The organism is Pseudooceanicola nitratireducens, from assembly GCF_900109195.1.
Taxonomy (GTDB): Bacteria; Pseudomonadota; Alphaproteobacteria; order Rhodobacterales; family Rhodobacteraceae; genus Pseudooceanicola; species Pseudooceanicola nitratireducens.
In genome coordinates this window covers 562,104-674,067 of record NZ_FNZG01000003.1, presented here as the reverse complement: position 1 = coordinate 674,067, position 111,964 = coordinate 562,104, and the positions used below count along the sequence as shown (strand labels likewise).

At 64.6% G+C, this 111,964-nt stretch carries 106 protein-coding genes, 1 tRNA gene and 1 riboswitch (2 of these 108 only partly in view); of the genes, 65 read left to right on the top strand and 42 right to left on the bottom strand.

The genetic code is table 11. From position 1 onward, the window contains the following. The 5 genes from BMX99_RS13845 to BMX99_RS13825 form a co-directional block, all read right to left on the bottom strand. On the bottom strand, window positions 1–1,665 hold the 5' portion of the coding sequence (locus BMX99_RS13845) for a bifunctional sulfate adenylyltransferase/adenylylsulfate kinase (RefSeq protein WP_093452900.1). It extends 51 nt beyond the left edge of the window; the window shows 1,665 of its 1,716 coding nt (coding positions 1–1,665); its start codon is at window positions 1,663–1,665; the stop codon falls past the left edge of the window. A 217-nt stretch (window positions 1,666–1,882) separates the two neighbouring features. Next, window positions 1,883–3,616 carry a hypothetical protein gene (locus tag BMX99_RS13840; protein WP_093452897.1) on the bottom strand — a complete coding sequence of 578 codons (1,734 nt, stop codon included), beginning with the start codon at window positions 3,614–3,616 and terminating at the stop codon, window positions 1,883–1,885. 166 nt (window positions 3,617–3,782) lie between these two features. Next, window positions 3,783–4,724 (bottom strand): thioredoxin-disulfide reductase, encoded by a 942-nt coding sequence (gene trxB / locus BMX99_RS13835; protein ID WP_093452895.1) that lies wholly within the window; start codon window positions 4,722–4,724, stop codon window positions 3,783–3,785. Between the two features lie 168 nt (window positions 4,725–4,892). Next, the gene (locus tag BMX99_RS13830) at window positions 4,893–5,609 is read right to left on the bottom strand and encodes a VPLPA-CTERM sorting domain-containing protein (protein WP_170848715.1); all 717 of its coding nucleotides are present in this window, start codon (window positions 5,607–5,609) and stop codon (window positions 4,893–4,895) included. Between the two features lie 219 nt (window positions 5,610–5,828). After that, the gene (locus tag BMX99_RS13825; protein WP_093452890.1) at window positions 5,829–6,542 is read right to left on the bottom strand and encodes a VPLPA-CTERM sorting domain-containing protein; all 714 of its coding nucleotides are present in this window, start codon (window positions 6,540–6,542) and stop codon (window positions 5,829–5,831) included. A 306-nt stretch (window positions 6,543–6,848) separates the two neighbouring features. On the opposite strand from BMX99_RS13825, the gene BMX99_RS13820 reads away from it, so the two are divergent. Beyond that, window positions 6,849–7,349 (top strand): Lrp/AsnC family transcriptional regulator, encoded by a 501-nt coding sequence (locus BMX99_RS13820; RefSeq protein WP_093452888.1) that lies wholly within the window; start codon window positions 6,849–6,851, stop codon window positions 7,347–7,349. Window positions 7,350–7,405: 56 nt separating this feature from the next. Here the strand turns inward: BMX99_RS13820 and BMX99_RS13815 are convergent, their stop codons facing one another. The 5 genes from BMX99_RS13815 to lgt form a co-directional block, all read right to left on the bottom strand. Further along, complete coding sequence (locus tag BMX99_RS13815) at window positions 7,406–8,152, bottom strand: Hint domain-containing protein (protein ID WP_093452886.1); 747 nt, start codon at window positions 8,150–8,152, stop codon at window positions 7,406–7,408. Window positions 8,153–8,617: 465 nt separating this feature from the next. Continuing rightward, a complete protein-coding gene (locus tag BMX99_RS19740; protein WP_170848716.1) occupies window positions 8,618–8,758 on the bottom strand; it encodes a hypothetical protein in 141 nt (46 codons plus the stop codon). A gap of 219 nt (window positions 8,759–8,977) precedes the next feature. After that, on the bottom strand, window positions 8,978–9,733 hold the full coding sequence (gene pgeF / locus BMX99_RS13810) for a peptidoglycan editing factor PgeF (RefSeq protein WP_093452885.1): 756 nt from the start codon (window positions 9,731–9,733) through the stop codon (window positions 8,978–8,980). Next, window positions 9,730–10,818, bottom strand: a complete 1,089-nt coding sequence (locus BMX99_RS13805; RefSeq protein ID WP_093452883.1) for a class I SAM-dependent methyltransferase — start codon at window positions 10,816–10,818, stop codon at window positions 9,730–9,732. Before BMX99_RS13805 ends, pgeF begins: the two co-directional genes overlap by 4 nt. Continuing rightward, window positions 10,815–11,717 carry a prolipoprotein diacylglyceryl transferase gene (lgt, locus tag BMX99_RS13800; RefSeq protein WP_170848825.1) on the bottom strand — a complete coding sequence of 301 codons (903 nt, stop codon included), beginning with the start codon at window positions 11,715–11,717 and terminating at the stop codon, window positions 10,815–10,817. Before lgt ends, BMX99_RS13805 begins: the two co-directional genes overlap by 4 nt. Before the next feature lie 131 nt (window positions 11,718–11,848). Here lgt and BMX99_RS13795 point away from each other — a divergent pair, with 131 nt between their 5' ends. The 5 genes from BMX99_RS13795 to BMX99_RS13775 all read left to right on the top strand — a co-directional run bounded on the left by BMX99_RS13795 (window position 11,849) and on the right by BMX99_RS13775 (window position 15,162). Next, window positions 11,849–12,091, top strand: a complete 243-nt coding sequence (locus BMX99_RS13795) for an accessory factor UbiK family protein (protein ID WP_093452878.1) — start codon at window positions 11,849–11,851, stop codon at window positions 12,089–12,091. 410 nt (window positions 12,092–12,501) lie between these two features. Beyond that, window positions 12,502–13,002 carry a type III secretion system chaperone family protein gene (locus BMX99_RS13790; protein ID WP_093452876.1) on the top strand — a complete coding sequence of 167 codons (501 nt, stop codon included), beginning with the start codon at window positions 12,502–12,504 and terminating at the stop codon, window positions 13,000–13,002. Between the two features lie 51 nt (window positions 13,003–13,053). Further along, window positions 13,054–13,869 carry a pyrroline-5-carboxylate reductase gene (gene proC, locus BMX99_RS13785; RefSeq protein ID WP_093452873.1) on the top strand — a complete coding sequence of 272 codons (816 nt, stop codon included), beginning with the start codon at window positions 13,054–13,056 and terminating at the stop codon, window positions 13,867–13,869. Further along, window positions 13,862–14,212: a tRNA-binding protein gene (locus BMX99_RS13780; protein WP_093452870.1), complete on the top strand. Its 351-nt coding sequence runs from the start codon at window positions 13,862–13,864 to the stop codon at window positions 14,210–14,212. Before proC ends, BMX99_RS13780 begins: the two co-directional genes overlap by 8 nt. Next, window positions 14,209–15,162: a 2-hydroxyacid dehydrogenase gene (locus BMX99_RS13775; RefSeq protein ID WP_093452867.1), complete on the top strand. Its 954-nt coding sequence runs from the start codon at window positions 14,209–14,211 to the stop codon at window positions 15,160–15,162. The genes BMX99_RS13780 and BMX99_RS13775 overlap by 4 nt, the downstream gene beginning before the upstream one ends. Window positions 15,163–15,204: 42 nt before the next feature. Here BMX99_RS13775 and BMX99_RS13770 read toward each other — a convergent pair whose 3' ends face one another. The 5 genes from BMX99_RS13770 to BMX99_RS13750 all read right to left on the bottom strand — a co-directional run bounded on the left by BMX99_RS13770 (window position 15,205) and on the right by BMX99_RS13750 (window position 23,863). Next, entirely contained in the window at window positions 15,205–16,086 is an 882-nt protein-coding gene (locus tag BMX99_RS13770) for a transglutaminase family protein (protein WP_093452864.1), read from the bottom strand. Between the two features lie 3 nt (window positions 16,087–16,089). Further along, complete coding sequence (locus BMX99_RS13765; protein ID WP_093452861.1) at window positions 16,090–18,501, bottom strand: circularly permuted type 2 ATP-grasp protein; 2,412 nt, start codon at window positions 18,499–18,501, stop codon at window positions 16,090–16,092. Between the two features lie 18 nt (window positions 18,502–18,519). Further along, window positions 18,520–21,942, bottom strand: a complete 3,423-nt coding sequence (locus tag BMX99_RS13760; RefSeq protein WP_093452859.1) for a transglutaminase family protein — start codon at window positions 21,940–21,942, stop codon at window positions 18,520–18,522. A 175-nt stretch (window positions 21,943–22,117) separates the two neighbouring features. Continuing rightward, window positions 22,118–23,101, bottom strand: coding sequence for a zinc-binding metallopeptidase family protein (locus tag BMX99_RS13755; RefSeq protein WP_093452857.1), 984 nt, complete (start codon window positions 23,099–23,101; stop codon window positions 22,118–22,120). Between the two features lie 174 nt (window positions 23,102–23,275). Further along, window positions 23,276–23,863 (bottom strand): thymidine kinase, encoded by a 588-nt coding sequence (locus BMX99_RS13750; RefSeq protein ID WP_093452855.1) that lies wholly within the window; start codon window positions 23,861–23,863, stop codon window positions 23,276–23,278. A gap of 167 nt (window positions 23,864–24,030) precedes the next feature. Between BMX99_RS13750 and arsH the strand changes: the two genes are divergently transcribed. Next, the gene (gene arsH, locus BMX99_RS13745) at window positions 24,031–24,741 is read left to right on the top strand and encodes an arsenical resistance protein ArsH (protein WP_170848717.1); all 711 of its coding nucleotides are present in this window, start codon (window positions 24,031–24,033) and stop codon (window positions 24,739–24,741) included. 124 nt (window positions 24,742–24,865) lie between these two features. Here the strand turns inward: arsH and BMX99_RS13740 are convergent, their stop codons facing one another. The 4 genes from BMX99_RS13740 to BMX99_RS13725 form a co-directional block, all read right to left on the bottom strand. Then, a complete protein-coding gene (locus tag BMX99_RS13740) occupies window positions 24,866–25,354 on the bottom strand; it encodes a hypothetical protein (protein ID WP_093452849.1) in 489 nt (162 codons plus the stop codon). Window positions 25,355–25,593: 239 nt separating this feature from the next. After that, complete coding sequence (locus tag BMX99_RS13735; RefSeq protein ID WP_093452847.1) at window positions 25,594–26,097, bottom strand: asparaginase domain-containing protein; 504 nt, start codon at window positions 26,095–26,097, stop codon at window positions 25,594–25,596. Between the two features lie 867 nt (window positions 26,098–26,964). Then, the gene (locus tag BMX99_RS13730) at window positions 26,965–27,339 is read right to left on the bottom strand and encodes a hypothetical protein (protein ID WP_093452844.1); all 375 of its coding nucleotides are present in this window, start codon (window positions 27,337–27,339) and stop codon (window positions 26,965–26,967) included. A gap of 122 nt (window positions 27,340–27,461) precedes the next feature. Next, a complete protein-coding gene (locus tag BMX99_RS13725) occupies window positions 27,462–28,748 on the bottom strand; it encodes a plasmid recombination protein (protein WP_093452841.1) in 1,287 nt (428 codons plus the stop codon). Window positions 28,749–29,048: 300 nt separating this feature from the next. On the opposite strand from BMX99_RS13725, the gene BMX99_RS13720 reads away from it, so the two are divergent. The 7 genes from BMX99_RS13720 (at window position 29,049) to BMX99_RS13690 (ending at window position 35,148) form a co-directional block, all read left to right on the top strand. Next, window positions 29,049–30,557 (top strand): reverse transcriptase domain-containing protein, encoded by a 1,509-nt coding sequence (locus tag BMX99_RS13720; RefSeq protein WP_170848718.1) that lies wholly within the window; start codon window positions 29,049–29,051, stop codon window positions 30,555–30,557. Further along, window positions 30,538–31,197 (top strand): SLATT domain-containing protein, encoded by a 660-nt coding sequence (locus tag BMX99_RS13715; protein ID WP_093452835.1) that lies wholly within the window; start codon window positions 30,538–30,540, stop codon window positions 31,195–31,197. The genes BMX99_RS13720 and BMX99_RS13715 overlap by 20 nt, the downstream gene beginning before the upstream one ends. A gap of 525 nt (window positions 31,198–31,722) precedes the next feature. Beyond that, entirely contained in the window at window positions 31,723–32,244 is a 522-nt protein-coding gene (locus BMX99_RS13710) for a hypothetical protein (protein WP_093452832.1), read from the top strand. Between the two features lie 58 nt (window positions 32,245–32,302). Beyond that, window positions 32,303–32,734 carry a hypothetical protein gene (locus tag BMX99_RS13705; RefSeq protein ID WP_093452829.1) on the top strand — a complete coding sequence of 144 codons (432 nt, stop codon included), beginning with the start codon at window positions 32,303–32,305 and terminating at the stop codon, window positions 32,732–32,734. Between the two features lie 154 nt (window positions 32,735–32,888). After that, window positions 32,889–33,245, top strand: a complete 357-nt coding sequence (locus BMX99_RS13700; RefSeq protein WP_093452826.1) for a hypothetical protein — start codon at window positions 32,889–32,891, stop codon at window positions 33,243–33,245. Window positions 33,246–33,376: 131 nt separating this feature from the next. Further along, window positions 33,377–33,571, top strand: a complete 195-nt coding sequence (locus BMX99_RS13695) for a hypothetical protein (protein ID WP_093452824.1) — start codon at window positions 33,377–33,379, stop codon at window positions 33,569–33,571. Further along, window positions 33,568–35,148, top strand: coding sequence for a recombinase family protein (locus BMX99_RS13690; protein WP_170848719.1), 1,581 nt, complete (start codon window positions 33,568–33,570; stop codon window positions 35,146–35,148). The genes BMX99_RS13695 and BMX99_RS13690 overlap by 4 nt, the downstream gene beginning before the upstream one ends. A gap of 229 nt (window positions 35,149–35,377) precedes the next feature. Here BMX99_RS13690 and carB read toward each other — a convergent pair whose 3' ends face one another. After that, on the bottom strand, window positions 35,378–38,653 hold the full coding sequence (gene carB / locus BMX99_RS13685; RefSeq protein WP_093453347.1) for a carbamoyl-phosphate synthase large subunit: 3,276 nt from the start codon (window positions 38,651–38,653) through the stop codon (window positions 35,378–35,380). A 241-nt stretch (window positions 38,654–38,894) separates the two neighbouring features. Between carB and BMX99_RS13680 the strand changes: the two genes are divergently transcribed. Continuing rightward, window positions 38,895–39,491, top strand: a complete 597-nt coding sequence (locus tag BMX99_RS13680; protein ID WP_093452820.1) for a GcrA family cell cycle regulator — start codon at window positions 38,895–38,897, stop codon at window positions 39,489–39,491. Window positions 39,492–39,656: 165 nt separating this feature from the next. On the opposite strand, the gene BMX99_RS13675 is transcribed toward BMX99_RS13680, so the two are convergent. Beyond that, entirely contained in the window at window positions 39,657–40,556 is a 900-nt protein-coding gene (locus BMX99_RS13675) for an alpha/beta fold hydrolase (RefSeq protein ID WP_175480274.1), read from the bottom strand. Between the two features lie 198 nt (window positions 40,557–40,754). Then, window positions 40,755–40,831, top strand: a riboswitch (SAM riboswitch). Window positions 40,832–40,924: 93 nt separating this feature from the next. Here BMX99_RS13675 and BMX99_RS13670 point away from each other — a divergent pair. From BMX99_RS13670 to BMX99_RS13605, 15 genes are all read left to right on the top strand, one after another. Beyond that, window positions 40,925–42,109, top strand: coding sequence for an aminotransferase class V-fold PLP-dependent enzyme (locus BMX99_RS13670; RefSeq protein ID WP_093452815.1), 1,185 nt, complete (start codon window positions 40,925–40,927; stop codon window positions 42,107–42,109). Window positions 42,110–42,265: 156 nt separating this feature from the next. Continuing rightward, window positions 42,266–43,357, top strand: a complete 1,092-nt coding sequence (folE2, locus tag BMX99_RS13665) for a GTP cyclohydrolase FolE2 (protein WP_093452812.1) — start codon at window positions 42,266–42,268, stop codon at window positions 43,355–43,357. A gap of 207 nt (window positions 43,358–43,564) precedes the next feature. Further along, a complete protein-coding gene (locus BMX99_RS13660; RefSeq protein WP_244525528.1) occupies window positions 43,565–44,389 on the top strand; it encodes an urease accessory protein UreD in 825 nt (274 codons plus the stop codon). Window position 44,390: 1 nt separating this feature from the next. Then, window positions 44,391–44,693 carry an urease subunit gamma gene (locus BMX99_RS13655; protein WP_093452809.1) on the top strand — a complete coding sequence of 101 codons (303 nt, stop codon included), beginning with the start codon at window positions 44,391–44,393 and terminating at the stop codon, window positions 44,691–44,693. A gap of 42 nt (window positions 44,694–44,735) precedes the next feature. Then, the gene (locus BMX99_RS20020; protein WP_280140393.1) at window positions 44,736–44,864 is read left to right on the top strand and encodes a hypothetical protein; all 129 of its coding nucleotides are present in this window, start codon (window positions 44,736–44,738) and stop codon (window positions 44,862–44,864) included. Continuing rightward, window positions 44,861–45,166, top strand: coding sequence for an urease subunit beta (locus tag BMX99_RS13650; protein WP_093452806.1), 306 nt, complete (start codon window positions 44,861–44,863; stop codon window positions 45,164–45,166). Before BMX99_RS20020 ends, BMX99_RS13650 begins: the two co-directional genes overlap by 4 nt. Beyond that, window positions 45,166–45,561, top strand: a complete 396-nt coding sequence (locus BMX99_RS13645) for a lysozyme inhibitor LprI family protein (RefSeq protein WP_093452804.1) — start codon at window positions 45,166–45,168, stop codon at window positions 45,559–45,561. Before BMX99_RS13650 ends, BMX99_RS13645 begins: the two co-directional genes overlap by 1 nt. Before the next feature lie 150 nt (window positions 45,562–45,711). After that, window positions 45,712–46,005: a hypothetical protein gene (locus BMX99_RS13640; RefSeq protein ID WP_093452802.1), complete on the top strand. Its 294-nt coding sequence runs from the start codon at window positions 45,712–45,714 to the stop codon at window positions 46,003–46,005. Window positions 46,006–46,078: 73 nt separating this feature from the next. Continuing rightward, on the top strand, window positions 46,079–47,788 hold the full coding sequence (gene ureC, locus BMX99_RS13635) for an urease subunit alpha (RefSeq protein ID WP_093452799.1): 1,710 nt from the start codon (window positions 46,079–46,081) through the stop codon (window positions 47,786–47,788). Between the two features lie 153 nt (window positions 47,789–47,941). Beyond that, on the top strand, window positions 47,942–48,163 hold the full coding sequence (locus tag BMX99_RS13630; RefSeq protein ID WP_093452796.1) for a DUF1127 domain-containing protein: 222 nt from the start codon (window positions 47,942–47,944) through the stop codon (window positions 48,161–48,163). Window positions 48,164–48,197: 34 nt separating this feature from the next. After that, window positions 48,198–48,809, top strand: coding sequence for an urease accessory protein UreE (locus BMX99_RS13625; protein ID WP_093452793.1), 612 nt, complete (start codon window positions 48,198–48,200; stop codon window positions 48,807–48,809). Further along, on the top strand, window positions 48,799–49,461 hold the full coding sequence (locus BMX99_RS13620; RefSeq protein WP_093452790.1) for an urease accessory protein UreF: 663 nt from the start codon (window positions 48,799–48,801) through the stop codon (window positions 49,459–49,461). Before BMX99_RS13625 ends, BMX99_RS13620 begins: the two co-directional genes overlap by 11 nt. A gap of 14 nt (window positions 49,462–49,475) precedes the next feature. Further along, window positions 49,476–50,135, top strand: a complete 660-nt coding sequence (ureG, locus tag BMX99_RS13615) for an urease accessory protein UreG (protein WP_093452787.1) — start codon at window positions 49,476–49,478, stop codon at window positions 50,133–50,135. A 209-nt stretch (window positions 50,136–50,344) separates the two neighbouring features. Beyond that, window positions 50,345–51,829 carry a TrkH family potassium uptake protein gene (locus tag BMX99_RS13610; protein WP_244525529.1) on the top strand — a complete coding sequence of 495 codons (1,485 nt, stop codon included), beginning with the start codon at window positions 50,345–50,347 and terminating at the stop codon, window positions 51,827–51,829. Next, window positions 51,829–52,446, top strand: coding sequence for a class I SAM-dependent methyltransferase (locus BMX99_RS13605; RefSeq protein WP_093452784.1), 618 nt, complete (start codon window positions 51,829–51,831; stop codon window positions 52,444–52,446). Before BMX99_RS13610 ends, BMX99_RS13605 begins: the two co-directional genes overlap by 1 nt. Before the next feature lie 22 nt (window positions 52,447–52,468). Here the strand turns inward: BMX99_RS13605 and BMX99_RS13600 are convergent, their stop codons facing one another. Beyond that, window positions 52,469–52,792 (bottom strand): YnfA family protein, encoded by a 324-nt coding sequence (locus BMX99_RS13600; protein WP_093452781.1) that lies wholly within the window; start codon window positions 52,790–52,792, stop codon window positions 52,469–52,471. 115 nt (window positions 52,793–52,907) lie between these two features. Further along, window positions 52,908–54,776, bottom strand: a complete 1,869-nt coding sequence (locus tag BMX99_RS13595; protein ID WP_093452778.1) for a trypsin-like peptidase domain-containing protein — start codon at window positions 54,774–54,776, stop codon at window positions 52,908–52,910. A 169-nt stretch (window positions 54,777–54,945) separates the two neighbouring features. Between BMX99_RS13595 and BMX99_RS13590 the strand changes: the two genes are divergently transcribed. The 8 genes from BMX99_RS13590 (at window position 54,946) to BMX99_RS13555 (ending at window position 64,670) form a co-directional block, all read left to right on the top strand. Further along, on the top strand, window positions 54,946–55,890 hold the full coding sequence (locus BMX99_RS13590; protein ID WP_093452775.1) for a glycine--tRNA ligase subunit alpha: 945 nt from the start codon (window positions 54,946–54,948) through the stop codon (window positions 55,888–55,890). Beyond that, window positions 55,890–56,405: a DUF6446 family protein gene (locus BMX99_RS13585; protein ID WP_093452772.1), complete on the top strand. Its 516-nt coding sequence runs from the start codon at window positions 55,890–55,892 to the stop codon at window positions 56,403–56,405. The genes BMX99_RS13590 and BMX99_RS13585 overlap by 1 nt, the downstream gene beginning before the upstream one ends. Window positions 56,406–56,496: 91 nt before the next feature. Next, a complete protein-coding gene (gene glyS, locus BMX99_RS13580; protein WP_093452769.1) occupies window positions 56,497–58,713 on the top strand; it encodes a glycine--tRNA ligase subunit beta in 2,217 nt (738 codons plus the stop codon). 132 nt (window positions 58,714–58,845) lie between these two features. Further along, window positions 58,846–61,464: a putative PEP-binding protein gene (locus BMX99_RS13575; RefSeq protein WP_093452766.1), complete on the top strand. Its 2,619-nt coding sequence runs from the start codon at window positions 58,846–58,848 to the stop codon at window positions 61,462–61,464. A gap of 173 nt (window positions 61,465–61,637) precedes the next feature. Next, window positions 61,638–62,279, top strand: coding sequence for a cell wall hydrolase (locus BMX99_RS13570; protein ID WP_244525531.1), 642 nt, complete (start codon window positions 61,638–61,640; stop codon window positions 62,277–62,279). Between the two features lie 113 nt (window positions 62,280–62,392). Continuing rightward, the gene (locus BMX99_RS13565; protein ID WP_093452763.1) at window positions 62,393–63,319 is read left to right on the top strand and encodes a dihydroneopterin aldolase; all 927 of its coding nucleotides are present in this window, start codon (window positions 62,393–62,395) and stop codon (window positions 63,317–63,319) included. Beyond that, window positions 63,316–64,293 carry a dihydropteroate synthase gene (gene folP, locus BMX99_RS13560; RefSeq protein ID WP_093452760.1) on the top strand — a complete coding sequence of 326 codons (978 nt, stop codon included), beginning with the start codon at window positions 63,316–63,318 and terminating at the stop codon, window positions 64,291–64,293. The genes BMX99_RS13565 and folP overlap by 4 nt, the downstream gene beginning before the upstream one ends. Before the next feature lie 182 nt (window positions 64,294–64,475). Beyond that, window positions 64,476–64,670, top strand: coding sequence for a hypothetical protein (locus tag BMX99_RS13555; protein ID WP_093452757.1), 195 nt, complete (start codon window positions 64,476–64,478; stop codon window positions 64,668–64,670). A 40-nt stretch (window positions 64,671–64,710) separates the two neighbouring features. Here BMX99_RS13555 and BMX99_RS13550 read toward each other — a convergent pair whose 3' ends face one another. Beyond that, window positions 64,711–65,379 carry a VPLPA-CTERM sorting domain-containing protein gene (locus BMX99_RS13550; protein WP_093490888.1) on the bottom strand — a complete coding sequence of 223 codons (669 nt, stop codon included), beginning with the start codon at window positions 65,377–65,379 and terminating at the stop codon, window positions 64,711–64,713. Between the two features lie 214 nt (window positions 65,380–65,593). Further along, window positions 65,594–66,616, bottom strand: coding sequence for a ketol-acid reductoisomerase (ilvC, locus tag BMX99_RS13545; RefSeq protein ID WP_093452751.1), 1,023 nt, complete (start codon window positions 66,614–66,616; stop codon window positions 65,594–65,596). Between the two features lie 142 nt (window positions 66,617–66,758). Here ilvC and BMX99_RS13540 point away from each other — a divergent pair, with 142 nt between their 5' ends. Together BMX99_RS13540 and BMX99_RS13535 are read left to right on the top strand one after the other, a co-directional pair. After that, a complete protein-coding gene (locus BMX99_RS13540; RefSeq protein WP_093452748.1) occupies window positions 66,759–67,214 on the top strand; it encodes an Lrp/AsnC family transcriptional regulator in 456 nt (151 codons plus the stop codon). Beyond that, window positions 67,211–67,675, top strand: a complete 465-nt coding sequence (locus tag BMX99_RS13535) for an Lrp/AsnC family transcriptional regulator (protein WP_093452745.1) — start codon at window positions 67,211–67,213, stop codon at window positions 67,673–67,675. The genes BMX99_RS13540 and BMX99_RS13535 overlap by 4 nt, the downstream gene beginning before the upstream one ends. Before the next feature lie 443 nt (window positions 67,676–68,118). Here BMX99_RS13535 and BMX99_RS13530 read toward each other — a convergent pair whose 3' ends face one another. Together BMX99_RS13530 and BMX99_RS13525 are read right to left on the bottom strand one after the other, a co-directional pair. Then, window positions 68,119–69,318, bottom strand: a complete 1,200-nt coding sequence (locus tag BMX99_RS13530) for a UbiH/UbiF family hydroxylase (RefSeq protein WP_093452742.1) — start codon at window positions 69,316–69,318, stop codon at window positions 68,119–68,121. Between the two features lie 470 nt (window positions 69,319–69,788). Continuing rightward, the gene (locus BMX99_RS13525) at window positions 69,789–70,445 is read right to left on the bottom strand and encodes a pyrimidine 5'-nucleotidase (protein ID WP_093452739.1); all 657 of its coding nucleotides are present in this window, start codon (window positions 70,443–70,445) and stop codon (window positions 69,789–69,791) included. A 142-nt stretch (window positions 70,446–70,587) separates the two neighbouring features. Between BMX99_RS13525 and BMX99_RS13520 the strand changes: the two genes are divergently transcribed. Then, window positions 70,588–71,223, top strand: coding sequence for a GntR family transcriptional regulator (locus tag BMX99_RS13520; protein ID WP_093452736.1), 636 nt, complete (start codon window positions 70,588–70,590; stop codon window positions 71,221–71,223). Window positions 71,224–71,245: 22 nt separating this feature from the next. Here BMX99_RS13520 and BMX99_RS13515 read toward each other — a convergent pair whose 3' ends face one another. Then, a complete protein-coding gene (locus tag BMX99_RS13515; protein WP_170848720.1) occupies window positions 71,246–73,495 on the bottom strand; it encodes a glycosyltransferase family 2 protein in 2,250 nt (749 codons plus the stop codon). A 291-nt stretch (window positions 73,496–73,786) separates the two neighbouring features. After that, a complete protein-coding gene (carA, locus tag BMX99_RS13510) occupies window positions 73,787–74,944 on the bottom strand; it encodes a glutamine-hydrolyzing carbamoyl-phosphate synthase small subunit (RefSeq protein ID WP_093452730.1) in 1,158 nt (385 codons plus the stop codon). 238 nt (window positions 74,945–75,182) lie between these two features. On the opposite strand from carA, the gene BMX99_RS13505 reads away from it, so the two are divergent. Beyond that, complete coding sequence (locus tag BMX99_RS13505; RefSeq protein ID WP_093453335.1) at window positions 75,183–75,641, top strand: GatB/YqeY domain-containing protein; 459 nt, start codon at window positions 75,183–75,185, stop codon at window positions 75,639–75,641. A gap of 204 nt (window positions 75,642–75,845) precedes the next feature. Here BMX99_RS13505 and BMX99_RS13500 read toward each other — a convergent pair whose 3' ends face one another. Next, entirely contained in the window at window positions 75,846–77,333 is a 1,488-nt protein-coding gene (locus BMX99_RS13500) for a flavin-containing monooxygenase (RefSeq protein ID WP_093452727.1), read from the bottom strand. Between the two features lie 12 nt (window positions 77,334–77,345). Beyond that, the gene (locus BMX99_RS13495; RefSeq protein ID WP_093452724.1) at window positions 77,346–77,783 is read right to left on the bottom strand and encodes a cupin domain-containing protein; all 438 of its coding nucleotides are present in this window, start codon (window positions 77,781–77,783) and stop codon (window positions 77,346–77,348) included. 178 nt (window positions 77,784–77,961) lie between these two features. On the opposite strand from BMX99_RS13495, the gene BMX99_RS13490 reads away from it, so the two are divergent. After that, a complete protein-coding gene (locus BMX99_RS13490) occupies window positions 77,962–78,948 on the top strand; it encodes an AraC family transcriptional regulator (protein ID WP_093452721.1) in 987 nt (328 codons plus the stop codon). 150 nt (window positions 78,949–79,098) lie between these two features. Next, the gene (locus BMX99_RS13485) at window positions 79,099–80,076 is read left to right on the top strand and encodes a calcium/sodium antiporter (RefSeq protein ID WP_093452718.1); all 978 of its coding nucleotides are present in this window, start codon (window positions 79,099–79,101) and stop codon (window positions 80,074–80,076) included. A gap of 67 nt (window positions 80,077–80,143) precedes the next feature. Here the strand turns inward: BMX99_RS13485 and BMX99_RS13480 are convergent, their stop codons facing one another. Genes BMX99_RS13480 through BMX99_RS13465 form a run of 4 tightly spaced genes read right to left on the bottom strand, consistent with a single transcriptional unit; the run spans window position 80,144 to window position 84,292 of the window. Further along, window positions 80,144–81,775 carry an AMP-binding protein gene (locus BMX99_RS13480; RefSeq protein ID WP_093452715.1) on the bottom strand — a complete coding sequence of 544 codons (1,632 nt, stop codon included), beginning with the start codon at window positions 81,773–81,775 and terminating at the stop codon, window positions 80,144–80,146. A gap of 59 nt (window positions 81,776–81,834) precedes the next feature. Further along, on the bottom strand, window positions 81,835–82,995 hold the full coding sequence (locus tag BMX99_RS13475; RefSeq protein WP_093452712.1) for an acyl-CoA dehydrogenase family protein: 1,161 nt from the start codon (window positions 82,993–82,995) through the stop codon (window positions 81,835–81,837). After that, on the bottom strand, window positions 82,995–83,795 hold the full coding sequence (locus BMX99_RS13470) for an enoyl-CoA hydratase family protein (RefSeq protein ID WP_093452709.1): 801 nt from the start codon (window positions 83,793–83,795) through the stop codon (window positions 82,995–82,997). The genes BMX99_RS13475 and BMX99_RS13470 overlap by 1 nt, the downstream gene beginning before the upstream one ends. Beyond that, window positions 83,792–84,292 carry a MarR family winged helix-turn-helix transcriptional regulator gene (locus BMX99_RS13465; RefSeq protein ID WP_093452706.1) on the bottom strand — a complete coding sequence of 167 codons (501 nt, stop codon included), beginning with the start codon at window positions 84,290–84,292 and terminating at the stop codon, window positions 83,792–83,794. Before BMX99_RS13465 ends, BMX99_RS13470 begins: the two co-directional genes overlap by 4 nt. Before the next feature lie 196 nt (window positions 84,293–84,488). Here BMX99_RS13465 and BMX99_RS13460 point away from each other — a divergent pair, with 196 nt between their 5' ends. The 8 genes from BMX99_RS13460 to BMX99_RS13425 all read left to right on the top strand — a co-directional run bounded on the left by BMX99_RS13460 (window position 84,489) and on the right by BMX99_RS13425 (window position 91,717). Further along, entirely contained in the window at window positions 84,489–85,310 is an 822-nt protein-coding gene (locus BMX99_RS13460) for an alpha/beta hydrolase (RefSeq protein ID WP_093452703.1), read from the top strand. A 132-nt stretch (window positions 85,311–85,442) separates the two neighbouring features. Beyond that, a complete protein-coding gene (locus tag BMX99_RS13455) occupies window positions 85,443–86,630 on the top strand; it encodes an ABC transporter substrate-binding protein (protein WP_093452700.1) in 1,188 nt (395 codons plus the stop codon). A 29-nt stretch (window positions 86,631–86,659) separates the two neighbouring features. After that, on the top strand, window positions 86,660–87,577 hold the full coding sequence (locus tag BMX99_RS13450; RefSeq protein WP_093452699.1) for a branched-chain amino acid ABC transporter permease: 918 nt from the start codon (window positions 86,660–86,662) through the stop codon (window positions 87,575–87,577). Continuing rightward, the gene (locus tag BMX99_RS13445; protein ID WP_093452697.1) at window positions 87,574–88,563 is read left to right on the top strand and encodes a branched-chain amino acid ABC transporter permease; all 990 of its coding nucleotides are present in this window, start codon (window positions 87,574–87,576) and stop codon (window positions 88,561–88,563) included. The genes BMX99_RS13450 and BMX99_RS13445 overlap by 4 nt, the downstream gene beginning before the upstream one ends. Beyond that, on the top strand, window positions 88,560–89,312 hold the full coding sequence (locus BMX99_RS13440) for an ABC transporter ATP-binding protein (RefSeq protein WP_093452694.1): 753 nt from the start codon (window positions 88,560–88,562) through the stop codon (window positions 89,310–89,312). Before BMX99_RS13445 ends, BMX99_RS13440 begins: the two co-directional genes overlap by 4 nt. Continuing rightward, entirely contained in the window at window positions 89,312–89,998 is a 687-nt protein-coding gene (locus BMX99_RS13435; RefSeq protein WP_093452691.1) for an ABC transporter ATP-binding protein, read from the top strand. Before BMX99_RS13440 ends, BMX99_RS13435 begins: the two co-directional genes overlap by 1 nt. A gap of 21 nt (window positions 89,999–90,019) precedes the next feature. After that, window positions 90,020–90,466: a cupin domain-containing protein gene (locus tag BMX99_RS13430; protein WP_093452688.1), complete on the top strand. Its 447-nt coding sequence runs from the start codon at window positions 90,020–90,022 to the stop codon at window positions 90,464–90,466. Window positions 90,467–90,469: 3 nt separating this feature from the next. Next, complete coding sequence (locus BMX99_RS13425) at window positions 90,470–91,717, top strand: flavin-dependent oxidoreductase (RefSeq protein ID WP_093452685.1); 1,248 nt, start codon at window positions 90,470–90,472, stop codon at window positions 91,715–91,717. Window positions 91,718–91,799: 82 nt separating this feature from the next. On the opposite strand, the gene BMX99_RS13420 is transcribed toward BMX99_RS13425, so the two are convergent. Further along, window positions 91,800–92,711, bottom strand: coding sequence for a LysR family transcriptional regulator (locus BMX99_RS13420; protein WP_093452682.1), 912 nt, complete (start codon window positions 92,709–92,711; stop codon window positions 91,800–91,802). A gap of 216 nt (window positions 92,712–92,927) precedes the next feature. Between BMX99_RS13420 and BMX99_RS13415 the strand changes: the two genes are divergently transcribed. From BMX99_RS13415 to BMX99_RS13400, 4 genes are all read left to right on the top strand, one after another. Further along, complete coding sequence (locus tag BMX99_RS13415) at window positions 92,928–94,211, top strand: TRAP transporter large permease (RefSeq protein ID WP_093452679.1); 1,284 nt, start codon at window positions 92,928–92,930, stop codon at window positions 94,209–94,211. A 35-nt stretch (window positions 94,212–94,246) separates the two neighbouring features. Then, the gene (locus BMX99_RS13410) at window positions 94,247–95,221 is read left to right on the top strand and encodes a TRAP transporter substrate-binding protein (RefSeq protein WP_093452676.1); all 975 of its coding nucleotides are present in this window, start codon (window positions 94,247–94,249) and stop codon (window positions 95,219–95,221) included. Between the two features lie 75 nt (window positions 95,222–95,296). Further along, complete coding sequence (locus tag BMX99_RS13405; RefSeq protein ID WP_093452673.1) at window positions 95,297–95,875, top strand: TRAP transporter small permease; 579 nt, start codon at window positions 95,297–95,299, stop codon at window positions 95,873–95,875. After that, window positions 95,856–97,046 carry a M20 aminoacylase family protein gene (locus BMX99_RS13400; RefSeq protein WP_093452670.1) on the top strand — a complete coding sequence of 397 codons (1,191 nt, stop codon included), beginning with the start codon at window positions 95,856–95,858 and terminating at the stop codon, window positions 97,044–97,046. Before BMX99_RS13405 ends, BMX99_RS13400 begins: the two co-directional genes overlap by 20 nt. 72 nt (window positions 97,047–97,118) lie before the next feature. Here the strand turns inward: BMX99_RS13400 and BMX99_RS13395 are convergent, their stop codons facing one another. Together BMX99_RS13395 and BMX99_RS13390 are read right to left on the bottom strand one after the other, a co-directional pair. Further along, window positions 97,119–97,868, bottom strand: coding sequence for an SDR family NAD(P)-dependent oxidoreductase (locus tag BMX99_RS13395; RefSeq protein ID WP_093452667.1), 750 nt, complete (start codon window positions 97,866–97,868; stop codon window positions 97,119–97,121). After that, a complete protein-coding gene (locus BMX99_RS13390; protein ID WP_093452664.1) occupies window positions 97,865–100,150 on the bottom strand; it encodes a bifunctional salicylyl-CoA 5-hydroxylase/oxidoreductase in 2,286 nt (761 codons plus the stop codon). The genes BMX99_RS13395 and BMX99_RS13390 overlap by 4 nt, the downstream gene beginning before the upstream one ends. A 182-nt stretch (window positions 100,151–100,332) precedes the next feature. Between BMX99_RS13390 and BMX99_RS13385 the strand changes: the two genes are divergently transcribed. The 6 genes from BMX99_RS13385 (at window position 100,333) to BMX99_RS13360 (ending at window position 103,867) form a co-directional block, all read left to right on the top strand. Further along, window positions 100,333–100,752 carry an acyl-CoA thioesterase gene (locus tag BMX99_RS13385; RefSeq protein WP_093452661.1) on the top strand — a complete coding sequence of 140 codons (420 nt, stop codon included), beginning with the start codon at window positions 100,333–100,335 and terminating at the stop codon, window positions 100,750–100,752. Beyond that, entirely contained in the window at window positions 100,749–101,147 is a 399-nt protein-coding gene (locus BMX99_RS13380) for a RidA family protein (protein WP_093452658.1), read from the top strand. Before BMX99_RS13385 ends, BMX99_RS13380 begins: the two co-directional genes overlap by 4 nt. Before the next feature lie 77 nt (window positions 101,148–101,224). After that, window positions 101,225–101,461, top strand: coding sequence for an Lrp/AsnC ligand binding domain-containing protein (locus BMX99_RS13375; RefSeq protein ID WP_093452655.1), 237 nt, complete (start codon window positions 101,225–101,227; stop codon window positions 101,459–101,461). A 40-nt stretch (window positions 101,462–101,501) separates the two neighbouring features. Further along, window positions 101,502–102,335: a tryptophan 2,3-dioxygenase gene (locus tag BMX99_RS13370; protein WP_093452652.1), complete on the top strand. Its 834-nt coding sequence runs from the start codon at window positions 101,502–101,504 to the stop codon at window positions 102,333–102,335. Further along, the gene (kynU, locus tag BMX99_RS13365) at window positions 102,332–103,543 is read left to right on the top strand and encodes a kynureninase (protein ID WP_170848721.1); all 1,212 of its coding nucleotides are present in this window, start codon (window positions 102,332–102,334) and stop codon (window positions 103,541–103,543) included. The genes BMX99_RS13370 and kynU overlap by 4 nt, the downstream gene beginning before the upstream one ends. 144 nt (window positions 103,544–103,687) lie before the next feature. After that, the gene (locus tag BMX99_RS13360) at window positions 103,688–103,867 is read left to right on the top strand and encodes a DUF3008 family protein (protein WP_093452649.1); all 180 of its coding nucleotides are present in this window, start codon (window positions 103,688–103,690) and stop codon (window positions 103,865–103,867) included. Window positions 103,868–104,104: 237 nt separating this feature from the next. On the opposite strand, the gene BMX99_RS13355 is transcribed toward BMX99_RS13360, so the two are convergent. Both BMX99_RS13355 and ctaD read right to left on the bottom strand, forming a co-directional pair. Next, window positions 104,105–104,578 carry a DUF2244 domain-containing protein gene (locus BMX99_RS13355; protein ID WP_093452646.1) on the bottom strand — a complete coding sequence of 158 codons (474 nt, stop codon included), beginning with the start codon at window positions 104,576–104,578 and terminating at the stop codon, window positions 104,105–104,107. A 134-nt stretch (window positions 104,579–104,712) separates the two neighbouring features. Then, window positions 104,713–106,386, bottom strand: a complete 1,674-nt coding sequence (gene ctaD, locus BMX99_RS13350; protein WP_093452643.1) for a cytochrome c oxidase subunit I — start codon at window positions 106,384–106,386, stop codon at window positions 104,713–104,715. 717 nt (window positions 106,387–107,103) lie between these two features. Here ctaD and BMX99_RS13345 point away from each other — a divergent pair. The 3 genes from BMX99_RS13345 to BMX99_RS13335 all read left to right on the top strand — a co-directional run bounded on the left by BMX99_RS13345 (window position 107,104) and on the right by BMX99_RS13335 (window position 108,542). Then, window positions 107,104–107,178: transfer RNA gene (locus BMX99_RS13345), tRNA-Phe, on the top strand. A gap of 590 nt (window positions 107,179–107,768) precedes the next feature. Next, complete coding sequence (locus tag BMX99_RS13340; RefSeq protein WP_244525637.1) at window positions 107,769–108,266, top strand: lysozyme inhibitor LprI family protein; 498 nt, start codon at window positions 107,769–107,771, stop codon at window positions 108,264–108,266. 36 nt (window positions 108,267–108,302) lie between these two features. Then, window positions 108,303–108,542, top strand: a complete 240-nt coding sequence (locus BMX99_RS13335; RefSeq protein ID WP_139199536.1) for a hypothetical protein — start codon at window positions 108,303–108,305, stop codon at window positions 108,540–108,542. A 597-nt stretch (window positions 108,543–109,139) separates the two neighbouring features. Here the strand turns inward: BMX99_RS13335 and BMX99_RS13325 are convergent. After that, window positions 109,140–110,477, bottom strand: coding sequence for an NAD(P)/FAD-dependent oxidoreductase (locus BMX99_RS13325; protein WP_093452631.1), 1,338 nt, complete (start codon window positions 110,475–110,477; stop codon window positions 109,140–109,142). Next, window positions 110,474–111,964: the 3' portion of an aldehyde dehydrogenase gene (locus BMX99_RS13320; RefSeq protein WP_093452628.1), read on the bottom strand. The gene runs 6 nt beyond the window's last position; 1,491 of the gene's 1,497 nt are visible here — the last part of the coding sequence; its start codon lies off the right edge, out of view; it ends in the stop codon at window positions 110,474–110,476. Before BMX99_RS13320 ends, BMX99_RS13325 begins: the two co-directional genes overlap by 4 nt.

Below are 111,964 nucleotides of genomic sequence, written 5' to 3'. Positions count from 1 at the left end.
GGCGCAGTTGTCCACATCGACATTCTCGGTCTCGACGCTCAGCTCGGGGTTGGCGGGCACGTCATAGGGATCGGAAATCCCGGTGAATTCCTTGATCTTGCCTTCGCGTGCCAGTTTGTACAGGCCCTTGCGGTCGCGGCGTTCGCATTCCTCGATCGAGGTGGCGACGTGCACTTCGATGAAGGCACCGAATTGCTCGACGTCCTCGCGCACGGCGCGGCGGGTGGTGGCATAGGGCGCGATCGGGGCACAGATGGCGATACCGCCGTTCTTGGTGATCTCGCTTGCCACATAACCGATGCGGCGGATGTTCAGATCGCGGTGCTCTTTCGAGAAGCCGAGCTCGGAGCTGAGGTTCTTCCGCACAATGTCACCATCAAGCAGCGTCACCGGACGGCCGCCCATCTCCATCAGCTTGACCATCAGCGCGTTGGCAATGGTCGACTTGCCCGACCCGGAGAAGCCGGTGAAGAAGACGGTGAAGCCCTGTTTGGACCGCGGCGGTTTGGTTTTGCGCAGCTCGGCGACGACCTCGGGGAACGAGAACCACTCGGGGATCTCAAGGCCCTCGGCCAGGCGGCGGCGCAGTTCCGTTCCGCTGATGTTCAGGATGGTGACGTCATCGCGGTCGGCGATCTCGTCATTGGGTTCGTACTGGGCGCGTTCTTGCACATAGACCATGTGTTTGAAGTCGACCATTTCGATGCCCATTTCTTCCTGATGGGCGCGGAACAGGTCCTGCGCGTCATAGGGGCCATAGAAATCGTCACCGGCAGAGTTCTTGCCGGGGCCGGCGTGGTCGCGGCCGACGATGAAATGGGTGCAGCCATAGTTCTTGCGGATCAGCCCGTGCCAGACCGCTTCGCGGGGGCCGGCCATGCGCATCGCCAGCGGCAGCAGCGACATGGTGGTGGTGGACTGGGGGTATTTGTCCAGCACGGCCTCGTAGCAGCGCACGCGGGTGAAGTGATCGACATCGCCCGGCTTGGTCATGCCGACAACCGGATGGATCAGCAGGTTGGCCTGGGCTTCGCGGGCGGCGCGGAAGGTCAGTTCCTGGTGGGCACGGTGCAGCGGGTTGCGGGTCTGGAAGGCCACGACCTTGCGCCAGCCCAGTTTGCGGAAATAGGCGCGCAGTTCATTGGGCGTGTCGCGGCGGGCGCGGAAATCATAGTGCACGGGCTGCTGGATGCCGGTGACCGGGCCGCCCAGATAGACCTTGCCAGCGGTGTTGTGCAGGTAGTTGACGGCCGGATGCGCGTCGTCGTCGGCCCCAAAGACCTTTTCCGCTTCGCGCGATTTGTTCGGGGTCCAGCGGTCGGTCACGGTCATGGTGCCCAGGATCACGCCTTCTTGGTCGCGCAGGGCGATGTCCTGGCCGATTTCGATGCTGTCAGCGAAGCCTTCCGAGACGTCCAGGGTGATCGGCATCGGCCAGAGCGTGCCGTCGGCCAGGCGCATGTTCTCGACCACGCCGTTGTAGTCTTCTTCCGACAGGAAGCCCTTGAGCGGGTTGAACCCGCCGTTCATCAGCAGTTCCAGGTCGCAGATCTGACGCGGGGACAGATCCCAGCTGGTCAGATCGGCGGCTTCGACCTTCAGTTTCTGCGCACTGTCGTAGGAAACGAACAGCTCGGGGATGGGGGCGAGATTGTTGGTGGTCATCGGATAACTCTCGGTCTGAAAATATCGTCGTTCGGGTGGCACGCGCGGTCGCGTTTGGGGGCTGGATAGTCCCGCGGTTAATGTGATGGCAAGCGATGGACGATCAATGCGGCACAATAAGGGCCGATTTGATGCTAATTTCCCCCGATTGGCGAATTCGGTTCAAGAATGCCGGGGTGGCCGGGAAATTGTTTCGACCCTGGCACCGGGGGCTGCCTTAGTTGGTCATAATTCCCGTGGACAATGTCTGGAAGGTCGCCGCATTGGCTGTTTTGTCGACCAGCGCACGAATCATGTAGCGCGCGCCTTCGGGGGGCTCGGGATCGGTAAAGCTGTTGCCCTCGATCGCCTCGGGACCAATGCGGGTGAAGGGGGCGTCGCCCGTCGCCCGGTACAGCCGATAGCGCGCGCCGGGCTCGCGGCTGACGGTCCAGGTCAGCTTTGCGCCATGATCGGTGTCGCGGCGGGCAAAGTCAGATGGCGGCAGGGCCGGGAAGGCGTGCAGCGTCGGATCGCCCAGCAGGTTGCCCCAGATCGGATAAACAAACAGGTAGGGCCCCGTGGGCAGGTAATCGATGCTTTCGATCCCTTCGCCGGGGCGGGGGCCGTTGTTGACCGTGCGCAGCTGCGCCTGGCCGATGGTTTCGCCCACGGCCATGCCATGCAGCCGCCAGGCGGGCCGCGCGCCCCAGGCCACGGCAAGCGTCTGGTTGGGATGGGCCAGCATCGCCGCCATCTGGTTGCCTGGCCGGTCGATCGCCAGCTTGTGCGACCCGAAGTTCATCGCGAAGACCGGGGCCTCGACCGGCTGTTCGAAATAGGCCTTGCTCTGGGCCTTGCCGAAATCGACCCCGAACAGCCAGCGCTGCGGATCGGTGGTTTCATTGTGGCCGCGCGCGTCCAGCGCCTGGGCCCCGACGATATTGGTCAGCCCCGCTGCCTCGACCATCAGATGCCCGCGCGCACCGGCATAGGCGCGGCGCAGGTCACCCCAAAGCCCGTGCCGCCAGGCGTGGTTGCGATCGAAATAGCGGCGCAGCATCTCGATCTCGGGAACCGATCCCTCGGGGCCGACGTTGTGTAAATCGATCCTGCCGATCGACATCTCGATCTTTCCGTCCGGCAGGATCGAGGGCAGCAGGTCCCCGTCCGGCTTCACCGGCCAGCGCCCGCCGATGTCGGCATAATACAGGTCGGTCCCGAAGGCGCGGGCCTGGTGACCGTCGGGCGCGATCTGGCCGCTGCGCACAAGGGGAAGATTGCCGATCAGGATGATGGTGAAATCGCCCGTGGTGTGGTCGATCCGGGCGCGGATGATCTGCGATTTCAGCGCATCGGCCCTTTGGCGGACTTGGGCCGGGTTCTTGGTGATATCCCGCATCGAGGGCGCGTCAATCCGGGTCACCTGCCAGCCGTCGCCGATCAGATCATTGCGGAACCTTTCAAGTTCGGGGGCAAGCGGTTCGGCAATGGTGTCGTCCACGATCATCAGCGCGGTGCCACGATCTTCGATCGCGGGCAGGTCGATCCCGGCGGCGACATAGCCCTGGTCAACGACCTCACGCCCGATGCGGCGCACGCGGTATTCCCAGGGCGTGCCGGGCGCGGCCCCCGCGTCGAGATAGGCCATGACGGTGCCGGCCTGGGGGGCGATAACCTCCCAACTCTCCAGGTCCGTCGCGCCCAAGGGACGGCGGCTGATTTCCACGTTGCCGACAAAGCGCGGCTTGGCCGTGGGCCAGATCAGGCGGATGCCGCCGTCGCGGATCTGCACATCCACGGTCAGGGATTTCGGCATGGCCGTGCGGGGGGATTGCGCCGTGGCGGGGTGGGGCAGGATCAGCAGACAGGTCAGGATCAGGACAAGCCGGGCCACGAAGCTGCGGGCGACATGCCCGTTGATCCCGTGTTTCAGGGCCGAAACCCATCCCGCAGTGCCCGGTGACGTCATTCCAACTGCTCCCTGTCCGCGCCTTTGGCGGCAGGCTACAGGCGGCGGGGGCGGGGGGGAAGCCCTGCGTGCCGGGCGGCGCAGGGCACCCGGAATGATCAAAGGGCGGACCCATGGCCCGCCCCTTTGTATTCTCAAACTGGGGCGCGATGCCCCGGAGGTCAGATCACTCCTGCTCGGCCAGCCAGCGTTCGGCGTCCAGCGCGGCCATGCAGCCCATCCCGGCCGAGGTCACGGCCTGGCGGTATTTGTGGTCGGTCAGGTCGCCGGCGGCAAAGACGCCGGGCACGCTGGTTTCGGTCGTGCCGGGGGTTACCTTGACATAGCCGCCGTGGTGCAACTCCAGCTGGTCCTTTACGAGCTCGCTGGCCGGGGCGTGGCCGATAGCGACGAACACGCCCTTGGCCGGGATTTCCGAGACCTCGCCGCTGTCGACGTGCTTGACCTTGATGCCGGTGACACCCTTGGGGCTGTCCTCGCCCACGACCTCTTCGAGGACGTGATGCCACAGCGGTTCGATCTTGGGGTTCTTCATCAGGCGGTCGATCAGAATCTTCTCGGCCCGCAGTTCGCCACGACGGTGAACCAGCGTCACCTTCGAGGCGAAGTTGGTCAGGAACAGCGCCTCTTCCACGGCGGTGTTGCCACCGCCGATCACGACGATCTCCTGGCCGCGATAGAAGAAGCCGTCACAGGTCGCACAGGCCGAGACGCCAAAGCCCTTGTAGGCCTCTTCGCTGTCCAGACCCAGCCACTTGGCACGGGCACCGGTGGCCAGGATGACCGCATCGGCAGTGTAGATGGTGCCGCTGTCGCCCTTGGCGGTGAAGGGACGTTTCGACAGGTCGAGGTCGGAAATGATGTCGCCGATGATCTCGCAGCCCATGGCCTTGGCGTGGGCCTCCATCCGGACCATCAGATCGGGGCCCTGAACCTCGGTGTCGCCGGGCCAGTTCTCGACCTCGGTGGTGGTGGTCAGCTGGCCACCCGGTTCGATCCCCTGGACAAGGATCGGGTTCAGCATGGCGCGGCTGGCATAGACACCGGCGGTATAGCCGGCGGGGCCGGAACCGATGATCAGGACGCGGGTGTGGCGGGTGTCGGACATGTCATTCCCTCTGGCAGCTTTGGCGCAGATATAGGGGAGCGGTTGCCGAGATGAAAGATGCCCTGCACTTGGCGGCGTTGTTGCCGGAGCAGGGGCAGGGACGCAGGAAGGCCCGGCAACTTGGCCGGGCCTTCGCAAGGGTGTTTGTTCCGTCCCGAGACGTCCGGGTTACGACTTGCGGCGGCGGGCCACAGCAATGCCACCCAGGGCCGAGATCAGCAGCAGACCGCCCGCAGGCAGCGGAACCGCCGGCGGGTTCACGATCTGGCCAACGTCACCGATGGTCATGTCGTCGAAACCGAAGACGTCGCCAGAACCCGGATTGTTCAGGAACTGAATCATCGAATAGCTGTCGGTCGTATCGATGAAGCCGAAGAACAGCAGCGACCCGTTGCTGTCACCATTGCCGACGGCGAGGTCGACGATGCCACCGCCCGACTTGGTCAGGCGCAGGGTCAGCTGATTGCCGATGTCACCGATGTCAGTGCCGTAGAAGCCAAAGGCAGAAATGGCGGTGGAGAAGGAGATCGAGAAGTCTCCGCCGCCGCCAGTTTCATAGATCTTGCTTCCGGATGTCGCAAAACGACCTGCGGACGGCAGGTTACCTTCAACCTCACCGGACCCACTTAGAGTTGCAGTGATTGCACCGCTGCTGCCGGTGAAGGACAGGGCGGGGTTGTTGGTGCCATCTGAAAAGCTTTCGAAGTCTTCGGTCCCGACACCGCCGGAAAGAGCCCCGAGGAACTGGTTCCGTTTGGCTTCAACAGTTGCCGTGACGGTGTTGCCGGGGGTCAAGTCCTCGGCGAAATAGGTGAAGGGGGCTGCGATTGCGGGGGCGGAAAGGAAAGAAGCGGCAAGGATGCCAATTGAGATTTTTTTGAACATTTTCATATCCATGTACTAGTTTACCCAGGGTGCGCCGAAAAGGTGACGCTGGGGCAGTGTACATGGATTCGCGACGATGTGAGATTTTTTAAGGAATTTTTAACCTTTTGGTGGGAATCCGCTGACGCCAATCGATCCCCGAAACCGAAAAAGGCCCGGCACTGGAGCCGGGCCTTGCGAAGGCACTTTGGGGGAGAGGGGCCTTCGCCTGGGGAAACGTCAGGCCTTCCAGCGGCGCGCCGCCGCGAAACCACCGATGGCAGAGATCAGCAGCACCGCACCGGCAGGCAGGGGAACCGCCGGAGGCTGCAGGATCTGGGACACATCGCCAACGGTCATGTCGTCAAAGCCAAAGACGTCCCCGCCACCCGGCAGGTTCAGGAAGTCGATCTTGGTATAGCTGTCGCCCGCATCGATGAAGCCGTAGAACAGCAGCGATCCGTTCATCGCGCCGTTGCCGACCGACAGATCGACCGTGCCCCCGGCTGAACGGTAGAGCCGCAGCACCAGGCTGTTGCCGATGTCGCCGATGTCCGTGCCGTAAAAGCCGAAAGCCGAGATCGCGGTGTTGAACGAGATCGAGAAATCGCCGCCGCTGCCGGTTTCATAGATCTTCCGGCCCGAGGTGGCGAACCGCCCGGCGTACAGATCGTCCTGGACCTTGCCGACACCGTTCAGCGTCGCGGTGATCGTGCCCGAACCACCCGTGAAGGACAGCGCCGGGTTATAGGTTTCGTCGGCGAAGCTTTCGAAATCCTCGGTCGCGATATTGCCCGTCAGCGACGACAGGAACTGCGTCCGCGCGGCCGAGACCGATCCGGTGATCGTGTTCAGGGGCAGCAGGTCTTCGGCGAAATAGGTCGTGGGCGCAGCCATGGCCGGGGCCGAGAGGCAGGCGGCAATCAGGCCGCCGATCAGGGTCTTCTTCAACATTCTCAAATCCTCGCTACGGGTTGTTCCGGCAGTTTCCCCTCCTGGGAGCGAGGGATCCGGAACTTGACGCTCGTCAAATTAGGGGCTGGGAAGTGCGCTCTCCAATCGTTAAATGACCCTCCAATCCGTCAGGATCGGGGGCACCTATCCAAAGGGATCAAGGGGGCTATCCCACTGGTCTGGCGGGAAAAATCAGGATTTTGGCTGTGATTTCACGCGGTTCGGAAAGAATGTTGTCTGATCTTGAAATAATCTTGCGCAAATACGCGTTCCAGCTATAACAAACGTAAACCTCGGGGGTGCAAGATGGCGGGCACGCGTCTGGACGCGATAGATCGTAAAATTCTGGCCGAACTGCAGGCGGATGGTCGCATGACCAACGTCGAGCTGGCCAAAAGGGTGGGGATTTCGGCCCCTCCCTGCCTGCGTCGCGTGCGCACGCTGGAGGAATCGGGCTTCATCAAGGGCTATCACGCCCAGGTGGACAGCCGCGAGCTGGGGTTCGAGGTGCAGGTCTTTGCCAGCGTCGGGCTGGTCAGCCAGGCCGAATCGGATCTTTCCGCCTTCGAGGCCAAATGCCAGGACTGGCCGCTGGTCCGCGAATGCCACATGCTGAACGGCGAGGTGGATTTCATCCTGAAATGCGTCGCGCCGGATCTGTCGACCTTCCAGTCGTTCCTGACCGGACAGCTGACGGCGGCGGACAACGTGGCCAGCGTCAAGACCTCGCTGGTGATCCGGGGGGCCAAGGACGAACCGGGCGTGCCCTTCGACATCCTTGAAGAACGCCTTAGCCGCAGCGCCTGAGGGCGCGACGGCTGACGGCAGGATGGCAAAGCCCCCGTCAGGGGGCTTTTGCGTGTTCAGGCGGCGTCGCCCAGGGCGTTCAGCGACAGGCGCGGATGCGCCAGGCGGCCGAAATCGGCGACACGCCGGATATGCGGGAACATCGACAGGAACAGGTCGCGGGTATGGTGGCCCATCTGTTCCAGGATGGTCATGCCGGGATGGAAGGTCTCCATGTCCAGCCCGCCGACCCGGATGGTGCCATGGCGGCGCAGCGCGATGTGATAGGTGTCGGTCGCCATGCGCGGGGTGATCGCGATCACGCCATCCCCATCCACGAAGTCGCGCAGCGGCGTATAGGCCAGCTTGTCCCCGTTATCGAACTGCGCGCCCGAGGGACGGTGCAGCATCCGCGCGCCGGGGCCGGCGATCAGGTCCATATGCGGCAGGGCCGGCCCGAAGCGGCGGGCGGTGACCCGAGTCAGCAGGGGCGAGCGGCCGGTCAGATGGGTCATGATGCCGATCCACATGATTTCCTGCGCGCCGCGTTCCCGGGTGATGACCTTCATGCCCGGGCGCAGATCCTCGACCGCCACTTCCCCGCGCGATGTCGCGATCAGGGACCCGTGGGCATAGGCGTTGAAGGCGCTTTGGAATTCCGGCGACGCGGGCGCGCGGACCTCGCGTTCCTCGATCCGGCCGGCGTCGTTCATGTACATCACATGATAAGGCCGCAGCGCCACGGCGGGACGCGGGGTGAGTTCGGGCGAGACGCGGGTATGGGGAAGGCTGGCCGCGTAGGACGGCCTATAGGGAACAGACATCAGCAACACCTTTACTGGCGTCACATCTGAGTCGGCCCCCACCAACAACACGAGACGAGACTTTCGTGGATCAGATGGGGAAAATCTGCCGGTTCCGGGGGGGATCTGTCAAAGATCGTCACCGATTGACCGGGATGCCGGGGCAATCGGGGTGTGTGCGGAAAATTGTCGCCGAAATCGTGGTTAATTCTGCCTCAATTCGGCATCCGGGCCGCGGGGGAAGACCCCGGGGCGGCCCGGACCGGGTCCGAACGCGATTCGCTTTGCAGCCATGCGGTCGGCGCATCTGCTCTGCTTGGCCCGCCAGGGAGGGCGGCGGGAGGAAGGGGAGGAGAGATGGCGAGAGCAGATGCCATCTCTCCTTGCGGGGACGTGCCGGGGGATACGACCACGTCTCCTACGTCCGGGGACAGCCAGACGTATTCTGATGGCGCCGCCGGGGGCGGGGCCGGGGGACTTCGGTCTTCAGGCGGCCTGGCGCTTGACGGTGCCGCGCAGGCGGCGGGCCACGGCGGCCCGGTTGCCGCGCTGGAAGGGAAGCTTGGTGTCGGTGGATTTCGCGGTCTCGACGACCGATTGGATCCAGCGTTGTTGTTTCGTCTTCATCGGGTGACCCCTTTGGTGTGCTGCTCTGTCAGATTGTTCCGATCCTTGCAGCAATCCTGCCGGTGCTTTGGGGCCTGAGTAGGACGAATATGGGCGATTTGAAGAAATAACCACGGGCATGTGACGCCAATGCGCCCCCAGTTGCCACAATCTATATCGCTGTCTTTTCAGAGGGTTGGGTGATGCCGGGGCGGAAACAATCCGGCATCAATCGGGCAGTCAGGCCCGGATGACGGAAATCAGCCGGCCATAGTCGGCCTCTTTCGCGTGGGTCGTGCGGCGGAAGGAATAGAAGCGGTCTGCATCGTGATAGGTGCAATGGCCTGTCCATTCAGCATCCCCCACGCCGGCGTCGCGCAGCCGGTGCAGGCCAAAGGCGGGCAGGTCGAAATGCACCCGGTCGCCGTCGCCACCTGCGAAGAACCGCGAATAGTCCGGGTCCTCGGCCAGGAAACGGTCCAGGAATTCGGGCCCGACCTCATAGGCGCGCTGGCTGATGGTGGGGCCGATCACGGCACGGATGCGGGTGCGGTCGGCACCCAGGGCCTCCATCGCGGTGACGGTCTGGTCCAGCACCCCGTCCAGCGCCCCGCGCCAGCCCGCATGGGCCGCGCCGACGACACCGGCCTGCGGGTCGGCAAACAGCACCGGCTGGCAGTCGGCGGTCAGGATGCCAAGCGCCACGCCGGGGGTGTTCGTTACCAGGGCGTCGGCCTCCGGGTGCTCTTCTCCCGGGCGGGTGACGGTAACCACATTGGCGGAATGCACCTGCGAGACGGTGACCAGTTCGTCATCGGGCACGCCCATGGCCATGGCCACGCGGGTGCGGTTGATTTCGACGATCTCGCGCTGGTCCGAGGATCCGAAGCCGCAGTTCAACCCCGAGAAGATCCCCGAGGATGCGCCGCCCCGGCGGGTGAAGAACCCGTGGCGGAACGGCTCAAGGCTGCGCGAGGTGATGATCTCAAGCGTCATGAAAACGGTCTTTCGGGGTCGGTCATGCCGGCGACGGGCGGCCGTCCGGGCGCGGTCAGGGCGAGTACTTTGAAGAGCGTCCCCATTTCCTGCGGATGGGTCAAGCGGCGATGTGCGGCAATATGGGCGTCCAGCGCCGACCCGGTCAACCGCTTGGCCAGCGCCTGGGCGCGGGTGGTGATGCCCAGCCGTTCCAGAAACACGCCCTGGGGCGTCAGCAGGCTGGGCACGGCGGGGGCGGCGGCGCGGGCCAGTGCCTCGAAATCCACATGGGCGGTCAGATCGGCACTGCCGGGGGCCTCGAAGGGGGACACCGGCTGATGATCGCGCAGCGCCTGGAAGGTGTCTCCCTGGGACCGCCAGTCGCCATAGTCGAAGATCAGCGCCGCGCCGCCATGGGTGGCGATCCGCTGACCGACCGTGGCGGCGACGGATTGCGCGGGGGCGGACCATTCGACCACGTCGCCCTCGGCGGTGTCGTCAAGCCGGTGCGCCAGTTCGGGCAGGGGGGTGGGCGTCATCAGGGCCAGGGAAAGTCCGGCGTCATCCGCCGTCACCACCCGTTCGGCCCAGCCATCGCCCATGCGCTGCGCCTGGCGGATCGGCAGGGCGTCGAAGAATTCGTTGGCCACGAAGAACAGCGGCCGTTTCGGCAGATCCTCGATCCGGTCGGTCCAGGCGGGGGTATAATCGGCCAGGGTGTCGCCCTGGATGCGGCGCAGGGTGGGCGAAGCCTCGATCAGGACCAGCCGCATGGCGTCGTGAAAGCCGGGCACGCCACGGGTGGCGCGCAGGATGTCGGCCATCAGGGTGCCACGGCCCGGCCCGGCCTCGGCCAGGGTGAAGGGCGCGGGGCTGCCGTGGTCCATCCAGGTCTGGGCCAGCGCCAGGCCGATCAGCTCTCCGAACATCTGGCTGATCTCGGGGGCGGTGATGAAATCGCCCTTGGTGCCCAGGGGATCGCGGGTGGTGTAATAGCCCTGCGCCGGATCAAGCATGCAGATCTGCATATAGTCCGACAGCGGCATGGGCCCCTGAAGGTTGATGCGCTGAAGGATCCGATCCAGAAGCGGGGCCTGGGTCATTGGCTTGTCCCGGCGTCGCGCCACTGGCGGCGGCCGATCGCGATGACGGCCAGGCCGATCGCGATCATCGGCAGCGACAGGATCTGCCCCATGGTGATGCCCAGGGTCTCGGTCAGGCGCAGGACATGGCCATAGGGATTGTCCGGCGTGATGAACTGCGCATCCGCCAGGCGGAAGAATTCGACGATGAAGCGCGCCACCCCGTAGCCCGCAAAAAAGACGCCCGCGACCAGCCCCGGCTTGCGCAGGGCCCTGGCCCCGAAGGCCAGGATCAGCAGCGCGGCCCCCAGCAGAAGGCCTTCCAGCCCAGCCTCGTACAGCTGCGACGGGTGGCGCCCGCAGGGCAGACCATCGTCACACAGCGCGTATTGGCCGGGGAAGACCACCGCCCAGGGCGCGTCCGAGGGGCGGCCCCACAGCTCGGCATTGATGAAATTCGCGGTGCGGCCCAACAGGATGCCCGGCGGCGTGGCCAGGGCCAGAAGATCGGCGGTCGACAAGGCCGCAAGCCCGTTGCGCCGGCAATAGATCCAGGTGGCCACCACCACGCCGAGGAACCCGCCATGGAAGGCCATGCCGCCCTGCCAGATCATCGGGATCTCGGCCGGGTTCCGCAGGTAATAGCCCGGCTGGTAGAACAGCACGAAGCCCAGCCGCCCGCCGATCACCACGCCCAGGATGATCCAGGTCAGCAGGTCCTCAAGCTGGGCGCGCGTCATGGGCGGGCTGTCCTTGGCCCAAAGGCCGGGACGCGCCAGCGCGGTGCGGGCGATCAGCCAGCCCAGTAAGATGCCGACGATATAGGCCAGCGCGTACCAGCGCAGGGCGAATTCCATGCCGAGAAGCGACACCGAGAAAAGCTCGGGCGAGATTTCGGGGAAGGGCAGGACAGCAGGTATCATGGGCGCGACATGAGTATGGGAATTGTGGGAAGTCAACCTTGTGACTTCCCCGGTTGCGTCCCATATAGGGGCGGACTGTGCCCCCGGTGCAAGACCGGCGCGACACCGATGTGACAAGGGAGACCGCGATGCAGACCCGTTCGAAGTTTTTTGACGACATGTCCCAGCTGATGACCAATGCAATGGGCGTGGCCCAGGGGGCCAAGGACGAAGCCGAAACCGCCTTCAAAAGCATGGTGGACCGCTGGCTGGCCGACCGTGATTTCGTCACCCGCGAGGAATTCGATGCGGTGCGCGCCATGGCGCAGAAGGCCCGCGAAGAGAACGAGGCCCTGAAGGCCCGCCTGGACGCGCTTGAAGCCAAGGCCTGAGCCGATCAGACCAAGCTGACGCGACGCCGTGCCGGGGGACCGGGGCGGCGTTTTCCTTTGCCGGGGATCAGGTGGCGGGCGGCAAAGTGATTGCCGTTCGGGCCCCTTGGGGGATGATCCCGGCCCGATCCTGCGGAAGACCCATGGAAGACCCGCGGGATTCGTCATCAAGATATGGTCCCGCCGACATATCCCCGTCACGCAAGCTCTGCCTTGGGGATATTCTTGCGCTATTCTTGCTCTAATCCACAACTTACTGGGTTTATCCCCAATAAATTGCTTGCCACAGGGGCGCATGGCCCTCACCATATCTCGTAGGGGCACCGGGAAATCGCCCAGCCCCTAGAGCAGGCACCTAGCGCTAGGGGCGCTTTTGCGGCCCCGGCGCTACAACCAAAAGAGGTGGCGCAATGGCATTGTCCGAGCAGTTTCTGACTGAAGAACTTCATCCTATCGACATCGTCGAACACCTGGCCGAACACCATGAATGGGACTTCGACCGGATCGGGGACGATCAGATCGCGATGGCCGTTGAAGGTCAGTGGCGCACCTATTCCGTGACCCTCGCCTGGTCACATTACGATCAGACCCTGCGTCTGGTCTGCACCTTCGAGATGGAACCGCCCGAGGCGGCCCTTCCCGGACTTTACGAACTGCTGAACCTGGTCAACGACCAGTGCTGGGCCGGGGCCTTCACCTACTGGAAGGAACACCGGATGTGTGTCTTCCGCTACGGGCTTGTCCTGTCGGGTGACCAGATGGCCAGCCCGGAACAGATCGACACGATGATCACCCAGGCCGTCGTGTCGTCCGAACGGTTCTACCCGGCGATGCAGCTGAACATCTGGGGCGGGCAAAGCCCTGCCGATGCGATGCAGGTCGCCATTGCAGAGGCCTACGGCCGCGCCTAGTCTGGCCCCCTGAACGGGGCGCGGGGATGCGCCCCGAAGAGGGAGCATGACATGGATGACGCAGTGGCCCGCAAGGGTCTGGTTCTTGTGGGCTGTGGCAAGATGGGGGGCGCGATGCTCTCTGGCTGGTTGAAGGGCGGATTGCCTGCCTCCAGCGTGTGGGTGAAGGATCCCTATCCGGCCGACTGGCTGAAGGATGCGGGCGTCCACCTGAACGAGGATTTCCCGCAGGCCCCGGCCGTGGCCATCGTTGCGGTCAAGCCGCAGATGATGGGCGAGGCGCTGCCGCAGGTGGCGGCCCTGGGCGGCGGTGAGACGCTGGTGATCTCGGTCGCGGCCGGTACCCCGATTTCCAAGTTCGAAGAGGTCTTCGGGGCCGGCACCCCGATCGTGCGTGCCATGCCCAACACCCCGGCGGCTGTCGGGCGCGGCATCACCGCGATCATCGGCAATGCCACCACCACCCCGACCCACATGGCCCTGGCCGAGGATCTTCTGTCTGCCGTCGGGCAGGTCGTGGCGCTGGAACGCGAAAGCCAGATGGATGCGGTGACGGCCGTGTCGGGCTCGGGTCCGGCCTATGTCTTCCACCTGATCGAAACCCTGGCCGCGGCCGGGGAAAACGTCGGCCTCTCGCCCGAGCTGTCGTTGAAACTGGCGCGCGCCACCGTGGGCGGCGCCGGTGTCCTGGCCGAAGAGGCGGATGAAACCCCCGGCCAGCTGCGGACCAACGTGACCAGCCCGAATGGCACCACGCAGGCCGCGCTCGAGGTGCTGATGCACCAGACGACGGGGTTCCCGGCGCTGCTGGACCGCGCCGTCAAGGCCGCCGCCGACCGCTCGAAGGAGCTGGCCCGGGATGAGTGAGCGCCAACCCGAAATCAGCTTTGACGATTTCCTGAAGGTCGACATCCGCGCCGGTCGCGTTGTCCGGGCCGAACCCTTTCCCGAGGCGCGCAAGCCCGCGATCAAGCTGTGGATCGATTTCGGCGCGGAGATCGGGGAAAAGAAGACCTCGGCCCAGATCACCGATCACTACACGCCCGAAGGGCTGATCGGCAAAACCGTGATGGCCGTGGTGAACTTTCCGCCGCGCCAGATCGGGCCCTTCATGTCCGAGGTGCTGACCCTGGGCGTGTCGGACGCCAATGGCGCCGTCGTGCTGATCTCGCCGGATGGTGATGTGCAGCCCGGAGGGCGGATGCATTGAAACGGGTTCTGATAAGCCGACCGATGCCGCCGCGGACGCTGGCGGCCGCCGAGGCCTTGTTCGATATCGAGGTGCGCGACAGCAACAAACCGATGTCGCCGGGGGAAATCCGTGCGGGCTTTGCCGTCTATGACGGGATGATGATCACGCTTGGCGATACCATCGGGTCCGAGATGCTGGCCGACTTCGGCCGCCCGCGTTGCAAGATGGTGGCCAACTTCGGCGTGGGCTATAACCACATCGACGTGGCGGCCTGTGCCGCGCATGGCGTGACGGTGTCGAACACCCCCGGTGCCGTGACCGATGCCACCGCCGATATTGCCATGACGCTGATGCTGATGACCGCCCGCCGCGCGGGCGAGGGCGAAAGGATGGTCCGCGCCGGTCAGTGGGAGGGCTGGCACCCGACCCAGTTGCTGGGCCTGCATCTTAGCGGGAAGACCGTGGGCGTGGTCGGCATGGGCCGGATCGGCCAGGCCATCGCGCGGCGCTGTCATTTCGGTTTCGGGATGGAGGTGCTTTACGCCAACCGGTCCGAAAAGGCGGTGGATTTCCCCGCAACCCAGGCCCCGCTGTCCGAGGTCGCGGCGCGCGCCGATGTGCTGGTCGTGGCGACGCCTGGTGGCGACGACACCCATCATCTGATCAATGCCGATGTGCTGGCCGCGATGCAGCCCCATGCCATCCTGGTCAATATCGCCCGTGGCAATATCGTGGACGAGGCCGCGCTGGTCACCGCCCTGCAGGACGGCCAGATCGCGGGCGCGGGGCTGGATGTCTACGAACAGGAACCCAAGGTCTCACCTGGGTTGCTGAAGATGGAAAACGTCACCCTGCTGCCGCATCTTGGCACCGCATCGCAAGAGGTGCGCGAGGACATGGGGCTGATGGCGGTTGAAAACCTGCGCGCCTACTTTGCCGGGGATAGGGTGCCCAACAAGGTCAGTTAGGGGCCGGCCCCTGATCTGGTCCCTGATCGGATGGGGCCGGGGTCAATCGGCGACCTCGGCCACATCCACCGATTGCTTGGAGCTTTGGTCACCCATGCTGCGCATCGCACCGCAGACCGGGGCTACATCGTCATAGTCGCGGCCATAGCCGATGGTGACATAGTCGACACCGACGCCCTGGTTATTGGTGGGATCGAACTCCAGCCAGCCGATTTCTGGCCCGACCCAGGCGCAGACCCAGGCGTGCATGGCATCGACGCCGACCAGCTTTTCCTTGCCCGGCGGCGGGAAGGTCCGCAGAAACCCCGAGACATAGCCCGCAGGAATGCCCACGGCCCGCAGGCAGGTGATCATGATATGGGTGAAATCCTGGCAGACCCCTGCGCGTTTTTCAAAGGCGACGGCGGCGGGGGTGTCCACGTCGGTGGCCTTGTCTGAAAACTCCATATGCCGGTGGATCGCCCGGCCGATGGCGCGCACCGCATCGGCGGCGGACATGCCCGGGCGCAGCGCGGCACGGGCGAAGTCACCCATGCCGGCATGGGCGGGCGTGCGGCGCGAGGCAGCGGTGAAATGCAGGGGCGACCGGGCCGAGACATCGCGTAGCGCCGCCAAGTCCTGACCCAAGCGTGACAGCGGGGCCGCCAGCGACAGGAAGGGATCCGAGCGGAGACGCTCGGCCTGCAGCGACAGGCTGATCTGCACCGCGTCGATCGGATAATGCCAGACGGCCGAGGTGACGGTATTGCCGAAGAAATCGGTGAAATGCGCCTGTTCCGAAGGGCGCGGGGTCAGCGCCAGCGTCCAGTCACCGATCACCTGCGTGCCCGGCAGGTCATGGGGCAGGATCCGCAAAAGGTTGCGCGTCCGGTCAGTCGGATGGCTATAGCGGTAGTCGATGTTCAGGGTGATGTCATAGCGCATGGATCACCTCAGATGCGCTTCGGCCAGGCGGTCGGACATGCGGGCGACGGCTGTGCGGATGTCGCCCAGAACCGCGGTGGTCAGCGCCTCGGGCGACAGGATCTCAAGCTGGGTGCGCACGGGCAGAAGTTCCCGCACCAGCGCCGTGGGCCGGGCCGAAAGCGTGGCACCGGGCAGATCCTCGGCCAGGCGCTGCATTTCGCGGATCTGGAACAGCAGCGACCGGGGGTTGCCGGTGTCATGGGCCAGCAGGTCGACGACGCTGTCGCGGGTCGGTTCCAGCGCATAGCGGCGGCGATGCGACATGGTGCCATCGGCCACGGCCAGCGCGACCTCCAAGGCGCCTTCCGGCGCGTCCTCGGGGGCAAAGTGCTGCAGGGCGGCGGCCAGGCTGTCGGTCCGTTCCAGCGCGCGACCGATCGACAGGAAGCGCCAGCCATAGAAGCGATAGATGTTTTCGGTCACGATCCCGGAAAAGCCGGCGGTCTTGCGCAGCAGCACCGACATGGCGCGGGCGGCATCGTCGCCCGGGGTGGCGGTATCGACCATCTGGCGCGTGGTCTTGACCAGGTCGTTCAGCGCATCCCAGCCGTCGGGGGAAAACCGGTCGCGGATCTTGGACGCACAGCCATGCGCCGCGAACAGCCGGTCGCGCAGCCCGGCTGGGATCGGCGCGTCGACGGAAATGTCGACGGCCTTCAGGGCCTTGGCGATCAGCGTCAGCAGGGCGTCGTCGGTGCGGTCGGTCACCGCCAGGCGCAGGTGATAGGCGCGAAGCAGGCGCGCGGCCTCTTCAAAGCGGACGATGTAGCGGCCCAGCCAATACAGGTTGTCGGCCGCCCGCGACGGCAGGGCGGCGGATTCGGTGCGCACCCGGCGCACCCCGGTCGCATCGGGCGCGGCCTTTGGAACCGTGGGTTCCGGCACCGGCCTGTCCGAGATGATCTGCACATCCGCCACCGACCCGCCGCGCTGCATGGCCAGGGCGTTGGCGTCGCCCTCGGGGCCGATCCGGGCGTAACCGCCCTGCAGGAACTGCCAGCCCTTTTCGGTCCGGGCGGTGAAGACCCGCACGGTCATCGGGCAGGGGGTCAGGCGCGGGCCGTTTTCGTCATCCACCCAGGCGGGTGTGGTCGACAGGCTGACCGCCTCCTGGCCCACAAGGTCGGGGGCGGGGGTGTCCAGAAGATCGACGATCTCGGGTTCGGCCCCGCGCACGGTTTCGGAATTGCTGTCAAAGGGCAGGTCGACCGCCAGGGCGGGGGCGATCATCATCCGGTCCATGTTGTCGCGCACATAGGCGCGGGCGCTTTCGTCGCCGCACCACCAGGTGGCGATATTGGGCATCTCAAGCGGCGCGCCGGTCAGCTGTTGGCAGATGCGCGGCAGAAAGGCCATCAGCGCCCGCGTCTCCAGCACGCCCGAGCCAAGCGCATTGACCATGGCAAGGCTGCCCGAGCGCACGGCATCCACCAGCCCCGGCACGCCGATCTGGCTGTCGGGGTCCAGCTCCAGCGGGTCGGCAAAGTTGCTGTCGATCCGCCGCCAGAGCAGCCCCAGGGGCACAGGCCCGTCGATGGTGCGGACCATGGCCTGGCCGTTCTGCACCACGATGTCCTCGCCTTCCAGAAGCAGCATCCCAAGATAGCGCGCGATATAGAGGTGTTCGAAGAAGGCGTCGTTGGCGCGGCCCGGGGTCAGCAGGCCGAACTGATGCGATTCCGTGCGGTTGGTGGTGGCCAGCTGTTCCAGCGCCTTGCGGAAGTTTTCGAAGAAGCCGGCAAAGCGATGCGTATAGGCGCGGGGGTAATCCTCGGGGAAGACGTGGCGCATAGCCATGCGGTTTTCCAGCGCAAAGCCCGCGCCGGAAGGGGCCTGCGTCCGGTCGCCCAGCACGAACCAGCTGCCGTCCGGGGATCGCCCGATCTCGAACGCGAGGAAATGCAGGTAGTGCCCGCCGCGCGGCTGGATCCCGACCATGGGGCGGTGCCAATGCGGGTTCTCGGTCACCAGGCGGGGCGGCAGATGGCCCTGCTGCATCAAAAGCCCGGGGCCATAGAGGTCGGCCATCACCTGTTCCAGCAGGTTGGCGCGCTGGTCCAGCCCGCGGCAGATCTGGTCCCATTCCGTTTCGTGCAGCAGCACCGGCATGGTCGACAGCGGCCAGTCGCGTTCGTTCAGCGGATCATCGGAATACTGCCGGAAATAGACCCCCGCATCGCGCAGGTACTGCCGCCCGCGTTCGAACTTGGCCCGCAGGGCGGGCACCGGCAGCGCGGACAGGGCCTTGAGGAAAGGCACCCAGACCGGACGCATCCGGCCCGAACTGTCGAACAGCTCGTCCGCGACGCTGTCGGACAGCGCGTAATCGGCAAGCAGCGGGCTGCCCAGGTCCGTCGGGGTGGGTTTTGTCATGGCATCCTCTTGGGGATGTTACTCCAATCCCGGCGGGCGGCGAAGGTCAAGTGTCATTGGAAATTCCGGGTGCGGGATTTCCGGCTGCGGGCGGTATGGCGCGGGGGCATGGCCATGCGGTTCGAACCGGGCCAGGCGGCGCGCCTCGGCCTCGTAGCCGTTGACGGGGAAGGTGTCGTAGTTGCGCCCGCCCGGATGGGCGACGTGATAGGTGCAGCCCGCAAGCGCCCGGCCGGTCCAGTCATCGTAGATGTCAAAGGTCAGCGGCGCGTTGACGGGCAGGGTGGGATGCAGCGCCTCGGGCGGTTGCCAGGCCTTGAACCGGACGCCGCCGACACTGACGCCAGAGGTGCCAGTTCGGGCCAGCGGCACGGGGCGGCGGTTGACCATGATGCGATAGCGGTCCTGATGCAGTGTGGTCATCTTGACCTGAAGCCGTTCGACCGAACTGTCGGTATAGCGCACCGTGCCGCCGATCGCGCCCATTTCGCCCAGCACATGCCAAGGCTCCAGCGCCTGGCGGACCTCAAGGTGCACGCCCTCGGCCTCGATCTGGCCGCAGAAGGGGAAGCGGAACTCGGCCTGGGCCTCGAACCAGGTGGGATCAAGGTCATAGCCATGGGCGCGCAGGTCGCCCAGCAGGCTCAGGAAATCTTCCCACAGGTAATGCGGCAGCATGAAACGGTCGTGCAGGACGGTGCCCCATCTGACGGGCTTGCCGGTCACGGGCTTCTCCCAGCAGCGCGCGATGATGGCGCGCAGCAGCACCTGCTGGGCCAGGGACATGCGGGCATCGGGCGGCATTTCAAACCCGCGGAATTCCACAAGGCCAAGGCGTCCGGTCTGGCCATCGGGGGAATAGAGCTTGTCGATGCAGATCTCGGCCCGGTGCGTGTTGCCGGTGACATCCGTCAGCATGTTGCGCAGCAGCCGGTCCACCAGCCAGGACGGCGGGGGCGGCCCCATGTCGGGCGACTGGATCTGCGCCAAGGCGATTTCCAGTTCATACAGCGTGTCATGCCGCGCCTCGTCGATGCGCGGGGCCTGTGACGTCGGGCCGATAAAGAGGCCCGAGAACAGGTAGGACAGGCAGGGATGCCGCTGCCAGATCAGGATCAGCGATTTCAGCAGATCGGGGCGGCGCAGGAAGGGGCTGTCGTTGGTCGTGGCCCCGCCAAAGACGATATGGTTGCCGCCGCCGGTACCGGTGTGCCGCCCGTCGATCATGAACTTGTCGGCCCCCAGGCGAGATTGCCGCGCCTCTTCATAGATGGCCTCGGTCGTGGCTACGCAGTCTTCCCAGGAATGGGCGGGGTGGATGTTGACCTCGATCACGCCCGGATCGGGGGCGACGCGGATGTTGTTCAGGCGCGGGTCAGAGGGGGGCGAGTAGCCCTCGATATGGATCGGTAGGTTCAGTTCCGCCGCCGTATCCTCGGCCGCGGCCAGCAGTTCCAGGTAGTCTTCCAGGCTGTCGCAGGGCGGCATGAAAAGGCACAGCCGCCCGTCGCGGGGTTCAATGGCGATGGCGGTGCGCACGGCCCCGGTTTCGGGATCGCCGCCCTCCTGCAAGACAACCTTCTGGCGGGTGTCCGCCGCCTGCTGGCCGGGCTGGGACGGCTGGTCGTGGCCGGGGCTCACGTCAGGCATCAGGCGGGCGCGGTCTTCGGCTTCCTCCGCCGCGATGCGGTCGATTTCCTCCTGCACGGCGCGGCGGCGTTCGGCGATCTGGGCGTGGAAATCGGGCAGGGCACCGCGATCCACGGTCGGATCGGCGGGGTAGGAATAGGGGTAATGCGCGGGCGCTATATGCGGCAGCGCGCCAAGCGGCAGGCGGAAGCCCACGGGGCTGTCACCGGGGATCAGGTAAAGGTTGCCGCGCCGAGGCTTCCACAGCTCGGACCGCCACTTGGACGCCTTGGCCTGCCAGCGCTGGATCGGCAGAACGTACCCCGCCGGGTCATTGAGCCCGCGGTTGAAGACCCGGGCGTATCGCGCGCGGTCCTCGGGGTTCTTCAGCTTGGAATTCTCGGGTGTGACATTGGGGGGCAGGTTGGATTCCTTCAGGATCCATTCCGCCGGGTCCTCAAACGCGGGCTGGGCGTATCCGGCATCGAGGCCCAGAGCCTCGGCGAACTTGCCCATGAAGCGGCCGGCGTCGTCGGCCGTAGCGGGGGCGGGGGTGTCTTCCTTGGCGATCAGATCGGGGTTTTTCCAGACCGGCTGACCGTCGTTGCGCCAGTAGAGCGAGAAGGTCCAGCGCGGCAGGCTTTCGCCCGGATACCACTTGCCCTGACCGTAGTGCAGGAAGCCACCGGGCGCGAAGCGGCCCTGCAGCCGGCGGATCAGCGTATCCGCCAGCGCACGTTTCTGCGGGCCGACGGCTTCGGTGTTCCATTCCGGGGACTGGAAATCGTCGATCGACACGAATGTCGGTTCTCCGCCCATGGTCAGGCGCACGTCGCCGGCGGTCAGCCGCTCGTCCACATGTCGGCCAAGGGCGTTCAGACGCTCCCACGCCTCGTCCGAGAAGGGTTTCGTGATGCGCGGATGTTCGGCCACGCGGCGGATCTGCATGTCGAAGTTGAAATCGACCTCAGGTGCCCCGGCCGAGGAATAGCCGCCCACAATGGGGGCCGCGTTCTGGTAATGCGGCGTGGCGGCCAGGGGGATGTGCGATTCCCCGGTCATCAGGCCCGAGGTTGGATCAAAGCCGATCCAGCCCGCGCCGGGCAGGTAGACCTCGACCCAGGCGTGCAGGTCGGTGAAATCGTGATCGGTTCCAGACGGGCCGTCCAGCGCCTGCAGATCCGGCTTCAGCTGGATCAGGTAGCCCGAGACGAACCGCGCGGCAAAACCAAGGTTGCGCAGCAGTTGCACCAGCAGCCAGGAACTGTCGCGGCAAGAGCCCGACTTGACCGTCAGCGTTTCCTCGGGCGTCTGCACCCCCGGCTCCATCCGGATGGTGTAATCGACGGCCTCGGAAACACGGCGGTTCAGTTCGACCAGGAAATCGACGGTGCGGGCCTCGCTCCGGTCGATCTGGTCAAGGAAGGCGGTGACCAGGGGCGTCAGCGGCTCGGGCTTGCGGTAGATCGACAGATCCTCGGTCAGTTCCGCCGGATAGTCGAAGGGCCAGGTTTCCGCCGTTTCATCGACGAAGAAGTCGAAGGGGTTGTAGACGGTCATGTCCGCGACCAGGTCGACCTCGATCTTGAATTCGCGCACGGGCTCGGGGAAGACAAACCGCGCCAGCCAGTTGCCATAGGGGTCCTGCTGGTGGTTCACGAAGTGACCGCCCGGCGAGACCTTGAGCGAATGCGAGATCACCCGCGTGCGGCTATGCGGGGCGGGGCGCAACCGGATGATCTGCGGCCCGAGCGTCACCGGACGGTCGTAGGTGTACTGCGTCAGGTGATAGATGCTTGCGTAAATCGCCATGGTTCGTCCTGTCCCGCCCATCTGGCCGGGCGGGATGCGTCCCGCGCCGCCCCCGGGCCCGTCTGAGAGTGTCGGACCCCGAAGGGTCCGCAGATGGACCAACGGTAACGGGGCTGGGGGACAAAGCAAGCCCGGCGCAAGCCTCCACGCGGCGGGGCGCGCATTTTCCCCTGTATCACCCGGTGCTTGCGTGCCCCTTGGGCATCCGCAGCCAGCCATGGGCAAAGCCAAACTTGCCCCGCACCCCGTCGGTCAGGACGAAGGGATAGACATCCGGCAGGTCCAGCGCCCGGTTCACATGGTTCACCGCGATCGACAGGTCGATGGCGCGGCTGACGATCGCGTCGGTTTCGGTGTCGGCATAGGCGTCCATGGGGGCAAAGGGGATCAGCCCCGCCGCCGCGCCGCTGTCGGCCAGATCCACCAGGTGCAGCAGATGGGCGATGGTCTCGGCCCAGTCTTCATGCGGGTGGGCGGTGGCATAGCTGGTGACGTGATCATTGCTCGGCGGTTTCGGGGCGTCGTAATGCGCCTTGAGGGCGGCCCCGTAATCGGCACGCTCGTCACCGAACAGCGCCCGGAAGGCGGGCGGGAAGTCGGGCAGGTCAGACAGGCGCAGGAACAGGAAATGCGCGATCTCGTGGCGGATATGGCCGGTCATGGTTCGATACAGTTCACCCAGTTCTTCCTGCCGGCGGGCCAGGACGGCATCGCTGGATTCGGTGACGTTGATGGTGATCTCACCATCCGCATGGCCCATGGTGATCGTCTCGCCCCCGGCGGCGGTCTGTTCGGACAGCATGTGGAAGACGGGGCGCGCGCCCGGATCGGACAAGGTGAACCAGCCCCATTTGCCCAGGTTGGCCAGGACCCAACGTTTGGCCAGCTCTGCATGGGACCAGAGCGGCAGGTTCGCGGGCTCGCGCAGGTCCGGCACCACCTGGGTCATCGCGCAGGACCGGCACAGGCCGTCCGCCTCGGCCGTCCAGTTGCAGCCGATGTCGGCGCGGTTGGAGCAGGCGGTGGTTTCGGCGTCGCTGTCGGTCAGGGCGTGCATGTGCTGATCCTCGGGCGAGAAGACCAGCGCCTGGCCACAGCTGCAGGCAAGGTTGTGGAAATAGACCCGACCCTGGCAGGTCGGGCAGGCAAAGATCTGCATGATGTCATCCTGTGACGGGACGGGACAGGCCATGACGGGACGGGGATGTCCCGGCGGCTTGGGGGGAACCCGGCGCGGGGCGATCAGGTTCCCTTTTGTCCCGTCTGTCAAGCTACGGCCACCAAGCCGGGGGGGCTGGCAGGGGCGATCAGCCGGGCCTGTCAGCTGGTCGGTTCAGCTGGTCGGGTCGCCCATCTCCTGCCGCCAGTGGCGGCGACACAGCGAAACATAGGTTTCATTGCCGCCGACCTGGACCTGCGCGCCTTCGCGCAGCGCCTTGCCGTCGGGGCCGCGGCGCACGACCATGGTGGCCTTCTTGCCGCAATGACAGATGGTGCGGACCTCGCGCATCTCATCCGCCAGGGCCAGAAGCGCGGCGGACCCTTCGAACAGTTCGCCCAGGAAATCCACCCGCAGGCCATAGCACATGATCGGCACCTTCAGGTCGTCCACCGCGCGGGCCAGGTGCCAGACCTGATCGCGGGTCAGAAACTGCGCCTCGTCCACGAAGACACAGGCGCAGGGGCCTTGTGCAAGGCGGTCGCGGATACGGTCGAACAGGTTGTCCTGGGCGGTGAAGGTATCGGCCTCGGCCCCGATGCCGATGCGGCTGGCAATGCGGCCGGTGCCGGCGCGGTCGTCCAGGCGGGCGGTCAGCAGATAGGTCTGCATCCCGCGTTCGATGTAGTTGTGCGAGGCCTGCAGCAACACGGTCGATTTGCCCGCGTTCATGGTGGAATAGTGGAAGTAGAGCTTTGCCATGGCGACAGATAGGCGGGCGGTGTCCCTGCTGTCCAGAGCCGGAGTTCAGACCTTGCGTCCGCGCAGGGGCGATGTGCGGGAAAATCCGTGCCGAAGGGGTGCAAGAGCCGCACAGCCGCGTTACATCGCGTGGCAGGGAGAAGGACCCCGCCGCGAAAGGACCCGAAGTGACCCGTGATGACCTGCCCGCCCTGGATGGCGACAAGCTGAGCCCGATTGACGTCGATCTTCTTGCCGCGCCCGGCGATCCGCGCCACCCGCCGCGTATCCTGCTGCTGTATGGCGCGCTGCGACCGCAAAGCTATTCCCGGAAAACGGTGCAGGAGGCCGAGCGGATCCTGCGGGCCCTGGGCTGCGAGACGCGGATCTTCGATCCCGCGGGCCTGCCGCTGTACGATCCGGCCGAAACCGACCACCCCAAGGTGCAGGAGCTGCGCGAGCTGGCCGTCTGGTCGGAAGGCATGGTCTGGTCATCCCCGGAACAGCATGGTGCCATGTCGGGGCTGATGAAGCTGCAGGTGGACTGGCTGCCGCTGTCCATGGGTGGGGTGCGGCCGACACAGGGCAAGACGCTGGCGCTGATGCAGGTCTCGGGCGGGTCGCAAAGCTTCAACGCGGTGAACCAGATGCGGATCATGGGGCGCTGGATGCGGATGGTGACGATCCCGAACCAAAGCTCGATCCCGCGGGCGTTTCTTGAGTACGAAGAGGGCGACCGCCTGGCCGAGGGGCCGTTCTATCGCCGCGTCGTCGACGTGATGGAAGAGCTGGTGAAATTCACCTGGCTGGTGCGCGGCCGGGCCGAGTACCTGGTGGACCGCTATTCCGAACGGGTGGAAAGCGCGGCCGAGGCCTCGAAACGGGTGACGTCGAAATAGGCGTGTCGCGCGGGTCCTGATCCGGGGACCTGATCCAAAGGCGCAAGGGCCCGGGGGCCCTTGCATGCGATCCGTGGCCTGCGGATCCCCGCAGGCGGTTGGCGCTTCTGGTTGGCGGCGGGCCTTAGGTCATCTGGTGGCGCGGCTGGCGCAGGACAGACAGCGCACGCCCCAGGAAGATGCCCGAGGCCACGCCTTCGAACACCGCGAAGCCATGCGGGACAGGCAGGGAGCTGGCCAGCTGCGGCGCGACCGCCTGCGCCATGCCAAGGGCGAAGTTCACCCCGAAAAGCGCAAGCATCAGGATCAGCGTCAGGTATTCGCCGCGAAGCGTAACTGTTGGGCCGGACCGCGCCACGGTCCACCGGGGTTGCAGTTTCAGCCCGAGCAGGACGCCAAGGCCATAGGCGATGGCAAAGAGCGCCCAGACCAGAGGCGAGACCTGCAGGGCGATCAGGCTGCGCAGGCCCAGGAACACCAGGGCCGAGGGCAGGATCAGCAGCCAGACCGGACTGGTTCGGTCGCGGGAGGACCGCAGGCCAAGAGCGATCAGACCGGCGAGCAGCAGCCAGACCCAGAGGGGCACGTGCTGAAAGATGACGATGGGGCTCATTCCGGCACCTCATTTATCTGAGGGCGCAGCGAAAGGGCCCGAGTTTGAGCGGTCTGGCCGGATCGGGCGGCGGTCAGGAGAAAATCGGGTAAACGAATGGGCATGTTCCTCATCCCTTGGTTTGGAAATGAGGCAATTGGAGCCCTGATTTCAGGGGCTTGCAAGTCGGAAGTGGATGGTGCGGCGCGGTGTCGCCTCGCCGGTTGTCTGCCCTTGGGTCCTGATCCGGTTTGAGGGCCTCAGGTGTCGAACCGTCCCTGTTCGACGTCCTTTTTCAGCGCCTCGGCGGCGAAGACGCGGCCGTTCATCACGCCCCATACACCCGCGGGCAGGATCTGGGCCGCGGTGATCGCGCCGCCAAGGTTGAATTCCCCGTCCGAGGTATAAAGCGAGAAGGGCCGCATCGCCCCGGTCAGCACGACGGTCTTTTCGGCTGCCGCCCCGGTAAGCGTGTCGGCAAGGTAGCGCGCCGTGTCGCCCATGGTGCCGGTGCCATGGGTGATGACCAGCGCCTCTTCTTCCGCGTTGGCGACCGCATCGGCGATGGCCTTTCGGTCGGCGTCGTCGAAATACAGGCTGTCCTTCAGCAGGACGATCTGCACGGCGGGGAAATGGCAGCGGCCGATGCGCAGCATCTCGGGGATATGGGTGGCCCCGTCGGGCGAAAACGAAAGCCCTTCGGTACGGGTGTCATGCACCTTGTCGATGGTGCCGCCGGTGACGAGGATGCGCAGGTCTTTCATCGGAATGGGCCTTTTGGACAGGGTTTGGGACGTGGGATCGGACGCGTCATGGCGCGGGTCGCAGGGTTCTAGACCGGGGTGATGCGGCTTGCCAAGTGTACTGCGGTATATGGGGGCTGGGAATGCGCCGGGTTTGGCGGTCGGGGTCTTGGATCGAGGCGGTGCTTGCGCGGCGGTCAGGGGATGCTGTGCGGTCTTGTTTCGGCGCAAGGGGGACGTTGGCGGAGGGAGGGGGCAAGGTTGACTGATTGTGGAAGTACCCCGGCGCGGTACGTGGTGGTCAGTTGGCACGTGGGGCCCTTGCCCGAGGGCGGTGCAAATGAGGGAGGTGGCAGGGGGCCGAGTTATACCGTTGTTTGCAGTGCCCCCGTCGCGAGACGCGGGGGCCATGTGCGACATCGCTACCTTATCCGAGGGAAGTGCAAATGACGGAGGGGGAAGGGGGCCCAGTCTAACTGTTATTTGCAGCGCCCCCGGCGCGAGGCGCGGCGGCCAGGTGCGACATCGTTCAAGTTCCCGGAGAATGTGCAAATGACAAAGGGGAAAGGGGGCGCTGCCTTACCGTTGTTTGAAGTTTCTCGGGGATGCTCTCAGCTATGCAGCGTCGTCGCCGGAGTTTCGTCGGGACCGTAGCTAAGCACGGGCTTGCGGGGACATTCTGTAGTCATGTGTCGTCGGAGAAAGCTGTGCCGGACGGTCGCTCTTAGGGGCCGCCGTCCGTCTACCTATCCAGTCCTCGACTGGAAAGCCAGCGGCCGCTGTGTCGAGCGTCGAGCCTCGGCGACCTGCGCATAGGTATGTCGCAAAAAGTTTAGGGCACGGAGGTTGCCCCCGTGCCCTTATTAACACCGATTCTGGCTGTGAACGTCAGGCGTCAGCTTTGTTGTCCGACCCGGCCTTTCTGGACCGGTCTTTCTTTTCCCGACGGCTTTCTTCCACACGGGTGTTCAGCTCGTCCCGGACCGCCTCTGGGCAATCCGGGTGGCCCGCAATCAGTCGAGCATCAGACATCTTTGCCACCCGGCAGAGCAGTGAGAAAATGTCGTGGATCAACCGATCATCGTCGCACTGCCACAGGGCGTCGTTGAAAGTGTCCCTCATGGCATTCAGCGTCTTGAGCTCTTCCGCGCGTGCGTCGATGGCAAGCTTGTCGCGCATCTCGTCGATGCGAGCTTCGGCCTTCTTCTGGCGCTCGGATTGGCGACGGCGGTCGATGATCGGGCGTTTCTTGGGTTTGGTCATTCGAGGTCTCCTCAGAGGCAAGTTTCGTGGGATGCCGCGGGGCCCCGGTTGGGGAAAAACCCGCGATCCGGATGAAGATGCGTATCTTCGAAATCGGACAGAAATCTCCGGCGGAACTTTTTTTACCTCTGGTCTGAAGATTTCTCGGGCGGGTCCGGCAAGCGGCTAATCTTTCGAGAAATACCTATGATCGCGCGGGACAGAGACTTCCTCGCGTTTGCGATCCGTTCCCGCGCCGACTTGCCCAGTCCTGTCGCGATTTCGACGATGGCGTCATCGGCCCGCCGGATTTCGTCGAACGCATCCTTCAGGTCAGCGCGCGCCTCTGACCGCGCCTGTTTGTGGAGCACATCCAGGGCTCGGCCGAATAGACGCTGTGCAGGAATCTGCGTCGCGGGAGTTGATGCCGTCTCATCTTCGCGGTTGCTCGCATCGCGGGCTCCGAGAACCACGCGGCCTTTAGCGACATCCCGCGCCACCGACAGGGTCGCAATCGCCTGGGCGGTCTTCTTGTCTGCATGCGTCTCGCGGGTGACAACGGAAGCTTCCTTGGCTTCGAGCTGCTCTTCCCGCGTCTCCTGAGCCAGATCGCGCTCCGCCAGCCTTCGCTCCTGTTTCTCTCTCCAGACGCGCGGGCTGACGTGGCGCCGCTTTTTGGGCACTTCGACCAGGTCCAGGGAGTCCGCCTCGCCGGCATTGTAGGCTTCGAGCGCCTTCCTGTTGTGTTCCAGGGCCTTGCGAAGCTTCCGCTTCCGCTTTTTCCCTCGCTTCAAACCGACGGCCTTGAACCAGTCGCCTACGTCATCCTGACCCTTCTCATAGCTCGCGATCACCGGGTGGATGGAAGGCTGGAGCATGCGCTTGCCACACGGGAGCGTCGTCCGCGGCATCACCACCGCATGGATGTGATACGTCTCCTCGTCCACATCAGCCCGAGCATGGATGCAATCATCGCCGAAAGCGTGCTTCAGCCAGCCTATGGCGCATTCCTCGAACTGCTGCTCGAGCGTCGGGCCGCTTCCGCCGACGAAGTCCTGCAGGTCGAGTGCGAACCACTTCTTGTTCGCCGTCAGGATCACCTCACGCATGGGCCCATGCTTGGAGGCCCTCCACGGGTCCTTCGGTCCTTCTCGGAGGAGCTGCTGGAGGTCGCTCTTGTGCCGTCGCTTCTTCAGCCCTTCCAGCTGGACGAGGAAGTTCTCCGAGCGCATCTCGGCAATCTCGTTCCAGGCTGTCTGGGCCCAGTCAGCTTCCCCGATAAGCAGCCGGTTCAGCAGTCTCTTGTTCGGGTCAGAGTGGCCGACATCGCCGCCATCTCTCCTCCGGTGGGACTCGTAGCCTGCGAGCTGGTGGGGCCACATGCCCTCCATGCGCATCGCGATGCGGAACTTCTTCGATTTCTTCGCCATGTCGTAGCCTCCTGTTGGGGAGGGCAGGACATGGGGCGACGACCTTTTCCCCGAAAACGCGAAGACGATACGCCGATCTCATCTTTGATCGTGCGGCTTGGCTTCCAGCGAAACGTCAAGTCGCCGCCGCGCATTTCTTGACATGACCGTCATCGTAGGTGACCAATTGCACCATATGCGAGGAGCATTAGTCGTCAGCAGGGGCGGCGTATCTTTGCAGCTTGCTGTGTTCCACACGGCATTCGAACTGGAAACGACAACATACTACAGCTCTCTGCTGGCGCACCCCTTGGGCACATTTTGGAAAAAGTTCTAGAAAAAGAAATCGTAGCGGAAGCAAAAAGGAGGCTCGGCAGATACGAGGACCGGCTACGCTATCGAGAAAAATATCTTGAGAGAGTTCAAAAGAGAACAGGCGTCCGGGTTACTTCGCCCACTGTCCGCAAACCAAGGATATGGAGCCATCATAAGCAGTTCCACCCAGCTTATTGCTTGAGTCATGCGCGTTTCTTGGCAAGGTCGATTGTTAGATCTGTCAGGCTGGATCAATACAATCCAATCCCTTCATTTCGTTTCAGCTTCAGGAAACCGACTGGTAGCCTTCGTCATGTTGACGTCTTCAGCATTCCTGATGCAGCGCTAGCAAAGCTCTTGAGTGAGGCGATGCGGGAGCGCAACCAGAAAGTATTCTCCGCGACTAGCTTCGCGTATATGTCGAGCAAAAATTCCTTGGATGCGGTTTTTCGGCTAAAGCAATACTTGAAATCTGATAAGGTTTACATCTCGAAGTATGATTTCTCGGATTATTTTGGATCAATATCTACGGGATTTATAGAAGAAAAGGTTCTCTCTTCGGGTGATTTTCTGTTGACAAAGTTCGAGGAGCGAGTGGTGCGAAGCTATTTGGGCCATGAGTATATCAAGAGAGATGGAACCAGTGGGAGGAGATCCATGGGGACCCCGCAGGGGAATTCGGTTTCATTGTTTGTGGCCAATGCAGTGGGGCATCACTTGGACTCAAGCCTCGACAAACTTAGCGGAAACTATATCCGATATGCTGACGATAGCGTCTTGGTGAACTATAGCTATGAGGACGCAATCGGCGCAATATCGGCCTATAGAGATTTCTCGCGGGATACCGGCGTGACAGTGAATCAGGTAAAGACGACTGGCGTTAGTATATTCTCTCAACGAGATGAAGAGATGCGCACAGTTTCTAAAATGGATTTTCTCGGATACCAATTTTCGGAAGGCGGTGCGACGATTTCGAATGCTGGCGTTGAGAGAATCAAAAAACGTTGCGCGCAAATACTTTACGAGTCTCTGATTTTATACCCTGAGAGACACAAGTCTCTGAACTGCAAGCGGATAGATGGAAATCGCTTGGATTGGGACTTCGTTTCCAGCATTCACAGGCTGAGAAGCTATATAAACGGCCCGTATTCAAATGCGCAACTGCAAGACTTCTTAGACGGGCGAAAGCGCATAAAGGCGCTCTCGGGATGCGTGTCCTATTACTGCTTGGTGGATTCTATAACGGACTTTTCAAACCTAGACGGATGGCTCGTTTGGGCAATTAAAAGGGCACTGACAAAAAGAGCCAAGTTGATAAAGAAGTACTGTGGCAACGCAAACTGGACGGAACTCACCTCACAAGAATTGATTTCTGGATCGTGGTTTGATCGCGACAAATTTGACTACGATGTCAGTCTGCCCAGCTTTGTTCTAGCGTTAAGAGCTTCAAAAAAATGTTGGGCCCAGCATGGGGCATTGGGAGTGGAGAAGCCGGATGACGGCAGCAGCGGATAAAGAAATTGACCTAGAATACTATGAGCGTCTTGTCGGGAAGATTGAGAAAACCGCATATATTAGGTTTAATCTTTCGGAAAGATTGGAGGCCGAAGAAAAGGCTTCTATGGCGTTCTCTTCAGTCCTGACGATATTTCTTGTTTGCGCGTCTATCGGGCTTTATGCGGATTCAAGTTTTGCTGACACTGTCGAGGGTCACGCTGTATCATTAATTAGCATTGTAGCCTCCATATCTTTGCTGGTAGTGAATCTTTTAGATTACTCAAAGGGCCGGTCTGTGCTTGCGAGGGACATGCAGGTCCATGCGCAGAGGTTGTTGAGGATATCCGGGAATATGCGAGCGGAGATACAGTCCGTCAAGCCCGAGGAGGAAGTCCTAAGGGCATCTCTGACAGCATTCCATGATTGTATTGAAGGGTTCGGTCAAAATCATTCGGCTTGGGACAACAAGCTCTTTGAGGCCATAGAGGCCAAGAGGAATGAGAAAATCTCTATCTGGGTGCCTGGTTGGTTCTCGCATAAATTTCTTTGGGTGTCGCGGTTAGCGATTGGGTGGTGGTTTCACACTGTCATTTTTGTTGTCTGCGCAATCGGTTTCTATCTTTTGGCGTGTAGAGCAGCGTCGTTTCTGATTGGCTGATGCGAGAACCCATCGGATAGCGACGTCGAACTCCGATGGGTTCGTTGTCCAAGTTTTTACTCACTAAGTAACCCGCGCAACCGTCCTTCGGACGCTCGCTCGGGCTACCGTTCGCCGGGGGCTGTCGCCCCCGGACCCCGGCGCCGCTGACGCGCCGCTCGGGAGACGCGCTGCCCTCCCGAACCCGCCAAGGGCCTCCAGCCGGGACAGGGCGTCGTTCCGCACTCCCCTGCACCCCTGCTCGAAGGGTCATCGTTCGCCACTCCCCCTTCACCCCCTGGCAGCCTTCGGCTCGACCAGGGCGGCATTCCATTCGCCCTGGACCCACCCCTGCAGGGACACTCGCCGTTCCCTGCTCCCGAGGCCGCCTTCCGCGGGACCGGACGGGCGCTTGCCACCCCTTCCGGACTTCCCCGGCCTGAGGCCCGGTCCCGGCTGCACGCGCCTTGTGACGCGCAGCCCGGGCCAGCCCTCGGAGAAAAGGGGAGGTCGGGACGCGTCGATCATCCACCAAAGGAGAGATCGATGTTCGATCACAAGACCGAAGAGACGGCCCACTGGGCCGATGACATTCAGCGCGGCGATATCGTGCTGTTCAGGTTCCCCGTGCGCAACTCGCAGGCTGCCGACGGACTGCCCGTCGCGCGTCCGTGCCTCGTGATGGAGGTCGATGGCGAGGGTGAGAACCAGCGCCTCGTGCTCGCCTATGGCACCTCACGGATCGCGGCCACCAACACCGGTTACGACATCGCTGTGAAAGGTGTTGAACTGAGGGCCGCAGGCATGACGCGGCCGACACGCTTCATCGGTGCGCGGCTGCTGTCCGTCAGTCCGAACCATTCCGGCCTCATGACCGGTGACCTCGGCACGCCCCTGGTGGGGCGGCTCACCGGCAAGAGCCTCGACCGGATGCATTGGGTGCGCGGGCGGCTCCACGCTGAGCACGACATCGCGGCGGAACGCCGAAGGGAGAACACTCCGCGCACGGTCATGGTGGAGCATCGCGCTCGCCGCATGGCGACCCCCGGACGCCCAAAGGCAGCGTGACGACCGGCTGCGTGACCGGCCCCTCGCATGAGGGCCGGTCCCACACCGGCTCGCAGAGATGGAGATGAAGATGTTCCCGACACCGACCACATTCCCGACTGAAAACACGCATCGGCTGGTGCTGTTTCTCGACCAGAAGCTTCACGGTGACTACGAGCGGATGGAAGACATTCTTGCCGACGCCGCCCGCCACATGCGCCGTGCGGAAGAGGCGATCGCTCAGCTTCCCTACGACGCATTCAAGCCGATCCAAAGCTGGGTCAGGGACCTCGACAAGCACGTGGAGAAGCGCCGCTTCCTGACCGAGGATTTCCGCCATGCCGCGCAATCGGCGCTTCGTGAACTTGCCAAGCTCGACCCGGACGAAGCGCCCGCTCTGATCGACAGCGCCATGCGCCACCTGCGGGATCCGCTCGAGTCGTCGCACCGGGTCACCGACCTCCTTGCCGCCGAACAGGAGATATCCCGGCATCGCGGTCAGCATCGCTGACACGGAGATCGGCGGGACTGGATCCCCCGCCGATAGGGCGCGCCGGCACGGAAACACCCTTTCTGCTGCGAAAGCTGGCGCGCCCGACAAACCAATCAGCAGAGGCGCGTCCGCGAGGTGCCTTGCCGATCTCAATGTTCAGGAGGAGCAAGCGATGACGCTGCGTGACAATAGGGCGAAACACCTGGGATTGACCGAGATGGCACTTCGAGCCGCCAACCCGGATCTGCCGAACCTGCGGTTGATGGGACAGTCGCATTACTGGCCGATCGACAGCCTCGCCTTTGTCGAGGTGCACGGCGGACCTCGGGATCGCGATCATCGGCGCGCACTCCGCGCCGAAGCCGAGCGCATCTTGCTTCATCTTGGCTGCGAAGTGCGTCTCGAGCACGGGCGCGACATCTATCTGCTCGAACCGCAACGACCGGAAACGGCGCACGAGGAGCTGAGGCTGCTTCTCAGGCTGCGACGAGCCCTTCCTGCTGCCAGCCGAGCTCCTAAAGGCCGATAAGAAATGACATGAAAACAAAGTCTTGAAGTGCGTCGCCAGTCGCGCTGAAACAAAAGTTTCTGTCTTCTTGCAAAAACAACATCTCCTTCGCGGTCGAATGACATCGGCCAGCGCCCACCCGCACCGGTGGAATGGACAAGGACATCCCGATGCCCACCAAAAACGACACCCGGCACGAGGTTTCCGTGCACGCCACCACGATCGTCTGCCCTCCCGCGATGATCGGCCTGATCGGCATTCTGGCCAAGGCGACCGCCCGTCAGATTGCCGAAGCGGCGACCGCCGCGAACGTTGATTGCGCACCGGCCGAAAAGGTTCGGCTGTGAAGAGGCGGGTCGCGATATACGCCCGCTACAGTGCCGACCTTCAGAAGGCGACCTCCATCACCGACCAGGTGGCGATGGCGCAGAAATACTGTGACGAACAGGGATACGACGTCGTCGAGATATTCACGGACGAGGAAATCACGGGGCGCCATTTGCGTCGTCCCGGATTTCAGGAGCTGAAGAAGGCTGTCGAGGAGCGTCGCATCGATCTCGTTGTGGTCGAAATGCTCGATCGCCTTTCCCGCCGGACAGCCGATGCTCTCCATAGCTGGGAGCTGCTGAAGTTCTCCGGTGTCGATCTGTTCTCGATCAAAGAAGGTCAACAGGACTTCCTGACCGTGCTGCTGCGCGGATACGGCGCTCAGGCTTTCTCCGAGAGCGTCGGCTTCCATACCCGCCGCGGCATGCAGGGCGCATTGGGCCGGGGTCGTTTGCACACATCTGCCTTCGGCTACCGCGTGCTTTCCGAGAAGACGGAGGGCCTCAGTCGCGAAGTGGATGCGGAGCAGGCAGTTGTCGTTCTTCGGATCTACGAGGAGGCAGCCGCAGGGAAATCTGCGCTCCAGATAGCGCACGGCCTGAACGCCGACGGCATCAAGGCACCTCGCGGCGGCACCTGGGACGCGTCGACGATCCGTGGAAACCGGAAGCGAGGCGAAGGCATCCTTCACAACCGGCTCTACATTGGCGAGGCCCAGGTCTGCCGGACCACGCAGAGCTATCATCCGGAAACCGGTGCACGCAGGGTCGATCTGTCTCCGAACGAGATGGTGTCGGCGACCTTTCCCGAGCTTCAGATCGTGCCGGACAAGCTCTGGGCTGCGGTCCAGGCAAAGCTGAAGGAAGATCAGGTCGGTCGGACAGAAAATCCCGTCCGATCTCGACGTCGGAAGCATCTCTTCTCCGGCCTGATGGTCTGTGGTTGTTGTGGCGCTCACTACGTCAAGATGAGCAGCACGAGCTTCGCCTGCAACGAGGGGCGCAAGAAGGCGTGCAAGAACCGCACGAACATCTCGCAAAAGCGGCTCGAGCGCAGAGTCTTCGGTCGCCTGCGTGATGCATTTCGCTCTCCAGAGCTTTTCGCGGCCTTCGAGGCAGCCCTTCGCGAGGAGCGGCAAAAGCTCGCCAGCTTTGACCCCGCGACCGAGATCGCGCGCCTCGAGTCTTTGATCCGCAAAGAAGAGGCGAAACAGGAGAGCATCTTTCGCGCGATCGAAGAAGGCGCACCCTTCGCTGCATTCCGGGCCCGGTCAAAAGCGATTGATGGAGAACTCACCGCTCTGCGGGCGCGACTGGAGGAGGCCAGTTCACGCGGTCGGGTTGCAGCGCATGATCTTCCGGATACCGCTACGCTCTTCGCAAGGGCCGTAGATGCCATGGAGACACTGTTGGGCGACCCAGACCTCGTCCACCAGGCGCATACCTATCTGCGCAACCTGATCACCCGTATCGTCCTTGTGCCGGACCCGGCAGCAGAGCACGGGGTGTCGATCAAGCTGGAAACCGACTTCGCGGCGCTCTTGGGAGGGGCCGACACCGGTCACGCTCACGGGCTCGCCAGCTGCCTCATGTGCTAAGCTTTTGAAATGACGAGACGCCGAGGGCATCCTGCCCTCGGCGTCTTCCTTGGATAGAAAACTTCAAATATCGGTTGGGGAGGGGGCGCTGCCCCCTCGGCGTCAAAGCTGAAGCTTTGAAGCCGACCCCCGGGATATTTGGGAAAACCAAAGAGGGGGAAGGTGTTCGGGCCCGGAGCGGTGTGCGTCCGGGCCCGAAAGATGGGTGTTTGGAAAGGTGGGGGCGCGGTCAGGCGCGGGCCAGTTCCTGAAGCGAGGTCACCTCTAGGCTGTCGGCATCGCGAGAGGCGATAGCCTGGGCCGCGGCCTGGGCCCCGGCAGCCGTGGTGAAATAGGGGATCTTGTCATAGAGGGCGACCTTGCGGATTTCGCGGCTGTCCTCAATCGACTGCTGGCCTTCGGTCGTGTTCAGCACCAGGGCGATGCCGCCGTCCTTGAGCAGGTCGACGATGTTCGGCCGGCCCTCGTAGACCTTGTTGACCACGTCGCAGGCGATCTCGGCCCCGGCAAGCCAGGCGGCGGTGCCGCGGGTGGCGAGCAGGGTGAAGCCAAGCGTGGACAGGGTGCGGGCGGCTTCCATCATCGCCTCGGTCTTGTCTTCGTCCCGGATCGAGATGAAGACGCGGCCGGAGGTCGGCAGGTCGGTGCCGGCACCCAGCTGCGCCTTGAGGAAGGCGCGAGCGAAGGTGGTGTCGGATCCCATGACTTCGCCGGTGGAGCGCATTTCCGGGCCCAGGATCGTGTCGACACCCGGGAAACGGGCGAAGGGCAGCACGGCCTCTTTCACGGCGAAGCGGTCGATCTGCGGATCCACCAGGTCGAAGGTCGAGAGCTTTTCGCCAGCCATGACGCGGGCGGCGATCGAGGCGATCGGACTGTTCACGGCCTTGGCCACGAAGGGCACGGTGCGCGAGGCGCGCGGGTTGACCTCGATCAGGTAGACCACGCCGTCCTTGACCGCGAACTGCACGTTCATCAGGCCGACGACGTTCAGTTCCTTCGCCAGCGCTTCGGTCTGGCGCTTCACCTCGGCGATGATGTCGGCAGGAAGCGAGTAGGGGGGCAGCGAACAGGCGCTGTCGCCCGAGTGCACGCCGGCCTCTTCGATGTGCTGCATGATGCCTGCGACATGCACTGCTTCGCCGTCGCAAAGCGCGTCGACGTCCAGTTCCACGGCGGAAGACAGGTAGCTGTCGAGCAGCACGGGGCTGTCGCCCGAAACCACCACGGCGTCGCGGATGTAGCGTTTCAGCCCGTCCATGTCGCGCACGATTTCCATGGCGCGGCCGCCCAGCACGTAGGACGGGCGGATCACCAGCGGGAAGCCGATGTCGCCGGCGATCTCCAGCGCCTCGGCGTCGGAATGGGCGATGCCGTTCTTGGGCTGTTTCAGGCCAAGGCGGTTGACCAGGTCCTGGAAACGTTCGCGGTCTTCGGCCAGGTCGATGGCGTCGGGCGTGGTGCCGAGGATCGGGATGCCTTCTTCTTCCAGCGCATTGGCCAGTTTCAGCGGCGTCTGGCCGCCGAACTGGACGATCACGCCGTGCAGGGTGCCGTTCGACTGTTCGACGCGCAGGATTTCCATCACGTGTTCAAACGTCAGCGGTTCGAAATACAGCCGGTCCGAGGTGTCGTAGTCGGTCGACACGGTTTCCGGGTTGCAGTTGACCATGATGGTTTCATAGCCCGCGTCGGTCAGCGCGAAACAGGCGTGACAGCAGCAGTAGTCAAACTCGATCCCCTGGCCGATCCGGTTCGGGCCACCGCCCAGGATCACGACCTTCTTGCGGTCCGAGGGGCGGGCCTCGTCCTCGACCTCGCCCATCATAGGCTCTTCATAGGTCGAATACATATAGGGCGTCTGGGCCTCGAATTCGGCGGCGCAGGTGTCGATGCGCTTGAAGACGGCGTTGATGCCCAGGTTGCGGCGGGCGCGGCGGACCTGGTCTTCGTCACGGGCCGAGAGCTTGGCCAGGCGCGCGTCCGAGAAGCCCATCATCTTGAGCTTGCGCAACCCGCCTTCGGTGACGGGCAGGCCGTTCATGGCCACTTCGGCCTCGGCGCGGACGATTTCGCGGATGCGGGCCAGGAACCACGGATCGAAGGAGGTTACCGCCTGGATTTCATCGTCCGAGAGCCCGTGGCGCATGGCCTGGGCGATCACGCGGATGCGGTCCGGGGTCTGTTTCGACAGCGCCTTGGTGATGGCGGCCTTTTCCGGCGCGCCTTCGATCTCGATCTCGTCCAGGCCGGTCAGGCCGGTTTCCATCGACGACAGCGCCTTTTGCAGCGACTCGTGGAACGAGCGGCCGATCGCCATCGCCTCGCCCACGGATTTCATCGCCGTGGTCAGATGCGGTTCGGAGCCGGGGAATTTCTCGAACGCGAAGCGCGGGATCTTGGTGACGACATAGTCGATGGTCGGCTCGAAGCTGGCGGGCGTGACCTTGGTGATGTCGTTGTCCAGCTCGTCCAGCGTATAGCCCACGGCCAGTTTCGCGGCGATCTTGGCGATCGGGAAGCCGGTGGCCTTCGACGCCAGCGCCGAGGAGCGCGAGACGCGGGGGTTCATCTCGATCACGACCATGCGGCCGTCTTGGGGGTTCACCGCCCATTGCACGTTCGAGCCGCCGGTTTCGACGCCGATTTCGCGCAGAACCGCGATCGAGGCCGAGCGCATCGCCTGATATTCCTTGTCCGTCAGGGTCAGGGCCGGGGCGACGGTGATGGAATCACCCGTGTGCACACCCATGGGGTCCACGTTTTCGATGGAACAGACGATGATGGCGTTGTCGGCGCGGTCGCGCACGACTTCCATTTCGTATTCCTTCCAGCCGAGCAGGGATTCATCGACAAGGATCTGGCCGACCGGAGAGGCCTCCATCCCGGAGCGGCAGTAGTATTCGTAGTCGTCGCGGTTGTAGGCCACGCCGCCGCCGGTGCCGCCCAGTGTAAAGGCGGGGCGGATGATCGCGGGCAGGCCGATGTCTTCCAGCGCGGCCATCGCTTCGGACAGGCCGGCGGCGATGTCGAACTTGCCGTCCTTCTTGGGGGCGGTGACGATGGTGGCCTTGGGGTTTTCCAGGCCGATGCGATCCATAGCTTCGCGGAACAGCTTGCGATCTTCCGCCATTTCAATGGCTTCGCGCTTGGCCCCGATCATCTCGACGCCGAATTTCTTCAGCACGCCCATCTCTTCCAGAGCAAGAGAGGTGTTCAGACCGGTCTGGCCGCCCATGGTCGGCAGCAGCGCGTCGGGGCGTTCCTTTTCGATGATCTTGGCGACGACCTCGGGGGTGATCGGTTCGATATAGGTCGCATCCGCCAGGCCGGGGTCGGTCATGATCGTGGCGGGGTTCGAGTTCACCAGGATGACGCGGTAGCCTTCCTCGCGCAGGGCCTTGCAGGCCTGGGCACCGGAATAGTCGAATTCGCAGGCCTGGCCGATCACGATGGGGCCGGCCCCGATGATCATGATGGACGAGATATCTGTTCTTTTCGGCATGGTCATCCCCGGGTCAGCGCAAATTGTTGCGCGTTATAGCCATGAAGCGACCCGGCGCAAGGGGCTGCGACCCGGATCGCACGGAAAGGCGGCGTTTCGATCGGATAGGGCGAATCAGCGCCTTGTATCTCGGAACGAGGTGATTAGAATAAGGCACAACGCAAGGGGGCGGTACGGGTGACGTGCCGCCTTTGGTTCTAAGTGGCCCCGGGGGCTGCGCAGAGTGAAAAGGAAGGCGTCCATGTCCTGGACCGATGAACGTGTCGAGCTGCTGAAGAAGATGTGGACCGAAGGCCAGTCCGCCAGCCAGATCGCGAAAGAGCTGGGCGGGGTGACCCGCAACGCCGTGATCGGCAAGGTGCACCGCCTGGGCCTGTCCAACCGCTCGGGCGGGGGCAGCGCCAGCGCCGCCCCGGCTGCCGCCGCCAAGCCCGAGGCCAAGCCCAAGCCCGCCGCCAAGCCCGCAGCGGCCCCGGCCCCCGCGCCGGAGCCCGAGGTCGAAGAGGACGACGACGAGCCGCGCACCACCTCGGCCGCGCCGCAGGGTGTGCCGTCGCGCAAGGCCATCGTGCCCGCCGGTCAGCCGCTGCCGCCGCAGCCCTCGGCCAACGAGATCAGCCCCGAGGCCCTGGCCAAGGTGAACGCGGTCGAGAAGAAGGCGAAGAAGCTGTCGCTGATGGAGCTGACCGAGCGGACCTGCAAATGGCCCGTCGGCGACCCGGCGACCGAGAAGTTCTGGTTCTGTGGCCTGCCGGTCCAGGCTGGCAAACCCTATTGCGAGGCGCATGTGGGCGTGGCGTTCCAGCCGATGTCCTCGCGCCGTGATCGCCGCCGCTGATCGGGCTGTCCCGTTGTGAGGGTGCTGCGCGCCGGTCCTGAGGGGCGGCGCGGGCGGAAAGGGGGAAGGGGGCTGTCTGCCCCCTTCGGCGCAAATGCCGGGGCATTTGCGCCTACCCCCGAGGATATTTTCGAAAACCAAAGAGATATGTCCGTCAGGCGTTAGTCAGGCGTTGTGTAGGCCGGGTCTGAGGGCTGGCCAGGGGGTGGAGCGGTGTGCCGTTTCCTCAGGCAGCAGCGCACGTAGTGTCACGAGCGGTAGGGGCTGGGACGTGCCGATGAGCGCACGAAAGAGAGGGAAGAGGCCCGGGCGCAGGTAGCTGGACCAGTGGCAGATGCGCGCCTGGGGCGGGGCCAGCGGAAAGCCGTAGTGGCGCAGCGCCGCAAGGGTTGCGGCATCGTGGATCGGCAGGGTCAGCCAGTTGGGCCGCTCCGGCGCGCGCAGGCTGAGCGCGCGGTCGCCGGGGGCGGGGGCGCGGGTGATCAGCTCGAACCCCAGGTCATATGCGCGGTTTTCGCGGGCGGTGATGTGCAGGACCTCGGTCCGGCGTCCGGCAGGGGTGGCCAGCGCGGCCTCGGCACGGCTGGTGTATTCGGCCCCGTTCAGCAGCAGCATCCGGTCGATCCCGCCCGCCGGCAGGTGGCGCAGCGCCGACAGTGCGACACGGGCACCAAGCGAATGGGCCATCACATGCACCCGTCGGCCGGGGCTCTGACCACGCAGCAGCGTGATCAGCCGGGCAAGGGCCAGGCCCGCCTGATCGGCGCGGGCGTAAGCCTTGCGGAAGGCCCCCCGCGCGGGCCAGCCGAAGGCGATCCCAAGGCTGTCGCCAGTGCCGTCGCTGCCCAGCCCGCGCGGCCAGGACAGGGCCTTGCGGCAGCGGTGGTCGGGGCGCAGCGACAGGATGTGGTCATGCGGGCAGTGCCGGGCGTCGCCGGGGGCAAAACGGTAGCCGTGGATCATCACGATCACCGGCCCCGTGCCATTTTGCTGGGCAGATAGCGCTTGGGCCAAAGGGATCTCCGGGGTCCCGTGCAGCGCAATCCCGCCCGTGGTGTCCGTCATGTTGATCCTGAGAATGCCCATCCCAGAGCCCCCTGGTGATCGTGCAACATCTTCATCTTGGGTCAGATTAGGGCGGGGATACGAAACCTTGGTGATGCTTGGGTAACAGCGCTGTGACGCAGGCGGCCTGGGCGGGTCGGCGGCACGGCAAGGGGGCCGATTTCCCACCTCTTGACCCCGGGGGGCGGGCGGCGGTAGACCCTGCGCCGTGGCGATTTGTTGCCGGATTGCGGGCCACGAGAAACATTCCGCTAAAAGGCCAGTCGTCGGGGACCCCCACGCTTGGCCGCGTCTGGGGGTTTTATTTTGGCCGACCCGCCCCCGAAGTGGTTGGCCGCCCGAAAGGGGCAAGTCAGAGGGCGATAGCGATGACGAAGAACACTTGGAACAAACGGACCACCCTGGTGCACGGGGGCGCTCGCCGCTCGCAATATGGCGAGGTGAGCGAGGCGATCTTCCTGACGCAGGGCTTTGTCTATGACAGCGCCGAGGCGGCGGAACAGCGGTTCCAGTCCCTGGGCGAAGACGAATTCATCTATGCCCGCTACGGCAACCCGACCGTGCGCATGTTCGAAAACCGCCTGTCGCAGATCGTCGGATACGAGGACGGCTTTGCCTGCACCAGTGGCATGGCGGCTGTCACCGGCGCGCTGACGGCGCTGCTGAAGGCGGGCGATCACGTGGTGGCGGCGCGGGCGTTGTTCGGGTCGTGCCTTTATGTGCTGGAAGACGTGCTGGGCCGCTTCGGGGTCAAGATCACCCTGGTCGACGGCACCGACAATGCCGCCTGGGAAGAGGCGATCACCGATGAGACCGCGCTGGTCTTTCTGGAAAGCATCTCGAACCCGATGCTCGAGGTTGTGGACCTGCGCCACGTGGTCAAGGTGGCCCATGCCAAGGGCGCGCTGGTTGTGGTTGATGACGCCATGGCGACGCCGATCTTTTCGTACTCGGCCGCTTGTGGCGCGGATCTTTGCGTGATCTCGACCACCAAGCACGTGGACGGGCAGGGGCGGATGCTGGGCGGCATGATCTGCGGGTCCAAGGACCTGATCCGCGGCCCGATCGAAGCTTACATGAAGCACACCGGCGGCGCGATGAACCCCTTCACCGCCTGGGTTCAGCTGAAGTCGATGGACACGATGGACCTGCGCGTGCGGGCGCAGGCGGCATCCGTGCTGAAGATCGCCGAGGCGCTGGACGGCCATCCCAAGCTGAACAGCGTGCGCTATCCGCAGCTGCCCAGCCATCCGCAGCATGACATTGCCATGGCGCAGGGCGAAAGCGGCGGCACCGTGCTGGCCTTCGAGGTGAAGGGCGGCAAGGAAGCCTGCTTCAAATTGCTGAACGCGCTGGAGATCTTCACGATTTCCAACAACTTCGCCGACAGCAAGTCGATCGTGACCCATCCCGCGACCACCACGCACCAGCGTCTGCCGCAGGACCAGAAGGACATCCTGGGCATTTCCGACGGGGCCGTGCGCCTGTCTGTTGGTCTGGAAGACGCGGATGACCTGATCGCCGACCTGATGCAGGCGCTGGACCAGATCTGATCCGGGGCGGGCAGGCCTGAAAATCGCAAATCGCAAACCGGATGGCGGATAAAGTCATCCGGTTTCCGACCCAAAGCGTATCCCCATTTGACCACCGAAAAAGTGGAAATGGGCCATCGGAGGGCCTATATATTGGCCGGACCAAAGGGGGACCGCATGAATATCCATCCGAGCGATATGCAACCCATGCCTGACCGGGACGAGGCGAAGGATGCCCTGGCCCGTCTGCGGCAGTGGGCCTCTGCGGCCTCTGACGCCGAGATCAACGCCCTTGATCCGGCTGTGGCCCGCCTGTTGAACGACAGCGAATATCCTTTGCTGAACCGGGTTTACCCGGCGGACTTCACGTCGGACCCGGCCTATCGCGCGACTCTGCCGGATCTGCAGAACGGGCCGTCGAGCCTGATCCGCGGGGCGCATCGCACGATCCAGCACGTCGGGATTTCCAACTTCCGCCTGCCGATCCGCTACAAGACGCGCGACGGCGGTGAGGTGATGCTGGAAAGCTCGGTCACCGGGACGGTCAGCCTTGAGGCCGACAAGAAGGGCATCAACATGAGCCGCATCATGCGGTCCTTCTATGCCCATGCGGAAAAGACCTTTTCCTTCGAGGTGATCGAAGCCGCGCTTGACGACTACAAATCCGACCTGGAAACGCTGGATGCGCGGATCCAGATGCGGCTGTCCTATCCGCTGCGGGTGCCGTCGCTGCGGTCGGGGCTGTCGGGCTATCAGTATTACGACATCTCGCTGGAACTGGTGGATACCGCCGGGTCGCGCCTGCGGGTGCTGCATCTGGATTACGTCTATTCCTCGACCTGCCCCTGTTCGCTTGAGCTGTCGGAACATGCGCGTGAACAGCGCGGGCAGCTGGCCACGCCGCATTCGCAACGCTCGGTCGCGCGGATTTCCGTTGTGCTGCAGGGGGATGATCCGTTGTGGTTCGAAGACCTGATCGAAATCGCCCGCAAGGCCGTGCCGACGGAAACCCAGGTCATGGTCAAGCGCGAGGATGAACAGGCCTTTGCGGAACTGAACGCCGCCAACCCGATCTTCGTCGAAGACGCCGCGCGGCTGTTTGCGCAGGGGCTTGAGGCGGACGACCGGATCGGCGACTTCCGCGTGGTGGCGAGCCATCAGGAAAGCCTGCATTCCCATGACGCGGTCTCGATTCTGACCGATGGCCCGACGTTCGAGGCCGCCAGCCTGGATCCGCGCCTTTTCGGCACCCTGCATCACGTTAGGTAAGCCTGTGTCGACGGCCCGGTGCTGCCTATGCGCCGGGTCGCTTTGCACGGATTTTGTGCAACTTTCCCCGTGATGCGCGAAATGCGGGCGCGGGGTGAAATTCCCACTCCCCCTTGCGGATGAAGCGGTTAGTCTTCTGGCGATCAGGGGGACGAACCAATCACTGCCGAGCCAAGATTAACGACGCGTGACGGGGCGGGTGCCGCCGTGCCGGTCTGGCCGGCCAAGCCGGCTCAGCAACCGCGCGCGCGGGGGCGGGCCGAGGTTTCGGCGCGGCTTCGCGGCGGGGTGTCGCGGATCGGCGATCTGCATCAGGCGGGGTCCTCCAAGCTGTTGTTTCCGCAGGTCCGGGGGGGCGCGCTTCAGGCGGTGTCGCTCAACACCGCCGGCGGCGTGACCGGGGGCGATCAGTTCCACATGGCGGCGCGGGCCGAGGCGGGCGCGCATCTGGTCATGACCACACAGGCCGCCGAACGGGTCTATCGCGCCCAGCCGGGCGAGGTCGGGCAGGTTCAGACCCGGCTGACCGTGGCGCAGGGCGGGCGGCTGGACTGGCTGCCGCAGGAAACCATTCTTTACAACCACGCCGCGCTGCGCCGCCGGCTGGACGCCGATCTGGCAAGCGACGCCCGGCTGTTGGCGGTGGAGCCGCTGATCCTGGGCCGCGCCGCCATGGGCGAAGTGGTGCAACAGGCGCAGTTCCGCGATTGCTGGCGCATCCGGCGCGATGGCGCGCTGGTCTTTGCCGACAACCTATCGCTTTCCGGTGACGTGCAGGCGCTGATGGCGCGCAGCGGCACCGGGGGCGGGGCGGGTGCGCTGGCCTCACTTCTGCTGGTGGACCCGGACGCGGATCTTTACCTAGACCGCCTGCGTGATGCGATCGGCGGACAGGGCGGGGCCAGCATGATCCGGCCCGGCGTGCTGTTCGCGCGGGTGCTGGGCAGTGACGGTTTCGATCTTCGCCGGGCGCTGATCCCGGCGGTACAGGCGCTTTCGGGCGCGGATATTCCCAAGACATGGATGCTCTGACATGCAACTGACCCCCAGAGAAAAGGACAAGCTTCTGATCGCCATGGCGGCCGAGGTCGCGCGCAAGCGCCTGGCCCGCGGCGTGAAGCTGAACCACCCAGAGGCGATCGCGCTGATCACCGACTACGTGGTCGAAGGTGCGCGCGACGGCAAATCCGTCGCCATGCTGATGCAGGAAGGCGCGCAGGTGATCACCGTCGATCAATGCATGGAGGGCATCGCCGAGATGATCCACGAAGTGCAGGTCGAGGCGACCTTTCCCGACGGCACCAAGCTGGTGACCGTTCATAACCCGATCCGCTGAATGATCCGTTAACGACCCTGTCAAAACCCGAGGGAGGGTAACATGCAGAAGTTGATCCAGAAAATCGCACGAGTTTTGCGCGGGGCCCTGGCCCCGGCCCCCCGGCCGATCGCCATCCGGGTCGAGGCGCGCCGCCCGAATGACCCGTTCATGAAAGGCCCGCGCCGATGATCCCCGGTGAAATTCTTCCCGCCGAGGGCACGATCGAGCTGAACGCAGACCGCGAGGCGATCACCCTGATGGTCGCCAATACCGGCGACCGCCCGGTGCAGGTCGGATCGCATTACCATTTCGCCGAGGCCAACCCGTCGCTGGATTTCGACCGCGCCGCCGCCCGCGGCATGCGTCTGGATATCGCCGCCGGCACCGCCGTCCGGTTCGAACCGGGCCAGCGGCGCGAGGTCAACCTGATCCCCGTTAGTGGCAAGCGCGAGATCTATGGCTTCAACCAGCAGGTCATGGGCGGGCTGTGATGCGGGGCCTTCGGATCGCCATTCTGTCGCTGATCGGGCTGGCCCCCGCGCTGCCTGCGCTGGCGCTGGATTGCAGCCAGCCGATGACGCAGCGTGACATGAACCAATGTGCTCAGCTAGCCTATGAGGCCGCGGATCGCGATCTGAACGCGGCCTACCAGGTCGCCATGGCGCGGGCGAAATCCTGGGACATGGCCGACACGCGCGGCCCGCGCGCGACCGACACCTTGCGGGATGCGCAACGCAGCTGGATCAGCTTTCGCGATGCGGCCTGCCTTGCGGAATCGCTGCGGTATCGGGGTGGGTCGATGCAGGGCATGGAATATTCCCGCTGCCTGGAAAAGCTGACCCGCCGCCGGACCGATGACCTGAACTACCTGGGGGCGGAATACTGATGGCCTCCTGCTGCCTTTCTTCCGGTTTTCCCGCCCCGCGCCTGTCATCCGCGCAGGAATGGGCGGAAGCTGGCCGGCCTTCGGGCAAGGCGCTTTCCTTTTATGCTGCGCTGCGGCATTCTGAGGGCGCGCGTCACCGGAGGATCGGTCATGGTTACCCCCACGGAATTTGCCTTTCGCACCGGCTGGGCCCTTTGGCGGCTGGGCTGGGAAGCGCAGATCGTCATGGCCTATCGCATGGCCGGGCTGGTCGGCGCGGTGCCGCTTCCCCCCGGAGAGACGAGCCGCATGGTGGACGAGAAGGTCAAGGCCTTCACCGACGCGGCAATCGACGGCAGCTGGGCGCTGGCCTCGGGAAAATCGTTGGACGTGGCCACCCGCGCGGCGATGAAACCGGTGCAGCGGCGCGTGTCGTCCAACAAGCGGCGGCTGACGCGGCGCTGATCGCGGCTGTCCTCAACCAATTCAACTTACAAGACAAAAACGCCTTTGGGCGACAAATCAAGGAGTCCTGCTGATGGCGACCCGGATCCCCCGTGCCGATTATGCGGCGATGTTCGGCCCCACCACCGGCGACCGTGTCCGGCTGGCCGATACCGACCTGATCATCGAGGTCGAGCGTGACCTGACCACCTATGGAGAAGAGGTGAAGTTCGGTGGCGGCAAGGTGATCCGTGACGGCATGGGCCAGGCCCAGACCACCCGTGCGGACGGCGCTGTGGACACTGTGATCACAAATGCGCTGATCCTTGACTACACCGGCATCTACAAGGCCGACGTCGGATTGAAAGACGGCCGGATCCACAAGATTGGCAAGGCCGGCAACCCCGATACCCAGCCCGGCGTCGACATCATCGTTGGTCCGGGAACCGAGGCGATCGCGGGCGAGGGCAAGATCCTGACCGCTGGCGGGTTCGACAGCCACATCCATTTCATCTGCCCGCAACAGATTGAAGACGCGCTGCATTCCGGCCTGACCACCATGCTGGGCGGCGGCACGGGCCCGGCCCATGGCACGCTGGCCACCACCTGTACGCCGGGGCCCTGGCACATCGGGCGGATGCTGCAGGCGGCGGATGGGTTCGCGATGAACCTGGCCTTCGCGGGCAAGGGCAATGCCTCGCTTCCCGCAGCGCTTGAAGAACAGATCAAGGCCGGTGCCTGCGCGATGAAGCTGCACGAGGACTGGGGCACCACTCCGGCGGCCATCGATTGCTGTCTGTCGGTCGCGGATGATTATGACGTGCAGGTGATGATCCACACCGACACGCTGAACGAATCCGGCTTTGTCGAGAATACGGTGAAGGCGATGAAGGGCCGGACCATCCACGCCTTCCACACCGAAGGGGCGGGGGGCGGTCATGCGCCTGACATCATCCGCATCTGTGGCGAAGAACACGTGCTGCCGTCCTCGACCAACCCGACGCGGCCCTTCACCGTCAACACGATCGACGAACACCTGGATATGCTGATGGTCTGCCATCACCTGGACAAGTCGATCCCCGAAGACGTCGCCTTTGCTGAATCGCGCATCCGCCGCGAAACCATTGCGGCAGAAGACATTCTGCACGACATGGGGGCGTTTTCGATCATCGCGTCCGACAGCCAGGCCATGGGCCGCGTGGGAGAGGTGATCATCCGCACCTGGCAGACCGCCGACAAGATGAAGAAACAGCGCGGCCGCCTGGCCGAGGAAACGGGCGACAACGACAATGCCCGCGTCAAACGCTATGTGGCCAAGTACACGATCAACCCCGCCATCGCCCACGGCCTGTCGCATCAGATCGGCTCGATCGAGGAAGGCAAACGCGCGGACCTGGTCTTCTGGTCGCCTGCCTTCTTTGGGGTGAAGCCGGAAATCGTGCTGATCGGCGGCATGATCGTGGCGGCGCAGATGGGCGATCCCAATGCCTCGATCCCGACGCCGCAGCCGGTCTATACCCGTCCGATGTTCGGGGCCTATGGGCGCGCGGTGGAAAACTCGGCCGTCACTTTCGTCTCGGCCGCCGCCCAGGCGGAAGGTGTGCGCGACAAATTCGGCCTGGCCAAGGAAACCGTTGCGGTGCTGAACACCCGTAATATCGGCAAGCGGGATCTGAAGCTGAACGACGCCCTGCCGCATATCGAGGTGAACCCCGAAACCTACGAAGTCCGCGCCGACGGAGAGCTGCTGACCTGCGAACCGGCCAAGGTCCTGCCGATGGCGCAACGCTATTTCATGTTCTGACCATGGCTTGTGATCACAAAATTTCGCCAAATCCTCGCCGCGTTGCAGCAATTGCATGGCGGCCTTGCCGGATTGGTTCTGGTTTGGTCGCCAGTACTGACCTAACTTCAGAGCAAGGGAGGAAACCGGAACACAAATTGATCGAGGTTTCCAATGGCAAACGTAACGACTCACATCGCAGACGCCGGCATCCGTGGCGGTTTCTACAACTTCTTCCAGGCCTTCGGCCGTGGCATGACCGCCTACATGGAACGCCGCTCGCGTGCCGACCAAGTTGCTGCGCTGAACGCAAAATCCGACGCCGAACTGGCCAAGCTGGGCATCACCCGCGACGGCATTCCGGCCTACGTCTTCCGCGATCTCTTCTACGTCTGAGATCGCTTAAGACACAGCTGCGGGGCGTGGCGGCATGAGCCGCCCGCCCGTTGCACACAAGGTCCTGCGCGCCGATGCGCTGGCAGGGCAGGTGGCCCGGGATACGGTCACCCTGGATTACGAAGCACGCTTTTTGCGCCGCAAAAGCCTGCTGACCGACGATGGGCTTCGGTTCCTTGTCGACCTTTCCGAAACACTGTCGCTGGAACATGGCGATTGTTTCGTGATCTCTGGCGATCCCTCTGATGATGCCTCTAGTGATACTGGCACACCTGTGCTGATCGAAGTCCGCGCCGCGGATGAGGCGCTGATCGCCGTCACTGGCCGCGACCTGGTGCGCCTGGCCTGGCATATCGGCAACCGTCACACCCCCTGTCAGATCGAACCCGACCGCCTGCTGATCCGGCAGGACAAGGTCATGGCCGACATGCTGCACCGTCTTGGCGCGGATGTGGCGGATGTCATCGCGCCCTTCCGTCCCGAGGGCGGGGCCTATGGGCTGGGCCGGACCCACGGCCACGACCACAGCCACGTGCATGTGCATGTCGGACACGGGCATTCGCATGATCATGACCACGATCACGACCATGACCACGGCGACGGCGATGGCGACGGCGATGAGGACGGGGTGAAGGATGACCTCTGACACTGCTGTCACTGATCCGGCGTTGATCCTGCATCAATGGTTGTCCCCGGCCTTTCCGGTCGGTGCGTTTTCCTATTCCCACGGGCTTGAGACCGCGGTGGCCAGCGATCAGATCCGCGACGCCGCGTCCACGCGCGACTGGATCGAGGATGCGCTGCAACACGGGGCAGGGCAGGCCGATGCCATCCTTCTGGCCGCCGCCTGGCATGCGCCCGACCGCGATGCCCCTGACGAAGACCTGGCCGAGCTGGCCCGCGCGCTTGCCCCCTCGGCCGAGCGTCTGTTGGAGGCCGACCGCATGGGCGCAGCCTTTGCCGGGGCGGTGCGGGCGCTGTACGGGATCGACATGGCGGATGCGCCCTATCCGGTGGCCTTCGGGCGTGCCGCGCGGGCGCTGAACCTGCCGTTGCCGCTGTGCCTGACGCTCTTCGTGCAGGCCTTCGTGGCCAATCTGGTGTCCGCCGCCGTGCGGCTGGTGCCGCTTGGTCAGACCGATGGCCAGCGCATCACCCATGCGCTGTCGCCGCTGATCGCGCAGGTCGCCACCCGGGCGCAGCCGGGCGAGGTCGATCAGATCGGCAGCGCCGCTTTTGCCGTGGACATCGCCTCCATGCGGCACGAAACCCTTGTCACCCGCCTGTTCCAGAGCTGAGGAAAGGACATCCCATGAACTCTCCCCATGGTCCGCTGCGTGTTGGTCTTGGTGGCCCGGTCGGGGCCGGCAAGACGACGCTGACCGCCGCCCTGTGCCGCGCCCTGCGCGATCAGCTGTCGATGGCCGTCGTCACCAACGACATCTACACGCGCGAGGATGCGGATGCGCTGACGCGGATGCAGGCGCTGCCCTCGGACCGGATTCGCGGCGTGGAAACAGGCGGTTGCCCCCATACGGCGATCCGCGAGGATGCTTCGATCAACCTGGCGGCCATCGCCGATCTGAACGCCACCTTCGACGACCTGGACCTGATCCTGGTGGAATCGGGGGGCGACAACCTGTCTGCGACCTTCTCTCCGGAACTGGTGGACATGACGATCTATGTCATCGACGTCGCCGCCGGGGAAGAGATCCCGCGCAAGGGCGGGCCGGCGATCACCCGGTCGGACATCCTTGTGATCAACAAGATGGACCTGGCGCCCTACGTCGGGTCCGATCTGGGCGTGATGGAGCGGGACGCAAGCGTGCAGCGCGGCGCGCGGCCCTTCGTTTTCACCAACCTCAAGACGGGTGCCGGTCTGGACCGGGTGCTGACCCTGCTGGCCGAGATCGGCGGGCTGGACATCCGCCTGCCGCAGGGCGCGCCGGACACGGCGAAAGAAACCGCCTGACATTCCCGGCCGAACCCCCTATGGATCGCCGCCAGCGGGATCGGCCTTGGGGTGCGCCCTTGGGGTGGGCCATCTGGCCCGGCCCCGCATTCCAGGCTTGCCTTTGGCCGGCCTTCGGGCCCAGTGTCGGGGGCCAAGGGGCCGCTTGTGCGACCCGACATCCGACCCGCCGTTTCCAGCCCGGTCCCCGGGCGACAAGGTGATCTGACGTGACTGCCCTTTCCCCCCCGCGCCGCCATCGCAGCTTTATCGACCTTCGCCCGATCGGCTATGTGATCGGCCTTCTGGTCGCCTGTCTTGGCCTGACCATGCTGCTGCCCCTGGCCGTCGACATCGCGGAAGGGCGTGGCCACTGGCCTGCCTTTGCCGAAAGCGCGATCCTGACCTTTGCCATCGGCGGGCTGACCGCGCTGTCGTGCCAGAACGGCAACGAAGAGGGGCTGACCCTGCAGCAGACCTTCCTGCTGACCACGGGCGTCTGGGCGACGCTGCCGATGTTCGGTGCGCTGCCCTTCATGCTGGGGGATACCAACGCCAGCTTCACAGACGCCTTTTTCGAGGCGATGTCAGGCATGACCACCACCGGATCCACCGTGTTTTCCGGCCTTGATACGATGCCGCGCGGGATCCTGCTGTGGCGGGGTATCCTGCAATGGCTGGGCGGCATCGGCATCATCGTCGTGGCCATGGTTTTCCTGCCGGAACTTCGGGTCGGCGGGATGCAGGTCTTCCGGTCGGAAGCCTTTGAAACCATGGGCAAGATCCTGCCGCGCGCCACGACGATCGCGGCGCAGATCTCGGTCGTTTACGTGGCGCTGACGGTGGCCTGCGCGCTGACCTACCTGTTCCTGGGCATGGATCCTTTCGACGCCTCGGTGCATGCGCTGACGACGATTTCGACCGGCGGGTTTTCGACGCGGGATGCATCCTTCGGGGCCTTCGCGGGGCCGATGGAATATGCGGCCTCGGTCTACATGGTCCTCGCGGCGCTGCCCTTCGTGCGCTACGTGCAGCTGCTGAACGGCAACCGGCGGGCGATCTTCACCGACAGCCAGGTGCGCGCCTTCATCTATACGATCGGGGCCTTTGTCGGCGTGACCTTCCTGTCGCTGCTGCACATCTTCCCCAACCACTGGGAACAATCGCTGCGCGAGGCGCTGTTCAACATCATCTCGATCATGTCGGGCACCGGCTTTGCCAGCGTCGATTACATGGGCTGGGGCCCCTTCGTGATAACGATCTTCTTCTTCGTGGGCCTGGTCGGGGGCTGCGCGGGATCGACGGCCTGTTCGGTCAAGATCTTCCGCTACCAGATCCTGTTTGCGGCCATCCGCACGCAGATCAAACGCATCCACCTGCCGCACGGGCGGTTTTCGCCCAAGTTCGACGGGCGGCCGATTTCGCAGGACGTCATGGGATCGGTCATGTCCTTCTTCGTGTTTTTTGTGGTTTCGGTCGGGCTTCTGGCCGTGGCGCTGGCGCTGACGGGGCTGGATTTCACAACCTCGATTTCGGGCGCGGCGACGGCGATTGCCAACATCGGCCCGGGGCTGGGGGACATCATCGGCCCGGCGGGCAACTTTGGCCCTCTGAACGACACCGCGAAATGGCTGCTGGCCGTCGGCATGCTCTGCGGCCGGTTGGAGCTGATGGTGGTCTACGCCATCCTGACGGTCCAGTTCTGGCGGGCGTGATGCGCCGCGCGCCGCCGGATCACCAGGCTATCTATAACCGCAACGCGGGTTATTTCGCCGATCGCAGGCGCGGCAGCGTGATGGAGCGGGGCTGGATTTCACGGTTCGCCGAAGCACTGCCCCCGGGCGGAGAGGTGCTGGACCTGGGCTGCGGCTGCGGGTTGCCCAATGCGGCGGCGCTTCTGGATCGCGGGCTGCGGGTCACCGGGCTGGATTTCTCGGACCGTCTTCTGGCCATCGCGGAACAAGAGCTTCCGCAGGGCCGCTGGCTGCAGGGGGACATGCGCCGTCTGAACCTGGGGCAGAGCTTCGACGGCATCCTGGGCTGGCATTCCTTCTTCCATCTGACCGAGGCCGAGCAGCGCGCGCTGCTGCCGCGCATCGCCGCCCATCTGAAGCCCGGCGGCTGGCTGATGCTGACCGTGGGCCATATTCCGGGCGAAGCCTGGGGGCACGTGGGCGAGGATGAGGTCTTTCACGCCAGTTTAAGCGAGACCGACTATCGCGCGATCCTGCTGGCCCATGGGCTGAGCGTGGTGGATTTCGTACGCCAGGATCCGCTGTGCGGGCTGGCAACGATCCTTCTGGCGCAGAAGGCGGGCAAGGCGGGCGGATAAGTCCCCGGATCCGGGGGCTGGGTCAGCCCGCGCGCGGGCCCCATAGGATCAGACCCGCCCCGCACAGACAAAGCGCCGCGCCGGTCAAATCCCAGCTGTCGGGGCGCTGCCCCTCGACCAGCCAGAGCCAGGCCAGCGAGGTCGCGATATAGACCCCGCCATAGGCCGCAAAGGCGCGTCCCGCCGCATCCGCAGGGCTAAGCGACAAGATCCAGGCAAAGGCCATCAGGCAGGCAAGGCCGGGGATCAGCCACAGCGCGGATTGGTCCTGACGCCACCAGGCCCAGACTGCAAAGCAGCCGGCGATCTCGGCCAGGGCGGCCAGAAGGTAAAGAGGCAGGGTCATGCCGGGCTCCGCTTCGGACGGTCAGGGGCGGGGAAGGCCCCAAAAGCACGAAACGGCCGCCTGGGCCGTTTCGAAGTGGTTTGCAATCACCGCTGGTCTGCCGTGGCCAAAAGGATCATTCCCAGCAGGACACCAGCGCGGTGACGTTCATGCCGACGCGGTTCACGTCCTCCGGGGCCAGGCTTGCATCGGGGTTGCCGGCCAGGGCCGACAGCCCGGCCTTGCCCAGCAGGTCGACCAGCACGCTGCTGTCGACGGCAAAGCTGACACCGGGGGGCAGCTGGCGGCCATCGGCGCTGGCCGGGCGCAGCATGCCGATCACCGACCCGGACTGGTCGATCACCGGGCCACCGGCGTCACCGGAGAGCGACGAGATCGACAGACGTTCCACCCAGGTCTCGCCCGAAAGGCCCTGAAGCTCTTCGACGCGGCCAAAGTTCAGCGTCGGTGCGGACAGGCGGCCCTCGTAGGGATAGCCGGCGGCGGCGACTTCGCCCTGCAGGCGCGGGGCGGTGGTGGCGAACCGTGCCACGCCCAGGGGGGCGACACGGTCGACCGGTTTCAGAAGGGCAATGCCGGTGGTCTCATCCTGGGCCAGAACCTCGGCGTCGACCTTGTTGTCCAGGGTGATGCGGCCGCATTGCGCCACCGCCTCCAGGGTCGTCAGGGCATGGCCCGTGTCGCTGACGTAGAAGCCCGAGCGCGACATCACCGGCTTGCGGATCTCAAGACCCGAAAGCAGGTCGATGCTTTGTGCGTCGTCGGCGCCCATGGCGCTTGGCATGACCTGACCGACCACGCGCTCAAAGCTTTTCTGCATCTCGCCAAGAAGGCGGGTGCGGCGTTCCTCGTCCCCCGAGGGCCAGACCAGCACCCAGCCCTTGATGCGGCCGTTCTGCAGCGTCACCTCGGTATGGGACACGATGCGGGCGTTTTCACCAACGATGGTGAAGCCGTCGCTGCGACGTTCGCGGGGGCCGTCGGTCGGGATGATTTCCAGCGTCTGCAGGATGTCATACAGGCCAAACAGCGTCTTCTGGTCGCCTTCCTGGGAAATCAGCACGACGCGGGCGTCGATGTCGCCGGTCGGTTCGTAATGGGCAAAGGGGGCTTCATAGCGGTCGAAGGCCACGGCCCCCATGGGCAGGACCATCTGGATGCCGGCGGTCTGGTCGGTGACCATCTGCAGGTCCAGCCCTTCCAGGATGGCGTTGTACTGGCGCAGCAGGGCCGCGCGCTGGCGGGTGGTCAAGACGCCGGTGGCCTCATAGCCGTTCTGCGACTGCCAGCCTGCCATGGAGCCGCGCGTGCCGCGGCCAAAGGCACCGTCGATGGCGCTGTCGTAGAAACCGGCCCATTTCAGCGCGACCTGAAGCTGCATCCGTTCTTCCCGGGTCAGCAGGGATTCGCTGCGGCGTGCCTCGGCCGGGGTTTCCTCGGGTTCGGGGGCGGGCTGGGGGGCAGGGGTGACGACGGGCTGAACCTGGTCCTGCACCTGCTGTTGCGGCTGCGGGGCGGGTTCGGCCGTGGGCTGATCCTCGGCCAGCTGTTCCGCCAAGGCCTCGGCCAGTTCCTCGGTCTGCGCCTCTTCGGCCACCTGCTGACCCTGCGGGCCAGTCACGGCGGGCGTGTTCAGCGCATCGCCACCACGGGGCCAGAACTGCTGACGGAAGGCCGAGGGCTGGGCGATATAGCTGTCGCGCGGGATCGCGCCTTCCGACCGCAGGACCTGCAGCACGCGGCCTGCATCTTCCCGCGAATAGGGGCCAAGCGCGATACCGTACCAGCCGCCGCCAAGCGAAAAACCGTTCACGTCCTGAAGCCGGTCGGCATAGCCGCGGATCGCATCCTCGGCCAGGGCCAGAGAGGGCTGCGCCTCGATCTGGACCCAGACGGTTTCCGCGTCCTGCGCGCGTAGATCCGTGACCTGCACATGTGTCAAAAGTACCAATGCGCATGCCACGCGCGAAATGAAACGGACCATAAAAACGCCTCTGCCCAGTGTTCTTGTCTTTTCCTCCGGGCGACTTTTATCAAAAACACGGGGTCATGCACCCAAATAATGCGTTATCGCCAGATTGACCGCATCGTCAGATTGACCCCGGTGCGGCGCGCTCGTAGGACAGGGCCGCCGACCGGACAAAGGACGCGACATGGCCCAGACGACAGACACGCCCCGTTCCTTCCAGGAGATCATCCTGAGACTTCAGGCCTATTGGGCCTCGAAAGGCTGCGCGATCATGCAGCCCTATGACATGGAAGTGGGGGCCGGGACGTTCCACCCCGCAACGACGCTGCGCTCTCTCGGGTCGAAGCCCTGGGCGGCGGCCTACGTTCAGCCCTCGCGCCGTCCGACCGATGGCCGCTATGGCGAGAACCCGAACCGTCTGCAGCATTATTATCAGTACCAGGTGCTGATCAAACCCTCGCCGCCGGACCTGCAGGACCTGTATCTTGGTTCGCTGGCCGCGATCGGCATCGACATGGAGATGCACGACATCCGCTTTGTCGAGGATGACTGGGAAAGCCCGACGCTTGGCGCCTGGGGCCTGGGCTGGGAAGTCTGGTGCGACGGCATGGAAGTGTCGCAGTTCACCTATTTCCAGCAGGTCGGCGGCCACGACTGCCACCCCGTCTCGGGCGAGCTGACCTATGGTCTGGAACGTCTGGCGATGTATGTGCTGGGCGTGGATCACGTGATGGACATGCCTTTCAACGATCCGCAGGCGCCGATTGCGCTGAGCTATGGCGATGTCTTCCGCCAGACCGAACAGGAATATTCCCGCTGGAACTTTGACGTCGCCAACACGGAGGTGCTGTTGAAGCACTTCGAAGAGGCCGAGGCCGAATGCGAGGCGATCCTGGCGCAGGCCCACGACGATCCCAAGACCGGCAAGCGCATCGTCATGGCGCATCCCGCCTATGACCAGTGCATCAAGGCCAGCCATCTGTTCAACCTGCTGGACGCGCGCGGCGTGATTTCCGTCACCGAACGCCAGGCCTATATCGGCCGGGTGCGGGCGCTTGCGAAGAAATGCGCCGATGCCTTCGTGCAGACGGATGCCGGTGGCTGGGTGGCCGGTGAGGTCACCGCCTGATGGGCAAGTTCCTGGCCGCCCTGATCGTGATCTGTGCCGTCGGCGGCGGCGGTCTGCTGTATTACCTGCAGGTCTACGGCTATTACGAGACCATCGTGCCGACCGGAGAGGACGTGATCCTGACCGACCTCACCGGGGCCGAGGATCTGGTGACCTATGCCGATTTCCAGGCCATCGACGCCTATTCCTCGCCGATCCGCTATCGCGCCTGTTTCACCACCGACGTGACCGGCGCGGCGCTGGACAGCTATCAGCCCTATCCCGATGCCGAACCGCTGGAAGCTCCGGGCTGGTTCGACTGCTATGACGCAGATGAAATCGGGGCGGCGCTTGAAGATGGCCGGGCTCGCGCCGTGCTGTCGGTTAAGAACTATGTCTATGGTGTCGACCGCGTGGCCGCGATATTCCCGGATGGGCGCGGTTATGTCTGGCACCAGATCAACCATTGCGGAAAGGTCGTTTTCGATGGCCGTCCCGCCCCCGAGGGCTGCCCCCCGCCGCCCTCCGAAAACTGAATGTGACTGAACTGACCCGGCCCAATCGGCCGGATCTGCAATTGCCGTTGCCGCGGCTGACCTGATAGAACGACACGTCGAAAGCGATGATATGCCCGACCTTCTGATCGAACTCTTCTCTGAAGAAATCCCCGCCCGGATGCAGGCGCGCGCCGCGCAGGACCTCAAGGCGCGGATGACGGACGGTCTGGTCGAGGCCGGTCTGACCTATGCCGGGGCCGCCGCCTTCCACACGCCGCGCCGGCTGGCTTTGGCCGTGGACGGGCTGCTCGATGCCTCTCCGACGCTGCGTGAGGAACGTAAAGGCCCGCGCGTCGATGCGCCGGAAAAGGCGATTGAAGGCTTCCTGCGCGGGGCCGGCGTCGCGCGCGAGGATCTGAAGGTTCAGGACGACAAGAAGGGCCAGGTCTATGTCGCCGTGATCGAGAAGGCCGGTCGCCCGGCGGCCGAGATCGTCGCCGAGGTGCTGACATCGGTTATTCGCAATTTCCCCTGGCCCAAATCCATGCGTTGGGGTGCCGGTAGTCTGAAATGGGTAAGGCCGCTGCATTCGATCGTCTGCGTTCTGACGACAGAAGCCGGCGCCGAAGTGGTGCCTTTGAACATTGACGGCATCGCCTCGGGTGACCGGACGGCGGGGCATCGGTTCCACGCGCCGGATCGCTTTACCGTCACCGGGTTCGAAGATTACGCCGCCAAGCTGAAGCGCGCCCATGTGGTGCTGGACGCGCAGGAGCGCGCCGATCACATCTGGCAGGACGCCACCAACATGGCGTTCGCCGCCGGCCTTGAGGTTGTCGAGGACAAGGGCCTTCTGGCCGAGGTCTCGGGCCTGGTCGAATGGCCGGTCGTCCTGATGGGCGACATCGGCGCGGAATTCCTGGGCCTGCCGCCCGAGGTGCTGCAGACCTCGATGAAGGAACACCAGAAGTTCTTCTCGGTCCGCAATCCCAAGACGGGCCGGATCGAGAAGTTCATCACCGTGGCCAACCGCGAAACCCGCGACAATGGCGCGACGATCCTGGCGGGCAACCAGAAGGTGCTGGCGGCGCGTCTGTCGGATGCGCGGTTCTTCTGGGAAAACGACCAGCGCGTCGCCAAGGCGGGCATGGGCGAATGGCAGGACAGCCTGAACAACGTGACCTTCCACAACCAGCTGGGCAGCCAGGGCGAACGCATCGACCGCATCGCCGCGCTGGCGCGGGAAATCGCGCCCATGGTCGGTGCGGATGCGGCGCTGGCCGAACAGGCCGCGCGGGTGGCCAAGGCCGATCTGTCGTCGGAAATGGTCTATGAATTCCCCGAACTTCAGGGGCTTATGGGTCGCTATTACGCTCAGGCCGCGGGCTTCCCCGACGAGGTCGCCGCCGCCGCGCAAGAGCATTATTCGCCGCTTGGCCCGTCGGACGACGTGCCCTCGGCCCCGGTGTCTGTCGCCGTGGCGCTGGCCGACAAGATCGACCTGCTGACAGGCTTCTGGTCGATCGACGAAAAGCCGACGGGATCGAAGGACCCCTTTGCGCTGCGCCGTGCCGCGCTTGGGGTGATCCGCCTGGTTCTGAACAACAATCTGCGTCTGCGCCTGGACCGTCTGTTCGATGCGCAGATCCTGCGTCACCGGATCAATCCCGATGGCACCAGCGACCGCGCCCTGCTGGACGAGCTGCTGCAGAAGGTCGCCGATCACGGTGTCATCGGCGCGGCCTTCCGGTCGGTCCTGGATCAGGTCGAAAACAAACCCGCCTGGGTCGAGAAGATCACCGCGCACAAGCCCGACCTTTCGGACGACCTGCTGGCGTTTTTCCATGACCGGCTCAAGGTTTACCTGCGCGACGAAGGGCTGCGGCACGATGTGATCGACGCCTGTCTGGCGATGCCCGGCGCGGATGATCTGTCGCTTCTGGTCAAGCGCGCGCAGGCCCTGGGGAGCGTGCTGGCGACCGAGGATGGCGAGAACCTGGTGCAGGGCTTCAAGCGCGCCAACAACATCCTGGCCCAGGCCGAGGAAAAGGATGGCGTGTCCTATGAATTCGGCGCGGATCCCAAGTTCGCCGAGGACGCCAGCGAAACCGCGCTGTTCAACGCGCTGACCGCCGCCAAGCCGCAGATCGACGCCGCCATCGAGGCCGAGGATTTCAACGCCGCGATGGAGGCCCTGGCCGCCCTGCGCGCCCCGATCGACGCCTTCTTCACGGCCGTCCAGGTCAATTCCGACAACCAGGTCGTGCGCCGCAACCGTCTGAACCTGCTGCACACGATCCGCGAAACCTGCCTCAAAGTCGCCGATCTGACCAAGCTGGAAGGCTGAGCGATCTGAATATCTTAGGGGAAGGGGGGCTTTGGCCCCCTTTCTTTTTGGCGCGGGTCAGGAGCAGATCGGACGGCTGCCCCGGGTGACCATGCGTTTCAACGCGCAGGGCCGGGGCTTTTTCCTTGCCCCATGGGCCAAGCGGCGTATTCTGCAGCGATCAGAAGGATTGCCGCAGTGCAGCACGACATAAATCGCCCCAAGTCCCGGTCCGACGCCAATTCCCGCCCCGAGCTGATCACGCCCACGGCCCCGATCGCCGTGGCCAGCCATGGCGGGCGGGCCAAGTGCCTTCAGCGCCTTGTGCGCATGGATCTTCCGGTGCCGCGCACCGTGGCGCTGTCGTTTGATACGGTGCATGGCATTGCCTCGGGGCAGATGCCCGACATGACCGCCCTGTTGGAGCCCTTCGGGCCGCAGCCGCTGCTGTGCGTGCGCCCCTCGTCTGAGGATCCCGATTGGGGCGGGCCGGGCGCGGTGCTGAACGTCGGCATGAACGATGCGCTGTTCGTCGATCTGTGTGATCGGATCGGCCAGGATGCGGCGACGGCGATCTATATCCGCTTTGTGCAGGGCTATTCGATCAACGTGGCCCGACTGGATCCCGACATGTTCGACGGCCTGATCCTTGAGGGGCGCGAAGGGCTGCACCAGGTGTTGTCGGCCTATGAAGAAGAGACCGAAGAAGCCTTTCCCCAGGATCCCGCCGTTCAGCTGGCAGGTGTGCTGCGGTCCATGTCGCGTGCCTGGGAAGGCACCACCGCCCGCCTGCTGCGCCAGGCCAAGGGCGCGCCGGCGGATGCGGGGCTGGGGCTGATCGTCCAGGAAATGGCTTATGGTCTGGGCAAGGGCGAATGCGGGTCGGGCGTGATCCAGCTGGTCAGCTCGTCCACCGGGCGGCCCAAGATCACCGGCCGCTATCTAAGCCAAAGCCAGGGCCGCGATGCGCTGCGCAAGGACGGCGGTTCGATCTATCTGGCGCGCGACCCCCGGGGCCCGTCGCTTGAGGATCTGGCCCCCGAGGCTTTTGCGGAACTGATTGATTACACGCGGCAAATGCGCATTCGGCTGCGCGAAGAGATGCAGACCGAATTCACCATCGAAAACGGTCAGGTGCATGTGCTGGACGGCGTGCGCATCCGGCGCACCCCCCGCGCCGCCGTGCGGATCGCCGTGGCGCTGGCCAATGACGGGGTCATCCCCCCGGCCGAGGCGATCCTGAGGGTCGAGCCGCGCGCCGTGACCGAGATGCTGCACCGCCAGGTCGATCCCGAAGCCCGGACCGAGGTGATCACCCGGGGCATTGCCGCCTCTCCCGGGGCGGCGGCGGGGAAGATCGTGTTCTCCTCGGCTGCGGCGCAGACGGCTGCGTCCCGCGATGAAAGCTGCATCCTGATCCGGCGCGAAACCACGCCCGAGGATATTCGTGGCATGCATGCCTCGGTCGCGGTGCTGACCGAAAGGGGCGGGATCACCAGCCATGCGGCGGTGATCGCGCGGGGCATCGGCCTGCCTTGCGTCGTCGGGGCCTCGGACCTGCGGGTGAACCTCAAGCGCAAGACGGTGACCATGGCCGACGGCCGGGTGCTGAAAGAGGGCGACGAGATCACCGTGGATGGCACGAACGGATCGGTCATTCTGGGATCGGCCCCATTGCACGAAGCAGCGCTGGACGAGGCCTTTCAACAGCTGATGGCCTGGGCCGACCAGTTCCGCGACATAGGCGTGCGGGCCAATGCCGATACCCCCGCGGATGCTGAAATTGCACGACGTTTCGACGCGCAGGGCATCGGACTTTGCCGGACGGAACATATGTTCTTTGATCCCGGCCGCCTGACCGTGATGCGCGAGATGATCTTTGCCGCGCAGGCCGATGACCGGAAGGCCGCGCTGGAACAGCTGCTGCCGATGCAGCGCGCCGACTTTGTCGAATTGTTCCGCATCATGCAGGGCAAGCCGGTGTGCATCCGTCTGCTTGACCCGCCACTGCACGAATTCCTGCCCACGGACCGCGACGGCATCCGGTCCCTGGCCGAGGCGCTGGACCGTCCGCTGTCGGACGTGACCCGCCGGATCGAGGAAATGGCCGAACACAATCCGATGCTGGGTCTGCGCGGCGTGCGCCTGGGCATCACCATGCCCGAGATCTACGACATGCAGGCCCGCGCCATCTTTGAGGCGGTGCTCGAGGCGAGCCGCGACGGTGCGCAGGTCGTGCCCGAGATCATGATCCCGCTGGTATCCGCCAAGCGCGAGGTCGAGCTGGTGAAAACCCGGGTCGAGGCGATGGCGGCGCTGGTCCGCTCGGCCTCGGGGCAGAGCTTCGATTTCCGGCTGGGCGTCATGGTCGAAACCCCGCGCGCGGCCCTGCGCGCCGGTGAGATCGCGCCACATACCGCGTTTCTGTCGTTCGGTACGAACGACCTGACGCAGATGACCTATGGCCTGTCGCGCGATGACGCGGGGCGGTTCATGAAGACCTATGTGCAGCAGGGGGTTTACCCCGAAGATCCCTTCCACATCCTCGATTCCGACGGAGTGGGAGAGCTGTTGCAGATCGGTGCCAACCGGGGCCGCGAGGCGCGAAAGGATCTTGTGCTTTCCATCTGTGGCGAACACGGCGGCAACCCCGAATCAATCGCCTTCTGTCGGCAGGCCGGGTTCGATTATGTCAGCTGTTCACCCTACCGGGTTCCGGTCGCTCGGCTGGCTGCCGCTCAATTGGCGGTGAAAGAGGCCATTCGCCCTTAAGTGTAAATCGCAGATAAATCAAAAGCCTGCTGCGGGGTCGTGCCGGATTGCCCGTTCTGCGTCCATTTCGCGCGGGTGCCGCAGGGTAGACCGCAGCGATTTTTTCGGTTAGGCGGACCCCCGGATCAAGGATTTAGGGGCGACGGTTCACCGGAACCGTGTTGATGATTGTCATGCGTGGATTGATTTTTGGGCTCGCACTGATGTGCGCCGGGGCCGCTTGGGCCGAAGGAACTGTCGGAGACATCGCCACAGCAGAGCGTTCGGGCCTGAACGCCGTGGGCTCGGACAAGCTGGCGTCGCTTCTCGATATCGACGCGCTGCGCGACACCCGTCCCAAGGCCCGCAAGAACCCCAAGATCGAATACTCCCGCGCCTTTCTGGCGAAACAGTCCAAGCCGGCGCTTGGCGCACAGGCCGCCTGCCTTGCCGAGGCGCTGTATTTCGAAGCCCGCGGTGAAAGCATCAAGGGTCAGTTCGCCGTGGCCGAGGTCATCCTGAACCGCGTCGACAGCCCGTCGTTCCCGAATTCCATCTGTGGCGTCGTGAACCAGGGCACCGGGCGCAAGTACGCCTGCCAGTTCACCTATACCTGCGATGGCCACCCCGAGGTGATTTCCGAAAAGGGGGCCTATGCCACGGTGTCCAAGATCGCGGCGATCATGACCAAGGGCGCGGCCCGTCCGCTGACAGATGGCGCAACCTACTACCACACAAGGGCCGTGGCCCCGTCGTGGTCGCGCAAGTTCGCCCGCACCGCCAGCATCGGCGTGCACCACTTCTACCGCCGTCACACCCGGCTGTCGTCGAACTGATCCCGCGATTTCCCCGCTGAACGCGCCGTTTTTGACCCGTTTTGTGACGGGTCGGGCTTTGCCATTCCGGCCGCAAGATTGTACCCCTTCGCCAACGTGAATGGGGGCGCAACGTGAGCGACAGCATTTCTCAGGCCTTCGGCCATCCGATCGAACGCGCCGAGGCCCTGGCCGGCGCAGAACCGCGCGACCGGATTTCGCTGCGCGACTATGTCACCCAGGTCGACATCGGGGCCTTCCAGACCGAACGCGGCCACCGTCAGCGCCTGCGTTTCAACGTCGTGGTCGAGGTCCAGCCCCTCGCCGATCCGCTGAACGATGACGTGGACCGGATCCTGTCCTATGACGTGGTGACCGAGGCGATCGAGGGCGAACTGGCCTCGGAACGGCTGAACCTATTGGAAACGCTGGCCGAACGGGTGGCGTCGCATATCCTGGCGGAACCCCAGGCCGAACGCGTCTTCGTACGGATCGAAAAGCTGGATCGCGGCCCCGGTGCGCTTGGGGTCGAGATCATGCGCAGCCGTGCCGACGCCCAGCCCCTGGCCGAGGAAGAGGGCGATCTGGCCGACCACGCGCCGCGCATCTTCTTTCTGACCAATTGCGACATCGCCTCGGATCAGCTGGGCGCGGTGCTGGACCGGATCGAGGCAACCGGAGAGCCCGCTATCCTGTGCTGCGGCCCGTCCGACCTGGCGGTGCCCGCAACCGGATCGGCCATGGTGCAGCGCCGGATCGACCTGCTGGCGATCGAACAGAATGCCTGGGTCCTGGCGGCGCGGGATTCCCGCTGCGTGGTGGTCAACAGCCGCACGGAACTGGACTGGGCGATGAAGCACGGCCAGATTTCCGTCTGGGCCCCGTCGAAAATGGTGCTGGACGCGGTGGACGGCCCGAAACTGGGCGCGGATCCGCAGGATTTGGCGCTGTGGCTGGCGGAAAGCCTGGGCGCGGCGCAGCTGATCCTGCCGCCGGGCCGGGGCGATGCGGGGTCGGGCGTGGTGCCGGTGGACCGCGTGGCCTTTGGCGACGCCGCATGAGCCGCCTGCGTCCGCTGCCGCTGATCGGGGCCTCGGGCGGGCTGGCGCTGGCCGGGCAGGGGCATGTGCGCTTTACCCATGTGGCGCAGGGCGACCGGGTGGTCGACGTCGCGGCGCTGGATCCAGCCGCGCGTGACCGTCTGGCAGGTCCGCGCGCCGATGTGGCCGGCGTGGCAATGGACCGTCCGCGCATCATGGGCATCCTGAACATCACGCCGGACAGTTTTTCCGACGGCGGGGCCTATAATTCGGTCAAGGCCGCCGTCGCGCGGGCCAGGGCCATGGTGGGCGACGCCGACATCCTTGATATCGGGGGGGAATCCACCCGTCCCGGGGCCGACGACGTCGAAATCGAAGAAGAGATCCGCCGCACCGCCCCGGTGATCCGCGCCCTGCGGGACGAAGGCGTGACCCTTCCGATCAGCATCGACACCCGCAAGGCCGCGGTGGCCCATGCCGCGATTGAGGCCGGGGCGGATATCGTCAACGATGTCTCGGCCTTTGCCTATGATCCCGAACTGGCGGATCTGGTGGCCGAAACAGGCGTGCCGGTCTGCCTGATGCATGCCAAGGGCACGCCGAAATCCATGCAGGACAACCCCAGCTATGGCGATGTGGTGGCCGAGGTCATCGACGCGCTTGAGGACCGGATCGGTTTCGCCTTGTCGCGCGGGGTCGCGCGCGGGCAGATCATCACCGATCCAGGCATCGGCTTTGGCAAGACGGGGGTGCACAACCTGATCCTGCTGCGGCATCTGGCGGTGCTGCATGACTTGGGGCTGCCGGTCTTGCTGGGGGCGTCGCGCAAACGGTTCATCGGCACGATCGGCGGGGCGGATGAGGCCTCGGCCCGGATGCCGGGGTCGCTATCTGTTGCGCTTTACGGGGCCGGGCAGGGCGCGCAGATCCTGCGTGTGCACGACGTGGCCGAGACCGCGCAGGCGCTGCGGCTGTGGCTGGCGATGGCGGGCTGAGGGGGCGTAGCCTCGTCTTGGTGCGAATTCGCGCTATTTGGTGAATTATTCACCTTTCGGTGCAAGAATTCCGGACCAAGTGCATGTGAATTGCATCTTCGCGCCGCGCGCACTGGTCAGGATTTGCGAACCGTCGCAGGATCAAGCTCTGGGAGGACACGCCTGAAACAGGAGGCCCTTCCATGTGCCTGACGACTCAAGCCCTGATGCTGTTCATGAACCTGCTGCCACCCGAAATCGTCGAGCTGGGCGACGACCGGATCATCGTCCGGGCCGAAACCCGCGATGCCATTTGGGTGGCCAAGGGTGATGAGTGGTGCACGAACGCGCCCAAGCTGGATCGCGCGATCCGTTTCAAGCAGGGCGAACCAGCCTGACGTGAAAAGGCCCGGGGTTCCCGGGCCTTTGTCGTTTGGATCAGCTTTTGCGGCGACGCAGCCAGCCAAGGGCCGCGAAGACACCGGCCATCAGCGGCAGACCGGCGGGTAGGGGCACTGCGGCTGCCGGGCTGTATTCGGTGAAGACGCGGACATAATCGCCGGGCGTGCTGGCACGCAGATCCACCATCAGACGCTTGGAGTTCGTCGGATCGATCCAAACGCTGTCCTGGCCGGACTCAAGTCCGCGCAGCGAGGGGTTCAGATAGTCCACGTCCGAGCGGGCAAGCCAATCCGATGCGAACAGCTGTGCGGTCAGGGTCGCGATGCCGAAGATGTCGCTGTCGAAATCCACATAGCCGACCAAATCTTGGGTCGGGCCGGGATCGAAGAACACATAGTGGCTGGCCACGAAACCACCGGCCAGCGGGCTGGAGCCGATGTTCACGGCGACATCCGCGGTCAGGGAAATGTTCTGGCCTTCGTCAAAACCAAAGAGGTGCGGCAGCTGGAAGGTGTTGTTCCCGACATCATTCGTGCCGTAGTCGGTGCCGCCGGTATCTTCGAAATTCCCGGCTGAATTGATGTCCAATTTATAGAATGTTGCGCCGGTCGGACCGGACGTGACGCCGCCTCCGACGATGGTGGCCGAGGCCGGAGCGGCCAAGAGCAGGCCTGCAAATGCAAGGGAAATGGACGTGCGAATCATGAAAACCTCCTGATTCTGAACGACAAAATACACAGGGGCCAAAATTTCCGCACCCCTGAGCAACGTTAGCAAAAACTTAACGTTCGGTCACTTTTCCATCTGAAAACGTCACCTTCTACCCGGCGGCAATTGGGCGGAAGAGCACAAAAAAGGGGAGAGCATCTCTGCTCTCCCCCAATTCTGTCCCCGAGGGGGAAGACCGATCCCGAAGGGATCAGTTCTTTTCCTTGTCGACCATCTTGCCGGCGGAAATCCAGGGCATCATCTCGCGCAGTTTTGCGCCGACCTGCTCGATCTGGTGTTCGTCGTTCAGGCGGCGGGTGCCCTTGAAGAACGGCTGGCCAACGGTGTTTTCCTGCATGAAGTCACGCACGAACTTGCCGGTCTGGATGTCGGTCAGGACAGCCTTCATGCGCGCCTTCGTCTCGTCGTAGGGCAGGACGCGCGGGCCGGACACGTATTCGCCGTACTCGGCCGTGTTCGAGATTGAGTAGTTCATGTTCGCGATGCCGCCTTCGTAGATCAGGTCCACGATCAGCTTCACTTCGTGCAGACATTCGAAATAGGCCATCTCGGGGGCATAGCCCGCTTCGACCAGGGTTTCGAAACCGGCGCGGATCAGTTCGACCAGACCGCCACAAAGAACCGCCTGCTCGCCGAAGAGGTCGGTTTCGCATTCTTCGCGGAAGTTGGTTTCGATGATGCCCGAACGGCCGCCACCGATGGCCGAGCAATAGGACAGGCCGATTTCCAGCGCCTTGCCCGAGGCGTCGTTGTGCACGGCGACCAGGCAGGGCACGCCGCCGCCTTTGGTGTATTCGCCACGCACGGTGTGGCCGGGGCCTTTCGGGGCCATCATGATGACATCGACACCGGGCTTGGGCTCGATCAGGCCGAAGTGTACGTTCAACCCGTGGGCAAAGGCGATCGCCGCGCCTTCGCGCAGGTTGTCGTGCACGTATTTCTTGTAGGTTTCGGCCTGCAGTTCATCGGGCATGGTGAACATGATCAGGTCACACCAGGCGGCGGCTTCGGCGATGCCCATGACCTTCAGGCCTTCGGCTTCGGCTTTCTTGGCAGATGCCGAGCCTTCGCGCAGGGCGACGACCAGGTTCTTCGCGCCGCTGTCGCGCAGGTTCAGCGCATGGGCGTGCCCCTGGGAGCCGTAGCCCAGGATGGCAACTTTCTTGTCCTTGATCAGGTTGATGTCGCAATCGCGGTCGTAATACACGCGCATGATCTATTCTCCTATTGGGCCGTCATCGTGACGGGATGTCTGGCATCATACGGAGGGGATGGGGATAAGCTTTGCAAATGTTGTAAAAACTTCCACATATGTTAGAAATTCATTCTTCACTGGCAAGTAAGGCGTGATTTCCATGTTCGATGACACCGATCGGCGCATCCTTCGACAGCTGCAAGAGGATCCCACGATCTCGACCGCGCAGCTGGCGGACCGGGCCGGCGTGAATGCGGCCACCTGCTGGCGGCGGCTGGAACGTCTGCGCGAGCGCGGCGTGCTGCGGGGTGCCCGGGCGGTGATCGACTGGCAGGTGCTTGGCTTCACGGTCGAGGTGTCGCTGCGGGTCACGCTCGACAAGACGGTGCCCCGCGCCTTCGAGGATTTCGCCGCCGCCGCCCGAGAGATCCCCGAGGTCCTGGAAATCCAGACCTTCCTAGGCCAGGTGGACGTGCGCCTGGGCCTGATCGCGCGGGACCTGGCGCATTACCAGGCGCTCTACCGCGACAGCATCCTGACCCTGCCGCATATCAACGACCTCGAGGCGCTGATGCATGTGGCGCGGATCAAGACGGACGAGACGGTGCCGCTATGACCGATCCCATTGCCCTGGATGACATCGACCGCGCACTGCTGCGGCACCTGTCGCAGGACGCAGGCCTTTCGGCCTCGGCCCTGGGCAAACGGGTCGGCCTGTCGCAGCCGGCCGCCTGGCGGCGGGTGCAACGGCTGCAAGAGGCCGGCGTGTTCTCCGGCGCACGGCTGGACCTGGACCTTGCCGCGCTTGGCTTTGGCGTGACGGTCTTTCTGGGGGTCAAACTGGGCACCAAGGGGCGCGTCAGCTTGGCGGATTTCGAACGCGCCGTCAGCGCCATCCCCGAGGTGCAGACGGTGGAACACGTGCTGGGCCTGTACGATTACCGCCTTCGGGTCACGGCGCGCGACATCGCGGATTTCGAACGCGTGCTGCGCCGGCGGATCATGACGCTGCCCGGGGTGGCCAACGTCGACGCCAATGTCATGCTGAGCGAGGAACGTCTGCCGGGCCCCATCTGACCCGGTTGCGCCGGAATGGCCCCTTCAGGGGCCATCAGGGGGCGCTGCCCCCTGGCGTCAAAGCCGAGGCTTTGCCGCTGACCCCCGGGATATTTCAGAAAACCAAAGAGGGGGGGCGGCGGCCCTGGTTTGCCCGATGTTTGTCGTGCTGCAGGGGCGAAGTCCGGCATTCAGGTTTGGTTTCGCCCTCTGAGCGCGAAGACACCTGGACAAGACAGAGGAGGAAGCGGGCCAACACCAGCCGTCGGTTGCGACGCCCCGTCAGGCGGCCGTTGGCAAAAATGTCAAATGGCCATGCAAACGGCGAAGGTCGCCGCCCCCTCCTGCTTCTCTTTGGTTTTGTAAAATATCCCGGGAGGTCAGGAGGGCAGCGCCCTCCGGCACCCGCCCGCCGTAGGCGCAATGGCGTGGCTGACAGGAAGGGCGGTTGAGTTCAGAAGGCATCAGCCCCTTGCCCCAAGTCCCATCTGCATCAGCATCTTGCGCACCGGCGCGGCCCCGTAGAGCGCCGATAGGCCGGCAGCGCGCAGATCGCGCAGGGGCTGGGCCGAGATCTGAGAGGCGCGGTTCAGCGCGTCGATACCGGCGGCACGCAGGCGGACCTCTGCGTGGCGGCGGCGGTCATAGGCCTCCAGCATCGCACGGTCGCCCAGGGTGGCGGGCGCGGCCAGGGCCAGATCCCGCAGGCAGCGCAGATCGCCAAGCGACATGTTCAGGCCCTGAGCCCCGATCGGGGGCACCACGTGGGCGGCCTCGGCCAGAAGCGCGATGCGTTCGCCGGACATCCGGTCAGCCACCTGGGTGATGATCGGCCAGAGGGAACGCTCGGTCGCCAGGCTCAGCGGGCCGAACAGCCCGCAGGAGCGGGTCATCATCGCGGCCTCGAAACCCGAAACGGGCAGGCGCGAGAGGCGCAGCGCCTCGGGACCGTCTTCCATCCAGACCACGGCCGAGCAGGGCAGGCCGTCGCGGTCGGGCAGAGGCACCAGGGTGAAGGGTCCGCCCGAGCGGTGGATCTCGGTCGAGACATTGTCGTGCGGGATGGGATGGGTGACGGCAAAGGCCAGGGCTTTCTGGCCGTAGCGCGTGGTCTTCACGCCGATCCCGGCGGCCTCGCGCATCGGGGAATTGCGGCCATCGGCAGCGATGACGAGCCGGCTGCGCAGGCGGGTGCCGTCGCTGAGCGTCACCAGCGCCTCGCTTTCGCGGGTCAGCAGACTGGCGGTGCCGGTGCCGGGGCGGAAGGTGACATTGGGCATCTCGGACAGGCGCGCGACTATTTCGCGACGAAGCAGCCAGTTCGGCAGGTTCCATCCGAAGGGACCGGAGGAGATATCGGCGGCATTGAATTCCCGCACTACACGCGGCTCGGGCTCTGGCCCGCCGGCATCGACGATGCGCATGATCTGCAAGGGGGCGGCGTGGGCCGAGAGGCGATTCCAGAGGCCGATCTCGTCCAGCAGTTGCTGTGCCGGTTGCAGGAAGGCGGTGGTTCGCAGGTCGGCCCCGGCCTGATCCTGCGCGATGACGGGGGGCGTGGGATCGCAAAGCAGCACGGAAAAGCCCGCGCTGCCCATGGCGGCAGCCGCCGTCAGGCCGGCCACGCCGCCACCCGAGATGACGATGTCGTAATCGGTGCTCATGTCGGTCTGTCCTCCGGGCTCTTCGGGCGGCTGGGGGCTGGCCCCTGGGTCGATGCTTTAGATAGGCCGCAGATCAGGGAGGGGAAAGCGGCAAAGCGTCTCGGGGTGGGGCTTTGTCCGGGCGCTTGTGCGGGTGGCGGGGGCGGGATGCCTCCGGCGGGGATATTTTGGAAAACCAAAGAGGGGGCGGGGTGTGCCTTTGCCGGAGGGGGGCGTGTCGGGGCGGGGCCTTTGCCGGGGTGTTCGTGCGGGTGGCGGGCGCGGGATGCCTCCGGCAGGGATATTTGGGACAACCAAAGAGGGGGGGCTTTGCCTGACGGGGCCGGGAGGCGTGGCCTTTGTCCAGAGGCTTGTGCGGGTGGTGGGTTTGGGATGCCTCCGGCGGGGATATTTTAGAAAACCAAAGAGGGGTGGGGCGTGCGCTCGTCGAATTGGGCGCAATGCGTTCAGGGTGTGTGCCGGAGGGGCGCTCAGATCAGGTGGGTGAGGAAGGCCGAGAGGTCGTTGGTGTGGTGATGGATATGTGGCGCGGGCGCGGGGGTGTCGGCCACGTGCACCGTCTTCATGCCAAGCGCATGGGGCACGGCGAGGTTGCGGGGGTCGTCCTCGAACATGGCGGCGCGGGTGGTGTCGAAGCCGTCGGTGGCAAAGACCTGGTCAAAGGCGGCACGGTCGGGCTTGGGGTGGAAGCCCGCATGTTCGACCCCGTAGATCGCATCGAAGAGTCCCGAGAGGCCCCGCGCGGCGATCACCCGTTCCGCATAGGGGGCGGTGCCGTTGGTGTAGATGATGCGCCGGCCCGGCAGGGCGGCAATCCGCATCGCAAGGTCGGCATCCGGCAGCAAGGGCGAGAAGTCGATGTCATGGACCGTCTCGAGATAGGGGCCGGGGTCCACGTCGTGATTGCGCATCAGACCCGCCAGCGTCGTGCCATGGTCGCGCCAGTAGCGGGATCGTAGGGCGTCGGCCTCGTCCCGGGGGACGTTAAGCGTGGCCATGACCCAGTCGGTCATCCGGACCTCGATCTGATCGAACAGCCGGGCCGAGGGCGGGTAGAGCGTGTTGTCCAGGTCGAAGACCCAGGTGGTCACATGCGAAAAAGCGGCGGAGATATCGGAATTTGCCATGGTCAAAGCCTTAGGGGGGCGCGACAATGGGCGCAAGTGCCGCAGCCCCGGTCGGCGACTAGGGTGGCGCGATGCGCAGGATGAGACGCAGGAAGTGACAGGGGCTGGCCCGCGCGCCGGCCCGGAGGAGAGGACCGCCAAGATGCAGAAAGACGCCTATACGCTGATCCTCGAAGCGATCGACCACGGGACCTATCGCCCCGGCGACCGCCTTGTGGAAAGCGAGCTGGCCGAACGCTTTGGCGTGTCGCGCACCCCGATCCGCGAGGCGCTGCAGCGGCTGGAGACGCAGGGCATGCTGACGCGGGACGGGCGGTCGCTGATCGTGGCGTCGTTGGATCACAACCAGCTGGCCGAACTGTATATCGTGCGGACCGAGCTGGAGGGGCTGGCGGCGCGCCTGGCCGCGCGCCATGCCACGCCCGAAGAGGTCCGCGTGCTGCGCGACATGGTCGAGGAAGACCGCAAACTTCTGGGCGATCCCTCGGCGCTGTCGCGGGCGAACCGGCGGTTCCACAAGCAGATCCACTTGGCCTCGCACAACCGGTTCCTGGTGCAGCAGCTTGAGATGGTGCACCGGACGATGGCGCTTCTGGCGCTGACCTCGCTTGCGGCGGCCGGCCGGGACGAGGCCGCGCTGGCCGAACATGACGCCATCGTCACGGCCATCGAGGCGCGCGACGAGGATGCCGCCGACCGGATGCTGAGCGATCATATTTCGAAGGCCTTCGTGACCCGGCTGAAGCTGGATTCCGGTGAGATCGGGGCGATTGGCTAAGACGGTCGGCCTGAGTGATTGATCAACGCGGCTGATCCGGGGGATCTGGCGGTGCATCGGGCAGAGAATGGCCGTGCGGGGTCTTGTCCCAGTAATAGGGCGCAGCGATCAGTTCGATCAGCGCCTTCCACATGGCGATGCTGCCCATGGGCCAGTACAGGTGCAGCGTCGGCAGCCAGGGCCAGAGCGCGCGATGCGTGGCGCGGCGCGTGGCGATGGCCCCCAGCAGGATGGTCAGCACCTCAAACCCCAGCAGGGCAAGGGCCAGGCGGCGCATGGCCGGCGCGGTGTCCATGTGCAGAAGCGGCAGATCCACCCCGAAGACCACCAGCCACAGCAGCCAGAGCATCGGGGCCAGGGTGAAATGCAGGATCGCCGTCAGGAAATGCGCCTGAAACCCCACGAATTGCCACGGCCCGAGGTCACGCAGCAAGGCCAGGGGGCGGCGCATATGCACCATATAGGTCATCAGATAGCCCTTCAGCCAGCGTGAGCGTTGGCGCATCCATTGCACGGGGCGGGCGCTGGCCTCTTCTCGGGTGGTGGTGTCGATGACCTCGGTCCGATAGCCGAAGCGGGCCAGGCGCATGCCAAGGTCGGCGTCTTCGGTCACGTTATGGGCGTCCCAGGCCCCGACCTGTTCCAGCGCCGCGCGGCGGAAAAAGATCGTGGTGCCGCCCAGGGGCACGGGAAACCCCAGCTTGGCCATGCCGGGCATGATCAGCCGGAACCAGGTGTTGTATTCGATGGCAAAGCAGCGGGTGATCCAGTTTTCATAGGTATTGTAGTAATCCAGCGCCCCCTGAAGACAGGCCACGCGGGGGGGCGCGGCGGCAAAGCGGGCAACGACCTTGCGGATCTGGTCGGGGTCTGGCGCGTCTTCCGCATCGTAGACGCCGATGATCTCGCCCAGTGCAAAATCCAGGGCGTAGTTCATGGCGCGGGGCTTGGTGCGGGGGCGGCCTTCGGGGACGGTGACGGTGCGGACCCAGGGGGGCAGGCGGGCCGAGCGGATGGCGCTGGCGGTCAGGTCGTCGCTTTCTTCGAGCACCAGCAGGATGTCGAGCCGGTCGCCGGGATAGTCGAGCCTTTCCAGACGTTTGAGAAGGGCCGAGGCGATCCGCGTCTCGCGATAGAGCGGCACCAGGATCGAGACCATCGGCGGGTCCTCGGGCAGGGGCGGTGCGGTCTGGTCGTCGGGGCGGGTCAGGTGGCGCAGCGCGGCCGAGACCTTGAGCAGCGAGGCCACGGCAACAGCCCCGATGGCAAGGCTGGTCAACAGATCCGGCAGGTTCAACGGGCCAGCAACCCAGAGCGCAAGAAGGCAGGAGAGGAGCACGGCGATCATGCCGCCCAGGGCGCGGCCGGGATGGGTGCGGGCCGAGAGGGCGGCGGCGGTGCGTGTGGCCATGCGCTGCGTCAGGGGGGCGCGGTGCGGTTCGGCCAATGCCCGCTGGATGGCGTCGCGGCTGGCCACCACGGGTCTGGCCTGAAGGCCGGGCGGCAGGCCAAGGGGGAAAAGTGCGGAAAGGGCGCGAGGGAAATCCTCGGGCGCGGCGGTGGCGATCCAGATTGTGCCGTCCCTGTCGCGCCAGGGCAGGCATTGGTGCTGCAGGCACAGCGCCGGGTCATGGGCCAAGGCAAGCGCGGGGTCCGGCGGGGTCAGGGCCAGGTCGATGCGCTGGCAGCCACAGGTGCGGGCGAGCAGGTCGAGCATCCGCGCCTCGCTGAGGTCACCTTGAGCGTAGGCGCGGCGCAGATCCCTTGCCTGGGCTTGCAGTGCAGCGGGTGGCAGGGCCCCGGGGCGCGTCGGGATCGGAGTGACGGCGGGCGGATCGGGAAGGCGTAGGCTGTGTGGTGGCGAGGGGCGCGCGCGCGGGGCGGGCACAAACAGCGATTGGGCGTCGGCGAAGCCGGGGGTTTTGGTTTTGTCGCTGGAATTGGTGGCGCGGTCGGGATGCGTCGGAGTGGTGTCGGAGAAGGTATTATCTGTGGCGGCGGAGTGACCGGCGTTCATCCCAGGCCCGATGTCGCGGTTCGACGTGCCGTAGGGCAAAGTACCGCTGGTGAAACTGGCCTGGCTGTCCGGACCTGTCGGGCCAACAGGGTGATCCGCGCGGGGCGGAGCCTTGGCCTCCGGAACGGGGGCGTCCCAGGACTTGGTGCGATCGTCGGAAAGGGGCGTGCGTGCCGGGTTCGGCCAATGGGCAAAGGGTTCCGAAACAGGGGGCTGAGGCGCAGGACCGGGGGCCTGCGCAGTGTCAGACGACACGCCACCGACAGGCCCGCCATTGCCATCGGATGGCCCTGATTGTGGTCGTACCTGTCTGCGCAGGTCTTTGGTCGACATGAAACCGCCCCCGAGAATGCTCTGACCCGAGGATTGAGCGGGGGCGGTTAATATTGCCTGAAGATCTGGTTAACGGCCGATGGAAATCCGATGGAAAATCGCCAGAAAGCTGCCGGAAAACCCGTGCAAAACCTGGCGAAAAGGCAGCGGCACAAACGTCACGGGGCCCACGTGGGGCCCCGGTCGTAAAGTGTCCGCTTAGCCGCGATCAGGTCAGCTGCGCGCGTCCATCGAGGCCGCGAAACGCTCGAACAGGTAGAAGCTGTCCTGCGGGCCGGGGCTGGCCTCGGGGTGGTGCTGGACGGAAAAGACCGGGCGGTCCTTCATGCGGATGCCGCAGTTCGATCCGTCGAACAGCGAGACATGGGTTTCCATCACGCCCTCGGGCAGGGACTGGCTGTCCACGGCGAAGCCATGGTTCATCGAGGTGATCTCGACCTTGCCGGTCTCGTGGTCCTTCACCGGGTGGTTCGCGCCGTGGTGGCCGTGGTTCATCTTGACGGTCTTTGCGCCAAGCGCCAGCGCCAGCATCTGGTGGCCCAGGCAGATGCCGAAGATCGGCAGGTCGGATTTCTCCATCACGCCCTGGATCATCGGCACGGCATAGGCACCGGTGGCCGCCGGGTCGCCGGGGCCGTTCGACAGGAAGACGCCGTCGGGGTTGTGGGCCAGCACCTCGTCCGCGGTGGCCGAGGCGGGCAGGACGGTGACGTCACAGCCGGCCGAGGCCAGGCAGCGCAGGATGTTGCGCTTGGCACCGTAGTCGATGGCAACGACCTTGTGCTTGGGTTCTTTCACGGTGCCGAAGCCCTCGGGCCAGGCCCATCTGGTTTCGTTCCAGCGATAGGACTGGGCGCAGGTGACGTCCTTGGCCAGGTCCAGGCCGACAAGGCCGGGGAATTCGCGCGCCTTGGCGACCAGCGCCTCGATGTCGAAGTTACCTTCGGGATCATGGGCCAGCGCGGCATGGGGCGCACCCTGGGCGCGGATGGCGCGGGTCAGCCGGCGGGTGTCGATGCCGCCGATGGCGATGCGGCCGCGCGCGGCCAGCCAGTCGGACAGTTCCGACGCAGCACGCCAGTTCGACGATTCGGTCGGGTTCCAGCGGACCACCATGCCGTTGGCGACGGGGTCTGCGGTTTCGTCATCTTCCGGCGTGATGCCGGTGTTGCCGATATGCGGGAAGGTAAAGGTCACGATCTGCCCCGCATAGGAGGGGTCGGTCATGATTTCCTGGTAACCGGTCATGGCAGTGTTGAAGCAGAGTTCGGCCACCGTTTCGCCGGTGGCCCCAAAGCCCTTGCCCATGAAGATGGTGCCATTGGCCAGGGCCAGGCAGGCGGTCGGTTTCGCTTGGTACGTGTGGGGCATTTTGCGGCCTCTGTCGGGTGGCAAATTGGCCACTACGTAAGGGTGCGACGAAGGAGGGTCAAGGCCGTTCCGGCAGGGTTTTGCCTGCCATTCGGACAGGGGTGCCGCCAGTCTGCCTATACGGGTGCATAGGTTCGGGGCATGGCTGGCCAGATGCCGGGTGCCGTCGCGGCGCAACGGTTGTGTCCGCGGCGCGGCGGGGATAGGGTCCGGCCTCTGAACCATGTGGGATGAATGGATGCAACTTCGAGACCAGATCACCGGCGCGCTCAAGCAGGCGATGAAGGATCGTGATGCCGACCGGCTTAGCACGCTGCGGTTGATCAATGCCGCCATCAAGGACCGCGACATCGCGGCCCGGGGCGATGGCCGTGAGGATGGCGTGGACGAGGCCGAAGTGCTGGCGATCCTCGGCAAGATGGTCAAGCAGCGCCAGGAAAGCGCGCGCGCCTATGAAGAGGGCGGCCGCATCGACCTGGCCGAACAGGAACGCCACGAGATCGGCTATATCGAGGCCTTTCTGCCCCGCCAGCTGGAAGAGGAAGAGGTCGCCGCAGCGATCGACGCCGCCATCGCCGAGGTGGGCGCCGAGTCGATCCGCGACATGGGCAAGGTCATGGGCGTGCTGAAGGGCAAGTACACCGGCCAGATGGATTTCGGCGCGGCCGGTCCGATGGTGAAAGACAAGCTGGGCTGAGTGTCCGGCCCGGGATCTCGCTGGCCGAAGGGCCGGGGATCGCGGGAACAGGGGCCTGAAACAAAGGCCCGGAAACAAAGGCCCGGAAACAAAGGCCCGGAAATATAGGATTGCGCCCGGGACAGGGGCGCAATCCGTCCGGCGGGAAGACCGCCGGGATGTCGCCGGACAGACCGGCCTTCAGGAACAATCCGAAACCCCGGATCAGCCCGCCTGATACTGCGGTGCCGTGGCCAGGAACTGGCCGTAGGCCCCCGCGTCGGGATAGCTGAAGATTTCCTTCAGCGGGTTCGACCGTTTCCACCGGGTTGCGCCCATGTCCTGCATCAATTCGTCGAAATGCTGGAAATGGAACGGGGCCGAACACAGCCCGCCATAGACCTGCGCCGCCGGGCGTTCCTTGCGGCGCCAGTGCAGCATCTGCTCGATCGAGCGGTCCATCTCATCCCGGGAGGGCTGGCGTTTCAGCTGGCCATCCATGTAGCGCACCAGCCAGTTGGCGATCATCTCGGCCGAGAGGACGGTGCAGAAGGATGAGTTGAAGCCGACAAACCCCATGTCGGGCAGGTCCGGGTTCACCGACAGGCGGTAGGTGCGGTACTGGCCGTCCTCCTCGATCAGCTTGTCGCGGTAGTCCTGCGCCAGATAGGGCACGCCCAGCTTCCAGCCGACCGCAAGGATCGACAGGTCGCAGGGGATCGTGTCGCCCGTGGTCAGGGTGACGCGGCCCGGCTCATAATGGTCGATCGACCCGATGACCGGCTTGATCGTCCCGGCATTCAGCGCCTCGAACAGGCCCGGGGTGACGATGGGCAGGGAACAGGAGGCCTCTTTCTCGATCGGGGCGTCGGGGACCATGTTATGTTTCTTCAGACCCAGCTGAAGCTTCAACAGCGTCTCAAGCCCGCGGAAATTGGCCCAGACCAGCGGCTTGGTGATCGCGGCCAGCGCCTTTTTCAGCGGACCGCGGCCCCAGCCGTTGAACTGCATCTCCTGCGCCCGCATGTAGAGCAGCCGCTTGAAGTTGATGCCGCCGACGAAATAGGGCACCCGCCAGACGTTTTCGCGATAGACCAGATGCACCGATTTCGCGCCGTTCTTCGCGGCATTCACCGCGATGTCGGTGCCGGACTTGGACGCCCCCAGAACCACCACGTGCTTGCCCTTGCACATCGCCGGATCGGTGTAATCCGAGGAATGCAGGACCGTGCCGCCGGCCTCTGTGAATGCCTCCTGACCCGGATGGGTGAGGATGTTCTTTTCCGAGAACTGGCCGGTGCAGATCGCGACAAAGTCGAAATCCTCGGACCATTCGTTGTCACCTGACCGCAGACGCAGGGTCCAGCCCGGCTGACCATCGGTGCGGCGGTCCATCGACAGCACGTCGGTGTTCAGCTTGAACAGGCGCGCCAGCCGGTGTTTCGCGGCGTATGAATGCAGATAGGCATGCACCTGCGGACCCTTGGGCCATTCGGGATAGTCCTTGGGCATCGGCAGATCGGTATAGCAATACAGATCCTTGGGCGATTGCGTCTGCACATCGGGGTAGGATCGGGACAATTCCCAGACGCCGCCGAAGTCGTGGCTGCGTTCGAACCCGCAGACGCGGTGTCCCTTTTCGTCAAAGGCCTTGGCAGCGGCGAGGCCCGAAACCCCGCCGCCGATCACGGCCACCTTCTTGCGATTGACCATGAAACGTCCCCCTTATTCCGCCGGCGGCGGCAGGAAGTCGACTTCGTGCGCGGCCGAGATGCGCACCAGCTCTTCTGGGTCGGTGACGCCATCAAGCTGACCGAACAGATCGAACAGCTTGCGCGAGGGCGCGACACCGAAGACGCAGGTCGCCTCGGCCCCCGACACGTTCGAGATCCCATGCGCAATGCCCATGGGCATCTTGACCGTGTCGCCGGGGCCGGCCTTGACCACCTTGTCGCCAAAGGCGACTTCAAGGTTGCCGGTCAGCATGACGATCCATTCGTCCTGCGTGGGGTGGATATGCGGCGGCACGCCGGTGCCATCGGGGATGATGGCATGCCAGATCATGGCGTTTTCGCTGTGCAGCTTGGGGGTATAGGTATGGCCTACGACATTCCACTGCTTGCCTTCGACGGATCCGTCGGCGGGGGTGACTCCTGGTTCCATTTCGCGTTTCCTTCCTGTTGGGGTGGCCCTTTGGCGGGCCTGTTGGTGCGGGCCTGTGCGGGCCCGTCCCCCAAACTCTGCCCGAGTTTCCGGCCAGCGCTTATCCAGATTGCGAATCCGAATGGGCCGGGGGTGCTTCAAGCTTGAAATAAATGTGACACTCGCCCAGACTTTGAACATGGCTCAGGCGATGCACCTTGCTTTGGACGGCTTGCTGGCAGGATTTCCCATCCTGCGGACCGAAGACCTGTCCGAAGCGCGCGAGGTCGTGGGCCGTGCCTTCTGCGATCACCGGCTGGACATCCGGCAGGGCACGCGGCTGGCGGTGCAGCACGATCACATCGGCGGGGCCGAGCTGTCGTTGAACGCGCTTGGCTACGGGGCCGAGGTCGCGATCGACCCCGGACGGCTTGAAGATTTCTATCTGTTGCAGTTCCCGCTGCGTGGGCAGGCACGGATCACGCATCGCGGTGAGGTGGTCGAGGCTGGCGCGCAGGTAGCGACGATCCTGAACCCGGACCGCGAAACCACGATGATCTGGGGGCAGGGCTGCCGCAAGCTGTTGTTGCAGGTGAACAAGGGGCTGCTGGACCGGGCGGCGGAAAGCCTGATCGGCGCGCCGCTTCCCGGGGCCGTGCGCTTTGATCCGCGCGTGGATCTAACCCGCGCCGGCGGGCAGCGGCTGTTTGGTCGCGTCGTGGCCGCTGCACGGGCCGCGGGTGACGGGGACCTGTGGTCCGGTGATCCGGGGTTGAACGAGGCCTGGGCCGAGCTTCAACTCGCCTCGGTCCTGCTGGAGAGCCAGCCAAGCAACGTCAGTCACATGCTGTGGCGGGCGACACGCGCCCCGCAGTCGCGCCAGATGCGCCGTGCGCTGGAATACCTGCATGAAAACATCGCCGATCCCCTGCGGGTCGAGGATATCGCAAAGGCCGCCGGGCTGAACGTCCGGTCGCTGCAACTGGGGTTCAAGTCGGCCTTTGGCGTGTCGCCCATGCGTTACCTGCGCGACGTGCGGCTGGACATGGCGCGTTACATGCTGGCGCGCCGGCTGAACCGCGCCTCGGTGACCGAGGTCGCCTATTCCGTCGGCTTTTCCCATCTGGGCCGGTTTTCGCGCGACTATCGCGACCGCTTCGGGGAAAGCCCCTCGGTCGTGCAATAAGCCGCCGGGCAAGCTGCTGAAATTATTTTCGCGGGCTCCTTGTGCGGGGGGGCGGCAGCATCCCACCTGAGGGGGGCGGCCGCGAGAGGCAAAGCGCCGCGTCATGGTCGCGATCCCGTCGGGGACGGGCCGTCAGGAAGGACAAAACCGATGCTGACCGAAATCTGGGCGCCCCTGCTGGGCGGGCTGGTGCTGCTGATCCTGGGCGGGGATTTCCTAGTCCGCGGGGCGGTGCAGGTGGCCGAACGGCTGGGCGTATCCCCGCTGGTGATCGGCTTGACGCTTGTGGGCTTCGGCACCTCGATGCCGGAACTGGTGACATCGGTGCGCGCCGCGTTGTCGGGCGCGCCGGGCATCGCCTATGGCAATATCGTCGGGTCGAACATCGCCAATATCCTGCTGATCGTCGGGGCCTCGGCCCTGGTGACCCCGGTGGTGGTGGCGCGGGCGGCGCTGCGGCGGGATGCGGCGGTCATGCTGGTGGTTGCGGCGGTGTTTGCCGCGCTGGCGCTGGTGGTGCCCTTTGGCCCGCTGGTCGGCGGGGGCTTTGTGCTGGCGCTGGTCGCCTATATCTGGCTGACCATTCAGCAGGAGCGGCGGGGGGCACCCACGGGCGCGCTGCATGACAAAGAGGTGGCGCTTGGGGCCGTCGATCCGGCGCTTGAACCGGGGGCCAAGCGCCCGGCGATCTGGACCGCGCTGGCGCTGGCCCTTGGCGGGCTGGTGGCGATCCTTCTGGGCGGCGGGCTGCTGGTCGACGGTGCGGTCACGCTGGCGCGGACCTTCGGCATCAGTGAAACGGTGATCGGGCTGACGATCGTGGCCATTGGTACCTCGATGCCCGAACTTGTGACCTCTCTGGTGGCGGCGCTGCGCAGGCAGGGGGACGTGGCCTTTGGCAATATTGTTGGGTCCAACATCTACAATATCCTGGGCATCGGGGGCGCGACGGCGCTGATCGCACCCGGCACCGTGCCGGTCGAGATCGCGCGGTTCGATGCGCTGGTGATGCTGGGGGTCACGCTGCTGCTGGTGCTGGTGGCCGCGACCGGGCTGAAGGTCGACCGGCGCGAGGGCGGGGTGCTTCTTGCCGGATACGGGATCTATCTTTTCGCGCTCTGGCCGTGATGTCCAAGCCCCAAGCAATGCAAAAGGCCCCGCAGTGCGGGGCCTTTGTTGTTCCGGTAACCGGGGATCAGTTCTTCAGGCGGAAGCGCTGGATCTTGCCGGATTCGGTCTTGGGCAGCGCCTTGGTGAACTTGACCGAGCGGGGGTATTTATAGGGCGCGATGGTCGCCTTGACGTGTTCCTGCAGCGCCTTCACCAGTTTCTCGCCCGGCTCGTGCCCTTCGGCGACGACGACGTGGGCCTCGACGATGGTGCCGCGTTCCTCATGCGGCTGGCCGATGACGGCGCATTCCACCACCGCCGGGTGTGACAGAAGGGCGGCTTCAACCTCGGGGCCCGCGATATTGTAGCCCGAGGAGACGATCATGTCGTCGTTGCGGGCGGCAAAGTGCAGATAGCCGTCTTCGTCCATGAAGAACGCGTCGCCGGTGATGTTCCAGCCGTCCAGCACGTATTTCTTCTGCCGGTCATCGGCCATGTAGCGACAGCCGATCGGGCCACGCACGGCCAGGCGTCCGACCGTGCCGCGCGGGACCTCGGCCCCGTCGTCGTCGATCACCTTGGCCTCGTATCCGCGTACGGGCTTGCCGGTGCAGGCGGGGCGGTGGTCGTCAAAGCGGTTGGTAATGAAGATGTGCAGCATCTCGGTCGCGCCGATGCCGTCCAGCATGGGCTTGCCGGTCTTTTCGATCCATTCCTCGTAGACGGGCGCGGGCAGGGTTTCCCCGGCAGAGACGGCGGCGCGCAGCGACGACAGGTCCGCGCCTTCGTCCATCGCGCGCAGCATCACCCGGTAGGCCGTGGGCGCGGTGAAGCTGACCGTGGCCTTATATTTCTGGATGATCTCGATCATATTGGGCGGAGAGGCGTTTTCCAGCAGCGTCGCCGCCGCGCCGAAGCGCAGCGGGAACACCGCCAGACCGCCCAGCCCGAACGTGAATGCGAGCGGAGGGGACCCCACAAACACGTCTTCGGGCGTGACGCCCAGGACCTCTTTCGCGTAGCCATCCGCGATGATCAGGATGTCGCGGTGGAAATGCATGGTGGCTTTCGGCGACCCGGTGGTGCCAGAGGTAAACCCAAGCAGCGCCACGTCATCGCGCCCGGTCTTCACCGCGTCGAAATGCACGGGCTTTTCCAGCGCCAGCCGGTCCAGTTCCGCGTCGTGGTTCGAGGTGCCGTCAAAGCCCACGACCTTTTCCAGGTATTCCGACGTTTTGGCGCAGGTGGCCATTTCGTCCATCAGCCGCGTGTCGCAGAAGGCGAACTGGATCTTGGCCTTGTCGACGATGGCCGTCAGTTCCCCCGCGCGGAGCAGGGGCATCGAATTCACCACGACCGCGCCGGCCTTGGTGGCGGCCAGCCAGACGGCGACCATGGCGGGGTTGTTGGCGGACCGGATCAGCACGCGGTTGCCGGGCTGCACGCCCAGATCCTCGGCCATGGCGTGGGCCAGGCGGTTGGTCCAGTCGGCCAGTTCCTTGTAGGTGCGGCGGCGGCCGTTGCCGATCAGGGCGGTGTTGTCGCCAAAGCCCTTGTCGACCATGGCATCGGTCAGCTCGACGCCGACGTTCAGGTGATCGGGATAGTCAAAGCCATCCATCAGCAGATCGGGCCATTGATCCGCCGGGGGAAGGTTGTCGCGGGTGTATGTGTCGACATGGGCCGAGGGGCCGAGGTTGAGGGTCTGAGGTGCCATCTTTGTTGTTTCGAACTCCCTGTTGCCGGTCCATGCCGGTTTTTGTTTTTCTGGTTTCGTCAGCCGGCCAGTGCTGCATCCAGCGTCTGGCGGGCGATGATGACTTTCTGCACGTCCGAGGCCCCTTCGTAGATCCGCAGCGCGCGGATCTCGCGATACAGACGTTCGACGGTTTCGCCGGATTTGACCCCGTCACCGCCATGCAGCTGAAGCGCCGCGTCGATGACCTTCTGGGCCTCGTCGGTGGCGAAAAGCTTGGCCATCGCGGCCTCGCGGCTGACGCGGGGGGCGCCGCTGTCCTTGGTCCAGGCGGCGCGATAGACCAGCAGGGCCGAGGCATCGACGCGCAGCGCCATTTCCGCGATATGCGCCTGAACCATCTGCAGATCGGCCAGGGGCTTGCCCTGGACCTTGCGGGCCATGACGCGGGCCGTGGCTTCGTCCAGGGCGCGGCGGGCAAAGCCCAGGCCGGCGGCGGCCACGGTGGTGCGGAAGACGTCCAGCACCGACATGGCGATCTTGAACCCCTGACCCGGCGCGCCGATCAGCGCCGATTTCGGCAGCCGCGCGCCGGTGAAGCGCAGGGTGGCCAGCGGATGCGGGGCGATGGTGTCCAGCCGCTCGGCGATCTCGAAGCCGGGCGTGTCCGCGGGCACGATGAAGGCCGACAGGCCCTTGGCCCCCGGGCCTTCACCGGTGCGGGCGAAGAGCGTGTAGACATCCGCGATCCCGCCGTTCGAGATCCAGGTTTTTTCCCCATCCAATACCCATGCGTCGCCGTCGTCGCGGGCCGTCATGGTGGAATTGGCGACATCCGACCCGGATTGAGGTTCCGTGAGTGCAAAGGCGGAAATCGCCCGACCCGAACGGGTCAGGGGAAGCCATTCACCTTGTTGTTCGGGCGAACCGAACAGCGAAATTGCCCCGGTTCCAAGGCCCTGCATGGCGAAGGCAAAATCGGCCAGCCCGTCATGACGGGCCAGGGTTTCGCGGGACAGGCACAGGGTGCGCACGTCCAGCGGCTGCGGGTTGGCGGGATCGACGGCCGTGGGGTTTAGCCAGCCATCCGCGCCCAGTTTCGCCACCAGCGCGCGACAGGCGTTGTCGGTGTCGCGGTGGTCGATCGCGCCCAGCCCTTGGGCCCATTGGTCCAGCGCCATGGCGTGGTCCTTGTGGGCGGGCGTCAGGAAGGGCCAGTCAAGGAAGGTCCGATCGGCCATCAGTCGCCCTCGAACACGGGTTTTTCCTTCGCGACGAAGGCGTTGTAGGCGCGGGTGAAATCCTCGGTCTGCATGCAGATGGCCTGGGCCTGGGCTTCGGCCTCGATGGCCTGGTCCAGCGACATGGACCATTCCTGCTGCAGCATGGTCTTGGTCATCATGTGGCCGAAGTTCGGGCCCTCGGCGATCTTCCTGGCCCAGGCGACGGCCTCGGCTTCCAGCTGGTCGGCGGGGATCAGGCGGTTCCAGAAGCCCCATCTTTCGCCTTCGTCGGCAGTCATGGCGCGGCCGGTGTAAAGCAGTTCGTTCGCGCGGCCCTGGCCGATGATGCGGGGCAGCATGGCGCAGGCGCCCATGTCACAGCCGGCAAGGCCGACGCGGGTGAACAGGAAGGCGCATTTCGCCTCGGGCGTGGCGACCCGCAGGTCGGACGCCATGGCGATGATCGCGCCGGCACCGACACAGACGCCATCGGCGGCGGTGATGATCGGCTTGCCGCAGTTCAGCATGGATTTGACCAGATCGCCGGTCATCCGGGTGAATTGCAGCAGCTCCTTCATCGACATCCGGGTGAGTGGGCCGATGATGTCATGCACATCGCCCCCGGAGGAGAAATTGCCGCCATTCGAGGCAAAGACCACGGCCTTGATCGTGTCGTCGTAGTGCAGATCGCGGAACCAGTCGCGCAATTCGGCATAGCTGTCGAAGGTCAGCGGGTTCTTGCGGTCGGGACGGTCCAGGCGGATGGTCGCGATGCCGTCCTCGATCTGGCACAGAAAATGTTTCGTATCGGCCCTCATTGGCCTTCCTCCTCATCATCATCGCGCATCATGTCGAAATGGTCCGAGACCATGCGCGCCTCCTCGGGCGTGAAACTGCCCAGCAATTCATCGATCCAGGCCTCGTGGGCGAGGGCCTGGGCGGCAAAGACCTCTTCCCCCTTGCGGGTCAGCCGCACGAGAGAGGCGCGGCGGTCGCCGGGGACCTGCACGCGCACCACCAGTCCTTCGTCGACCAGACGGTCGACGATGCCGGTGACATTGCCGTTCGATACCTTCAGCACGCCCGACAGGGCGGACATCTTCAGCCCGTCGGAATAGCGCGACAGCGCGGCCATCACATCAAAGCGGGGCAGGGTGGAGTTGAACTCGGTCCGCAGGTTTTCACGCAGCTGCGCTTCGACCCGGCGGGTGCTTTTCAGCATCCTCAGCCACATGCGCAGACGTTCCTTCGACGGGGTGCCAAGGGCGGCGGCGGGGCCGTCGCTTTGGGCCTTCTCGGTCTTGGGGCCGTTCATCGTCACAGAGCCCTCCGGCGTTGTTTGCGGTGTCGATGATCAAAGGCTAGGCAGGCCAAAAAATTATTTCAAGCAAAAAAGGTTTGAGCTTGAAATATATTTGAGTGCGGGTAACGTGAGCTTAACGAAGCGGCATTCGTGACCCTGAAAACAGGGCGGGGATGTCAATAAAACAAGGCCTGAAAGGGAGGTCTGCATGGTTGCTCACATCGTCACCGATTGGGATGACGCCTATGAGAACGCGCGCAATATTCCGGGTGGATCCGGCTATCCCGCCGCCTGGGTCGGGCCGTCGTCTGCCTTCCGCGAAGGCGCGGATGCGCGGCTTGATATCGCCTATGGGGCGGGGGTGCGCCACCGCTATGATCTGTTCCTGCCCGAGGGCACGCCGAAGGGTCTGTTCGTCTTCGTGCACGGCGGCTACTGGGTCGCGCTGGACAAGTCCTTCTGGTCGCATCTGGCCGCTGGTCCGCTGGCGCGGGGCTGGGCGGTGATGATGCCGTCCTATGATCTGTGCCCCGATGTCTCGATCGCTGAGATCACCGCGCAGGTCGGGGCGGCGATCAACCATGCGGCGGGCGAGGTCGCGGGGCCGATCGTCCTGTCGGGCCATTCCGCCGGCGGTCACCTTGTCACTGCGATGATGTGCGAGGACACGCCGCTCTCCGGTCCCGTACGTGACCGGCTCGCTCATGTGCTGTCGATCTCGGGGCTGCATGACCTGCGGCCGATGCTGAAGACCGCGCGCAACCAGGTTCTCGGGCTGGACATGCAAAGCGCCGAGGCCAACAGCCCGGCCCTGAAACGCCCGCTGCCGAACGTGCGGCTGACGACCTGGGTCGGCGGTGGCGAGCGGCAGGAATTCCTGCGCCAGTCCGCGCTGCTGTCGAACATCTGGCACGGGCTGGGCTGCGTTACGCAGGATGTGCCCGAACCGGACCGGCATCATTTCAACGTCATCGACGGATTGATGGATCCGGAAAGTGCGATGTTGCGCGTCGTGCTGGGGGGCGAATGACGAGGTGACCAGAAAATAACTTGCATCTGCAACGCGTTGCCCCGCTGAATGCCCGGTGTGACGCGTCAGGCAAAGAGGCCTAGCGCCCAATCAGACGGCAAAAGCCGCATGTCTCAACAAGGGAGTTCAATCATGAACCACAAATCCAGACTACTTGCATCCACCGTCCTGGCCATGGGCCTGACGGCCCCTGCAATCGCACAGGATGTGCCCGCCGGGGCCAGCGACGATGTGCTGAAGATCGGCCTTGTCTACACCCTGTCCGGCCCGCCCGCGGCCCTGGGCGAGCAGGCCCGCGACGGGTTCCTGCTGGCCGCCGAGAAGATCGGCGAGCTGGGCGGCATGAAGACCGAGATCATCATCGTCGATGACGAAGGCAAGCCCGACCTGGCCGCGCAGAAAGCGAATGAGCTGGTGCTGCGCGACAATGTCGATTTCGTCGTCGGCCCGATCTTTTCCAACATCCTGATGGCCATCGTGCAGCCGGTCACCTCGACCGGGACGGTTCTGATCTCGACCAACGCAGGGACCTCGACCCTGGCGGGCGAGGCCTGCAATCCGAACTTCTACACGACCTCGTATCAGAACGACCAGAACCACGAAGTCATGGGCGCCTATGCCCAGGCCCAGGGGTACAACAACGTCTTCCTGATGACGCCCAACTACCAGGCGGGCAAGGACAGCCAGGCAGGGTTCAAGAATTCCTACAAGGGCGGCACGGCCGGCGAGATCTACACCGAACTGGGGCAGCTGGACTTCTCGTCCGAGCTGGCACAGATCGCGGCCTTCCAGCCCGATGCAGTCTTTACCTTCATGCCCGGCGGCATGGGTGTGAACCTTGTGAAGCAGTACAGCCAGGCGGGCCTGTCGGGCATCCCCTTCCTGTCGGCCTTCACCGTGGATGAAACCACGTTGCCCGCAACGCAGGATGCCGCCGTCGGCATGCTGGGCGGTGCCAACTGGGCCCCGGACATGGACAACGCCGCGAACAAGGAATTCGTCGACGGCTATATCGCCAAATACGGCGCGGTGCCGGGCACCTATGCCATGCAGGCCTATGACGCGGCCCAGCTGATCAACAGCGCCGTCGCCAAGGTGGGCGGAGACCTGACGGACCGTGCCGCGCTGCACGCCGCCATCAAGGAAGCCGATTTCGACAGCCCGCGCGGCGACTTCTCGTTCGGGAAGAACAACTTCCCGATCCAGGACTTCTACCTGGTCGAGGCGGTGAAGCGCGAGGACGGCATGTACGGCACCTCGGTCAAGGAGAAGATCTTCGACGACTACGTCGATAACTACGCCGACCAGTGCAAGATGTGATCGGTTAGACGGCCAGGGGGATTACGACCATGATGAACCTTTTTGTCCTGCAACTGCTCAACGGCGTACAGCTGGGCGTGTTGCTGTTCCTGATTGCGGCGGGCCTGACGCTCGTCTTCGGGATCATGGACGTGATCAACCTGGCCCACGGCGTCCTGTACATGGTGGGCGCCTACCTGATCGCGACTTTCGCGGCGGCCACGGGCAGCTTCTGGTGGGGTTTCCTGCTGATGCTGCCGGCCGCCGTGCTAGTGGGGCTGATCCTCGAATTCGTGGTGATGCGACGATTATATGCGCGCTCACACCTGGACCAGGTGCTGGCCACCTTCGGCCTGGTGATGATCGCAACCGAAGCGGTCAAGATCATCTGGGGCACCGCGCCCCTGTCGGTGCCGATGCCGGATGTCTTCTCGGGCTCGATCCCGCTGATGGGGCCGCTGAAATACCCGGTCTACCGCATCGCCATCATCGTGGCGGGCCTGGCCGTGGGCCTGGGGCTGTTCGTGATGGTCAACTACACCCGCGTCGGCATGCTGCTGCGGGCCGGGGCCACCAACCGCTCGACCGTCTCGGCGCTTGGCGTGGACATCAACCGGCTGTTTGCCGTGGTCTTCACCCTGGGCGCGGTGCTGGCCTGCCTGGCTGGCGCGCTGGTTGCGCCGATCCTGTCGGTGGACACCGGCATGGGGGAATCCGTGCTGATCCTGACCTTCGTGGTTGTCGTCATCGGCGGCATCGGATCGGTCAAGGGGGCGTTTCTGGGCGCGCTGCTGGTTGCGGTGGTGGACACCGTGGGCGGCGTCTTTGGCCCGATCTGGCTGCGTGAGATCATGGATCCCGCCGCCGCCGGACAGACGGGCCGCGTGCTGGCCCCGATGCTTGTCTACATCCTGATGGCCGTCATCCTGTCGGTCAAACCCGCCGGCCTGTTCGGGAGGACCGCATGAGCGACGCAACCGCAACGCTGACCGCGCCGCGCCGCGCCCTGACCGGGCGACTGAAAGCTGCGCTGGTCCTGTTTGTCCTGTTCGCGCTGATGCCGCCGCTGGCGGCCGCGCTGAACGATCCCTTCTACGTGCTGATCGGCACCCGGATCCTGGCCTTTGCCATCGCCGCCATGGCGCTGGACCTGATCCTTGGCTACGGCGCGATGGTCAGCTTTGGCCACGCGGCCTACCTGGGGTTCGGCACCTATGCGGTGGCGATCCTGGCCAGCTGGGGCGTCAATGACCTGGTGCTGCAGATCCTTGCGGCGATCGCGATCTCGGCCATCTTCGCGCTGGTGACGGGGGCGATTTCGCTGCGCACCAAGGGCGTCTATTTCATCATGATCACCCTGGCCTTCGGCCAGATGGCGTTCTTCTTCTTCATCTCTCTCTCGGCCTATGGCGGGGACGACGGGGTGGCGCTGATGCAGCGGTCGACCGTGCTGGGGATGGATCTGCTTAAATCCGACTTCGGGCTCTATTACACCACGCTGGCGATCCTGGTCGCGCTGTTCGTCCTGTGTCACCGCATTGTCGGGTCGCGCTTTGGCCGGGTGCTGACCGGCATCCGCGAAAACCCAACCCGGATGGAGGCCATCGGCTATTCGCCCTTCCGCTACCAGCTGACGGCCTTCGTCATCTCGGGCTGCATCACGGCGGTGGCCGGGGTCATGCTGGCCAACCAGGCGCAATTCGTGTCGCCGGCCTTCATGTCCTGGCACCGCTCGGGAGAGCTGATCGTGATGGTCGTGCTGGGCGGCGTGGGCACGCTGGCCGGGCCGATCGCGGGCGCAGTTGCCGCGCTGCTGCTTGAGGAATGGCTGGGCGCGCTGTCGGAACACTGGAAGCTGTTCTTCGGGGTGTTCCTGGTTCTCATGGTGCTCTTCTCGCCGCGTGGCATCACGGGGCTTCTGGAAAAGGCCGGTATCGCAAGGAGACAGGAATGACGTCTTTGACGGTTCGCAACCTGACGAAAAGCTTCGGCGCGCTGAAGGTCACCGATGACGTGTCCCTGGCGGTGGAGCCGGGCGAAATCCACGCCATCATCGGCCCGAACGGGGCCGGCAAGACGACGCTGATTTCCCAGCTTTCCGGGCAGCTTGGGTCCGACGGCGGGTCCGTGTCCCTTGGGGATCGCGACATCACCCGGCTGTCGATGCCCGACCGGGTCAAGCTGGGGCTGGCGCGGTCGTTCCAGATCACATCTGTCCTGCCGGGGTTCACCACGCTGGAAAACGTGGCCCTGGCGGTGCAGGCACGGGAAGGGTCGTCCTTCCGGTTCTTCGGCACCGTCGCGCGGGAAGAGGCGCTGAACCGCGCCGCGCTGAAGGCCCTGGCCGAAGCGGGGCTGGATCACCGGGCCGACGTTCTGGCCAAATCGCTCAGCCACGGGGAACATCGCCGGTTGGAGCTGGCGATCGCCCTGGCCACCGAACCTTCGGTGCTGCTGCTGGACGAACCCCTGGCCGGGGTAGGGGGCGAGGATGCGGAAACCTTCGTCGCCAACCTGCAACGGCTGAAGGGGCGGTTCACCATGGTCCTGATCGAACATGACATGGACGCGGTCTTCCAGCTGGCCGACCGGGTTTCGGTGCTGGTCTATGGGCGCATCATCGCGACCGGCACACCGCAGGCCATCCGGTCGGACCCGCAGGTGCGGGCCGCCTACCTGGGCGAAGAAGAGGAGGCCGCGTGATGCTGGACGTCAATGGGCTCGAGGCCGGCTACGGCGACAGCCAGATCCTTTTCGGCATCGATTTTCGCGTCCGCGAAGGCGAGGTCGTGACCCTTCTGGGCCGCAACGGCATGGGCAAGACCACGACGATCAAGTCGATCTTCGGGCTGGTCAAGCCACGCGCCGGGTCGGTCAAGATCGGCGGCAAGAACCTGACCGGGGCCGATCCGCACCGGATCGCGCTGGCGGGGCTGGGCTATGTGCCGGAAGGCCGGCAGATCTTTCCCACCCTGAATGTCGAGGAGAACCTGCGCGCCACCGCCCGTCCGGGCAAATGGACCCTGCAGCGGATCTACGACCTGTTCCCCCGCTTGCACGAACGTCGGCGCAATATGGGCAACCAGTTGTCGGGCGGGGAACAGCAGATGCTGGCCATCGGCCGCGCGCTGATGACCAATCCCCAGCTGGTCGTCCTGGACGAGGCGACCGAGGGCCTGGCCCCGCTGATCCGCGCCGACATCTGGGCCTGCCTGGAACGGCTGAAACAAGAGGGAGAGGCGATCCTGGTCATCGACAAGAACGTCGATGCGCTGACCCGGTTCGCCGACCGCCACGTGGTGGTCGAAAAGGGCCGCGTTGTCTGGACCGGCTCTACCCCCGAACTTCTGGCCTCACCGCAGGTGAAGGACCGTTTTCTACATGTCTGACAGTCAAGGAGACCCCCGCCCATGATACCCGGCGTCACGAAATCCAATACCGGCATCGAAGAAATCAGCTGGAACATCCTGGGCCAGACCTATGTGCCCAAGCAGAAGTCCGAAAACTCGATGGCCTGGCATGCGACCCTGCCCAAGGGGACCTTTGTGCCGCCGCATATCCACCCCACGCAGGACGAATTCATCTACGTGCTGGAAGGCCGGTTCGACGTGCTGCTGAACGGGGTCGAAACCTATGCGGAACCCGGCGACCTGATCCGCCTGCCCAAGGGCATTCCGCACGGCATCTACAACAAGACCGACCAGACCATCAAATGCCTGTTCTGGGTCGCACCGACCCGCAAGCTGTTCGATCTGTTCTGGGCGCTGCACAACCTTGGCCCCGATGCGAACCCGGCCGATGTGGTCGCGGTCTCGGCCAAGCACGAGGTCGACTTCCTACCGCCCGAGGAGGAGTGATCCATGACGGTCCTTATCGCAGGGGCGGGCATCGGGGGTCTGACGACCGCCCTGATGCTGCACGCCCGGGGCATCCCCGTTCAGATCTATGAAGCCGCCCGCGAAGTCCGCGAAGTGGGCGTCGGCATCAACGTGCTGCCCCATGCCATCAAGGAACTGGCCAACCTTGGCCTGCTGGAGGCGCTGGACAAGGTCGGCGTGCGCACCCGCAAGCTGTCCTACCTGACCAAGCAGGGGCAGGAGGTCTGGACCGAGCTGCGCGGCATGCATGCGGGCCACGACGTGCCGCAGTTTTCGATCCATCGGGGGCGTTTGCAGAAGGTCATCTATGACGCGGTGATCGACCGGCTGGGCCCGGATGCGATCCGCACCGGGCGGCGGCTTTCGGGCTTTATCCAGGACGAGTCGGGCGTGACCGCGCATTTCACCGACAGCGTGCTGGGCGATGCGGGTGAAACGCACCGGGCCGAAGTTCTGATCTGCGCCGATGGCATCCATTCCGCCGGGCGGCGGCATTTCTACCCGAACGAAGGCGCGCCTTCGTGGCAGGGGGTCGTGATGTGGCGCGGCGCGGCCGAATGGCCGGTCTGGGAAGACGGCGAGAGCATGGCGATCGGCGGCGGCCTGGGCGGCAAGTTCGTGCTGTATCCCATTGCGCCTGCGGTGAAGGGCAAGCAGCTGATGAACTGGGTGGTGAACGTGCGGATCAAGGATCCGGCGGTCTCGACCCCGCCGCCGGACAATTGGTCGCGTCAGGTGTCGCTGGCGGATGTGCTGCCCCATGCGCTGCGCTTTCACGTGCCGGGGATGGACATTGGCGGGCTGGTCAGGAAGACGCCGACGATCTTCGAATATCCCATGGCTGACCGCGATCCGCTGCCGCGCTGGACCTTTGGCCGCGTGACGCTTCTGGGGGATGCGGCGCATCCGATGTATCCCGTGGGTTCCAACGGCGCGTCCCAGGCGATCCTGGATGCGCGCTGCCTGGCGGATGCCCTGGCGCGGGCCGAACACCCCCGTGCGGCGCTGTGGCAGTACGAAAAGGACCGGCTGCCCAAGACGGCCGAGGTCGTGCGCACCAACCGCATCGGCGGCCCCGAAAGGGTCATCGACGAGGTCGAGAAGCTGGCCCCCGCCGGGTTCAAGACGGTCGATCACGTGCTGTCCTACGAGGATCGCAAGGCCATCGTCGGCGGCTATGCCCAGATGGCGGGCTATTCGCGGGTCAAGCTGATACAGCGCGCGTCCTAGGCGCTTCCTAGGCGCATCCTGCCCAGAACGATCCTGACCACGAAGGCCCCGGTGACGGGGCCTTTTTGCTGTGCGGGATGCGTCAGTTCAGCGGTTGTGCGACCGTTTCGGCATAGACCCGGCGCATGGCCGCGATCAGTGCGGTGACGGGGCTGCGTTCGGGGCGGTCGGCCAGCTGGGCGACGGCCAGTTCAAGCCCGATCGGTTCGCTAAGCGGCAGGACCCGCATGCGGCTGCCCTTCAGCGCGGGCACCGACAGGCGATCGACAACCGTGCACATGCGCGCGCCCCGGGCCAGGCCGACGGCAAAGGGGATGCTCAGCGCGGTCAGGCTGCGGCGGGGCTGGATGTTGCGGCGTTTCAGCTCGGCCTCGACCCGTGCACCAAGGGGGGCGTGTACGTTGTGGGTGACGAAATCGGCCCCCTGCAGCCAGGCCAGATCAAAGGCGTCTTCGCTGGCGCGGGGGTGGTCGTCCGGCAGCACCGCCACCAGGGGCATATGGCCGATGGTCCATTGCCGCAGCTCGGGCCGGCCGTCCCAGGCCCCGCCGACAGCCAGATCGACCGACCCTTCGTGCAGCGCCGGCAGCTGGTTGCTTTGCCGCCCGCCGTCCACCACGATTTCCAGGTCGGGGAAATCCCGGCGCAGCTGGCCCACGGCCTCGGGCAGGACCGAATGGGCCAGGGCGGTGGTGGCCATGATGCGCAGCGCCTCGTGCTGGCCGCGCCGGATCGAGTCGACCGATTGCGCCACCTGGCCTAGACGTTCGAACAGCCCGCCGCTTTCGGCATAAAGCCGTTGCGCCTCCCAGGTCGGTTCCAGCCGGCCCGCGACATTGCGGAAAAGGGTCAGGTTCAGCTCGTCCTCGAAGATCTGCAGGTGGCGGCTGATGGTGGGCTGCGACAGGCGCATGGCGCGGGCGGCGGCGCTGACGCTGTCGGTTTCGAAAACGGTGCGGAAGACCTGAAGCCTGTGCAGGTTGATGCCGTCCATCTCGGCCCCTTTGCTTAATCTTTAATCATTTGTGGCGTCCCCCCGCGCGGGCCTTCGGGCGCTGAACCTGCGGCCGGGGCAGGGGGCAGGCGGTGCCGAACGTGAAATTTTCGTGACGCTTCAATGAAAGTCATACGTCATGCGTATGGGTCGGGCAATATTTATCGTATTGCCTATAGGGCGGCAAACCCCTTCCTTGACGGAAAGGAGACCCCGATGCCGTTCATACCCTTCCTCTTTCTGCTGGCGACGCTGCTTTCGGGCAGCGCGATTGCCTATTTCGTCGGCGGTGCAACCATCGTCGGTTTCTTCACGCAGGATCAGGCGCGCTATTTGGCCGCCCTGCCGCAGCGGGCGATGAGCCAGCTGGATGTCTTTGCCTTCCTCGCGATGCCGCTGTTCATTCTGACCGGAGAGCTGATGAACCGCGGCGGCGTGACCGAGGCGCTGATCCGCTTTTCGCTGTCGATGCTTGGCCGGTTCAAGGGCGGCATGGCGCATGTGAACATCCTGACCTCGGTCTTCTTCGCGGGGATCTCGGGCTCGGCCACGGCGGATGCGGCGGCGCTTGGCAACACGCTGGTCCCCGAGATGGAGCGCCAGGGCTACAGCCGCGACTATGCGGCGGCGATCACCGCGGCCTCGTCGATCATCGGGCCGATCATCCCGCCCTCGATCATCCTGATCTTCTACGGCGCGCTGCTGAACACCTCGGTCGTGGCGCTGTTTGCGGCGGGCGTGGTGCCCGGGCTGCTGCTGGCGGCGGTGCTGATGGTGGTGAACGCCATCCTAGCGCACCGGCACGGCCATCCGGGCGGCAAGGGATCCGAGATCCCGCCGTTCTGGGGATCGCTGTTCCAGGCGCTGCCCGCGCTGTCGCTGCCGGTCATCATCCTGTCGGGCATCCTGTTCGGCTTCATGACCCCGGCCGAGGCCGCAGGCGTCGCATCGCTGGCCGCGCTCGCTGTGGGCATGTTCTATGGCCGCCTGACCCTGAAGGACGTGCACGAGGCGCTGAACCGCACGGTGATCCTGTCGGGCGCGGTCTTCATCATCCTCGTGGCGGTGGCGACCTTTGGCTACCTCACCTCGGTTGAACAGCTGCCCCGCAAGCTGGCCGAGATGATCGGCGAGATCGGGCTGGATGCGACCGGCTACATGATCGTGCTGAACATCATTTTCCTGCTGGCGGGCATGATCATGGACGTGAAGGCCGCCGTGGCGCTTCTGGGTCCGCTGCTGATCCCGCCGGCGATCGCCCTGGGCGTGGACCCGGTGCACATGGGCATCCTGGTCGGCTTCAACCTGACCGTGGGCCTGCTGACGCCGCCGCTTGGCGGGGTGCTTCTGATCCTCTCGACCGTGGTCGACATCGGCTACTGGCGGCTGGTCCGCGCGACGCTGCCCTTCCTGGTGGTCGAGCTGATCCTGCTGGGCGTGCTGATCTACGTGCCCGCCATCTCGCTGACGCTGCCGCGTTACCTGGGCCTTATCAACTGACTTCCGAAAACCAGAACCAACAGGAGTATTTTCCAATGAAACAGACGCTTATGGCCGCAACCCTGGGCCTGGCCGCCCTGACGGCAACCCAGGCCACCGCGATGGATGACGTGATCGTCGCCTTCGCCGGCACCGAGGACCTGAAGAACGACGCCGAATATGTCTTCATCCATGCCTTCGCCGAAAGCCTGTCCGAACACGGCGTCAACGTGGTCGTGCACCCGTCGAACACCATGGGCAAGGAAAGCGACCGTTTCGACCAGACCTCTCAGGGGCTGATCGCGGTGAACATCGGCAACGGTGGCGCGCTGATGAAGGCGTCGAAATGGGCCTCGACCCTGTTCCTGCCCTTCCTGACCTCGGACGAGGCGTCGTTCGACCGCATGGTCGCGGAAAGCAAGGGCCTGGACCGGATCAACGAAGAAGCCTCGCGCTTGGGGCTGCGGGTGGCCGGTTTCGCCATGCGCGGCGGGTCGCTTGGCCTGTTCAACACCGAAAAGCCGGTCAGCACGATCGACGACGTGGCCGACATGCGCCTGCGTGCGCAGAACGGCGACCAGGTGACTTTCATGTCCGCATGGGGTGCCAAGCCGACCGTCGTGTCCTGGGCCGAGACGCCGAACGCACTGCAGACCGGTGTGGCCGTGGGCCATTACAACCCGCCCTCGACCGTCGTGGCCGCCGGTCAGGTCGAGCTGCTGAACTACTTCACGCCGATGAACGCGGGCCCGGTGCCCAAGGTCATCATGCTGTCCGACGACTGGTATTCCATGCTGAGCGACGAGGAACGCACCTGGGTCGATGACGCGGTTGCCCATGGCGTCGCCGTGAACCGCGCCTGGGCCGTGGAACAGGCCCCCTACTTCGAGCAGGTGATCGTCGATGGCGGCATCGAGATCACGCCGCTGGAAGAGGGCGAGCGCGCCAAGTTCGTCGAAGCCTCGCGCGCGGTCTGGGATCAGATCGTGCCCGCCGAAGACGCCGCCTTCATCGCGAAATTCGCCGACTGATTTCGCGTTGATCCCGGGGTCCGTGCCATGCGGGCGCGGGCCCCGGACCCTGACATCCCAAGCAAGGCCCCTATCATGCAGTCCATCGCGACCTTCCTGACCTACCTCAGCACCGGCATTGACCGGGTTCTGCGCCTTGTCGCCCTTGTGGGGCTGGTGCTGATGGTCGGCTTCATCGCCCTGCAGGTGGTGGCCCGCTACGGGTTCGCCGCGCCGCCGGCCTGGACCGAAGAGGCCGCGCGCTATGCGATGGTCTGGGTCGGTCTGCTGGGGGCGGCGATTTCCTTCAAGACGGGCTTCGACCCCCGGCTGGTGAAACTGCCGGTGACGCTGCCCCGGCCCGTGCTGGCCCTTGCGGCCCTGCTGCGCGGGTCCGCGGTCGTCGTCTTCCTGGGCCCGATCCTGTTCTACTGCTTCTATGGCCCCGGGATGAACCCGGCGCGGTCCTTCCTGGCGCGCAACCTGCACACTACGGCCGAGACCTTCGACATGCCGACGATCTTCGTTGCCATCACCGTGCCGATCTTCATCATCGCCATATTCATTCACGGCCTGGCCCATTGCGCCAACGCGCTGGTCCCGACCCAGGCCCCTGCCAAGACCCCTGCCAAGACCCCCGCGGAAAGAGAGACGAATGCCCCCGATCACGCCTGACGACCTGCGCGCCGATACCGATTTCATCGACCGCCTGACCCAGCTGCGCCGCGACATCCACGCCCATCCCGAAACCGCTTTTGAAGAGGTCCGCACCTCGGACATCGTTGCCACCCGGCTTGAGGCAATGGGGATCGAGATCCATCGCGGGCTGGGCGGCACCGGCGTTGTCGGCACCTTGCGCGGCAAGCGCCCGGGTCAGCGCGCCATCGCGCTGCGGGCGGACATGGACGCGCTGTTCATCACCGAGGAGACGGGCAAGCCCTACGCCTCGACCGTGCCGGGCAAGATGCATGCCTGCGGCCATGACGGCCACACCACCATGCTTCTGGGCGCGGCCGAAAAGCTGGCGGCGGATCCCGATTTCGCCGGCACCGTGCAGTTCATCTTCCAACCGGCCGAGGAAGGCCTGGGCGGCGCACGGGTGATGATCGAGGACGGGTTGTTCGACCTCTTCCCGGTCGATGCGGTTTACGGGGTGCACAATGCGCCCAAGGAACCGCTTGGCCAGGTGCAGACGCGCGTCGGGCCCTACATGTGCGCAGGCGATACCTGGGAAGTGATCTTCGAAGGCACCGGCGGCCACGGGGCGATGCCCCACAACGCCACCGATCCGACCATTCCCGCCGCGCAGTTCATCGCATCGCTGGCGCAGATCATTTCCCGCAAGGTGCCGTCGAACGACCCGGCGGTGGTTTCGGTCGGTCATATCGGGGCAGGGGATTACAACAGCCCCAACATCATCCCGTCGCGGGTCGTCGTGCGCGGTACGGCGCGGTCCTACCGGCCCGAGGTGCGCGATATCCTGGAACAGTCGATCGGGGCTTTTGCCGAAGGCTGCGCCCAGCCCCATGGGGTCAGCGCCCGGCTGATCTATACCCGCCGCTATCCGCCGCTGGTGAACGCGGCCGAAGAGGTCGCGCGGGCGGTTCAGGCCGCCGGCGCAACGGTCGGGGCCGACCTAGTCGATGCCGAAGCGCCGCTGGTTGGCGGGTCCGAGGATTTTTCCTTCATGCTGGAAAAGGTGCCTGGGGCCTACGTGATGATCGGCAATGGCGACGGGCCTGATGCGGCCTTCGTGCATACGCCCAGGTTCGACTTTAACGACGATCTGATCCCGATCGGCGTGGCCTATTGGATGAACGTGGTCGCAGCGGAGCTCTCGGCCTGATTTGGCCCTTTGTGCCCCCCATGATCTGGCATGATCTGAACGCCGCCCGGTCCCCCCGGGCGGCGTTTTTCGTCAGGTTTCCCCGCCCGAGATCGAAATCGCCTGACCGGTGATCCCCTCGGACCCCGGAGAGCAGAGCCAGAGCGCGGCGGACGAGACCTCGGAGGGTTGGATTAGCCGCTTCTGCGGTGACATGGCCGCAAGCGAGGCGCGGGCCTCGGCGTCGGTCTTGCCGGTCTTTTCCATGATATTGGCGACGGAGTGGTCGGTCATCTCGGTGTCGAGGAAACCGGGGCACAGGGCGTTGACCGTGATCCCGGTCTTGACCATCTCAAGCGCCGCGCTTTTCACCAGCCCGATTGTGCCATGTTTCGCCGCCGTATAGGCCGAAACGTAAGGATACCCCTTCAGCCCGGCGGTCGAGGCCACGGCGATCAGCCGCCCCCAGTCCTGGCCCTTCAGGCGGAGTGCGGCCTCTCGCAGGGTCAGGAAGGTGCCGGTCAGGTTGACGTCCAGCATCTGTTGCCAGCTGGCCAGCGTCGTGCGGGTCAGCGGGGCGCTTTCCGACGCGCCCGCATTGGCGATGACGATGTCGCAGGGGCCTGCCGTGTCGAACATGGCCGTGACCTGCGCCTCATCGGTGATGTCGGCGGTGACGGTGCGGATGTTCGGATGGCGCGCGGCGGTGGCTTGCAGGGGCGCGGGGCGGCGCCCGGCGATCCAGACCTCGGCCCCCTGATCGGCAAAGCGCAGCGCCAGGTCCGCGCCCAGCCCCGAGCCGCCGCCGGTAATCAGCGCGCGGCGGCCCGCAAGCAGGGTCATACCTTGATCCCCAGACCTTCGCCGCGTTCCGCAAGGCGGCGCATCTGGTCGCGGCCCGCCAGGTAGGGCAGGGGCCATTCCGTTGCCTCGTCGCCCAGGGCAGCGGCGGCATGCAGCGTCCAGTAGGGATCGGCCAGGTGCGGTCGCGCCAGACAGACGAGATCCGCGCGCCCGGCCATCAGGATCGAGTTCACGTGATCGGGTTCATAGATATTGCCGACCGCCATGGTGGGCAGGCCGCCTTCGTTGCGGATCCGGTCCGAGAAGGGGGTCTGGAACATCCGGCCATAGACGGGCCGCGCATCGGTGCTGGTCTGCCCGGCCGAGACGTCGACGATATCGACACCGGCGGCACGGAACATGGCGGCGATCTGCACGGCTTCTTCCGCGGTGACGCCGCCCTCGACCCAATCGCTGGCCGAGATGCGGACCGACATGGGCTTGGCTTCGGGCCAGACGGCGCGCATGGCGGCAAAGACTTCCAGCGGATAGCGCATGCGGTTTTCCAGCGACCCGCCATAGTCGTCATCGCGAGTGTTCGACACGGGCGAGATGAAGGACGACAGCAGATAGCCGTGGGCGGCATGCAGTTCGACCATGTCGAACCCGGCGCGGTCGGCCATTTCGGTGGCGGCGACGAACTGATCGCGGATCACGTCCATCTCGGCCCGGTCGATGGCGCGCGGCGCGGCGTGGCCCTGATCCCAGGGGATAGAAGAGGCCGAGACGGTCTGCCAGTTGCCGTCCTTCAGCGGCGCGTCCATGTCGTCCCAGCCCAGCTGGGTCGACCCCTTGCGCCCCGAATGGCCGATCTGCATGCAGAGCTTCGCGGTCGTTTCGGCATGGATAAAGCCAGTCAGGCGTTTCCAGGCCTCTTCATGTTCGGGCGCATACAGGCCGGGGCAGCCGGGGGTGATCCGGCCTTCGGGGCTGACACAGGTCATTTCGATATAGACCAGACCCGCACCGCCCTTGGCGCGTTCGGCGTAATGGGTGAAATGCCAGTCGGTCGGGCAGCCGTCGACGGCCTTGTACTGCGCCATGGGGGACACCACGACGCGGTTCTTCAGGGACATGTCGCGCAGACGGTAGGGGGCGAACATCGGCGCGCGGTGCACACCGTTCTCGCCGGCTTGCGCCTGGAACCATTCCTCGGCTGACCGCAGCCATTCGGGATCGCGCAGGCGCAGGTTCTCGTGGCTGATGCGCTGGCTGCGGGTCAGCAGGGAATAGGTGAACTGGACCGGATCCAGGTGCAGGTAACGTTCAACTTCCTCGAACCACTCGGTCGAGTTGCGGGCGGCCGATTGCAGGCGCAGCACGTCCAGGCGGCGATCTTCCTGGTAGGTCTTGAAGGCCTCTTCCAGGGTCGGCTTGCTGTGCACCAGTTCGGCCAGCGCGATGGCGGATTCGATGGCCAGTTTCGACCCGGACCCGATCGAGAAATGCGCCGTGGCCGAGGCATCGCCCAACAGCACGACATTCTCGTGATGCCATTTCTCGCACAGCACCCGGTTGAAGTTCAGCCAGGCCGAGCCGCGCAGGTGTTTCATGTTGGAAATCAGGTCGTTGCCGCCCAGGTGGTCAGCAAAGATGCGTTCGCATTCCGCCACGGTCTGGTCCTGGTCCATCTGGTCGAAGCCAAGGCCCGTCCACGTGTCTTCGGCGCATTCCACGATGAAGGTCGCGGTATTGTCGTCGAACTGGTAGGCATGGGCCCAGATCCAGCCGTGATCGGTCTTCTTGAAAATGAAGGTAAAGGCATCGTCGAACTTGGCATGGGTGCCCAGCCAAATGAACTTGCAGGCGCGGGTGTCGATCTCGGGTTTGAAATGCTCGGCATAGCGGGTGCGGGTCTTGGAGTTGATGCCGTCGGCGGCCACCACCAGATCGTATTCGGACTTGAGCCGGTCGATATCGTCGACCTCGGTTTCGAACCGCAGCTCGATCCCCAGCTCTCGGGCGCGGTTCTGCAGGTCGATCAGCATCTGCTTGCGGCCCAGGCCGCAGAACCCATGGCCGGACGAGGTGATCGCGACGTCCTCTTTCACCACCTTGATGTCGTCCCAATAGGCGAAATGCTTGGCGATGGTCGCGGCGCTTGCGGGGTCGTTGGTCCGCATGTTGTCCAGGGTTTCATCCGACAGGACGACGCCCCAGCCAAAGGTGTCATCGGGCTTGTTGCGTTCCAGCACAAGGATTTCGGCCTGCGGATCCCGCAGCTTGAGACTGATGGCGAAATACAGGCCCGCGGGCCCACCTCCGAGACAGACAACCTTCATGATCTTCCCTCCTGCTGAGCGGTTCTTGGGCAGAGCCTTCCATCCCTTCCGAGAAATTTCAAGTATAAAACTTTAGGCTTGAAATTTCTCTGTGGCTGGCCGAATGTGACCCCAGTCGCAGGGCAGTTTCTGCCCGGTTTTCAATCGCCCGCCCCCTCGGGGCCCCGGAGGCAGGAGCCGCCATGGCCATCTTTGCGCATCAGAATGCGGTGATGTTCCAGCACTGCGACCCGGCGGGGATCGTCTTCTACCCGCGCTATTTCGAGATGATAAATGCGGTGGTCGAAACCTTTTTCGACGCCGTGGTCGGCTGGTCCTTCAACCAGATGCACGTGGTCGAACGCATGGGCGTTCCCATGGGGCGCATCCAGTCCGATTTCCATGCGCCGACACGTCTGGGTGACGTGATGGAGTGGTCCTTTGCCTTTGCCCGCGTCGGCGGGGCCAGCGCCGATTTCACCCTTCAGGGGCGGTGCGGCGGGCAGGATCGGCTGACGGTGCGGGGCACTTTGGTCCTGGTCCACCTGGACCAGATGAAAGCACAGCGCTGGCCGCAGGCCGTGCGCGAGATATTGGTGAACTATTCGGAGGAAACGGTGTGAGCACACTGACGATCCATCCAGAGGGCTGGAAACCGGCCAAGGGATATGCAAACGGCATGGTGGCCGAGGGGCGCGTGCTGTTCGTCGGCGGCCAGATCGGCTGGACCGCTGATCAGGTCTTTGAGGCGAAGGATTTCATCGGCCAGATGAAACAGGCGCTGCAGAATATCGCCGACGTGGTCCATGCGGCCGGCGGCAAAGTCGAGGATATCACCCGCCTGACCTGGTATGTGACCGACAAGAAGGAATATGTCGCGCATCAGGGCGAAGTGGGTCGCGCCTACCGCGAGGTGATGGGATATCACTTTCCGGCCATGACCATGGTTGTGGTCAGCGCGCTGGTGGAAGACGATGCCAAAGTCGAGATCGAGGCGACGGCGGTCCTGCCGTCCTGAGGCCATGGTCCGACACAGTGACCGAAGCAGAGACCGACGCCGACCCCTTGGGGATCGCGACAAGAAGGAAGCAAGCCATGCAATGTGTGTTCGTGCAGATTCAGTGCAAACCCGGCCAGGCCTACAAGGTCGCCGACGCCATCGCGCTGAAGGAAGTGCATTCGGAACTCTATTCGACCTCGGGGCAGTATGACCTTCTGCTGAAGATCTACGTGCCCAAGGATCAGGATATCGGCCATTACCTGAGCGATACGATCTTCTCGGTCGAGGGGATCGAGCGCACGCTGACCACAATGACATTCACCGCCTTCTGATCCCTGCGGGGACGTCTGGCGAACAAGGGGGGAGGGGCGCATGAGCGACGCCTATGATCCGGCGGGCGACGGGGCCCGCATGTCCTTTGCCAAGGACATGAGCTATGTCGATTACCTGTCCTTGGACCAGATCATCGGGGCACAGGCCCCCCGGTCTGACACCCATGACGAGATGCTGTTCATCATCCAGCACCAGACGTCCGAGTTGTGGATGCGTCTGGCGCTGTTCGAACTGGCCGCCGCGCGGCGGGCGGTCGCGGCCGGGGAACTGCGGCAAAGCTTCAAGATGCTGACGCGCGTGGCGCGGATTTTCGAACAGCTGAACAGCGCCTGGGATGTGCTGCGCACGATGACGCCCAGTGAATACGGGGCCTTCCGCGATGCGCTTGGCCGGTCGTCGGGCTTCCAGTCGCATCAGTACCGGCTGATCGAATTCGTGCTGGGCAACCGCAATCCCGCGATGGTCAAACCGCATGAACACCGGCCCGAACTGCTGGCGATGCTGCAGGATGAACTGGCGCAGAAGTCGCTGTATCACGTGGCGCTGGATCTGCTGGCGCAGGAGATGGGGGTCAGTTTCGATGCTTCCGTCTATCGCATGGATGCCCCGCACCAGGCCGATGACGCGGTGACCCAGGCCTGGACCCGCGTCTACCAGGATCCGCGCAAGTACTGGTCGCTGTATGAACTGGCCGAGAAGCTGGTGGACCTTGAGGATTACTTCCGCCGCTGGCGCTTCAACCACGTCACCACGGTCGAACGGATCATCGGGTTCAAGCGCGGCACCGGCGGCACCAGCGGCGTGACCTACCTGCGCCGCATGCTCGAGGTCGAGCTTTTCCCCGAACTCTGGAACCTGCGAGGAGCCCTATGAGCGATCCCGTTACCCAGCCCGTAACCCTGCCGGTGAAGGACCGGTTCCACCTGCCCGAAGGGGTGATCTATCTGGATGGCAATTCCCTGGGCCCGCTGCCGCGCGCCGTGGTGCCGCACCTGGACAAGGTCGTGCAGGAAGAATGGGGCCAGCACCTGATCAAGGGCTGGAACGTGGACGACTGGATGGGCCAGCCGGTGCGCGTCGGCAATCAGGTCGCCCGGCTGATCGGCGCGCCCGAAGGGTCGGTCGTGATGGGCGACACGCTGTCGCTGAAGGTCTACCAGGCGCTGTCCGCTGCGCTTTTGATGCGGCCTGACCGCCGGGTGGTGCTGTCGGACAACGGCAATTTCCCGTCGGATCTCTATATCGCGCAGGGGCTGATCCGGCACCTGGACCGCGGCCATGAACTGCGCGTCGTCGACCCCGAGGCGGTGCTGGACGCCATCACGGACGAGATCGCCGTGGTCATGATCACCCAGGTCGATTACCGCACCGGCCGGATGCACGACATGCAGGCGATCACCCGCAAGGCGCATGAAAAGGGCGCGGTGATGATCTGGGACCTGGCGCATTCCGCCGGGGCCGTGCCGGTCGACCTGGCCGGGTCGGGCTGCGAATTCGCCGTGGGCTGTACCTACAAGTACCTCAACGGCGGGCCCGGGGCGCCCGCCTTCATCTATATCCGTTCCGACCTTGTGGGGCAGGCGCAGCCGGCGCTGTCCGGCTGGATGGGGCATGATGCGCCCTTTGCCTTCGATCTGGACTATCGCCCGGCGGTGGATATCGAACGCATGCGGGTCGGCACCCCGCCGGTGATCCAGATGTCGGCGCTGGAAACCGCCATGCGCGCCTGGGACGGGATCGAGATGTCGGCGGTCCGCGACGCCTCGGTCGCGCTGAGCGAGACCTTCATCCAGGAGGTCGAGGCCCGCTGCCCCGCGCTGCGGCTGATCAGCCCGCGCAACGCGGACGAACGCGGCAGTCAGGTGTCCTTCGCCTTCGAGCAAGGCTATGCTGCGATGCAGGCACTGATCGCCCGGGGCGTCATCGGCGACTTCCGCGCGCCCGACGTCATGCGGTTTGGCTTCACGCCGCTTTATATCGACCGGGACGACGTGATCGCGGCGGTGGATATCCTGGCGGATGTGATCGACAACCGCTTGTGGGACCGGCCGGAATATCATGCCAAGGGTCGCGTGACCTGAGCCTTCCTTCGACTGTGGACAGTAAAGAACGCCCGGCCATCAGGTCGGGCGTTTTGCGGTGTGCCGTCCCGGGCGTGGAACCCTACGGGAGAGGGGGGCGTTTTCCCGGTGACCCCGCGAAGACGTTCGAACAGGAGAGCACCCATGAAAGCCCAGTCCAAGGCCCAGCAACGCGCCGCAGGTGCCGCCCTGTCTGCCAAGCGGGGCGACACCAAGGTGAAGGACCTGCAAGGCGCATCGAAAGAGATGTACGACGACATGAGCGAGGCCGAGCTGGAAAAGATGGCCTCGACCCCGCATGACGATCTGCCCGAGGAAGCCTGAGCCCGCAGGGCTATTGTTCGGAAACGGGACTGGATCGCGCCAGCCAACGGATATTCCGCTGGACAGCAGCGGTATCCCGCATTCGACGGACTGACGGACTGACGGACTGACGGACTGACGGACTGACGGACTGACGGACTGACGGACTGACGGACTGACGGACTGACGGACTGACGGACTGACGGACTGAGGACTAACCGGACAGGCACCGGTTCGCCCGGGGTGCCGAAGCAACCGCTACCGCAGCTCTCGCATCCGGCTGGCCAGTTCACCGTACAGTGCCTTGCGTTCGTCTTCGGAGAGGAAGGCCCCGATCTCGACCTCGCGGCCGTTGCCGTTCAGCGTGACGTAGTGCGGGACCGGGCCGCCGGTGTCGTGTTTGGTCACACGCACCCAGTGGCCGTTGCAGCGCCACTCCTGCACGGAACGGTCGGGGTTGGTGCGGGTCAGGGTGACCTCCGGATCCTCGATCGCCAGAACCTCAAGGATGTCGCCGTCGCGATAGCTGCGTTCCAACCCCCACCACAAAGCGCCCAGGGCGATCATGGCAAAGGGCAGTAGACCCCAAAGCACCATGGTCCCCAGCATGGCCGTCAGCGGCACCAGGATCAGCACGAAGAACAGGCCGATCACCCCGGCAAAGCCACGGCGGGGCAGGGACCTGTGGGGGCGAAGCTCCAGCCGGTCGGGGGTGGTCCAGCGATAGGTCATGGCCTGTCCTCTTTCCTGGGATCCGTCATGCAGTCCGCCAAGTGGTCCACCGTGCCATCCTTCATGGGGGGCGTCTGCAAAAGGAAAAGGCCGGGGTTTCCCCCGGCCTTTGATCTTGCCTTACCTGGCCGGGATCAGTGGGCGTGGCCCTTGTCCCAGTCCTCCTGCTTGGGGAGGATTTCGAAGGTATGCTCGGGCGGCGGAGAGGGCAGGGTCCACTCCAGCGTGTCGGCATATTCGTTCCAGTAGTTGTTTTCGGTGATCTTGGTGCCACGCAGCAGGGCGTAGATCATGATGCCGAAGAACAGCAGGAAAGAGGCGAAGGACAGGAAGGCACCCATGGACGACCAGTAGTTCCAGGTCGCGAAGGCCTCCGGGTAGTCGATGTAGCGGCGGGGCATGCCCTGACGGCCCAGGAAGTGCTGGGGGAAGAAGGTCAGGTTGGCACCGATGAACATCATCCAGAAGTGGATCTTGCCCAGGGTCTCGGGGTACTGACGACCGGTCATCTTGCCGAAGTAGAAGTAGATCCCGGCGAAGATGGCGAAGACGGCACCCAGGGACATCACGTAGTGGAAGTGTGCAACCACGTAGTAGGTGTCATGGTAGGCGCGGTCCACCGGTGCCTGGCTCAGCACCAGGCCGGTCACGCCGCCCACGGTGAAGAGGAACAGGAAGCCGAAGGCCCAGAGCATCGGGGTCTTGAACTCGATCGAGCCGCCCCACATCGTCGCGATCCAGCTGAACACCTTCACGCCGGTCGGAACCGCGATGACCATGGTGGCCATCATGAAGTAGCTTTGCTGGGTCAGGGACATGCCCACGGTGTACATGTGGTGCGCCCAGACGACGAAGCCCAGAACACCAATTGCGATGATCGCCAGAACCATCGGCAGGTAGCCGAAGATCGGCTTGCGCGCGAAGGTGGAGATCACGTGAGAGATAATGCCGAAGCCGGGCAGGATGATGATGTACACTTCCGGGTGGCCGAAGAACCACAGGATGTGCTGATACAGGATCGGGTCACCACCGCCCGACGGGTCGAAGAAGGTCGTCCCGAAGTTGCGGTCGGTCAGCAGCATGGTGATCGCGCCGGCCAGCACGGGCAGGGCCAGAAGGATCAGCCAGGCGGTGACGAAGATCGACCAGGCGAACAGCGGCACCTTGAACAGGGTCATGCCGGGGGCACGCATGTTCAGGAAGGTGGTGATGATGTTGATCGCACCCAGGATCGAGGACGCACCCGAAACGTGCACGGCAAAGATCGCCAGATCCATCGAGGATCCGCCTTCGGTCGTCGACAGCGGCGGGTACAGAACCCAGCCCACGCCGGACCCGGCCTGGCCGTTGCCACCCGGTGCCAGCAGCGATGCGACGCCCAGGGCCACACCGACGAAGTACATCCAGAAGGACAGGTTGTTCATCCGCGGGAAAGCCATGTCCGGCGCACCGATCTGCAGCGGCATGAAGTAGTTGCCGAAACCGCCGAAGAGCGCGGGAATCACCACGAAGAACATCATCAGGACGCCGTGATAGGTGATCATCACGTTCCACAGATGGCCGTTCGGCGTACAGGTCGCACCGCTGTCGGCGATGAACCGCGCGCCCTCGAGGCACATGTATTGCACGCCCGGATGCATCAGCTCCATGCGCATGTATACGGTGAAAAGAACGGAGATCAGGCCTGCCAGCGCCGAAACGACGAGGTAGAGGATCCCGATATCCTTGTGGTTGGTGGACATGAACCAGCGGGTGAAAAACCCACGGTTGTCTTCATGTCCATGGCCGTGAACGGCTGCGTCAGCCATGTCTCGCCTCCTGCTGATGTTACGGATCCCGCCCAGCCCATGGGCCGTGCGAGAATTATTCGGGTTCTAGAATGATCAGGGGTTGCGGGCAATGGCCGGTATTGACGCAGATCAAAGAAATTTGTCGCACCCCCTTGCGCCTTTGGTCGCGGATCCCGGTGGATTCTGCGCCTGCTGCCGCCGTGGGGCGCAAGGTGCAGCCCGGGCAGCGGGACCGGGCAGAGCCGAGTCGCTCTGTCGTGTCGACCTGTCATGGGGGATGACGAAGAAGGTGCCATGCCGGTGTAGCCGGGGCATGGAGTTCGGGGCTGGGTTCTCTGGTAGCAGTGGCGTGGCTGGCATTCGAACTTTTGACCTTTGGGTCGTGGGCTTCAGACGGCTGTTCGCCCGCGGCCCCTCATGCTTTAGATCATTCCGACGTACCTACGGGCCCTGATAGGTCAAGAATCCGGCTGTGGGGCACGCAATCCGGGCCGCTCCTGCGAAGCGCAGCAAGTGTGTCCGACTTTGCCCGCGTACTCTGACTGGCCAACCCGCTCCGCACCGCCACGTCCGCTTGCCAGTCCCCTGAGAACACGTGGCAATCCCTTGGCACCCCGCCATTTTTCCGCAGAATTTCGGCTTGCGGCGAAAAATGCGCAAAATCGGTCTGGACAAGCCCTCCGCCCCCGCATAGAACGCCGCAACCCGAAGACGGCATCGCCCGTCTTGACCCGTGCCCGGGTAGCTCAGGGGTAGAGCAGTGGATTGAAAATCCTCGTGTCGGTGGTTCGATTCCGCCCCCGGGCACCACTATTTCAAATAGCAATCAGTGGTTCGGCCCGGGATAGGGCCTTTGAGGGCCGGCTCCTTTGTTTTTCGTCCGCTCTCGTGTCAGGCGGGGTCGCGGGCTGAGTATGGTCGATCCGCGAAAACGACAAGATCCCAAAGTGACTGGAACGCACTTGACCCGGGGCTATGGCTGGCCGTCACATCCCGGCTGATCCTCGTGCCGACATGCTTGGGAAACGGACCCGCCATCATGCGGCATTCGGCATGCGTCGGCCGGAGGTCGATCGTTCAGATCACGCCAAAGAAAAACGTGGCCACATACCAGGCGGTAAGCGCGAATAGAGCGCAGGCTGTTGAGATCAGCAGAAACCGCGAGACCCTTGAAGGGGAAAGCGCACCCAGAAGGCAAACCAAAGCAACAATTGGCATGGCGAAGGGAAGGAGGATCGATAATATCATGTCAGACTTTCACTATAGTACTTGATCAATTTCCAAATTGCCGTGTCGCCGGGACCAACTTTGTTTGCCAGTTTTGGCGCAACCTATTGAGCCAATGAGCGGCCTTCGGTGTCAAAAATATCTTTAGATCAGAAGAAGATGAGGTGAACAAGATGCGTCCGACGATTGCTCTTCTTGCGTGGCTGGGCGGGGCTTCTTTTGCCGTCGCACAGGATTTCACAATCGACCCGCATTTGATCGATCGATGCCTGCCGGTCGTGGATAACCAGATGCAATGTGTCGGTCAGCAGGCATATGACTGCATTCACCGAAACGGGGGCGGGCCCAACATGGTGCTTGGGGCATGTTATGAAGCCGAAGCCGAGGTCTGGGACGACTGGCTCAATTCCACCTACAAAGGCCTGATTGCGACGGCGCGTGATCTTGAGGCCTCTGACAGCGGCTGGGATCCGGGATCACTTGTGGACACTCTTCGTGAGATGCAGATCGCGTGGATCGCGTATCGGGACGCGACCTGCGCCCAGGAAATGGCGCTTGCCAAACCCTTCGGGTCGCGGGTGTCGTCGGTTTCCGCCTTGTGCAGGCTAAGGGAGACGGCGCGGCAGTATTTTGAATTGCAGCGCGTCCGGAGAGACCTTGCCGCCAACTGACGGCCTGGCATCCTTTTGGAACGACCGGAGGTTCAGGTGAAGACGCTCTCAGGGATGATTGGTCCGATCCTTTTCGGTGTGGCGGTCATCTGCGCCTATTTCTTTCATGCCACGTACTACCGTTGGCGCGGTTGCTTTGATGCAACGGGGCGCTGTTTCGATCCGCAGGCCGGGGTGGTTTATCATCAACAGGCCGGGCTGGTTTGGGGGGTGCTGTTCTGTGTGGCGATCGTCGGCGCGATTGGAGGGTCCCGGCTGTTTCGGAACCGGACGTGAGCGCCACAAAGGCATCCTGAGAGGCCTGCGGGCTCAGCCGATGTGGCGAAGTTTCCGCAGCACAAGAACCAGCATGCTCAACAATACCGATATCCAGACGCCCAGGAGCAGTCGAACCAGCAAGCTGGGTTGCGGGAAAAGCGCGACAACGCAGATCAGGCACAGGGCGGTTCCTATGGTCAGGGCAAAGGCCCGTCCCACCCAATAGGATGCCGTAAGCGTTGCGGCCCCGGCGATGGCAAGAGCCAGGCCAAGGCTTTGGACGCCGATACCGTATCCCACCCCGCGCGACGGAGGCCCAAGGACATGCGTCACCGCGTCAATCGAAGCCGCGGCGAGGACAAAGAAGACGCCTGTCGCAATGGGTGCCGCAAGATAGCGTATCAGGTGTTTTCTTATCATAGGGTTCGTTTGGGTCTGATCTTCGGGTGGTACGGGGGGGGGACCCTTCCCCGAAAGTGGGGTTGGCTGGGCACGTGTCGAGGAAGGTAGATGTTCCCCGGTGCGATTGCCATCTTCGCGGACCGCATGTGCAAGGCTGTACCTGAAAGGCGGCCCTATTAAACCAACGGGCGCATTGCAGGCGGGCGGCAAAGATCACTCATCCCCGATGCGGTGTTCCTTCCAGCGGATCACCGCGTTGGCCCCGATGTCCCGGAACGGGCGGGGGGGCAGGCGGCGTGGGGCGGCTTCGGCGGTGAAGTGACGGGTGATGTCAGAGGTCACGCCGCAGGCCAGTTCAGCCGCGCCGATGCCGGTCAGCGTGCCGCGCGTCGTGCCAAGGCCGTTCTGAACGCAGGCCGAGAACAGGCCGTCATCCAGGCACTGCATCACCGACACGCCGTTCAGCGTCAGGCACAGGTGCCCGGCCCATTCGTATTCCGGGGCCATGCCGGCCAATTGCGGGAACCTCTGGTCGAATTTCGCGCGCTGGAGGGCGGTGGCGCGGGTCAGGTCGCGGGCGGTGCTTTGCATGCCGGACCGCAGGGTGGCGCAGGTGCGGGTGACGATCCGGTTACCGCCCTGGGCCCCGTGAATGCGCCGCACCGTCGTGCCCATGGGATCGGAAGGCGTGATGCCCCAGTCAGGCGCGCCGCCCAGGCGCGACAACGCCGCATCGTCCAGGTTCGGCGTCATTGAGGCATAGAGGAACACATGCATCAGCCGTCCCTTGGCAAAGCCGAAGCTTTCCAGGTGCCCGTTGGTGGCCAGGATCACGCGGGGGGCGGTGACGGATCCGCCGGGGGTGTCGACCCGCCAGTCGGATCCGATCCGGGTCAGGCCAAGGGCGGGAGATTTTTCGTGTAGCGCGATCTGCGACGACAGCCCCGTCGCCAGGCCCCGGATATAGCCGGCGGGCTGCAACAGCACGGTGCCCGGCGTATAGAGGCCCGAGTGATAGTGGCGGCTGCCCGTCAGCTCCTCCATCGCCTGCGCGTCGAGGTGTTCGTAGGTTTCGCCCAGGCTGTCCAGGTGCGCGGCGTAGGACAGGTTGTGGTCACGCGCCTCGGTGCTGACGGCGCCGTTCACCTTGCCCGCGCGGTCGAACCAGCCGGGGGGGATGTCATAGGCCTGGGACGCCTCGGCGGCAAAGGCGATGGCCTGGCGGTTCAGCGCGATCATCGCCCGGTCATTGCCGGACCCGGCGTAATCCGCGCTTGTCAGCTCGTGCGGCAGGTCGATCATGAAGCCGGAATTCCGCCCCGAAGCCCCTTCGGCAATGCGCCCGGCCTCAAGCAGGACAACCCGCGCGCCCGGCTGCAGCTGGGTCAGGCGACGGGCGGCCGACAGCCCCGCAAAGCCGCCGCCGATCACGACGAAATCGGCCGTGCGCTGATCGGAGAGGGCGGGGTACTCTGCCCCGGGGCCGAGGATGGCGGACCAGGCCGCCACCCCGCGATGCACCGGGAGCTGACGCGCCCGGTAGGTTGTCATGACACGGCCTCATCCTCGTCGTCGGCAAGGTCCAGCCAGATCGTCTTGAGCTGGGTGTATTGATCGTGGGCGTGCAGGGAATTGTCGCGCCCGCCAAAGCCCGACTGCTTCCAGCCGCCGAAGGGCGTCGCGATGTCGCCTTCGCCATAGCTGTTCACGGTGACGGTGCCCGCCCGCAGCATGCGCGCGCCGCGCAGGGCACGCTTGGCATTGGCGGTGAACAGCGAAGCGCAAAGCCCGTAGTCGGTGTCGTTGGCCATGGCGATCGCCTCGTCAAAGCTGTTGACGGTCAGCACGGACAGGACGGGGCCGAAGATCTCTTCCCGGGCAAGGGGATGATCATTGCCGGGAAGATCGACGACCGAGGGTTCGACAAAACCGTCCTTGGCACCCCCGCCCAGAAGCACCGTATCGGCCTTGTCCAGGTAGCCCGCGACCTTGGCAAAATGCGCGGCCGAGACAAGCGCGCCGACCCGGGTTTCGGGATCCAGCGGATCGCCCACCACCCATTCGCGGGCATGGGCGCGGATCCGCTCCAGCAAGGCGTCCTTGACCCCGGCGTGTACGATCAGCCGCGAGGTGGCGGAACAGTTTTCGCCCATGTTCCAGAAGGCCCCGTTGACCACATGCGCCGCGACCCGGTCCAGGTTTTCGGCGTCGTCCATGACCACGGCGGGGTTCTTGCCGCCCATCTCCAGCACGACCTCCTTGGCGTTGCTTTCGGCGGCATAGGTCAGGAACCGCTTGCCGGTGACGGTCGACCCGGTGAAGGACACCATGTCCACGTCCATGTGCCGGCCAAGCGGTTCGCCCACCTCGGGGCCGGACCCGGGCAGGACGTTCAGCACACCGGCGGGCAGCCCGGCCTCGGTCGCCAGTTCCGCCACCCGCAGCGCGGTCAGAGAGGTTTCCTCGGCCGGTTTGACCACGACGGAACAGCCGGCGGCCAGCGCCGGGCCGATCTTCCAGGCCAGCATCAGCAGGGGGAAGTTCCAGGGCAGGACCAGGCCAACGACGCCAATCGGTTCGCGCAGAACCATGGCGATGTGATCGTCCGAGGCCGGGGCAATCTGGTCATAGATCTTGTCGATCGCCTCGGCGTGCCACTTGATGCAGTGGATCGTTTCGGGGATGTCGACGGTTTCGCAATCATAGATCGTCTTGCCACTGTCGAGGCTTTCCATCACCGCCAGTTCGCGGGCGTTCCTGGTCAGCAGCTTCGCAAAGCGGATCAGAACGTCCTTGCGGTCCGACGGATGCAGACGCGACCAGCGCCCGTCCTCAAAGGCGTCGCGGGCCTTCTGCACGGCGAAATCCACGTCCTCGGCACCGCAGGCGGCGACCTGGGCCAGAACGGTGCCGGTGGCGGGATTCACAGTCTCGAAGGTCTTGCCCGATGCGGCGGGGCGATAGCCGCCATCGATATAGGCCGCGGTCGGGAAGGTCATGTCGCCTGCAAGGGCGGCGTATTCGTCTTTCGTCAGCAG

Excerpts from the sequence above, each read along its gene's own strand:
- BMX99_RS13840 (WP_093452897.1), bottom strand. The coding sequence starts at position 3,616 with ATGACGTCACCGGGCACTGCGGGATGGGTTTCGGCCCTGAAACACGGG.
- trxB (WP_093452895.1), bottom strand. The coding sequence starts at position 4,724 with ATGTCCGACACCCGCCACACCCGCGTCCTGATCATCGGTTCCGGCCCC.
- BMX99_RS13830 (WP_170848715.1), bottom strand. The coding sequence starts at position 5,609 with ATGTTCAAAAAAATCTCAATTGGCATCCTTGCCGCTTCTTTCCTTTCC.
- BMX99_RS13825 (WP_093452890.1), bottom strand. The coding sequence starts at position 6,542 with ATGTTGAAGAAGACCCTGATCGGCGGCCTGATTGCCGCCTGCCTCTCG.
- BMX99_RS13820 (WP_093452888.1), top strand. The coding sequence starts at position 6,849 with ATGGCGGGCACGCGTCTGGACGCGATAGATCGTAAAATTCTGGCCGAA.
- BMX99_RS13815 (WP_093452886.1), bottom strand. The coding sequence starts at position 8,152 with ATGTCTGTTCCCTATAGGCCGTCCTACGCGGCCAGCCTTCCCCATACC.
- BMX99_RS19740 (WP_170848716.1), bottom strand. The coding sequence starts at position 8,758 with ATGAAGACGAAACAACAACGCTGGATCCAATCGGTCGTCGAGACCGCG.
- pgeF (WP_093452885.1), bottom strand. The coding sequence starts at position 9,733 with ATGACGCTTGAGATCATCACCTCGCGCAGCCTTGAGCCGTTCCGCCAC.
- BMX99_RS13805 (WP_093452883.1), bottom strand. The coding sequence starts at position 10,818 with ATGACCCAGGCCCCGCTTCTGGATCGGATCCTTCAGCGCATCAACCTT.
- BMX99_RS13795 (WP_093452878.1), top strand. The coding sequence starts at position 11,849 with ATGCAGACCCGTTCGAAGTTTTTTGACGACATGTCCCAGCTGATGACC.
- BMX99_RS13790 (WP_093452876.1), top strand. The coding sequence starts at position 12,502 with ATGGCATTGTCCGAGCAGTTTCTGACTGAAGAACTTCATCCTATCGAC.
- proC (WP_093452873.1), top strand. The coding sequence starts at position 13,054 with ATGGATGACGCAGTGGCCCGCAAGGGTCTGGTTCTTGTGGGCTGTGGC.
- BMX99_RS13780 (WP_093452870.1), top strand. The coding sequence starts at position 13,862 with ATGAGTGAGCGCCAACCCGAAATCAGCTTTGACGATTTCCTGAAGGTC.
- BMX99_RS13770 (WP_093452864.1), bottom strand. The coding sequence starts at position 16,086 with ATGCGCTATGACATCACCCTGAACATCGACTACCGCTATAGCCATCCG.
- BMX99_RS13765 (WP_093452861.1), bottom strand. The coding sequence starts at position 18,501 with ATGACAAAACCCACCCCGACGGACCTGGGCAGCCCGCTGCTTGCCGAT.
- BMX99_RS13760 (WP_093452859.1), bottom strand. The coding sequence starts at position 21,942 with ATGGCGATTTACGCAAGCATCTATCACCTGACGCAGTACACCTACGAC.
- BMX99_RS13755 (WP_093452857.1), bottom strand. The coding sequence starts at position 23,101 with ATGCAGATCTTTGCCTGCCCGACCTGCCAGGGTCGGGTCTATTTCCAC.
- BMX99_RS13750 (WP_093452855.1), bottom strand. The coding sequence starts at position 23,863 with ATGGCAAAGCTCTACTTCCACTATTCCACCATGAACGCGGGCAAATCG.
- BMX99_RS13740 (WP_093452849.1), bottom strand. The coding sequence starts at position 25,354 with ATGAGCCCCATCGTCATCTTTCAGCACGTGCCCCTCTGGGTCTGGCTG.
- BMX99_RS13735 (WP_093452847.1), bottom strand. The coding sequence starts at position 26,097 with ATGAAAGACCTGCGCATCCTCGTCACCGGCGGCACCATCGACAAGGTG.
- BMX99_RS13730 (WP_093452844.1), bottom strand. The coding sequence starts at position 27,339 with ATGACCAAACCCAAGAAACGCCCGATCATCGACCGCCGTCGCCAATCC.
- BMX99_RS13725 (WP_093452841.1), bottom strand. The coding sequence starts at position 28,748 with ATGGCGAAGAAATCGAAGAAGTTCCGCATCGCGATGCGCATGGAGGGC.
- BMX99_RS13715 (WP_093452835.1), top strand. The coding sequence starts at position 30,538 with ATGACGGCAGCAGCGGATAAAGAAATTGACCTAGAATACTATGAGCGT.
- BMX99_RS13710 (WP_093452832.1), top strand. The coding sequence starts at position 31,723 with ATGTTCGATCACAAGACCGAAGAGACGGCCCACTGGGCCGATGACATT.
- BMX99_RS13705 (WP_093452829.1), top strand. The coding sequence starts at position 32,303 with ATGGAGATGAAGATGTTCCCGACACCGACCACATTCCCGACTGAAAAC.
- BMX99_RS13700 (WP_093452826.1), top strand. The coding sequence starts at position 32,889 with ATGACGCTGCGTGACAATAGGGCGAAACACCTGGGATTGACCGAGATG.
- BMX99_RS13695 (WP_093452824.1), top strand. The coding sequence starts at position 33,377 with ATGGACAAGGACATCCCGATGCCCACCAAAAACGACACCCGGCACGAG.
- carB (WP_093453347.1), bottom strand. The coding sequence starts at position 38,653 with ATGCCGAAAAGAACAGATATCTCGTCCATCATGATCATCGGGGCCGGC.
- BMX99_RS13680 (WP_093452820.1), top strand. The coding sequence starts at position 38,895 with ATGTCCTGGACCGATGAACGTGTCGAGCTGCTGAAGAAGATGTGGACC.
- BMX99_RS13675 (WP_175480274.1), bottom strand. The coding sequence starts at position 40,556 with ATGACGGACACCACGGGCGGGATTGCGCTGCACGGGACCCCGGAGATC.
- BMX99_RS13670 (WP_093452815.1), top strand. The coding sequence starts at position 40,925 with ATGACGAAGAACACTTGGAACAAACGGACCACCCTGGTGCACGGGGGC.
- folE2 (WP_093452812.1), top strand. The coding sequence starts at position 42,266 with ATGAATATCCATCCGAGCGATATGCAACCCATGCCTGACCGGGACGAG.
- BMX99_RS13655 (WP_093452809.1), top strand. The coding sequence starts at position 44,391 with ATGCAACTGACCCCCAGAGAAAAGGACAAGCTTCTGATCGCCATGGCG.
- BMX99_RS20020 (WP_280140393.1), top strand. The coding sequence starts at position 44,736 with ATGCAGAAGTTGATCCAGAAAATCGCACGAGTTTTGCGCGGGGCCCTG.
- BMX99_RS13650 (WP_093452806.1), top strand. The coding sequence starts at position 44,861 with ATGATCCCCGGTGAAATTCTTCCCGCCGAGGGCACGATCGAGCTGAAC.
- BMX99_RS13645 (WP_093452804.1), top strand. The coding sequence starts at position 45,166 with ATGCGGGGCCTTCGGATCGCCATTCTGTCGCTGATCGGGCTGGCCCCC.
- BMX99_RS13640 (WP_093452802.1), top strand. The coding sequence starts at position 45,712 with ATGGTTACCCCCACGGAATTTGCCTTTCGCACCGGCTGGGCCCTTTGG.
- ureC (WP_093452799.1), top strand. The coding sequence starts at position 46,079 with ATGGCGACCCGGATCCCCCGTGCCGATTATGCGGCGATGTTCGGCCCC.
- BMX99_RS13630 (WP_093452796.1), top strand. The coding sequence starts at position 47,942 with ATGGCAAACGTAACGACTCACATCGCAGACGCCGGCATCCGTGGCGGT.
- BMX99_RS13625 (WP_093452793.1), top strand. The coding sequence starts at position 48,198 with ATGAGCCGCCCGCCCGTTGCACACAAGGTCCTGCGCGCCGATGCGCTG.
- BMX99_RS13620 (WP_093452790.1), top strand. The coding sequence starts at position 48,799 with ATGACCTCTGACACTGCTGTCACTGATCCGGCGTTGATCCTGCATCAA.
- ureG (WP_093452787.1), top strand. The coding sequence starts at position 49,476 with ATGAACTCTCCCCATGGTCCGCTGCGTGTTGGTCTTGGTGGCCCGGTC.
- BMX99_RS13605 (WP_093452784.1), top strand. The coding sequence starts at position 51,829 with ATGCGCCGCGCGCCGCCGGATCACCAGGCTATCTATAACCGCAACGCG.
- BMX99_RS13600 (WP_093452781.1), bottom strand. The coding sequence starts at position 52,792 with ATGACCCTGCCTCTTTACCTTCTGGCCGCCCTGGCCGAGATCGCCGGC.
- BMX99_RS13595 (WP_093452778.1), bottom strand. The coding sequence starts at position 54,776 with ATGGTCCGTTTCATTTCGCGCGTGGCATGCGCATTGGTACTTTTGACA.
- BMX99_RS13590 (WP_093452775.1), top strand. The coding sequence starts at position 54,946 with ATGGCCCAGACGACAGACACGCCCCGTTCCTTCCAGGAGATCATCCTG.
- BMX99_RS13585 (WP_093452772.1), top strand. The coding sequence starts at position 55,890 with ATGGGCAAGTTCCTGGCCGCCCTGATCGTGATCTGTGCCGTCGGCGGC.
- glyS (WP_093452769.1), top strand. The coding sequence starts at position 56,497 with ATGCCCGACCTTCTGATCGAACTCTTCTCTGAAGAAATCCCCGCCCGG.
- BMX99_RS13575 (WP_093452766.1), top strand. The coding sequence starts at position 58,846 with ATGGGCCAAGCGGCGTATTCTGCAGCGATCAGAAGGATTGCCGCAGTG.
- BMX99_RS13570 (WP_244525531.1), top strand. The coding sequence starts at position 61,638 with ATGCGTGGATTGATTTTTGGGCTCGCACTGATGTGCGCCGGGGCCGCT.
- folP (WP_093452760.1), top strand. The coding sequence starts at position 63,316 with ATGAGCCGCCTGCGTCCGCTGCCGCTGATCGGGGCCTCGGGCGGGCTG.
- BMX99_RS13555 (WP_093452757.1), top strand. The coding sequence starts at position 64,476 with ATGTGCCTGACGACTCAAGCCCTGATGCTGTTCATGAACCTGCTGCCA.
- BMX99_RS13550 (WP_093490888.1), bottom strand. The coding sequence starts at position 65,379 with ATGATTCGCACGTCCATTTCCCTTGCATTTGCAGGCCTGCTCTTGGCC.
- ilvC (WP_093452751.1), bottom strand. The coding sequence starts at position 66,616 with ATGCGCGTGTATTACGACCGCGATTGCGACATCAACCTGATCAAGGAC.
- BMX99_RS13540 (WP_093452748.1), top strand. The coding sequence starts at position 66,759 with ATGTTCGATGACACCGATCGGCGCATCCTTCGACAGCTGCAAGAGGAT.
- BMX99_RS13535 (WP_093452745.1), top strand. The coding sequence starts at position 67,211 with ATGACCGATCCCATTGCCCTGGATGACATCGACCGCGCACTGCTGCGG.
- BMX99_RS13530 (WP_093452742.1), bottom strand. The coding sequence starts at position 69,318 with ATGAGCACCGATTACGACATCGTCATCTCGGGTGGCGGCGTGGCCGGC.
- BMX99_RS13525 (WP_093452739.1), bottom strand. The coding sequence starts at position 70,445 with ATGGCAAATTCCGATATCTCCGCCGCTTTTTCGCATGTGACCACCTGG.
- BMX99_RS13520 (WP_093452736.1), top strand. The coding sequence starts at position 70,588 with ATGCAGAAAGACGCCTATACGCTGATCCTCGAAGCGATCGACCACGGG.
- carA (WP_093452730.1), bottom strand. The coding sequence starts at position 74,944 with ATGCCCCACACGTACCAAGCGAAACCGACCGCCTGCCTGGCCCTGGCC.
- BMX99_RS13505 (WP_093453335.1), top strand. The coding sequence starts at position 75,183 with ATGCAACTTCGAGACCAGATCACCGGCGCGCTCAAGCAGGCGATGAAG.
- BMX99_RS13500 (WP_093452727.1), bottom strand. The coding sequence starts at position 77,333 with ATGGTCAATCGCAAGAAGGTGGCCGTGATCGGCGGCGGGGTTTCGGGC.
- BMX99_RS13495 (WP_093452724.1), bottom strand. The coding sequence starts at position 77,783 with ATGGAACCAGGAGTCACCCCCGCCGACGGATCCGTCGAAGGCAAGCAG.
- BMX99_RS13490 (WP_093452721.1), top strand. The coding sequence starts at position 77,962 with ATGGCTCAGGCGATGCACCTTGCTTTGGACGGCTTGCTGGCAGGATTT.
- BMX99_RS13485 (WP_093452718.1), top strand. The coding sequence starts at position 79,099 with ATGCTGACCGAAATCTGGGCGCCCCTGCTGGGCGGGCTGGTGCTGCTG.
- BMX99_RS13480 (WP_093452715.1), bottom strand. The coding sequence starts at position 81,775 with ATGGCACCTCAGACCCTCAACCTCGGCCCCTCGGCCCATGTCGACACA.
- BMX99_RS13475 (WP_093452712.1), bottom strand. The coding sequence starts at position 82,995 with ATGGCCGATCGGACCTTCCTTGACTGGCCCTTCCTGACGCCCGCCCAC.
- BMX99_RS13470 (WP_093452709.1), bottom strand. The coding sequence starts at position 83,795 with ATGAGGGCCGATACGAAACATTTTCTGTGCCAGATCGAGGACGGCATC.
- BMX99_RS13465 (WP_093452706.1), bottom strand. The coding sequence starts at position 84,292 with ATGAACGGCCCCAAGACCGAGAAGGCCCAAAGCGACGGCCCCGCCGCC.
- BMX99_RS13460 (WP_093452703.1), top strand. The coding sequence starts at position 84,489 with ATGGTTGCTCACATCGTCACCGATTGGGATGACGCCTATGAGAACGCG.
- BMX99_RS13455 (WP_093452700.1), top strand. The coding sequence starts at position 85,443 with ATGAACCACAAATCCAGACTACTTGCATCCACCGTCCTGGCCATGGGC.
- BMX99_RS13450 (WP_093452699.1), top strand. The coding sequence starts at position 86,660 with ATGATGAACCTTTTTGTCCTGCAACTGCTCAACGGCGTACAGCTGGGC.
- BMX99_RS13445 (WP_093452697.1), top strand. The coding sequence starts at position 87,574 with ATGAGCGACGCAACCGCAACGCTGACCGCGCCGCGCCGCGCCCTGACC.
- BMX99_RS13440 (WP_093452694.1), top strand. The coding sequence starts at position 88,560 with ATGACGTCTTTGACGGTTCGCAACCTGACGAAAAGCTTCGGCGCGCTG.
- BMX99_RS13435 (WP_093452691.1), top strand. The coding sequence starts at position 89,312 with ATGCTGGACGTCAATGGGCTCGAGGCCGGCTACGGCGACAGCCAGATC.
- BMX99_RS13430 (WP_093452688.1), top strand. The coding sequence starts at position 90,020 with ATGATACCCGGCGTCACGAAATCCAATACCGGCATCGAAGAAATCAGC.
- BMX99_RS13425 (WP_093452685.1), top strand. The coding sequence starts at position 90,470 with ATGACGGTCCTTATCGCAGGGGCGGGCATCGGGGGTCTGACGACCGCC.
- BMX99_RS13420 (WP_093452682.1), bottom strand. The coding sequence starts at position 92,711 with ATGGACGGCATCAACCTGCACAGGCTTCAGGTCTTCCGCACCGTTTTC.
- BMX99_RS13415 (WP_093452679.1), top strand. The coding sequence starts at position 92,928 with ATGCCGTTCATACCCTTCCTCTTTCTGCTGGCGACGCTGCTTTCGGGC.
- BMX99_RS13410 (WP_093452676.1), top strand. The coding sequence starts at position 94,247 with ATGAAACAGACGCTTATGGCCGCAACCCTGGGCCTGGCCGCCCTGACG.
- BMX99_RS13405 (WP_093452673.1), top strand. The coding sequence starts at position 95,297 with ATGCAGTCCATCGCGACCTTCCTGACCTACCTCAGCACCGGCATTGAC.
- BMX99_RS13400 (WP_093452670.1), top strand. The coding sequence starts at position 95,856 with ATGCCCCCGATCACGCCTGACGACCTGCGCGCCGATACCGATTTCATC.
- BMX99_RS13395 (WP_093452667.1), bottom strand. The coding sequence starts at position 97,868 with ATGACCCTGCTTGCGGGCCGCCGCGCGCTGATTACCGGCGGCGGCTCG.
- BMX99_RS13390 (WP_093452664.1), bottom strand. The coding sequence starts at position 100,150 with ATGAAGGTTGTCTGTCTCGGAGGTGGGCCCGCGGGCCTGTATTTCGCC.
- BMX99_RS13385 (WP_093452661.1), top strand. The coding sequence starts at position 100,333 with ATGGCCATCTTTGCGCATCAGAATGCGGTGATGTTCCAGCACTGCGAC.
- BMX99_RS13375 (WP_093452655.1), top strand. The coding sequence starts at position 101,225 with ATGCAATGTGTGTTCGTGCAGATTCAGTGCAAACCCGGCCAGGCCTAC.
- BMX99_RS13370 (WP_093452652.1), top strand. The coding sequence starts at position 101,502 with ATGAGCGACGCCTATGATCCGGCGGGCGACGGGGCCCGCATGTCCTTT.
- kynU (WP_170848721.1), top strand. The coding sequence starts at position 102,332 with ATGAGCGATCCCGTTACCCAGCCCGTAACCCTGCCGGTGAAGGACCGG.
- BMX99_RS13360 (WP_093452649.1), top strand. The coding sequence starts at position 103,688 with ATGAAAGCCCAGTCCAAGGCCCAGCAACGCGCCGCAGGTGCCGCCCTG.
- BMX99_RS13355 (WP_093452646.1), bottom strand. The coding sequence starts at position 104,578 with ATGACCTATCGCTGGACCACCCCCGACCGGCTGGAGCTTCGCCCCCAC.
- ctaD (WP_093452643.1), bottom strand. The coding sequence starts at position 106,386 with ATGGCTGACGCAGCCGTTCACGGCCATGGACATGAAGACAACCGTGGG.
- BMX99_RS13340 (WP_244525637.1), top strand. The coding sequence starts at position 107,769 with ATGCGTCCGACGATTGCTCTTCTTGCGTGGCTGGGCGGGGCTTCTTTT.
- BMX99_RS13325 (WP_093452631.1), bottom strand. The coding sequence starts at position 110,477 with ATGACAACCTACCGGGCGCGTCAGCTCCCGGTGCATCGCGGGGTGGCG.